The 112,621-nt window shown below is 71.3% G+C and carries 104 protein-coding genes (1 of these 104 running past the window's edge); 59 read left to right on the top strand and 45 right to left on the bottom strand.

Annotation, left to right across the window (positions count from 1 at the left end):
- Together ACFQ6S_RS11320 and ACFQ6S_RS11315 are read right to left on the bottom strand one after the other, a co-directional pair.
- Positions 1–262 carry the 5' end (the start) of a lysophospholipid acyltransferase family protein gene (locus ACFQ6S_RS11320; RefSeq protein WP_383406349.1) on the bottom strand. The gene continues 467 nt to the left of window position 1, outside the view, so the window shows 262 of its 729 coding nt (coding positions 1–262); it begins with the start codon at positions 260–262; the stop codon falls past the left edge of the window.
- A 188-nt stretch (positions 263–450) separates the two neighbouring features.
- Positions 451–867: a DUF4395 domain-containing protein gene (locus ACFQ6S_RS11315; RefSeq protein WP_383406346.1), complete on the bottom strand. Its 417-nt coding sequence runs from the start codon at positions 865–867 to the stop codon at positions 451–453.
- A gap of 76 nt (positions 868–943) precedes the next feature.
- Here ACFQ6S_RS11315 and ACFQ6S_RS11310 point away from each other — a divergent pair, with 76 nt between their 5' ends.
- The 4 genes from ACFQ6S_RS11310 (at position 944) to ACFQ6S_RS11295 (ending at position 4,143) form a co-directional block, all read left to right on the top strand.
- Positions 944–1,357 (top strand): TlpA family protein disulfide reductase, encoded by a 414-nt coding sequence (locus tag ACFQ6S_RS11310; RefSeq protein WP_383406542.1) that lies wholly within the window; start codon positions 944–946, stop codon positions 1,355–1,357.
- A gap of 208 nt (positions 1,358–1,565) precedes the next feature.
- Complete coding sequence (locus ACFQ6S_RS11305) at positions 1,566–2,075, top strand: flavin reductase family protein (RefSeq protein WP_383406343.1); 510 nt, start codon at positions 1,566–1,568, stop codon at positions 2,073–2,075.
- Positions 2,076–2,317: 242 nt separating this feature from the next.
- Positions 2,318–3,106 (top strand): electron transfer flavoprotein subunit beta/FixA family protein, encoded by a 789-nt coding sequence (locus tag ACFQ6S_RS11300; RefSeq protein WP_383406340.1) that lies wholly within the window; start codon positions 2,318–2,320, stop codon positions 3,104–3,106.
- A gap of 74 nt (positions 3,107–3,180) precedes the next feature.
- Positions 3,181–4,143 carry an electron transfer flavoprotein subunit alpha/FixB family protein gene (locus tag ACFQ6S_RS11295; RefSeq protein ID WP_383406337.1) on the top strand — a complete coding sequence of 321 codons (963 nt, stop codon included), beginning with the start codon at positions 3,181–3,183 and terminating at the stop codon, positions 4,141–4,143.
- A 58-nt stretch (positions 4,144–4,201) separates the two neighbouring features.
- On the opposite strand, the gene ACFQ6S_RS11290 is transcribed toward ACFQ6S_RS11295, so the two are convergent.
- Positions 4,202–5,110 (bottom strand): endonuclease/exonuclease/phosphatase family protein, encoded by a 909-nt coding sequence (locus ACFQ6S_RS11290; RefSeq protein ID WP_383406334.1) that lies wholly within the window; start codon positions 5,108–5,110, stop codon positions 4,202–4,204.
- A gap of 205 nt (positions 5,111–5,315) precedes the next feature.
- Here ACFQ6S_RS11290 and ACFQ6S_RS11285 point away from each other — a divergent pair, with 205 nt between their 5' ends.
- Complete coding sequence (locus ACFQ6S_RS11285; RefSeq protein ID WP_383406331.1) at positions 5,316–6,620, top strand: DUF6986 family protein; 1,305 nt, start codon at positions 5,316–5,318, stop codon at positions 6,618–6,620.
- Between the two features lie 94 nt (positions 6,621–6,714).
- A complete protein-coding gene (locus tag ACFQ6S_RS11280) occupies positions 6,715–8,763 on the top strand; it encodes a protein kinase (RefSeq protein ID WP_383406328.1) in 2,049 nt (682 codons plus the stop codon).
- Between the two features lies 1 nt (position 8,764).
- Here the strand turns inward: ACFQ6S_RS11280 and ACFQ6S_RS11275 are convergent, their stop codons facing one another.
- Together ACFQ6S_RS11275 and ACFQ6S_RS11270 are read right to left on the bottom strand one after the other, a co-directional pair.
- A complete protein-coding gene (locus tag ACFQ6S_RS11275) occupies positions 8,765–9,517 on the bottom strand; it encodes a hypothetical protein (RefSeq protein ID WP_383406326.1) in 753 nt (250 codons plus the stop codon).
- 7 nt (positions 9,518–9,524) lie between these two features.
- Entirely contained in the window at positions 9,525–10,622 is a 1,098-nt protein-coding gene (locus ACFQ6S_RS11270) for a LacI family DNA-binding transcriptional regulator (protein WP_383406323.1), read from the bottom strand.
- Positions 10,623–10,827: 205 nt separating this feature from the next.
- Here ACFQ6S_RS11270 and ACFQ6S_RS11265 point away from each other — a divergent pair, with 205 nt between their 5' ends.
- The gene (locus ACFQ6S_RS11265) at positions 10,828–11,787 is read left to right on the top strand and encodes an ROK family protein (protein WP_383406320.1); all 960 of its coding nucleotides are present in this window, start codon (positions 10,828–10,830) and stop codon (positions 11,785–11,787) included.
- An 84-nt stretch (positions 11,788–11,871) separates the two neighbouring features.
- Here the strand turns inward: ACFQ6S_RS11265 and ACFQ6S_RS11260 are convergent, their stop codons facing one another.
- Positions 11,872–13,884, bottom strand: coding sequence for an NPCBM/NEW2 domain-containing protein (locus ACFQ6S_RS11260; protein ID WP_383406317.1), 2,013 nt, complete (start codon positions 13,882–13,884; stop codon positions 11,872–11,874).
- Between the two features lie 181 nt (positions 13,885–14,065).
- Between ACFQ6S_RS11260 and ACFQ6S_RS11255 the strand changes: the two genes are divergently transcribed.
- From ACFQ6S_RS11255 to ACFQ6S_RS11245, 3 genes are all read left to right on the top strand, one after another.
- Positions 14,066–15,064 carry a TIGR01777 family oxidoreductase gene (locus tag ACFQ6S_RS11255; protein ID WP_383406315.1) on the top strand — a complete coding sequence of 333 codons (999 nt, stop codon included), beginning with the start codon at positions 14,066–14,068 and terminating at the stop codon, positions 15,062–15,064.
- A gap of 30 nt (positions 15,065–15,094) precedes the next feature.
- Positions 15,095–15,424: a hypothetical protein gene (locus tag ACFQ6S_RS11250; RefSeq protein ID WP_383406559.1), complete on the top strand. Its 330-nt coding sequence runs from the start codon at positions 15,095–15,097 to the stop codon at positions 15,422–15,424.
- A gap of 145 nt (positions 15,425–15,569) precedes the next feature.
- Positions 15,570–16,613, top strand: coding sequence for an NUDIX domain-containing protein (locus ACFQ6S_RS11245; RefSeq protein WP_383406312.1), 1,044 nt, complete (start codon positions 15,570–15,572; stop codon positions 16,611–16,613).
- Here ACFQ6S_RS11245 and ACFQ6S_RS11240 read toward each other — a convergent pair.
- A complete protein-coding gene (locus tag ACFQ6S_RS11240; RefSeq protein ID WP_383406309.1) occupies positions 16,580–17,638 on the bottom strand; it encodes a protein kinase family protein in 1,059 nt (352 codons plus the stop codon). The genes ACFQ6S_RS11245 and ACFQ6S_RS11240 overlap by 34 nt on opposite strands.
- A 25-nt stretch (positions 17,639–17,663) precedes the next feature.
- Positions 17,664–19,019 (bottom strand): dipeptidase, encoded by a 1,356-nt coding sequence (locus tag ACFQ6S_RS11235; protein ID WP_383406306.1) that lies wholly within the window; start codon positions 19,017–19,019, stop codon positions 17,664–17,666.
- Between the two features lie 133 nt (positions 19,020–19,152).
- Here ACFQ6S_RS11235 and ACFQ6S_RS11230 point away from each other — a divergent pair, with 133 nt between their 5' ends.
- Entirely contained in the window at positions 19,153–20,391 is a 1,239-nt protein-coding gene (locus ACFQ6S_RS11230; RefSeq protein ID WP_383406303.1) for a geranylgeranyl reductase family protein, read from the top strand.
- A gap of 12 nt (positions 20,392–20,403) precedes the next feature.
- Here ACFQ6S_RS11230 and ACFQ6S_RS11225 read toward each other — a convergent pair whose 3' ends face one another.
- Entirely contained in the window at positions 20,404–20,853 is a 450-nt protein-coding gene (locus ACFQ6S_RS11225; protein ID WP_383406300.1) for a nitroreductase family deazaflavin-dependent oxidoreductase, read from the bottom strand.
- 132 nt (positions 20,854–20,985) lie between these two features.
- On the opposite strand from ACFQ6S_RS11225, the gene ACFQ6S_RS11220 reads away from it, so the two are divergent.
- From ACFQ6S_RS11220 to ACFQ6S_RS11210, 3 genes are all read left to right on the top strand, one after another.
- Positions 20,986–21,681: a TetR/AcrR family transcriptional regulator gene (locus ACFQ6S_RS11220; protein WP_383406297.1), complete on the top strand. Its 696-nt coding sequence runs from the start codon at positions 20,986–20,988 to the stop codon at positions 21,679–21,681.
- Positions 21,682–21,772: 91 nt separating this feature from the next.
- On the top strand, positions 21,773–23,017 hold the full coding sequence (locus ACFQ6S_RS11215) for a sensor histidine kinase (RefSeq protein ID WP_383406295.1): 1,245 nt from the start codon (positions 21,773–21,775) through the stop codon (positions 23,015–23,017).
- Entirely contained in the window at positions 23,014–23,679 is a 666-nt protein-coding gene (locus ACFQ6S_RS11210; protein ID WP_383406292.1) for a response regulator, read from the top strand. Before ACFQ6S_RS11215 ends, ACFQ6S_RS11210 begins: the two co-directional genes overlap by 4 nt.
- Here the strand turns inward: ACFQ6S_RS11210 and ACFQ6S_RS11205 are convergent.
- A complete protein-coding gene (locus ACFQ6S_RS11205; protein WP_383406289.1) occupies positions 23,640–23,924 on the bottom strand; it encodes a DUF6332 family protein in 285 nt (94 codons plus the stop codon). The two genes, ACFQ6S_RS11210 and ACFQ6S_RS11205, sit on opposite strands and share 40 nt — an antisense overlap.
- A gap of 72 nt (positions 23,925–23,996) precedes the next feature.
- On the bottom strand, positions 23,997–25,481 hold the full coding sequence (locus ACFQ6S_RS11200; RefSeq protein ID WP_383406286.1) for an MFS transporter: 1,485 nt from the start codon (positions 25,479–25,481) through the stop codon (positions 23,997–23,999).
- 85 nt (positions 25,482–25,566) lie between these two features.
- On the opposite strand from ACFQ6S_RS11200, the gene ACFQ6S_RS11195 reads away from it, so the two are divergent.
- Entirely contained in the window at positions 25,567–25,977 is a 411-nt protein-coding gene (locus ACFQ6S_RS11195) for a MarR family winged helix-turn-helix transcriptional regulator (RefSeq protein WP_383406283.1), read from the top strand.
- Between the two features lie 18 nt (positions 25,978–25,995).
- Here the strand turns inward: ACFQ6S_RS11195 and ACFQ6S_RS11190 are convergent, their stop codons facing one another.
- The 3 genes from ACFQ6S_RS11190 to ACFQ6S_RS11180 all read right to left on the bottom strand — a co-directional run bounded on the left by ACFQ6S_RS11190 (position 25,996) and on the right by ACFQ6S_RS11180 (position 28,411).
- A complete protein-coding gene (locus ACFQ6S_RS11190) occupies positions 25,996–26,736 on the bottom strand; it encodes a maleylpyruvate isomerase family mycothiol-dependent enzyme (RefSeq protein ID WP_383406280.1) in 741 nt (246 codons plus the stop codon).
- A 67-nt stretch (positions 26,737–26,803) separates the two neighbouring features.
- Complete coding sequence (locus ACFQ6S_RS11185; RefSeq protein WP_383406277.1) at positions 26,804–27,193, bottom strand: VOC family protein; 390 nt, start codon at positions 27,191–27,193, stop codon at positions 26,804–26,806.
- 45 nt (positions 27,194–27,238) lie between these two features.
- Positions 27,239–28,411 carry an MFS transporter gene (locus tag ACFQ6S_RS11180; RefSeq protein WP_383406274.1) on the bottom strand — a complete coding sequence of 391 codons (1,173 nt, stop codon included), beginning with the start codon at positions 28,409–28,411 and terminating at the stop codon, positions 27,239–27,241.
- Positions 28,412–28,621: 210 nt separating this feature from the next.
- Between ACFQ6S_RS11180 and ACFQ6S_RS11175 the strand changes: the two genes are divergently transcribed.
- Positions 28,622–30,100 (top strand): glutamate-cysteine ligase family protein, encoded by a 1,479-nt coding sequence (locus tag ACFQ6S_RS11175; protein ID WP_383406271.1) that lies wholly within the window; start codon positions 28,622–28,624, stop codon positions 30,098–30,100.
- 7 nt (positions 30,101–30,107) lie between these two features.
- On the opposite strand, the gene ACFQ6S_RS11170 is transcribed toward ACFQ6S_RS11175, so the two are convergent.
- Both ACFQ6S_RS11170 and ACFQ6S_RS11165 read right to left on the bottom strand, forming a co-directional pair.
- A complete protein-coding gene (locus ACFQ6S_RS11170) occupies positions 30,108–31,235 on the bottom strand; it encodes a Gfo/Idh/MocA family protein (protein ID WP_383406268.1) in 1,128 nt (375 codons plus the stop codon).
- On the bottom strand, positions 31,205–31,915 hold the full coding sequence (locus ACFQ6S_RS11165) for a ThuA domain-containing protein (RefSeq protein ID WP_383406265.1): 711 nt from the start codon (positions 31,913–31,915) through the stop codon (positions 31,205–31,207). The genes ACFQ6S_RS11170 and ACFQ6S_RS11165 overlap by 31 nt, the downstream gene beginning before the upstream one ends.
- Before the next feature lie 268 nt (positions 31,916–32,183).
- On the opposite strand from ACFQ6S_RS11165, the gene ACFQ6S_RS11160 reads away from it, so the two are divergent.
- The 3 genes from ACFQ6S_RS11160 (at position 32,184) to lpdA (ending at position 37,972) form a co-directional block, all read left to right on the top strand.
- Complete coding sequence (locus ACFQ6S_RS11160; protein WP_383406262.1) at positions 32,184–35,375, top strand: amidohydrolase family protein; 3,192 nt, start codon at positions 32,184–32,186, stop codon at positions 35,373–35,375.
- Positions 35,376–35,656: 281 nt separating this feature from the next.
- Positions 35,657–36,388 carry a hypothetical protein gene (locus ACFQ6S_RS11155; protein WP_383406259.1) on the top strand — a complete coding sequence of 244 codons (732 nt, stop codon included), beginning with the start codon at positions 35,657–35,659 and terminating at the stop codon, positions 36,386–36,388.
- Between the two features lie 171 nt (positions 36,389–36,559).
- Positions 36,560–37,972: a dihydrolipoyl dehydrogenase gene (lpdA, locus tag ACFQ6S_RS11150; protein WP_383406256.1), complete on the top strand. Its 1,413-nt coding sequence runs from the start codon at positions 36,560–36,562 to the stop codon at positions 37,970–37,972.
- A gap of 4 nt (positions 37,973–37,976) precedes the next feature.
- Here lpdA and ACFQ6S_RS11145 read toward each other — a convergent pair whose 3' ends face one another.
- Both ACFQ6S_RS11145 and ACFQ6S_RS11140 read right to left on the bottom strand, forming a co-directional pair.
- Positions 37,977–38,678 (bottom strand): CPBP family intramembrane glutamic endopeptidase, encoded by a 702-nt coding sequence (locus ACFQ6S_RS11145; protein WP_383406253.1) that lies wholly within the window; start codon positions 38,676–38,678, stop codon positions 37,977–37,979.
- A 30-nt stretch (positions 38,679–38,708) separates the two neighbouring features.
- Entirely contained in the window at positions 38,709–40,637 is a 1,929-nt protein-coding gene (locus ACFQ6S_RS11140; RefSeq protein WP_383406250.1) for a glycoside hydrolase family 5 protein, read from the bottom strand.
- A gap of 229 nt (positions 40,638–40,866) precedes the next feature.
- Here ACFQ6S_RS11140 and ACFQ6S_RS11135 point away from each other — a divergent pair, with 229 nt between their 5' ends.
- From ACFQ6S_RS11135 to ACFQ6S_RS11125, 3 genes are all read left to right on the top strand, one after another.
- Positions 40,867–41,643 carry a class I SAM-dependent methyltransferase gene (locus ACFQ6S_RS11135; RefSeq protein WP_383406248.1) on the top strand — a complete coding sequence of 259 codons (777 nt, stop codon included), beginning with the start codon at positions 40,867–40,869 and terminating at the stop codon, positions 41,641–41,643.
- Between the two features lie 133 nt (positions 41,644–41,776).
- Entirely contained in the window at positions 41,777–43,840 is a 2,064-nt protein-coding gene (locus tag ACFQ6S_RS11130; RefSeq protein WP_383406245.1) for a discoidin domain-containing protein, read from the top strand.
- Between the two features lie 19 nt (positions 43,841–43,859).
- The gene (locus tag ACFQ6S_RS11125; RefSeq protein WP_383406243.1) at positions 43,860–44,456 is read left to right on the top strand and encodes a TetR/AcrR family transcriptional regulator; all 597 of its coding nucleotides are present in this window, start codon (positions 43,860–43,862) and stop codon (positions 44,454–44,456) included.
- Here the strand turns inward: ACFQ6S_RS11125 and ACFQ6S_RS11120 are convergent.
- The gene (locus tag ACFQ6S_RS11120; protein WP_383406240.1) at positions 44,443–45,564 is read right to left on the bottom strand and encodes an acyltransferase family protein; all 1,122 of its coding nucleotides are present in this window, start codon (positions 45,562–45,564) and stop codon (positions 44,443–44,445) included. The genes ACFQ6S_RS11125 and ACFQ6S_RS11120 overlap by 14 nt on opposite strands.
- Before the next feature lie 224 nt (positions 45,565–45,788).
- Here ACFQ6S_RS11120 and ACFQ6S_RS11115 point away from each other — a divergent pair, with 224 nt between their 5' ends.
- Complete coding sequence (locus tag ACFQ6S_RS11115; protein WP_383406237.1) at positions 45,789–46,424, top strand: hypothetical protein; 636 nt, start codon at positions 45,789–45,791, stop codon at positions 46,422–46,424.
- 202 nt (positions 46,425–46,626) lie between these two features.
- The gene (locus ACFQ6S_RS11110) at positions 46,627–47,250 is read left to right on the top strand and encodes a class F sortase (RefSeq protein WP_383406234.1); all 624 of its coding nucleotides are present in this window, start codon (positions 46,627–46,629) and stop codon (positions 47,248–47,250) included.
- 15 nt (positions 47,251–47,265) lie between these two features.
- Here the strand turns inward: ACFQ6S_RS11110 and ACFQ6S_RS11105 are convergent, their stop codons facing one another.
- The gene (locus tag ACFQ6S_RS11105) at positions 47,266–47,700 is read right to left on the bottom strand and encodes a hypothetical protein (RefSeq protein WP_383406231.1); all 435 of its coding nucleotides are present in this window, start codon (positions 47,698–47,700) and stop codon (positions 47,266–47,268) included.
- A 28-nt stretch (positions 47,701–47,728) separates the two neighbouring features.
- Positions 47,729–48,151, bottom strand: a complete 423-nt coding sequence (locus ACFQ6S_RS11100) for a hypothetical protein (RefSeq protein ID WP_383406228.1) — start codon at positions 48,149–48,151, stop codon at positions 47,729–47,731.
- A 226-nt stretch (positions 48,152–48,377) separates the two neighbouring features.
- On the opposite strand from ACFQ6S_RS11100, the gene htpG reads away from it, so the two are divergent.
- Both htpG and ACFQ6S_RS11090 read left to right on the top strand, forming a co-directional pair.
- Positions 48,378–50,276, top strand: a complete 1,899-nt coding sequence (gene htpG / locus ACFQ6S_RS11095) for a molecular chaperone HtpG (RefSeq protein WP_383406225.1) — start codon at positions 48,378–48,380, stop codon at positions 50,274–50,276.
- Between the two features lie 97 nt (positions 50,277–50,373).
- Positions 50,374–50,784: a VOC family protein gene (locus ACFQ6S_RS11090; RefSeq protein WP_383406222.1), complete on the top strand. Its 411-nt coding sequence runs from the start codon at positions 50,374–50,376 to the stop codon at positions 50,782–50,784.
- An 18-nt stretch (positions 50,785–50,802) separates the two neighbouring features.
- On the opposite strand, the gene ACFQ6S_RS11085 is transcribed toward ACFQ6S_RS11090, so the two are convergent.
- Positions 50,803–51,342 carry a hypothetical protein gene (locus ACFQ6S_RS11085; RefSeq protein WP_383406220.1) on the bottom strand — a complete coding sequence of 180 codons (540 nt, stop codon included), beginning with the start codon at positions 51,340–51,342 and terminating at the stop codon, positions 50,803–50,805.
- Positions 51,343–51,601: 259 nt separating this feature from the next.
- On the opposite strand from ACFQ6S_RS11085, the gene ACFQ6S_RS11080 reads away from it, so the two are divergent.
- The 7 genes from ACFQ6S_RS11080 to polX all read left to right on the top strand — a co-directional run bounded on the left by ACFQ6S_RS11080 (position 51,602) and on the right by polX (position 61,081).
- On the top strand, positions 51,602–53,110 hold the full coding sequence (locus ACFQ6S_RS11080; RefSeq protein WP_383406218.1) for a Y4yA family PLP-dependent enzyme: 1,509 nt from the start codon (positions 51,602–51,604) through the stop codon (positions 53,108–53,110).
- Complete coding sequence (locus ACFQ6S_RS11075) at positions 53,107–54,438, top strand: pyridoxal-phosphate dependent enzyme (protein WP_383406215.1); 1,332 nt, start codon at positions 53,107–53,109, stop codon at positions 54,436–54,438. The genes ACFQ6S_RS11080 and ACFQ6S_RS11075 overlap by 4 nt, the downstream gene beginning before the upstream one ends.
- Before the next feature lie 4 nt (positions 54,439–54,442).
- Complete coding sequence (locus tag ACFQ6S_RS11070) at positions 54,443–55,660, top strand: aminotransferase class V-fold PLP-dependent enzyme (RefSeq protein ID WP_383406212.1); 1,218 nt, start codon at positions 54,443–54,445, stop codon at positions 55,658–55,660.
- A 95-nt stretch (positions 55,661–55,755) separates the two neighbouring features.
- Positions 55,756–56,526 carry a class I SAM-dependent methyltransferase gene (locus ACFQ6S_RS11065; RefSeq protein ID WP_383406209.1) on the top strand — a complete coding sequence of 257 codons (771 nt, stop codon included), beginning with the start codon at positions 55,756–55,758 and terminating at the stop codon, positions 56,524–56,526.
- Between the two features lie 171 nt (positions 56,527–56,697).
- Positions 56,698–57,825, top strand: a complete 1,128-nt coding sequence (locus ACFQ6S_RS11060; RefSeq protein WP_383406207.1) for a GNAT family N-acetyltransferase — start codon at positions 56,698–56,700, stop codon at positions 57,823–57,825.
- Positions 57,826–57,978: 153 nt separating this feature from the next.
- Complete coding sequence (locus ACFQ6S_RS11055) at positions 57,979–59,220, top strand: DegT/DnrJ/EryC1/StrS family aminotransferase (protein WP_383406204.1); 1,242 nt, start codon at positions 57,979–57,981, stop codon at positions 59,218–59,220.
- Positions 59,221–59,344: 124 nt separating this feature from the next.
- Complete coding sequence (gene polX / locus ACFQ6S_RS11050) at positions 59,345–61,081, top strand: DNA polymerase/3'-5' exonuclease PolX (protein WP_383406202.1); 1,737 nt, start codon at positions 59,345–59,347, stop codon at positions 61,079–61,081.
- Positions 61,082–61,096: 15 nt separating this feature from the next.
- Here the strand turns inward: polX and ACFQ6S_RS11045 are convergent, their stop codons facing one another.
- Positions 61,097–62,278: a flavin-dependent monooxygenase gene (locus ACFQ6S_RS11045; RefSeq protein ID WP_383406199.1), complete on the bottom strand. Its 1,182-nt coding sequence runs from the start codon at positions 62,276–62,278 to the stop codon at positions 61,097–61,099.
- A 302-nt stretch (positions 62,279–62,580) separates the two neighbouring features.
- On the opposite strand from ACFQ6S_RS11045, the gene ACFQ6S_RS11040 reads away from it, so the two are divergent.
- From ACFQ6S_RS11040 to ACFQ6S_RS11005, 8 genes are all read left to right on the top strand, one after another.
- A complete protein-coding gene (locus ACFQ6S_RS11040) occupies positions 62,581–63,696 on the top strand; it encodes a Gfo/Idh/MocA family protein (RefSeq protein WP_383406191.1) in 1,116 nt (371 codons plus the stop codon).
- Positions 63,693–64,610 carry a PmoA family protein gene (locus ACFQ6S_RS11035; protein ID WP_383406188.1) on the top strand — a complete coding sequence of 306 codons (918 nt, stop codon included), beginning with the start codon at positions 63,693–63,695 and terminating at the stop codon, positions 64,608–64,610. Before ACFQ6S_RS11040 ends, ACFQ6S_RS11035 begins: the two co-directional genes overlap by 4 nt.
- Entirely contained in the window at positions 64,604–65,356 is a 753-nt protein-coding gene (locus ACFQ6S_RS11030) for a cupin (protein ID WP_383406185.1), read from the top strand. Before ACFQ6S_RS11035 ends, ACFQ6S_RS11030 begins: the two co-directional genes overlap by 7 nt.
- A gap of 86 nt (positions 65,357–65,442) precedes the next feature.
- Complete coding sequence (locus tag ACFQ6S_RS11025) at positions 65,443–66,726, top strand: ABC transporter substrate-binding protein (RefSeq protein ID WP_383406182.1); 1,284 nt, start codon at positions 65,443–65,445, stop codon at positions 66,724–66,726.
- The gene (locus tag ACFQ6S_RS11020; protein WP_383406180.1) at positions 66,723–67,667 is read left to right on the top strand and encodes a carbohydrate ABC transporter permease; all 945 of its coding nucleotides are present in this window, start codon (positions 66,723–66,725) and stop codon (positions 67,665–67,667) included. Before ACFQ6S_RS11025 ends, ACFQ6S_RS11020 begins: the two co-directional genes overlap by 4 nt.
- Positions 67,664–68,524, top strand: coding sequence for a carbohydrate ABC transporter permease (locus ACFQ6S_RS11015; RefSeq protein WP_383406177.1), 861 nt, complete (start codon positions 67,664–67,666; stop codon positions 68,522–68,524). Before ACFQ6S_RS11020 ends, ACFQ6S_RS11015 begins: the two co-directional genes overlap by 4 nt.
- Positions 68,525–68,529: 5 nt before the next feature.
- A complete protein-coding gene (locus tag ACFQ6S_RS11010) occupies positions 68,530–69,108 on the top strand; it encodes a hypothetical protein (RefSeq protein ID WP_383406174.1) in 579 nt (192 codons plus the stop codon).
- Positions 69,109–69,256: 148 nt separating this feature from the next.
- Positions 69,257–69,709 carry a phospholipase gene (locus tag ACFQ6S_RS11005; protein WP_383406171.1) on the top strand — a complete coding sequence of 151 codons (453 nt, stop codon included), beginning with the start codon at positions 69,257–69,259 and terminating at the stop codon, positions 69,707–69,709.
- A gap of 62 nt (positions 69,710–69,771) precedes the next feature.
- Here the strand turns inward: ACFQ6S_RS11005 and ACFQ6S_RS11000 are convergent, their stop codons facing one another.
- On the bottom strand, positions 69,772–72,027 hold the full coding sequence (locus ACFQ6S_RS11000; protein ID WP_383406168.1) for a heavy metal translocating P-type ATPase: 2,256 nt from the start codon (positions 72,025–72,027) through the stop codon (positions 69,772–69,774).
- Between the two features lie 67 nt (positions 72,028–72,094).
- A complete protein-coding gene (locus ACFQ6S_RS10995) occupies positions 72,095–72,310 on the bottom strand; it encodes a heavy-metal-associated domain-containing protein (RefSeq protein WP_383406165.1) in 216 nt (71 codons plus the stop codon).
- A gap of 190 nt (positions 72,311–72,500) precedes the next feature.
- On the opposite strand from ACFQ6S_RS10995, the gene ACFQ6S_RS10990 reads away from it, so the two are divergent.
- Positions 72,501–73,451, top strand: coding sequence for a hypothetical protein (locus ACFQ6S_RS10990; RefSeq protein ID WP_383406162.1), 951 nt, complete (start codon positions 72,501–72,503; stop codon positions 73,449–73,451).
- Positions 73,452–73,503: 52 nt separating this feature from the next.
- Here ACFQ6S_RS10990 and ACFQ6S_RS10985 read toward each other — a convergent pair whose 3' ends face one another.
- The 3 genes from ACFQ6S_RS10985 to ACFQ6S_RS10975 form a co-directional block, all read right to left on the bottom strand.
- Positions 73,504–74,142, bottom strand: coding sequence for an isochorismatase family protein (locus ACFQ6S_RS10985; protein WP_383406160.1), 639 nt, complete (start codon positions 74,140–74,142; stop codon positions 73,504–73,506).
- 90 nt (positions 74,143–74,232) lie between these two features.
- Positions 74,233–76,065 (bottom strand): glycoside hydrolase family 15 protein, encoded by a 1,833-nt coding sequence (locus tag ACFQ6S_RS10980; protein WP_383406157.1) that lies wholly within the window; start codon positions 76,063–76,065, stop codon positions 74,233–74,235.
- Between the two features lie 146 nt (positions 76,066–76,211).
- A complete protein-coding gene (locus ACFQ6S_RS10975; RefSeq protein ID WP_383406154.1) occupies positions 76,212–76,991 on the bottom strand; it encodes a DeoR/GlpR family DNA-binding transcription regulator in 780 nt (259 codons plus the stop codon).
- 135 nt (positions 76,992–77,126) lie between these two features.
- Between ACFQ6S_RS10975 and ACFQ6S_RS10970 the strand changes: the two genes are divergently transcribed.
- On the top strand, positions 77,127–78,008 hold the full coding sequence (locus tag ACFQ6S_RS10970) for an SIS domain-containing protein (protein WP_383406151.1): 882 nt from the start codon (positions 77,127–77,129) through the stop codon (positions 78,006–78,008).
- Positions 78,009–78,041: 33 nt separating this feature from the next.
- Positions 78,042–78,893: a ketose-bisphosphate aldolase gene (locus ACFQ6S_RS10965; RefSeq protein ID WP_383406148.1), complete on the top strand. Its 852-nt coding sequence runs from the start codon at positions 78,042–78,044 to the stop codon at positions 78,891–78,893.
- Here ACFQ6S_RS10965 and ACFQ6S_RS10960 read toward each other — a convergent pair.
- Positions 78,883–80,016, bottom strand: a complete 1,134-nt coding sequence (locus tag ACFQ6S_RS10960; RefSeq protein WP_383406539.1) for a methyltransferase — start codon at positions 80,014–80,016, stop codon at positions 78,883–78,885. The genes ACFQ6S_RS10965 and ACFQ6S_RS10960 overlap by 11 nt on opposite strands.
- A gap of 67 nt (positions 80,017–80,083) precedes the next feature.
- Between ACFQ6S_RS10960 and ACFQ6S_RS10955 the strand changes: the two genes are divergently transcribed.
- Together ACFQ6S_RS10955 and ACFQ6S_RS10950 are read left to right on the top strand one after the other, a co-directional pair.
- Entirely contained in the window at positions 80,084–80,740 is a 657-nt protein-coding gene (locus tag ACFQ6S_RS10955; protein ID WP_383406145.1) for an alpha-ketoglutarate-dependent dioxygenase AlkB family protein, read from the top strand.
- Between the two features lie 36 nt (positions 80,741–80,776).
- Entirely contained in the window at positions 80,777–82,015 is a 1,239-nt protein-coding gene (locus ACFQ6S_RS10950; protein WP_383406142.1) for an ROK family protein, read from the top strand.
- A 99-nt stretch (positions 82,016–82,114) separates the two neighbouring features.
- On the opposite strand, the gene ACFQ6S_RS10945 is transcribed toward ACFQ6S_RS10950, so the two are convergent.
- Entirely contained in the window at positions 82,115–82,489 is a 375-nt protein-coding gene (locus ACFQ6S_RS10945) for a YybH family protein (RefSeq protein WP_383406139.1), read from the bottom strand.
- A 108-nt stretch (positions 82,490–82,597) separates the two neighbouring features.
- On the opposite strand from ACFQ6S_RS10945, the gene ACFQ6S_RS10940 reads away from it, so the two are divergent.
- A complete protein-coding gene (locus tag ACFQ6S_RS10940) occupies positions 82,598–83,047 on the top strand; it encodes an RpiB/LacA/LacB family sugar-phosphate isomerase (RefSeq protein WP_383406137.1) in 450 nt (149 codons plus the stop codon).
- Positions 83,048–83,076: 29 nt separating this feature from the next.
- On the opposite strand, the gene ACFQ6S_RS10935 is transcribed toward ACFQ6S_RS10940, so the two are convergent.
- The 3 genes from ACFQ6S_RS10935 to ACFQ6S_RS10925 are packed head-to-tail and all read right to left on the bottom strand — an operon-like array spanning position 83,077 to position 84,514.
- Positions 83,077–83,253 carry a DUF1272 domain-containing protein gene (locus ACFQ6S_RS10935; protein ID WP_383406134.1) on the bottom strand — a complete coding sequence of 59 codons (177 nt, stop codon included), beginning with the start codon at positions 83,251–83,253 and terminating at the stop codon, positions 83,077–83,079.
- A 36-nt stretch (positions 83,254–83,289) separates the two neighbouring features.
- Positions 83,290–83,874, bottom strand: coding sequence for a DUF4865 family protein (locus ACFQ6S_RS10930; RefSeq protein ID WP_383406131.1), 585 nt, complete (start codon positions 83,872–83,874; stop codon positions 83,290–83,292).
- A gap of 37 nt (positions 83,875–83,911) precedes the next feature.
- Positions 83,912–84,514: a TetR/AcrR family transcriptional regulator gene (locus tag ACFQ6S_RS10925; protein WP_383406128.1), complete on the bottom strand. Its 603-nt coding sequence runs from the start codon at positions 84,512–84,514 to the stop codon at positions 83,912–83,914.
- A gap of 220 nt (positions 84,515–84,734) precedes the next feature.
- Between ACFQ6S_RS10925 and ACFQ6S_RS10920 the strand changes: the two genes are divergently transcribed.
- The 3 genes from ACFQ6S_RS10920 to ACFQ6S_RS10910 are packed head-to-tail and all read left to right on the top strand — an operon-like array spanning position 84,735 to position 88,329.
- The gene (locus ACFQ6S_RS10920) at positions 84,735–85,016 is read left to right on the top strand and encodes an SHOCT domain-containing protein (RefSeq protein WP_383406125.1); all 282 of its coding nucleotides are present in this window, start codon (positions 84,735–84,737) and stop codon (positions 85,014–85,016) included.
- On the top strand, positions 85,013–85,771 hold the full coding sequence (locus ACFQ6S_RS10915; RefSeq protein WP_383406122.1) for an ABC transporter ATP-binding protein: 759 nt from the start codon (positions 85,013–85,015) through the stop codon (positions 85,769–85,771). Before ACFQ6S_RS10920 ends, ACFQ6S_RS10915 begins: the two co-directional genes overlap by 4 nt.
- A complete protein-coding gene (locus ACFQ6S_RS10910; RefSeq protein WP_383406119.1) occupies positions 85,768–88,329 on the top strand; it encodes an ABC transporter permease in 2,562 nt (853 codons plus the stop codon). Before ACFQ6S_RS10915 ends, ACFQ6S_RS10910 begins: the two co-directional genes overlap by 4 nt.
- A 35-nt stretch (positions 88,330–88,364) precedes the next feature.
- On the opposite strand, the gene ACFQ6S_RS10905 is transcribed toward ACFQ6S_RS10910, so the two are convergent.
- Positions 88,365–88,916: an ATP-binding protein gene (locus ACFQ6S_RS10905; protein ID WP_383406116.1), complete on the bottom strand. Its 552-nt coding sequence runs from the start codon at positions 88,914–88,916 to the stop codon at positions 88,365–88,367.
- Between the two features lie 184 nt (positions 88,917–89,100).
- On the bottom strand, positions 89,101–89,424 hold the full coding sequence (locus tag ACFQ6S_RS10900) for a hypothetical protein (protein ID WP_383406113.1): 324 nt from the start codon (positions 89,422–89,424) through the stop codon (positions 89,101–89,103).
- A 338-nt stretch (positions 89,425–89,762) separates the two neighbouring features.
- Here ACFQ6S_RS10900 and ACFQ6S_RS10895 point away from each other — a divergent pair, with 338 nt between their 5' ends.
- Positions 89,763–90,887, top strand: coding sequence for a PLP-dependent cysteine synthase family protein (locus ACFQ6S_RS10895; protein ID WP_383406110.1), 1,125 nt, complete (start codon positions 89,763–89,765; stop codon positions 90,885–90,887).
- A 10-nt stretch (positions 90,888–90,897) separates the two neighbouring features.
- Here ACFQ6S_RS10895 and ACFQ6S_RS10890 read toward each other — a convergent pair whose 3' ends face one another.
- Together ACFQ6S_RS10890 and ACFQ6S_RS10885 are read right to left on the bottom strand one after the other, a co-directional pair.
- Positions 90,898–91,377 carry an SRPBCC family protein gene (locus tag ACFQ6S_RS10890; protein ID WP_383406108.1) on the bottom strand — a complete coding sequence of 160 codons (480 nt, stop codon included), beginning with the start codon at positions 91,375–91,377 and terminating at the stop codon, positions 90,898–90,900.
- Positions 91,378–91,435: 58 nt separating this feature from the next.
- Positions 91,436–92,266, bottom strand: coding sequence for a DeoR/GlpR family DNA-binding transcription regulator (locus tag ACFQ6S_RS10885; RefSeq protein ID WP_383406105.1), 831 nt, complete (start codon positions 92,264–92,266; stop codon positions 91,436–91,438).
- Between the two features lie 288 nt (positions 92,267–92,554).
- Between ACFQ6S_RS10885 and ACFQ6S_RS10880 the strand changes: the two genes are divergently transcribed.
- Positions 92,555–94,888, top strand: a complete 2,334-nt coding sequence (locus tag ACFQ6S_RS10880) for a hypothetical protein (RefSeq protein ID WP_383406102.1) — start codon at positions 92,555–92,557, stop codon at positions 94,886–94,888.
- Between the two features lie 36 nt (positions 94,889–94,924).
- Here ACFQ6S_RS10880 and ACFQ6S_RS10875 read toward each other — a convergent pair whose 3' ends face one another.
- From ACFQ6S_RS10875 to ACFQ6S_RS10860, 4 genes are all read right to left on the bottom strand, one after another.
- Entirely contained in the window at positions 94,925–97,366 is a 2,442-nt protein-coding gene (locus tag ACFQ6S_RS10875; protein ID WP_383406099.1) for a right-handed parallel beta-helix repeat-containing protein, read from the bottom strand.
- A 109-nt stretch (positions 97,367–97,475) separates the two neighbouring features.
- A complete protein-coding gene (locus ACFQ6S_RS10870; RefSeq protein ID WP_383406096.1) occupies positions 97,476–98,081 on the bottom strand; it encodes a hypothetical protein in 606 nt (201 codons plus the stop codon).
- 180 nt (positions 98,082–98,261) lie between these two features.
- On the bottom strand, positions 98,262–99,089 hold the full coding sequence (locus ACFQ6S_RS10865; protein WP_383406093.1) for an MOSC domain-containing protein: 828 nt from the start codon (positions 99,087–99,089) through the stop codon (positions 98,262–98,264).
- 42 nt (positions 99,090–99,131) lie between these two features.
- Positions 99,132–99,566: a DUF6643 family protein gene (locus tag ACFQ6S_RS10860; protein WP_383406090.1), complete on the bottom strand. Its 435-nt coding sequence runs from the start codon at positions 99,564–99,566 to the stop codon at positions 99,132–99,134.
- Between the two features lie 299 nt (positions 99,567–99,865).
- Between ACFQ6S_RS10860 and ACFQ6S_RS10855 the strand changes: the two genes are divergently transcribed.
- Positions 99,866–101,149, top strand: a complete 1,284-nt coding sequence (locus tag ACFQ6S_RS10855; protein WP_383406087.1) for a TerD family protein — start codon at positions 99,866–99,868, stop codon at positions 101,147–101,149.
- Here ACFQ6S_RS10855 and ACFQ6S_RS10850 read toward each other — a convergent pair whose 3' ends face one another.
- Entirely contained in the window at positions 101,150–102,343 is a 1,194-nt protein-coding gene (locus ACFQ6S_RS10850) for a glycosyltransferase (protein WP_383406536.1), read from the bottom strand.
- A gap of 39 nt (positions 102,344–102,382) precedes the next feature.
- Here ACFQ6S_RS10850 and ACFQ6S_RS10845 point away from each other — a divergent pair, with 39 nt between their 5' ends.
- Together ACFQ6S_RS10845 and ACFQ6S_RS10840 are read left to right on the top strand one after the other, a co-directional pair.
- Positions 102,383–103,168 carry a glutamate racemase gene (locus ACFQ6S_RS10845; protein ID WP_383406085.1) on the top strand — a complete coding sequence of 262 codons (786 nt, stop codon included), beginning with the start codon at positions 102,383–102,385 and terminating at the stop codon, positions 103,166–103,168.
- A gap of 105 nt (positions 103,169–103,273) precedes the next feature.
- Positions 103,274–103,816 carry a hypothetical protein gene (locus tag ACFQ6S_RS10840; protein WP_383406082.1) on the top strand — a complete coding sequence of 181 codons (543 nt, stop codon included), beginning with the start codon at positions 103,274–103,276 and terminating at the stop codon, positions 103,814–103,816.
- 132 nt (positions 103,817–103,948) lie between these two features.
- On the opposite strand, the gene ACFQ6S_RS10835 is transcribed toward ACFQ6S_RS10840, so the two are convergent.
- Positions 103,949–105,016 (bottom strand): O-antigen ligase family protein, encoded by a 1,068-nt coding sequence (locus ACFQ6S_RS10835; RefSeq protein ID WP_383406079.1) that lies wholly within the window; start codon positions 105,014–105,016, stop codon positions 103,949–103,951.
- A 365-nt stretch (positions 105,017–105,381) separates the two neighbouring features.
- Here ACFQ6S_RS10835 and lnt point away from each other — a divergent pair, with 365 nt between their 5' ends.
- The 4 genes from lnt to ACFQ6S_RS10815 all read left to right on the top strand — a co-directional run bounded on the left by lnt (position 105,382) and on the right by ACFQ6S_RS10815 (position 110,426).
- Positions 105,382–106,992 (top strand): apolipoprotein N-acyltransferase, encoded by a 1,611-nt coding sequence (gene lnt / locus ACFQ6S_RS10830; protein ID WP_383406076.1) that lies wholly within the window; start codon positions 105,382–105,384, stop codon positions 106,990–106,992.
- A gap of 68 nt (positions 106,993–107,060) precedes the next feature.
- Complete coding sequence (locus ACFQ6S_RS10825) at positions 107,061–107,540, top strand: NUDIX domain-containing protein (protein ID WP_383406073.1); 480 nt, start codon at positions 107,061–107,063, stop codon at positions 107,538–107,540.
- Between the two features lie 54 nt (positions 107,541–107,594).
- Entirely contained in the window at positions 107,595–108,404 is an 810-nt protein-coding gene (locus ACFQ6S_RS10820; RefSeq protein ID WP_383406070.1) for a 3-hydroxybutyrate dehydrogenase, read from the top strand.
- Between the two features lie 75 nt (positions 108,405–108,479).
- The gene (locus ACFQ6S_RS10815; protein ID WP_383406067.1) at positions 108,480–110,426 is read left to right on the top strand and encodes a helix-turn-helix domain-containing protein; all 1,947 of its coding nucleotides are present in this window, start codon (positions 108,480–108,482) and stop codon (positions 110,424–110,426) included.
- A gap of 64 nt (positions 110,427–110,490) precedes the next feature.
- On the opposite strand, the gene ACFQ6S_RS10810 is transcribed toward ACFQ6S_RS10815, so the two are convergent.
- Both ACFQ6S_RS10810 and ACFQ6S_RS10805 read right to left on the bottom strand, forming a co-directional pair.
- Positions 110,491–111,894 (bottom strand): MFS transporter, encoded by a 1,404-nt coding sequence (locus ACFQ6S_RS10810; RefSeq protein ID WP_383406064.1) that lies wholly within the window; start codon positions 111,892–111,894, stop codon positions 110,491–110,493.
- A 299-nt stretch (positions 111,895–112,193) separates the two neighbouring features.
- On the bottom strand, positions 112,194–112,520 hold the full coding sequence (locus ACFQ6S_RS10805; protein WP_383406062.1) for a DUF1330 domain-containing protein: 327 nt from the start codon (positions 112,518–112,520) through the stop codon (positions 112,194–112,196).
- Positions 112,521–112,621: the final 101 nt, after the last annotated feature.

The raw sequence follows: 112,621 nt of genomic DNA, 5'->3' as shown, positions 1-112,621 counted from the left end.
TGTGCTTCATGCCGCGCATCAGCGGACCGGAGATCCGGTGCCGGAACACGGACTCCTTCGCCATGAAGCGCACCAGGCGCTTCTGCGGGAGTGCCGCCAGGCCGTCGAAGACGAAGTCCAGGTAGCTGATGTGGTTGCTCACCAGCACAGCGCCGCCCGAGCGCGGAATGTTCTCCGACCCCTTGCAGTCGATCTTGAGGTCCCACGCCTTGAACAATGCCTGGGCGAAACCGACGACGGGACGGTAGACAAGCTCTGCCATGGACGGGGTGGACCCTTCCTTCTCTGCCTGGGACGGGGTCTCCCAGTGGAAAAGTTACGCAGCCGTAGGTTTACGGCTTGTCGCAGATCGTGCCCCAAGAACGGCCGAGGGCCAAGCCCAAGTGCCGGGGAAGGGCGAGATCCTCGTCACGTCGGCCCCGTGATCCACCTCGGATTTTGGCGTCGGCTTTACCCGGCGCGCACCGTCACGCGTCGCACGAGCAGGTACATCTCGCACCCCAGGCAGTAACCGAAGACGGCGTTCAGGAAGGCGGCCGCGAGCGCGGCCCCGGTCGCGGCGAGCCCCAACCAGTCCGGCCCCAGGGTGTACCCGACCAGACCCAGGCCGGCGAAGACCAGCCCGACCGCCTGTGCGAACCGCGGGGGTTCCGGCGCCTCGAACTCGGTCGGGGGGCCGAGCCGCGGCCGCACGACCCTGCGGAACAGCAGGCCGTACGGCGACCGGCCCACCCCGCCCGCCGCGCCCAGCGCGAACGCCAGCGTCTGCCAGGCGAGCAGCCAGGCGTTGCCGGTGACCAGAACGACCGCCAGCACCACGGCCGTCACGGCCGCCCCGAACCGCGGCCCCCTCACATCGATGTCCATGAATCAAGCATTCCGCAACGGGCAGCCTTCCGGGAGCTGGGAATCTTTGCAGTCTCGTGAACGCTTGAGCAGGGTGATGACCGGACTCGTGGTGTGTGTGGCGGTGCTCGCGGTGGCGAGCGCCTACGGAGTGCTGCAGCGGCGGCGGAGCGGGAGAGTACGGGTGCGCGGGCGCGACGACGGAAAGCGGCTCGGGGCGGCCGAGTTGGGCGTGGAGCTGGGCGAGCGCGCCACCCTCGTGCAGTTCTCCAGCGCCTTCTGCGCGCCCTGCCGGGCCACCCGGCGGGTGCTAGGCGAGGTGGCCGGCCTGGTCCCCGGAGTGACCCATGTCGAGATCGACGCCGAGGACAACCTGGGCCTCGTACGCCGGCTCGACATCCTCAAGACCCCGACCGTGCTGGTCCTCGACGCCGACGGCAACGTCGTACGGCGGGCCACCGGTCAGCCGCGCAAGGCGGACGTGATCGCGGCTCTGGGGGAAGCGGTCTGAGGGGTCGTGACACGAGGGTGAGTCATCTCCCACATCCCGGGACGTACTTGACTGTGCGCACCACCTATCGTCAGCCTGACCGTATGTGTGAGGAACTCCTTCTCTTCGGACGGGCCCATGTCGATCTGGCCCGCACCGCGAGCGCGTGCTGTCCGGGCTGTTGAGCACCCACGGACCCGCACCCCTCCCCTCGCAGAAGGACAACTCCATGACGGCCACGCCCGGCCTGGGTACACCTCGGCTAGCCTCCCCCGACCTGCTTCGCTCCGTGTTCCGGCGTCATGCCGCCGGAGTGGCCGTGATCACCGCGCGCGGTGAGACGGGACCGGTCGGCTTCACCGCCACGTCCCTCACCTCTGTCTCCGCCGAGCCCCCGATGCTCTCCTTCGGCATCGGCACCACCGCCTCCAGCTGGCCGGCGGTGGCCACCGCGGAACACGTCGGCGTGCACATACTCGGCGAGCACCAGCAGGAGCTGGCCGGCACCTTCGCCCGCAGCGGCGCCGACCGCTTCGGCCCCTCCACCGACTGGCGCGAGGGCCCCGAGGGCGTCCCCCTCCTCGACGGCGTCCTGGCCTGGATGGTCTGCCGGGTCACGACGCGGGTCCCGGCCGGTGATCACCGCATCGTGCTGGCCGAGGTCGTCCTCGGTGACCCCGCCGGACACGGACGTCCACTGCTGTACCACCAGGGCCGGTTCAACGGGCTGCGTGACTGAGCTCACCGAACCCATGTGACCGAACCGGCCGTCCACGGTTCTGCGAACGCGTCGGTTTCCGATTACGCTGCGTTGCAAAGGTCACAGTTCAAAGCGCTTGCTTAGCGGGAACGAACTGGGTGTACTGACGAGTAATATTTCGCTCGGAGCGCGGGTCGCCCCGATCGGGATCGGCCGCTTGGGGCGCCTATGCTGCCTGCAAGTAGGCAGCACAGAAATGTCGACGCAGTAGGAGAGCCGGCGTGAGCTTGAGGATCGTTGTCACTGTGAAGTACGTGCCCGACGCCACTGGCGACCGGCACTTCGCCGATGACCTGACCGTCGACCGGGACGACGTGGACGGTCTGCTCTCCGAGCTCGACGAGTACGCGGTCGAGCAGGCGCTGCAGATCTCCGAGAACTCCGACGACGACGTCGAGATCACCGTCCTGACGGTGGGCCCCGAGGACGCCAAGGACGCGCTGCGCAAGGCGCTGTCCATGGGTGCCGACAAGGCGGTCCACGTCGAGGACGACGACCTGCACGGCACCGACGCCCTGGGCACCTCGCTGGTGCTGGCCAAGGCGATCGAGAAGGCCGGCTACGACCTGGTGATCTCCGGCATGGCCTCCACGGACGGCACCATGGGTGTCGTACCGGCGCTGCTGGCCGAGCGTCTGGGCGTCCCGCAGGTCACCCTGCTGTCCGAGGTCTCCGTCGAGGACGGCACGGTCAAGGGCCGCCGGGACGGCGACGCCGCCTCCGAGCAGCTCGAGGCCTCCCTGCCGGCCGTCGTGTCGGTCACCGACCAGTCGGGCGAGGCGCGTTACCCGTCCTTCAAGGGCATCATGGCCGCCAAGAAGAAGCCGGTTCAGTCCTGGGACCTGTCCGACCTGGAGCTCGAGGCCGAGGAGGTCGGCCTGGAGGGTGCCTACACCGTCGTGGACGGCGCGACCGAGCGTCCGGCGCGCACCGCCGGCACGATCGTCAAGGACGAGGGCGAGGGCGGCAAGCAGCTCGCCGAGTACCTCGCGAGCCAGAAGTTCATCTAAGGGTCCGTCGGCCCGCTGAGGCTCAACACCCCTTCCGCCCCTTAAGCCTTCGCAATCCGCAGGAGAGCAATCCCATGGCTGAAGTTCTCGTCTACGTCGACCACGTGGACGGCGCCGTCCGCAAGCCCACCCTGGAGCTGCTGACCCTGGCCCGCCGCGTCGGCGAGCCCGTCGCCGTCGCGCTGGGCAACGGCGCCGGTGACACCGCCGCCACGCTCGCCGAGCACGGCGCTGCCCGGGTCCTCACCCACGAGGCCGCCGAGTACGCCGACTACCTGGTCGTCCCGAAGGTCGACGCCCTCCAGGCCGCCGTCGAGGCCGTCTCCCCGGCCGCCGTGCTGGTGCCGTCCTCCGCCGAGGGCAAGGAGATCGCCGCGCGTCTGGCGCTGCGCATCGGCTCCGGCATCATCACCGACGCCGTCGACCTCGAGGCCGGCGACGAGGGCCCGGTGGCCACCCAGTCGGTGTTCGCCGCGTCCTTCACCACCAAGTCCCGTGTCTCCAAGGGCACCCCGGTCATCACGGTCAAGCCGAACTCGGCCGCCGTGGAGGCCGCCCCGGCCGCGGGCGCGGTCGAGGCCCTCGCCGTCACCTTCTCCGCCCAGGCCACCGGCACCAAGGTCACCGGCCGCACCCCGCGTGAGTCGACCGGGCGTCCGGAGCTCACCGAGGCCGCGATCGTGGTCTCCGGTGGCCGTGGCGTCAACGGCGCGGAGAACTTCTCGGTCATCGAGGCCCTCGCCGACTCCCTCGGCGCGGCCGTCGGTGCCTCGCGTGCCGCGGTGGACGCCGGCTGGTACCCGCACACCAACCAGGTCGGCCAGACCGGCAAGTCGGTCTCGCCGCAGCTGTACATCGCCTCCGGCATCTCCGGTGCGATCCAGCACCGTGCCGGTATGCAGACCTCGAAGACGATCGTGGCGATCAACAAGGACGCCGAGGCCCCGATCTTCGAGCTGGTCGACTACGGCGTCGTCGGCGACCTCTTCGACGTCGTCCCGGCCCTGACCGAGGAGATCAAGACCCGCAAGGGCTGATCCCCGGCAGACGCAGCGAGGCCCCCGTGACCGTGCCGACGGTCACGGGGGCCTCGTCTCATCCCAGGCTCAGGAACGCCTGTACGGGCAGATGGTCGCTCGGGAACTGGCCGTTCTCCGAGAAGGTGTTGATCGCCGCCCGGTGCGCCGTCACGCCGGGCGTGCCCAGGATCCAGTCGATGCGGTCGCCGTTCGGTGTCAGCGGCTTGTAGCCGTGGAAGGTCGCGTACAGATCGCTGCGCTCGCGCGCGGTGTCCCATGTGTCCACCAGACCGGCGCCGAGCAGCGTGTCGTACACCGCGTTCTTGTGGGCGGCGACATTGAAGTCCCCGGTCACGACGACCGGCAGCGAGCGGTCGAAGCCGTGGATCCGCTCGGCGATGAGCGCGGCGCTGCGCTCGCGCGCGTACTGGCTCACATGGTCGAAGTGGGTGTTGAGGACGTAGAACTCCCGGGTGCCGTCGGTCAGGTCGCGGAAGCGGATCCAGGTGACCATGCGGGCGAAGGCGGCGCCCCAGGTGTTGGAGCCGATCACGTCGGGGGTGTCGGAGAGCCAGAAGTGGTCGTACTCGGTCGGGCGCAGCCGGTGGGAGTCGTAGAAGATCGCCATGGACTCGTCGCGGCTGCCGTGCAGCCGGCCGGTGCCCACCCAGTCGTAGCGCGGGCCGAGGTCGGAGTCGATGTCGAGCAGCTGCGAGAAGATGCCCTCCTGGGTGCCGAGGACATGCGGGGCCTCGCGGCGCAGCAGCTCGCGCATCACCGGTCTGCGCACGCTCCAGCTGTTGGGCTCCGCCGTGCTCGCGAAGCGCAGGTTGAAGGACATGACGTGGAGGTCGCGGCGGGAGGGCCGCTCGCCGGCCGAAGCGACGGACGTGGGCAGTGCTGTACTGGAGAGGGGTGCGGTGACCGCCGCGGCCAACGCGGCCTTCAGGCCCAGACGGCGCGTGACTCGGCTCTGGTTCGGCACTTCGGGCTCCTTCGGTGGGAACTGCCGGACGAGTCGTGCGGGGCGTGCGTATGGAAGTGTGATACCGCGTCCTGAGATGAGCGTGAACATGGCGAGATGGAGGAGTGACTCCCCGTGGACATGGTGTTGACCAGGAGGAAGGTCCCCGGCTAACTTCGTTATACGGATTGTTGATTCCGTATAGCGGAAGTAGGAGGGTGTGGGAATGGGTCAGGGCCAGCAGGAGAAGGTGGCGACAAGCCTCGCGGGCGCCGTCAGCGAGGAGATCAGCGCCTCCCTCGCGCCGGTCGACGCCGAGCTGGAGCGCCGTTACCCCGGAGACCCCGGCACCCGTCAGCCCGTCCACACGGTCTACGTCCCCGGCGACGCCTTCGCGGCCGACACCATCCGCTCCTGGGGCGACCAGGCCCTCGCCGCCCTCGACCGGCACGCGCCGGACGCCGCGTCCTTCGCCGCCGTCCTCGGCCTGTCCGGAGAACTCGCCGAGCCCGTGTACGCGCGGGTGCGCGCCAAGCTGGAGCGCGAGCCCATCGAGGACCTGCGGGTCGACTTCGAGGACGGCTACGGCCCCCGCCCCGACGCCGAGGAGGACGAGGCGGCCGCCCGCGCGGCACGGCTGATCGCCGAGGCCTACGAGAACGGCACGGCGGCCCCGTACATGGGCATCCGTATGAAGTGCATGGAGGCGCCCGTCCGCGACCGGGGCATCCGCACCCTCGACATCTTCCTCTCCGGCCTGATGGAGGCCGGCGGCCTGCCCGACGGGCTGGTCCTCACCCTGCCCAAGGTGACGTACCCCGAGCAGGTCACCGCGATGGTGCGGCTGCTGGAGGAGTTCGAGAAGGCGCGCGGGATCGAGCCCGGCCGGATCGGCTTCGAGATCCAGATCGAGACCAGCCAGTCCATCCTCGCCACCGACGGCACCGCCACCGTCGCCCGGATGATCCAGACCGCCGAGGGCCGCGCCACCGGTCTGCACTACGGCACCTTCGACTACAGCGCCTGCCTCGGAGTCTCCGCCGCCTACCAGGCCAGCGACCACCCGGCCGCCGACCACGCCAAGGCGATCATGCAGGTCGCGGCGGCCGGGACCGGCGTACGCGTCTCCGACGGTTCGACGAACGTCCTGCCGGTCGGTACGACCGAGAAGGTGCACGACGCCTGGCGGCTGCACTACGGCCTCACCCGCCGTGCCTTGGGGCGTGCCTACTACCAGGGCTGGGACATGCACCCGGGCCACATCCCGACCCGGTACGCGGCCGTCTTCGCCTTCTACCGCGAGGGCTTCGAGCAGGCGGCCGCCCGCCTCGCCCGGTACGCCAACCGGGCCGGCGGCGACGTCATGGACGAGCCCGCGACCGCCAAGGCCCTCAGCGGCTATCTGCTGCGCGGTCTTGACTGCGGCGCCCTCGACATCGGCGAGGTCGCCCGGCTGACCGGTCTGACCCGTGCCGATCTGGAGGGATTCGCGTCGCCCCGGCGCGCCGACCTGACGGTCTCCGCCAAGTAGCGGGCCGGTCACAACGGCCGCAGGCGGCTGGCGTTGTCACTGCCGCCCCGTAGTCTGTACGGACGCAAAGTCGTGTCACAGGAACGGGGCAGCGGTGTCATCGGGGGAGAACGGGCAGGCGGACGAGGCCGGTCGACTGCTGGCCGGGCGCTACCGCGTCGTGGCACAGCTCGGACGCGGCGGCATGGGCGTGGTCTGGAAGGCCGTCGACGAGGTCCTCGGCCGCGAGGTCGCCGTCAAGGAACTGCGCACCTACAGCGATGCCGACGGTCCCGAACTCGCGGATCTGCGGCTGCGGATGCAGCGCGAGGCCCGCGCGGCGGCCCGGGTAAGGCATCCCGGCGTCGTGGCCGTGCACGACGTCACCGAGGTCGACGGACGCCCGCTCATCGTCATGGAACTGGTCGACGGCCCTTCCCTGGAAGCCGTGTTGCGCGAGCGCGGCACGCTCGATCCGCGGGAGGCGGCCGGGATCGGCGCCAAGGTCATGGACGCGCTGGCCGCCGCGCACCGGGCCGGCGTCCTGCACCGTGACGTCAAGCCGGGCAACATCCTGCTGGAGACCTCCGGCCGGGTCGTGCTCACCGACTTCGGCATCGCGACGATGGACGACCCGGGCGACGGCTCGGCCACCCATCTGACCCGCACCGGCCATCTCGTCGGCTCCCTGGACTACATGGCCCCCGAGCGAGCCCAGGGCGCCGAGCCGGGCTCCTCCTCGGACGTCTGGGCTCTGGGCGCGACGCTCTACGCGGCGGTGGAGGGCTCCGCGCCCTTCCGCCGCACGTCGACCTTCTCCACGCTCACCGCGATCGTCAGCGAGCCCCTGCCCGAGCCCCGGAACGCCGGACCCCTCGCCCCCGTCCTGACGCGACTGATGGACAAGCGGCCCGAGTCCCGCCCCGAGGCCGAGGAAGCGCGCGGTCTCCTCCAGGCGGTGGTGGACGCGGGCGGCACGGACGCGCCGACGACGGCGCTGCGGGGGCCGGCCGACCCCGGTCCCGGCGAGACGCAGCGCAGCGTCCCGTCGGCGCCGCCCGGATTCGGACCCACGGCACCGGTCGGCCCCGACGGCCAGGCAGCGCCTCAGGCATACGGCGGCCAGGCCGCCCCCGTGGCGCAGGGCGGCGACACACCGAGGCAGGGCGTGCCCGCGTCCGGCCTGCCCGGGGCACCGGTCTTCGGCGCCCCGGCGCAGGGTCCCGCGACTCCCGGGCCGGCCACACCGCCGGCCCAGGGCTTCGGCGCCGTCGGCCACTCCGGCCCGGCCGCACAGGGACCCGGTGGCCCCGGGCAGCCGCCCGTGTCGCCGTACGGCGGCGCCCCCGCGCCCTCCGGCCCGTACCAGCACGGCCACGGCAGCCCCATCCCGCCGCACGACGCGGACGCCACCGGCCCGATGGTCACCTCCTCCGAGCCGCCCTCCCGGCGCAAGGGCCGTGCCCTGCTCGCCGCCGTGGCGGTCACCGTCGTCCTCGCGGCGGCCGGGGTGACGGTCGCACTGGTGAACAACAAGGGCGACGCCAAGACCGAGGCGAAGGACTCCTCGTCCGCGACCGCGCAGGAGGGCAGGTCCGCCCAGGCGAGCGGCAGTCCCGACGCCGACCGCTCCAACGACTCCGGTCTGACCGAGAAGGACGACGACGAGAAGTCCCCCGGCGCGTCCAAGTCCCCCAGCCGCACGGCGGAGTCCAAGCCCTCGGACGGGCCCGGCACCTCGTCCCCGACCAAGACCTCGGGCGGGGGCGGGAGCAACGGCGGCACCACGGGCGGCGGTTCCGGCGACGGCGGCACCACCGGCGGTGGCGGAACGACGGGCGGCGGCGGAACCTCGGGCGGGGGCGGCGGCAGCACACCCGACCCGTCGTGCTTCTCCATCGGCGGGGGCAAGTACAACTGCCAGGTCTGGCAGACCGCCAAGTCGTACACCGCCTCCGGGACCGAGGTCGGCGTCCTCAACGCGGGCACCAACTACTTCTACTGCCAGCAGAACCTGGGCCGCCGCGAGACGTCCGGCCAGTGGACCAACGTCTGGTGGGCCAAGACGGACGACGACAGCGGCAACACCAACGTCTTCGTCAGCGACGTCTACCTCGAGGGCGGCAACAACGACGAACCGGTGCCCGGACTCCCCGTCTGCTGACTCAGGCAGGCCCGGCCGGGAGGTACGCCTCCAGCCCGGAGGTCGTCACGAGCTTCTCGGCCGCGAACAGCAGGGTGCCCCGCTCGCACAGCCCCGCGTCGGCCCGCGCCCGCGCGCAGAACTCCTCGGGAGTCACGCCGAACAGCTGCCTCAACCGGGCCGAGCCCAGCAGCAGTTCGGTGATCAGCGGCCGCTGGCCAGGATGGGTGCGCGGCGCTTCGGTGCCGTCGTGCAGGACGCCATGGCGGTTGACGTAGGAGAAGGCGCCCGGAAGCGTGGTGCCGTCCGCCAGCTCGATCCGTACGTCGGACGCGGGCAGCCAGGCGCGGCCGTAGTTGCCGTCCGGCCGGGGCACGCCCTCGCTCGCGTCGATCACCGCGAGCTGCTCGTCGTCGAGCCAGATGACGAACAACTCCCGCAGGTGGCCCGGCGCGTGGAACGGCGACGCGGACACGTACCCCAAGCGGCTCACATGCGCGGAGACGCCCACCTCGATGCCGGTCACCCGTGCCTTCACCATCGGGAGGGGAGAGACGATCCCGAACGCGTCCATCTTGCGCCGCAGTTGACCGGGGCAGGCGTTGGAGCCGACCGCGAGGACGGGCGCGCGGTCGTCGTGGACGAGGCGGTCCAGGGGCAGCAGCGAGTCCCCGTCGAGGAGTCCGGAGTCCGCCGGCCAGGCTCCCGGGTAGAGCAGCGGATGATCGCGCGGCGCGTCCGCGAGGCCGAGCGTCTCCAGGCTGCGGTCATCCATGCGCGGGTCAGTCCTCCGGCGGCAGTTCGCCCGAGCCACGGGTGATCAGCCGCGTCGGCAGCTCGATGCGCTCCGGCGCGACCAAGGTGCCGTCCAGCTGCCGGAACAGCCGCTCGGCGGCGGTGCGGCCGAGGGCGGCGGCGTCCTGGGCGACGACGGTGACGCCCGGCTGGAGCAGGTCGGCGAGCTCGATGTCGTCGAAGCCGACGAGGGCCACACGGCGGCTCTGCTCGGCGAGGACACGGATCGCGGTGACCGTCACCCGGTTGTTGCCCGTGAAGATCGCGGTGACGGGGGAGGGTCCGGTGAGCATCTCCTCGGCCGCCCGGCGCACCCGCTCCGGGTCGGTGACGCCCAGGGACATCCAGGAGTCCTCCACGGGTATGCCCGCGTCCTCCATGGCGGCCCGATAGCCTCGCAGCCGCTCGGCGGCCGTGTGGATGCGGGGCATGTCACCGATGAAACCGATCCTGCGGTGGCCGTGGGCGATGAGGTGGGCGACACCGTCACGGGCGCCGCCGTGGTTGTCGGACAGGACGCAGTCCGCGTCGATCTTCCCTGCCGGGCGGTCGACGAACACGGTGGCCACGCCCGCCTTGAGCTCGGGCTCCAGGTACCGGTGGTCGTCACCGGCCGGGATGATCACCAGCCCGTCCACCCGCCGCGCGCACAGCGCCAGCGCCAGCTCCTGCTCGCGGTCCGGGTCCTCGGCGCTGGAGCCGTTGATGAGCAGCGCGCCGTGCGCCCGCGCGACCTCCTCGACCGACCGGCTCAGCGGGCCGTAGAAGGGGTCCGCGAGATCCTCCAGGACCAGGCCGATGCTCGCCGTACGGCCCTTGCGCAGTACTCGCGCGCTGTCGTTGCGGCGAAAGCCCAGGGCGTCGATGGCCTCCTGGACGCGGCGCTCCGTCTCCGGGGTGACCCCGGGCTCTCCGTTGACCACGCGCGAGACGGTCTTCAGGCCGACTCCGGCACGCGCGGCGACGTCCTTCATGGTCGGACGGTTGCCGTAGCGGTTCTCGGGCGCGCGGTCGGATCGGCGGATGGTCTCGGGCACGATGCGGTGTCCTGTCCTGTCGTCGTCCACGGGGATGCGGCGTTCCATGGGGAGGCATCCGTCCATGGGGATGCGTCGGTCCATGGGTTTGTATGAGGATGTGGCGTCGAGCATAGAGCCTGGACAACGTTGTCAGATCCGGGAGACACTGTCCACCGCAATCTCCGGCCTGCGCCCCCACCGCGAGACCGGCTCGCCCAATTCCCGTGGTAGACGGGGAGATCCGAATGGTTGACGGGGAGAACTGACACTGATGCACACCGACCTCGTGGCTGCGCTCGACATCGGCGGCACCAAGATCGCCGGAGCGCTGGTGGACGGCCACGGCACGATCGTGGCCCGGGCGCAGCGCCCGACGCCGGCGCGGGAGGACGGCGAGACGGTGATGCGGGCCGTCGAGGCGGTCGTCGGCGAACTCACCGCATCGCCCCTGTGGGAGCGCGCCACGGCCCTCGGAATCGGCAGCGCCGGACCGGTGGACGCCTCGGCGGGCACCGTGAGTCCGGTGAACGTGCCCGGCTGGCGCGACTACCCACTGGTCCGGCGGGTCCAGGAGGCGGCCGGAGGACTGCCCGTCGAGCTGATCGGCGACGGGGTGGCCATCACGGCCGCCGAGCACTGGCAGGGAGCGGCACGGGGGCACGACAACGCGCTCTGCATGGTCGTCTCCACCGGGGTCGGCGGCGGTCTGGTGCTGAACGGCCGGCTGCACCCCGGCCCCACCGGCAACGCCGGTCACATCGGTCACATCAGCGTCGACCTGGACGGCGATCTGTGCCCCTGCGGTTCGCGCGGCTGTGTCGAGCGGATCGCGAGCGGTCCCAACATCGCCCGTCGCGCGATCGAGAACGGCTGGCGTCCCGGCCCGGACGGCGACACGTCCGCCGCCGCGGTGGCCGCCTCCGCACAGGACGGCGACCCGGTCGCCGTGGCCTCCTTCGAGCGGGCCGCGCAGGCCCTGGCCGCCGGGATCGCGGCCACCGCGACCCTCGTCGAGATCGACATCGCGGTGATCGGCGGGGGAGTCGGCAAGGCGGGCGAGGTCCTCTTCACGCCGCTGCGCAAGGCGCTCCACGACTACGCCACCCTGTCCTTCGTCCAGCGGCTGACCATCACACCGGCCCAGATGGGCACCGACGCGGGGCTGGTGGGAGCCGCCGCGGCCGCGCTCGCGCTCGCGGGCAAGGCGGGGGCGACCGCGGCGGGGGTGTGAGGCGGCGGCTCGGGCAGGAACGTTCAGCCGCCGCCATCAGGGGTGAGCGGCCCACGGCGGGCGCACTCACCCCGACTTCCCGGCTCAGCAGCCGAGCCGGGCCTCCGCCCAGTCCCCGTGATCCGAGGTGACGCCGTCGCCGCCGTCGGTGGCGACCAGCCGGAGCACCTGGGCACCGGTCACGTCGGCCGTGATCGGCTGGGCCGGCGACGCGTTGGTGAGGACTCCGGTCGCGGCGACCCTGCTGCCGTCCGCCCAGATCTCGAAGGCGACGGTGCCGTCCGTGCCCTCCTCGTCGTCGACGCCGACCCGCGCGGTGACCGTCTCGCACGCGCCGCCGGTGTAGTACTCGACGGCACTCTCGGCGTGGACACCCAGGCCCGTGCCGTACACCACCGCGCCTATGGTGATCGGGTTGCCGTCGCCCGCGTCGCTCTCGCCGTTGCTGGTGTTGCGCTCGACCGGGCCCCAGCCGTTGGTGGCCGACAGCCAGGGAAGGTCACCGAGCCCGGACGTCCCCGACGGCGGTGGCGTCACCACGGTCGCGGTCAGCGGCAGCGCGCTGTCGACACGGACGCCGGTCGGTGAGCGGTGGCTCGCCCTGAGGGTGAGGCCGTACGACCCGGTGGGCGTCCCCTTCGGCGCCGTGACCGCCCACTTGGTGCGCAGGGAGCGGCCCGTCGGAAGCGTCGGCGAGGTGGTCGGGGACGCCGCCTGCACGGACCAACCCCCGGGGCCGGTCAGCGTGACGGACACACGCTTGGCAGGGGTGCGTCCGAGGTCGGTGACCGTCGAGGTCAGCGCGGCCGCCGTGCCCGCCTCGACCAACGGGCTGCCGTCGAGGCCGAGTTCGACGGCGGGCGGGTGCTGGGCCCACCTGCCGTCGGCGAAGACACGCAGGAGGACCGTGCCGTGCGCGGGGACGGTCGCCGAGATCGTGCCCGCGGTGTTGTAACTGCGGTGCTGCCACAGATCGCGCAGCGTGTACGCGTCGGCGTCGGGCAGGCCCACCGCCTCGGCGCTCGTGGTGACGCGCTGGGCGGTGCCGGACTCGTTGAAGAGGGCCACCGCGCGGCTGCCGTCCCGCATCTCCTTGGCGACGACCCAGCGCCCGCCCGCGGAGGAGACGACGCTGCCCTGTCGGCCCAGCGGGTCCTGGTCGACCGCTACGACCTCGCGGTTGCCGAGGATGTCGAAGGTCTCCTCGGAGGCGGAGCGCAGGTCGGAGCCGATGAGCAGTGGCGCGGCCATGATCGCCCACATCGAGAAGTGCGAGCGGTACTCGGTGTCCGTCATGCCGCCGTTGCCGACCTCCAGCATGTCGGGGTCGTTCCAGCGGCCGGGCCCGGCGTGCGGTGCGAGCGGCAGGTTCTGCTTGAGGATCGACAGCATCGAGCCCCAGTTGTCGCTGATGTCGCCGGTCGTGCGCCACAGCTGGCCGACGTCGGCCGCCCATTCCCAGGGCTTGTTCTCGCCCCATTCGCAGATGCTGTACACGATCGGGCGGCCGGTCGCCGCGAGCGCGTCACGCATGGTCGCGTAGCGCTGCTTGGCGTCCACGCCCTGGTTGTTGCAGTTGTCGTACTTGAGGTAGTCGACGCCCCAGTCCGCGAACTGCCGGGCGTCGCTGTACTCATGACCGAGGGCGCCCGGGAAGCCGGCGGTGTTGCAGGTCTTCGTGCCCGCGCTGGTGTAGATGCCGAGCTTCAGGCCCTTGGCGTGGACGTAGTCCGCGACCGCCTTGATCCCGCCCGGGAAGCGCGCCGGATCGGGCACGAGTTTGCCGCCGGCGTCCCTGGCGGGCAGGGCCCAGCAGTCGTCGAGGTTGACGTACTCGTATCCGGCGTCCTTGAGGCCCTTCTCGACGAAGATGTCGGCGATCCCCTTGACCATGGCCTCGTTGAACTCGGCACGGCAGTGGGTGGAGTTCCAGTTGTTGAAGCCCATGGGCGGGGTGAGCGCGAGGCCGTCGTCCGCGGTGGCTGCGGCGGGCGCCGCGGTGGCCGTGGGGACGGCGAGTCCAGCCGCGCACAGCAGACCGGCGGCGAGTGCTCCGACCAGCCTTCTTCGGGTTGTGCGGGTGTGAAGGTGACGCATCCTTACGTTCCTCCGTACCTGCGAGAGCGAGATGACGGCATGTACGCGTCATAGTGCGCTCACGGTAGAACCTGTCGGAGTGTGTTGGAAAGTGGTCTGTACCGGGAATGGCGTCGCGACCCGCTTTTGAACATGTTCAACACACTGCGCTAGGCTCAATCCCACACTCGAGGGGGAGCCGATGAAGATAGTGATTCCCGGGGGAACCGGGCAGGTGGGCACCATCCTGAACCGTGCGCTGAGTGGTGCGGGCCACGAGGTCGTCGTCCTGACCAGGCGGCCCACGCGCGACGGCGAGGTCCGGTGGGACGGCGAGACCTGGGGTCCGTGGGCCGAGGAGATCGACGGCAGCGACGTCGTGATCAACCTGGCCGGGCGCAGCGTCAGCTGCCGCTACACCCCGGCCAATTTGCAGGCCATGATGGATTCGCGGGTGCACTCCACCGAGATCGTGGGCGAGGCGATCGCGAACGCCGCCCGGCCGCCCGCGGTCTGGCTCCAGATGAGCACGGCCACCGTCTACGCCCACCGCTTCGACGCCCCCAACGACGAGGCGACCGGCGTCATCGGCGGCGCTGAGTCCGATGTGCCGGGCTACTGGTCCTACAGCGTCGAGATCGCCAGGGCCTGGGAGCGTGCGCAGGAGGAGGCCGACACGCCGCACACCCGCAAGGTCGCCCTGCGTTCCGCGATGGTGATGAGCCCCGATCGCGACGGTGTGTTCGACGTCCTGCTGCGACTGGCGAGGCTGGGGCTCGGCGGGCCCGTGGCGGGCGGCGGGCAGTACGTCTCCTGGATCCACGACCGGGACTTCGCGCGCGCGGTCCAGTTCCTGATCGAGCGGGACGATCTCGCCGGGCCCGTGAACCTCGCCGCCCCCGAGCCCCTGCCGCAGCGCGCGTTCATGCGCGCCCTGCGCTCAGCCTGGGGCGTCCCCGTGGGCCTGCCCGCGACGAAGTGGATGGCCGAGCTCGGCGCGTTCGCGCTGCGCTCCGACACCGAGCTGCTGCTGAAGAGCCGGCGAGTGGTCCCCGGCCGGCTGCTCGCCGAGGGGTTCGACTTCGAGCATCCGGGGTGGCCGGAGGCGGCCGGCGATCTCGTGCGGCGGCGCCGACGCGACCGGCGGCAGGTCGCGGACGGGTTCACGTCGGTGTCCGGTTCGTCCGGTGGCGGGGCGTGACTCAAGGACCGTTTCGTAGTTGAACCGGCCATGAAGAAGCGCAGCATGCTCGCCATCGCCTCCCTGGCCACCGGATTCGTCGTCGCCGCTGTCACGCCGTCCCACTCGGCCGAGTCCTCCGGCACCTCCGGCACCGGGTCCCCTTCGGCTGGGCTCGCCGGCACCGGTGGTCAGATCAAGGCCGCCGGACTGGACATGAGCGGTAAGAACAAGCTCGCCGGCCTCAGCTCGACCGCTCCGACCAAGCTCGCCGGGATCAACGTGGACCAGACCCTGGACACCTTCGGCAAGGCGATCAACCGCGAAACGGACCGGGCCGTGAACAACGCCCCGCACGGAAAGCAGGGGAAGAAGGGCTGACGAGTCCGCCGACCCGACCGCACGGCGCCGTACCCCCGCACACGAGCGGAGGGCGGCGCCGTCGTCATGCGCTCTCTACGAGAGCTGGTTTCCGTGGCAGGGTGGAGCGGGCAAGCCACAGGGGGCCAATAGAAGAGGGGGAAACGTGATCGTCTGGATCAACGGCGCGTTCGGTGCGGGGAAGACCACCACCGCACGGGAGCTGATCGAGCTGATCCCGAACAGCACGCTCTTCGACCCCGAGGTCATCGGCGGAGCACTCACCCACCTGCTTCCGCCCAAACACCTCACCGAGGTCGGTGACTTCCAGGACCTGCCGATCTGGCGACGTCTCGTGATCGACACGGCGGCCGCGCTGCACGCCGAGCTCGGCGGGACCCTCGTGGTCCCGATGACCCTGCTGCGCCAGGAGTACCGCGACGAGATCTTCGGCGGCCTCGCCGCCCGCCGGATCACCGTCCAGCATGTCCTGCTCGCCCCGGCGGAAACGATCCTGCGCGAGCGAATAGCCGGGCGGGAGACACCGCCCGACGCGCCGGACGGCGATCTGCGCGTCCGGCAGTGGTCCTACGACCACATAGAGCCGTACCGTGCCGCGCTCGCCGCCTGGCTCACCGCCGACGCCCATCCCGTCGACAACGGCGGACTGACGCCGTACGAGACCGCCGTGCGGATCGCCCAGGCGGTCGGCGACGGGACGGTCCCCGTCTGCGACATCGTGCAGACCCCCGAGCCCACCGCCGAGACCCTCGCCTCGGGTGTCCTCCTCTTCGACGAGCAGGACCGGGTGCTGCTCGTCGACCCCACGTACAAGGCCGGCTGGGAGTTCCCCGGCGGTGTCGTCGAGCGGGGCGAGGCGCCCGCGCGCGCGGGCATGCGCGAGGTCGCCGAGGAGACGGGCATACGGCTGGACGACGTGCCCCGCCTCCTCGTCGTCGACTGGGAGCGGCCCTCGCCTCCCGGCTACGGCGGTCTGCGCCTGCTCTTCGACGGCGGCCGGCTCGACTCCGAGGAGGCCGAACGCCTCCTGCTGCCCGGCCCCGAACTGCGCGACTGGCGCTTCGTCACCGAGGAGGAGGCCGCCGACCTGCTGCCACCGGTGCGCTACGAGCGGCTGCGCTGGGCGTTGCGGGCGCGCGAACGCGGGGCGGCGCACTACCTGGAGGCGGGCATTCCGGCGCCTTCCTGAGCGAGCCGCAGCGCGTCGTACGGGTACGGGGTCAGCCTGCTCTCGTGCTGCAGCCGCTTGGCGAACTCACCCATCACGGCGGCCAGTGGCGCATACCGCTCGATGATGTCGGCGGCGGCCCGCGGGATGTCCCGCGGCCTCGCCCCGTCGGCGCAGTCACGAACAAAGGCCTCGCGATCGTCCCGGCCGTGGCCGTACAGGGCGGTCGCGAGCCAGTTCACGAAGTGGAACGCGGTGTAGTCGCGGTCGTAGTGCCGGTGCCGCTCGAAGAAGTCGCGCTCCTGCGGGGTGAGGGGGAAGCGAGCGGAGAGGGCGAGGCCGTAGTCGGCGAGGTAGAGCCGGTGGCCGTCCGTGAGGAAGTTCAGGAAGTGGGCGTCGAAGTGCACCAGCCCGCTCTCGCGGAGGAAGCCGGTGGTGGCCGCGAGCTCCCTTTCGACGAAGGTGCACGCGGCGTCGGCTTCATCCGTGCGCAGCCGGGCGTCCAGCCATTCGTTCAGCGTGTACGGCACGTACTCCAGGAACAGCGCCAGACTCGCGGACGCCGTCCGCAGTCCCTCGATGCGCTCGCGCACCGGCCGGCCGCCGCCCCAGTGGGCGACGGCCCGCTCCACGTCGGACAGCAACTCCGGCAACGGCTGCGGTACGTCGGGCAGGACCCGCCAGTGGTGGGTCAGCGGGAACCCCGCGAACCGGTCGGCCAGGACCCAGTTCGTGGTCATCGTGTGCACCGCGAGCTCCCGCCAGGCACCGAACCCCGGACTGCCGATGCCGTAGTGGAAGAACGTCGGCAGTCCGAGGAGATTGGCCGTGGAGCGGACGTTCTCCGGCCGCAACTCGACGTCGGTGAGCGGGACCCGCTTCACGAAGACCCGTCTGCCGTCCACCTCGATCAGCGTCGAACGCCCGCCGATTCCGGTGCCGAGCGGTTCGCCCGACTCCACGAGGGCCGCGAGTTCCCGGTCGCCCAGAAGCGCCAGGGAGGTGGCGATGTCGGTGTGGGCGGCGAGGCGTTCGTTGCGGGTCATCGCCCCATCATCGGCTGCGGGTTCCTCAACTCGCCGCGTAATTACGGAGGAACAGCGCCTCGGTGACCGAGAGCCGCTCCAGCTCCTGCGGGGACACACTCTCGTTCACGGCGTGGATCTGCGCCTCCGGCTCGCTCAGGCCGATGAGGAGGATCTCCGCGTGCGGGTAGAGGGCGGCGAGGGTGTTGCACAGTGGGATCGAGCCGCCCTGGCCGGCGTACTGCATCTCCTGGCCCGGGTACGCGACCGCCATCGCGTCCGCCATCGCCTGGTACGCCGGGCTGCCGGTGTCGGCGCGGAAGGCCTGGCCCTGCCCGATCTGCTCGCTGCGCACCCGGGCGCCCCACGGCGTGTGCGTCTGAAGGTGGGCCTGGAGCAGCTTGGTCGCCTCGGCCGCGTCCACACCCGGCGGCACCCGGAGGCTGATCAGCGCACGTGCGCTCGCCTGCACGGACGGGGTGGCGCCGACGACCGGCGGGCAGTCGATGCCGAGGACCGTGACGGCGGGACGCGCCCAGATGCGGTCGGCGACCGTGCCGGAGCCGATCAGCCCGACACCGTCGAGGACCTTGGCGTCCTGGCGGAACTGCTCCTCGTCGTACTGCAGCCCCTGCCATGCCGACTCGCCGGTCAGCCCGTCCACCGTCGTCGAACCGTCCTCGGCCCGCAGCGAGTCCAGCACGCGGACCAGCGCGCCGAGCGCGTCCGGCGCGGCACCGCCGAACTGGCCGGAGTGCAGGTTGCCTTCGAGCGTGTCGATCTGCACGCGCACCAGGGTCATGCCCCGCAGGGTCGAGGTGACCGTCGGCAGGCCGACGCGGAAGTTGCCCGCGTCGCCGATCACGATGGTGTCGGCCTCCAGCAGGTCCGGGTGCTGCTCGGCGTACCGCTCCAGACCACCGGTGCCCATCTCCTCCGAGCCCTCGGCGATCACCTTGACGTGCACAGGCACACCGCCGTCGGCCTTGAGGGCGCGCAGCGCCAGCAGGTGCATGATCAGGCCGCCCTTGCAGTCGGCGGCACCGCGCCCGTACCAGCGGCCGTCGCGCTCGGTCAGCTCGAAGGGCGGGGTGCTCCAGGCGGCCTCGTCCAGCGGGGGCTGCACGTCGTAGTGGGCGTAGAGCAGGACCGTCTTCGCGCCCTCGGGGCCGGGCAGGTACCCGTACACCGACTGCGTGCCGTCGGGGGTGTCGAGCAGGGCCACGTCCTCGAAGCCCTCGGCGGTGAGCGCGTCGGCGACCCAGCGGGCGGCGCCCTCGCTCTCGCTCTTCGGGAACTGGTCGAAGTCCGCCACCGACTTGAATGCCACCAGCTCGGTGAGTTCCGCCTTCGCCCTGGGCATCAGGGAGGCGACGGTCTCGGCGACCGGATTCGACGACATGGGCACGCTCCTTGTGGGTGCGACGTTGTACATGTGAGTGCTGTGATCCTCCCACAGCGGCCTGCGACGATGCCCGCCGTAGGATGCGGGGGACAGCAGGCGTAGGCGGCTTGATCGGGAGCAGTAGACCATCGTGAGCAGCGAGAACTCTTCGGCGGACGACGTGCGGCAGGTGTGGGACGTCGTCGTGGTGGGTGCGGGCCCCGCGGGGGCCTCGGCCGCGTATGCGGCGTCGGTCGCCGGACGGCGCGTGCTGGTGCTGGAGAAAGCGGAGCTGCCGCGCTACAAGACGTGCGGCGGCGGCATCATCGGACCCTCGCGCGACTCGCTCCCGCCCGGCTTCGAGCTGCCCTTCCGGGACCGGGTGCACGCGGTGACGTTCTCGAACAACGGCCGCTTCACCCGCACCCGCCGCTCCAAGCAGATGCTCTTCGGACTGATCAACCGGCCCGAGTTCGACCGGCAACTCGTCGAGCACGCGCAGAAGGCGGGCGCCGAGCTGCGCACCGGAGTCACCGTGCAGCGCGTCGAGCAGCACGGCTCGGCGGTCCCGGACCGGCGCAGCGTCGCCGTCGTCCTGCAGAGCGGCGAGACGCTGCTCGCGCGGGCCGTGGTCGGTGCGGACGGCAGCGCGAGCCGGATAGGGGCCCACGTCGGGGTGAAGCTCGACCAGGTGGATCTCGGCCTGGAGGCGGAGATCCCGGTGCCGGACACGGTCGCCGAGGACTGGAAGGGGCGGGTCCTCATCGACTGGGGCCCGATTCCCGGCAGTTACGGCTGGGTGTTCCCCAAGGGCGACACGCTCACGGTCGGGGTGATCTCGGCGCGCGGCGAAGGCGCCGCGACCAAGCGGTACTTGGAGGAGTTCATCGGTCGGCTCGGGCTCGCCGGGTTCGAACCGAGCATCTCCTCCGGGCACTTGACGCGCTGCCGCGCCGACGACTCGCCGCTGTCGCGCGGGCGGGTGCTGGTGTGCGGTGACGCGGCGGGTCTGCTGGAGCCGTGGACGCGCGAGGGCATCTCGTTCGCGCTGCGCTCGGGGCGGCTCGCGGGGGAGTGGGCGGTCAGGATCGCCGAGGCGCACGACGCGGTGGACGCCCGGCGCCAGGCCCTGAACTACGCCTTCGCGGTCAAGGCGGGCCTCGGCGTCGAGATGAGCGTCGGCAAGCGGCTGCTGACCGCGTTCGAGCGCCGGCCCGGCCTCTTCCACGCGGCGCTGACCGGTTTCCGGCCGGCCTGGAAGGCGTTCATGGACATCACCCGGGGCTCCACCTCGCTGGGCGAGATCGTCCGCGGTCATCCCATGGCCCAGCGCGCCCTGACCGCGATGGACCGCCGTCCCGCGCAGGAGGGCGACGAGATCACCGCCTGACGGCGGCGCGGGTCACTGGCCGACGGTGATCCGGAAGACGGGGTGGTCCTGGGCCGCCGCGATGATCTCCTCGTCGGAGGACTTCGCGGTGACCCCCTGGAAGTACTGGTTGACCTCCCAGCCCCACTTCTCCAGATAGGTCCGCAGGATCGGGAGCTTCTCCTTGTCGGGAAGCTCCACCGCGGAGAACGCACGGACCCTGCGCCCGACCCGCAGCTCCCCGCCGCCCGCGGCGCGCATGTTGCGCACCCACTGGGAGTGGCCGCGGGCCGACACGAGGTACTGCCCGCCGTCGTGGGTGTGCGGGTTGACCGGGATGCGCTGCATCTTGCCGCTCTTGCGGCCGCGCACGGACATCTCCGCCGTGCCCGCGACGCTCAGCCCGTGCCGGGCCAGCCAGCCGATGACGCTGTTGAAGCGGACGTTGAGCGAGCTGCCCTTGAAGTAGTACGGCGATGACATGGGAACCCCCGGTAAGAGTTTGAGAGAGCGGTGCTCTCGCTTGAGAGCAGTGTGCACGAGATCGCCGATCCAATGCAAGAGCACTGCTCTCGATTGTGTGCACCGCTCCGATTTCGTGGGAGACTGGCTCACATGAGCAGTCGCACCGCACAGGGCGCCCGTGCCCGCGCCAGGATGGAAGTCACCGCGGCCATCAAGGACGAGGCCCGCAGACAGCTCGCGGCCGAGGGCGCCGCCAAGCTGTCGCTGCGTGCCGTGGCCCGCGAACTCGGCATGGTCTCCTCCGCGCTCTACCGCTACTTCCCCAGCCGGGACGACCTGCTGACCGCTCTCATCATCGACGCCTACAACTCCATCGGCGAGCGCGCGGAAGCGGCGCACGACAAGGCCGCGGATGCCGGACCCCTTGGGCGCTGGACCGCGGTGGCGGAGGCCGTGCGGGACTGGGCGCTGCGGCATCCGCACGAGTACGCCCTGATCTACGGCTCGCCCGTGCCCGGATACACCGCGCCCGACACCACGGTCCCGCCCGCCTCCCGCGTCGGCCTCGTCTTCATCGGCATCGTCCGTGCCGCCCACCAGGGCAGGGACCTCACCGAACCCCCGTCCCTGCCCGCCGACCTGCGCCCCGAGGCCGAGCGCATGGCCGCCGACCTGGCCCCCGACCTCCCGCCGGCGACGGTCGCGGCCCTGATCGCCGTCTGGGCCGAGCTCTTCGGACTCGTGGGGTTCGAGCTGTTCGGGCAGTTCCATCGCGTCGTCGAGGACAGGGAGACGTTCTTCCGGCACGCGGTGACCCGGCTCGCGCAGGACGTGGGCCTGAGGTGAGTCGATGCGGGGGCGTACTTCACGGGGAGTAGGCGTGATCACGACGCGCGGGTGACGCCGCCCGGCGGTCATCGCGTCTAGCGTGGCGGACATGGACGAGCAGCAGGCAGGCCGGGGCGGCGGCCCGCCGACGTGGTGGCGGCACGGGCCGCCGTGGTGGAACCGCTGGGACGACGAGGAGCACGCTCCCCGCTGGCCCTGGCGCTCCACCGTGCTGATCACGGTCTTCGTGATGGCCGGTTCCAACTTCGCGGCCGAGGGCCAGGGGGACTACCGGGAGCAACTCGACCCCTTCGCGCGTGTGCTGCTGTTCGTGGCGTCGGGACTGCTGTTGTGGCGCAAGCGGTATCCGGTGGCCGTCGTGTTCGGCACCTCGGTGGCCGCCACGGTCTACCTGGGCGCCGGCTACCCCTACGGGCCGGTCTTCCTGACCGTGGCGGTGGCCTGCTTCAACGCCATCCTCACCGGGCACCGCAAGGCCGCCTGGGCGGCGGTCGGGGTGTTCTGGGTCGGGCACGCGCTCGTGGCCCACTGGCTGTACCAGTGGCTGCCGCCGTCCGACGACCCGGCCGCCTCCTGGGGGCAGGAAGGGGTGATCGCCGCCTGGGTCGCGGCGATCGTCGCGGTCTCGGAGCTGGCCAGGACGCGGCGCGAGCAGTGGGCGCGGGAACGGGCCGAGCGGGCGCAGGCGGCGCGGCGGCGGGCAGACGAGGAGCGGCTGCGGATCGCCCGTGAGCTGCACGACGTCCTCGCGCACAGCATCTCCGTCATCAATGTCCAGGCCGGCGTGGGCCTGGCCCTCCTCGACACCGACCCCGAGCAGGCGCGCACGGCACTGACCACCATCAAGGCCCAGAGCAAGGAGGCCCTCGGCGAGGTCCGCCAGGTCCTCGACACGCTGCGCACCCCCGGGGACGCCCCGCGCACCCCGGCACCCGGCCTGGACCGGCTGCCCGAACTGGTGAGCCAGGCGGCAAGCGCCGGCCTCGCCGTCGAGGTCGAGGGCGAGCCGCCCCGCCTCGCGCCCGGTACCGACCTCGCCGCCTTCCGGATCGTCCAGGAGGCCCTCACCAACGTCGTACGCCACTCCGGATCGCGGCACGCGCGCGTGCACCTCGATCAGGACGACGGCGCGACGCTGCGGTTGCGGATCGACGACGACGGTCCCGCGACCGGGGCCGAGGCCGGCGGAAGCGGCAACGGGTTGGCCGGAATGCGGGAGCGGGCGGCCGCGCTGGGTGGCACGATCGACGCGGGTCCGCGTGCGGACGGCGGGTTCCGGGTGCTCGCCGTGCTGCCGTTGAAGACCTCTGCCGAGACCAAGGAGGACCGGTGATCCGCGTACTGCTCGCCGACGATCAGTCACTGGTGCGGGCCGGCTTCCGGGCGCTGCTCGACGCACAGCCCGACATCGAGGTGGCCGGCGAGGCGGCCGACGGCGAGGAGGCGCTGCGCAGGGTACGCGAACTGCGGCCCGACATCGTCCTGATGGACATCCGCATGCCGCTCCTCGACGGCCTCGCCGCGACCCGCCGGATCACCGAGGACAACGCCCTGGAGGGTGTGAAGGTGGTCATGCTCACCACCTTCGAACTCGACGAGTACGTCTTCGAGGCCATCCGCTCGGGCGCCTCCGGCTTCCTGGTCAAGGACACCGAGCCGGAGGAACTCCTGCGCGCCGTACGGGCAGTGGTCGAGGGCGACGCACTGCTGTCGCCCGGAGTGACCCGGCGTCTGATCGCCGAGTTCGCCGCCCGCTCCAAGGAACCGGCCGCGGCCGACGCCCTCGTCGAACTCACCGAGCGTGAGCGGGAGGTGATGGCGCTGGTCGGCATCGGCCTGTCCAACGAGGAGATCGCCCGGCGCCTGGTGGTCAGCCCCCTCACCGCCAAGACCCACGTCAGCCGCACGATGGTGAAGCTCGGCGTCCGCGACCGGGCCCAACTCGTGGTGCTGGCCTACGAGTCGGGGTTGGTGCGGCCGGGCTGGTTGGGCTGAGGCGACTGCCGGAACCGCGTCAGGACGCTGACGACCCGCGCGAAGAACAGCACCACCGCGACCGTGGTACCCACGCCGACGAGGGTGGCGCGGGCACCGTCCGACACGTCGAAGACGAACGCCGGCCCGACGATCGCTCCGAACAGCACCGCCGCCGCGAACGCGGCGCTGAACAGCGCGTACCCGATCTCGACGGTGATCGCGTCCCGCTCGGCCTGACGGCGCCGTCCCCCATGGCTCTCCATACCCCGAGTCAAACAGGGGCGTGCCCGGCGAAGAAATTTCCCCCGCGGGGCACACCTGTGGGAGGGGTCCCCCTAGTCGCGGAGCGCCACACGCTCCGCCTCCGCCTCCCTCGCGGTGGACTTGGCGACCACGACGGTCCGCTGCCCGCGGCGGGTGCGCAGTCCGGTCAGGGCGATCAGCAGCCCCACGACCGCGATGCCGGTGATCACGACCAGGGCGGGCAGATAACTGTCGAGGACGGCCTGCGGGGACGCGGGCTCCGCAGGCGCGTTCGCGGTCAGGACCGCCGTCACGACGGCCAGGAAGAGCGCGCCGCCCACCTGGACCGAGGTGTTGAGCAGCCCCGAGACCATGCCCTGCTCGTGCTCGTCGACGCCGTTGGTGGCCTGGACGTTGAGCGAGGGGAAGGTCAGCGCGAAGGCCGCGCCGACCAGCAGCATGGTGGGCAGGATCACCGCCGCGTAGACCGGGTCGAGGCCGATGCGCAGGAACAGGACGTAGCCCGCGACCATCAGGGCGAAACCGATCGCGATCAGCCGTGCCGTGCCGAACCGGTCGATGATCGCCCCGACCTTCGTCGCCGACAGCGCCACGAGCGCGCCCGCCGGCAGGAAGGCCAGCGCCGTGTGCAGCGCCGACCAGCCGAGCAGCTGCTGCATGTACAGCGTGACCAGGAACTGGAAACCGATGTAGCTGCCGACGAACGTGAGCGCGCCCAACTGCGCCCGCACCTGGGCCCCGGAGCGCAGCACGCCCAGCCGGATCAGCGGGCTCGGGCTGCGCCGCTCGACGAGGACGAAGGCCGTGAGCAGGACGATGGCCACCGCGAAGGAAAGGATCGTGCGCGCCGAGCCCCAGCCCGCCTCGGGCGCCTCGACGACGGTGAACACGAGCAGCAGCATCGACGCGGTGCCGAGGATGGCGCCGGGGATGTCGTAACCGCCGTCCGTCCGTTCGCGATCGCTGCGCGGCAGCAGTTTCAGTCCCACGACCAGGGCGATCAACGCGATCGGCGCGGGCAGCAGCATCGTCAGGCGCCAACTGGCCTCGGTGAGCAGGCCGGAGAAGACGAGCCCCATCGAGTAGCCGGTGGCACCGCAGGTGGTGTAGATCGACAGCGCGCGGTTGCGCACCGGGCCCTCGGCGAAGGTCGTGGTGATGATGGACAGGCCGGCCGGTGCCGTGAAGGCCGCGGCCAGGCCCTTGATGAAGCGGCTGGCGATCAGCAGCGGGCCCGAGTCGACGAGCCCGCCGAGCAGCGAGGCGAGTGCGAACACGGCCAGAGCGACGAGGAACACCTGGCGCCGGCCCAGCAGGTCGGCGGTCCGTCCGCCGAGGAGGAGCAGCCCGCCGTAGCCCAGGATGTAGCCGCTGACGATCCACTGCAGGGTCGAGGTGGACAGGCCCAGGTCGGCGCCGATGGACGGCAGGGCGACGCCGACCATCGACACGTCCAGCGCGTCGAGGAACATCGCGGCGCACAGCACCAGCAGGGTGCCCCACAGCCGGGGGGTCCAGCGCCCTTCGGTGGTGGGGGAGTTGAGCGGAGAGGTCATGTCGAGGACAGTACATGCGCATGCATGAGATGCAAATGCATTTAATGTGGATGCAACAATCAAGGATTTCTGCTACGGTGCGCGCATGGCGGCGAAGAAGGCCGAGCAGGCGCTCGTGGACCAGTGGCGGGACATCCTGGCGCTGCACGCGCGCACACAGTGCGAACTGGACCGCGCGCTGCATCAACACGGCCTGTGCGCCAGCGACTTCGAGGTGCTGGACGTCCTGGCCCAGGGCTCGGCGCGAGGCGGCTCGGGGCGTCCGGGGCGCGGTTCGTCGTTCCGCGTGCAGGAGATCTCCGAGTGGGTGCATCTCAGCCAGAGCGCGCTGTCCCGGCTGATCGCCCGGCTGGAGAAGGACGGCCTCGTCGAGCGCTGCATGTGCGCACAGGACCGGCGCGGAGTGGTCGTGGCCCTCACCGCCAAGGGGCAGGCGCTGCACGGCGAGGTGCTGCCGGTGCAGCGGGCGGTGCTGACGAGGATGCTGACCAACTGACCGGCGTACGGCCGGAGTTCAGCTCCAGGTGACCGCGGAGTTCTCCCGCCAGAGCGTGGCGATCGACGCATCGCCGGTCACCTGCGGGAAGGGCAGCCGGTTCCAGAGCGACAGATAGAGCCGGGCCGCCGGCCCGGCGATCTCGCAGTCGGCCCTGCCGGCATCGCCTCGCTCGGCCGCGGGCGGCTCCTGCGACAGCCGTACGGTCCACACGGCATCGTCCGTGTCCAGGGCCCGTACCCGCAGCACTCGGGGCCCGGCGCTGCGGACCCGGCTGTTGCGGCGGGCGTGGAAGGCGCACAGCAACTCGTCGACGCCGTCGGCGGCGAAGCCGGGGTCGATCGCGCTCGGGGTGCCGCCACGTGCCGACTCGGCGTCGACGCGGTGCACGGTCGTCTCGTGCGCCTGTCTGCGCGCCCAGAACGCGAGGGGTGACGGGGCGGGCAGGAAGTGCCAGCACCGCAGGTCGGCGGGGGCGCCGGCCAGCGTGTCGACCAGATGGCGATGGCCCTCCCGGAACCAGGTGAGCAGCTCCGCCCCGTCGAGGTCGGGCAGGCCTTGGTCCGGGTGGTAGGAGGTGTGCCCCTCGGCCACGAACGCCGCAGCCCAACGGTGCACCATCCCCGTGTGCCGCACCAGGTCCCGCACCTGCCAGTCCGGGCAGGTCGGCACCTTGGCGTCGACCCCGGCCCGCTCGGCGGCCGCGGCCAGCAGCAGACCCTCGCGGTCCAGGGTTCGAACGAAGTCGGCTGTCTCCATGGGGTGAGTGTGCCCGACGGAGTGCCCCGGGTTCACCGGGAGACCGGAGTTCACGGCGGAACCGGGCTCACGGAGAGGTGGGAAACAGACAGAACTCGTTGCCCTCCGGGTCGGCCAGGACCCAGTGGTCCTCGTGGCGGGCTTGGACTGTCGCGCCGAGGACGGTGAGCCGGGCGATCTCGGCCTCCGGGTCGGCGGACACCAGGTCCAGGTGTACGCGGTTCTTCACGCGCTTGGGTTCCGGCACGAGTTGACACCACAGACGAGGGCCGCCGCCCCGGGACTCGACCAGCACGGTCGGGTCGTCCTCCGGTCCGGCGATGCCCTGCGCACGCAGCCGGGCCAGCTCGGTGTCGTCGTACGGGGCGACGGCGTAACCGTCGAGTGCGGCGGCCCAGAAACGGGCTGCCGCGGCCGGCCGGGCACAATCGATGACGATGTCGTGGAGTCGGGCCATCCGGTCATGATGGTGAAAGCGGACGCCACGGACAATGTGCGGAACTCAGTCGGTCCGGCCCGTGCGTCGCGTCGCGACCCCGATGAGGGTGGCGATCGCCGCCAGCAGGGCGACGCTGGTGAGGGCGACGGGCAGGGAGAACCAGTCCGCCATGAAACCGATGGCGGGCGGTCCGAGGAGCATGCCGCCGTAGCCGAAGGTGGAGGCCGTGGCGACGCCGCTCGGGCCGGCCAGGGTGCCTGCCCGTTCGACCGCGACGGGGAAGAGGTTGGCGAGGCCGAGTCCGGTCACCGCGAAGCCGAGCAGCGCGGCCCACAGGGAGGGCGCGAGCGAGCCGAGCAGCATCCCGGCCGCCGCGGTGGCGCCGCCCGCGACGACGGTACGGCCGTGACCGAGCCGTTCCAGCAGGGCCGTACCGCTGAGCCGGCCGATGGTCATGGCCAGCGCGAAGCAGGAGTAGCCGACGGCGGCCAGGCCGGGCGAGGCGTCGAGGTCCTGTTCCAGGTGCAGTGCGCCCCAGTCGGCCATGGCGCCCTCGCCGTAGGCCGTGCACAGGGCGATCAGGCCGAAGACGATCACGAGGCCGCGGGTTCTGCCGGCCAGGCGGCGCGGGGTCTCGCCCGAGACCGGTGCGGGGCGCGCGCTCGGCGGGGGCTCGTGGCGCAGCAGCGTCCGGCTCGCCACCGCCGTCACCAGCAGCCCGATGACGGCGAGGCCCGCCAGATGGCGGGTGGGGGAGAGGGCCCCGGCGACCAGCCCGCCGAGGCCCGCGCCGACCATGCCGCCCAGGCTGAAGGCCGCGTGGAAGCTGGGCATGATGGGCCGGCGCAGGGCGGTGACCAGATCCACGGCGGCGCTGTTGAAGGCGACGTTGATGCCGCCGTAGGCCGCCCCGAAGACCAGCAGGACGGCGCCGAGCGCCAGGACCGAGTGCGTGAGCGGCGGCAGGGCCACGCTCAGTGACAGCAGGACGGCGCAGACGACCGTGACCTGGTGGGCGCCGTAGCGGCGGCAGAGCCTGCCGGTCAGGGTCATGGTGAGGACGGCGCCGGCGGAGACACCGAGGAGGGCCAGGCCGAGGTCGCCGGCCGACGCGCCGGTCTGGTGCTTGATGGCGGGGATGCGGACGACCCAGCCGGCGAAGAGGAAGCCGTCCAGGGCGAAGAAGGCGGTGATGGCGATCCGAAGACGGGTGAGGTCGGTACTGGTGCCCGGCACGACGTTGTGCGAACGGGTTTTGTTTATTAGCGGCACAAACTCAGGCTAGGCGGGCGGACGGCCGACGACAAGGGGGAACGGTGGCGGGCGGAGCGCCGTCCGCTCGCCCGGCCGGGTGGGACCGCCGCTGTGCTCTGACTGTTCGGGTGCCGCCCGAGGTGCGACTCTGGGACGGAGAGGTATCCGCCGAGGGAACTCGGGAGGGCCACGATGGGACGTGATGTGCCGGCCCTGGTGTTCACGCGCGAGGATCGCCGTCGGTACCGGGAGAAGATGCACACCTGCCTCGATGTGCTCGCCCAGATGCTGCGCGAGTCGACCTTCGAGAGCGAGCGGCCCAAGGTCGGGCTGGAGATCGAGCTCAACCTGGTGGACGCCGACGGGCTGCCGGCGATGCGGAACACCGAGGTGCTCCAGGCCATCGCCGACCCCGCCTGGTCGAGCGAGCTGGGCCGTTTCAACCTGGAGATCAACATCCCGCCCCGTGAACTGACGAGCGGCGGTCCCGGAGCGTGGGAGCAGGCGATCCGTGACGCGCTCAACCATGCCGAGGACCGTGCCTCCGCCGTGGGCGCACACCTGATCATGATCGGCATCCTGCCGACCCTGGGGGAGACGGACGTGGGCGAGTCCGCCCTGTCCGGCGATCCCCGCTACCGGCTGCTCAACGAGCAGATCTTCGCGGCCAGGGGCGAGGACCTGCGGATCACGGTGGACGGCGTGGAACGCCTGTCGACGTACGCCGACACGATCACCCCCGAGGCCGCCTGTACCAGCACCCAGTACCACCTCCAGGTCTCGCCGCGGGAGTTCGCGGCCTACTGGAACGCGGCCCAGGCGGTCACGGGCGTGCAGATCGCGCTCGCGGCGAACTCGCCGTACCTCTTCGGCAAGGAGCTCTGGCGCGAGACCCGTATCCCGCTGTTCGAGCAGGCCACCGACACCCGCCCGGTGGAGATCAAGGCCCAGGGCGTACGGCCGCGGGTGTGGTTCGGAGAGCGCTGGATCACCAGCGTCTTCGATCTGTTCGAGGAGAACGTGCGCTACTTCCCGGCCCTCCTTCCGCTGTGCGACGACGAGGACCCGCAGGCGACGCACGACCGTGGCGAGGCCCCGGAGCTGGGCGAACTGACCCTGCACAACGGCACGATCTACCGCTGGAACCGCCCCGTCTACGCCGTCACCGACAGCGGCCCGCACCTGCGCATCGAGAACCGGGTCTTGCCCGCCGGCCCCACCGTGTCCGACACCATCGCCAACGGCGCCTTCTACTACGGCCTCACCCGCGCCCTGGTCGACGAGGACCGGCCCGTGTGGACGCGGATGTCCTTCTCGGTCGCCGAGGAGAACCTCCACACCGCCGCCCGCGACGGCATCGACGCCCGTCTGTACTGGCCCGGCATGGGCGAAGTGCCGGTCACGGAACTGGTGTTGCGGCGCCTGCTGCCACTGGCCCACCGGGGCCTCGAACTGGCCGGCATGGACGCGGCCTGGCGCGAACCCCTGCTGGGCATCATCGAGCAGCGCTGCGTCACCGCCCGCAACGGTGCCCTGTGGCAGGCGGAGACGGTCCACCAGCTGGAGAAGGCGGGCGCCGCCGACCGACGGGAGGCGCTGCGGCGGATGACCACGATGTACATGGACTACATGCACCTGAACGCGGCCGCGCACACCTGGCCGGTGGACTGACCTCCGGTCAGGGGGAGTCGGCCGGGCGGGACTTCTCTCCCCGCCACTCCTCGGCGGCCGTCAGCGGCACGGGTGCGGGCGGTTCCGCCGACGTCGTCAGCTCGATGCGGCGCCCCTCGGCCGCCGAGCGGAGCAGGGCGGTCATCGTCTCCAGTACGTGCAGGGCGAGTGCACCGCTCGCGCGGGGTGCCCGCCGCTCGCCTGCGGTGACGAAGTCCAGCAGCCCGACGCCCCGGGCGCCGTCGGCGTACCCCGCCGATATCGGCAGCGTGCGCCAGTCGGTGCCGCCGAGTGCGAAGATGCGCACCTCGCCGTCGAAGCGGTTGGGATCGGGGACCGCGAGGGTGCCCGTCTCGCCGTGCACCTCGATGGGCGCGGCCGTCGTCGCCACACCGTCGAAGCTCGTCGTGAGCGTCGTGAGGGTCCCGCCGGCGTGCTCCAGTACACCGGTGACATGCGTGTCCACCTCGACCGGGATCCGCTCGCCCGCGCGCGGCCCGGAACCGATGACGCGCTCGGCGCGAGGCCGGCCGCCCGCCCCGGTCACGGCACGCACCGGACCCAGCAGATGCACCAGGGACGCGAGATAGTACGGCCCCATGTCCAGCAGCGGGCCACCCCCGGCGGTGTAGTAGAAGTCGGGCTGGGGATGCCAGCGCTCGTGCCCCGGCGTCACCATCACGGCCGACGCGGACTGCGGGCGTCCGATGCCCCCCGCCGCCACGGCCGCACGTGCCGTCTGGATGCCGGTGCCCAGCACCGTGTCCGGTGCGCACCCCACACCGACGCCCGCTCTCGCCGCGGCCTCCATCACGGCCTGGGCGCCGACGAGTTCGGCGGCCAGCGGCTTCTCCCCGTAGACGTTCTTCCCGTGGCCGATGGCGCCGAGCGCGATCTCGGCGTGGGCCGCCGGGACGGTCAGGTTGAGCACCGTGTCCACGTCCGGGCTGCTCAGCAGCTCCGCCACGGACAGCGCCTCGACGCCGGGCAGTTCGGCGGCGACCGAGGCCGACCGGGCGGCGTCGAGGTCGGCGACCGCGGTGACGCGCACGGCGGGATGCCCGACGAGCGTGTCCAGGTACACGCGGGAGATGACGCCCAGCCCTACGACGCCGATGCGGTGCGCGTCGCCCACAGCATTCCCCTCTCGATGACGGTGCGGACGGCGGGGTGTTCCAGTACGTCGAGGCTGTGCCCGGGAGTCGTCACCACGACGCGGCCGGCGCCCCACTGCCGGGTCCAGACGGCCGGCGAGGTGACCGGCCGGTGCCAGGGATGCCACGCCCGGGTGGGATGGGTCGTGGTGGCCAGGACGTCGATCAGGTCGTCGTGGAGCACCCAGTACTGCTCGGTGTGCAGCTCGAAGTCCTCCACGCCGGCCGTGACCGGGTGTTCACGGCCGAGGTCCGTGATGCCGACGGTGTGCGGCAGATAGTTGTCCTCCTGAACTCCCCGGCGCTCGCAGGGCTCCTTGCCCGGGTGGGTGGCGAACTGCCCGCCCACCAGATGGAGATAGTCGCAGGAGGCCCGGAACGAGTCCGCGATGCCGCCGTGCCAGCCGGTGAGGCCGGTGCCGGCGACGACCGCCGCGCTCAGCCCGGCCAGCTGGTCGGCGCTGATCTGCGACATCGTGACGCACTGCACCACGAGATCGGTGCCGGCCATCGCGGTCGCGTCGGCGTAGACGTCGGTGGACTCCTCGATCCGGACGGCGTATCCGTTGTCGCGCAGGAAGGGCAGGAACAGCTCCGTGGCCCGGACCGGCTGATGCCCCTCCCAACCGCCTCGGACCACCAGGGCATTCTTCCGCGTCATCTCATCCCTTCGGGGGGCGTGAAACCGCCCCATCGCACATCGGCACCTCACTATGTGCCAGGGGACGGCGTCCCGGAAAGAGTCGCGGAAAGACGCGAAACTTTCGTGGTCGGAGGGGTGTTGCCGAAGCCACCGCGTGGATTGCCCGGTCGGAGCGAGGAACGGCCGAGAAACGCCGAGACGGGGCCCGTGACCGGGTCCCGACCCGTACGTTGCCACCAGTGGTCTCTCCCGTCCGATCCGCCAACTCCGCACACTGGGAGCTCCCTTGGACACCGAAGACACCGCCGGCGCCCTCCGTTTCAGCTCGCTCTCCCGCCGCAGATTCCTCCAGGCCACCGCCACGGCCACCGCGCTCGCCGGCGTCGGTACGCCCGTGGCGTCCGCCGCCTCCGGCACGACCACCACCGTGTCCTTCAGCGCCGCCACGGGCGGCTCCGCGACCCTCGCGCCGACCGGTGACCGGCTGGTCGCCGAGGTCCAGAACGTGCTCTGGTCCATCCCGCGCAAGGGCGGTACCGCCGTCCCGCTCACCCCGCCCGGCCTCGAACCCACCCGCCCGCAGTTCTCGCCCGACGGCGGCCGACTCGTCGTCTGCGCCTACCGCGACGGCGGCTTCCACCTCTGGACGCTGCGGCCCGACGGCTCCGATCTGCGGCAGCTCACCGACGGCCCGTGGGACGACCGGGGTCCGGCCTGGTCGCCGGACGGCACCCGGATCGCGTTCGCCTCCGAACGCGGCGGCGACACCGTGACCGGCGCCCCGTACCGCATCTGGGTCGTGGAGGTGCGCACCGGCGCGCTGACCCGGCTCACCGGGCGCCCGGACCAACAAGGCCCCGGGCAGGATGCCCGTTGGGAGGACTTCGACCCGGCGTGGTCGTCCGACGGCGAGCGGGTGCTCTTCGTACGGGCCGGTGTCACCGCCACGGGCAGCCTCCGCGCGAACACCGTCGCGTCCGTCGCCGCCGACGGCTCGGGCCCGGTCACCACCGAGCACACCGACGACTCCGGCGCCCAGCTCATGACCCCCGCCGTCTCGCCCACCGGGCGCCTGGCCCACCTGCGCACCACCGCCTCACCCGCGGCCTCCTGCACCCTGGTCGTGGACGGCGAGCCGGTCGCCGTGCGGGGCGACCTCCTCCCCGCGCCGCCCCGCTGGACGGACGCCGAGCGCCTGCTCCTCACGGTCGACGGGCACTTCCGTCTGGTCGACCCGGACACGCCGGGCGACGGCGAGGAGATCCCGTTCACCGCCACGCTGCCCGTGGACCGGCCCCGCTACCGCGGCAAGGCGTACGACTTCGAGGGCTCCGGCACCCGTTCCGTCCGCGCGCTGCATCTGCCCGCCCTGTCACCGGACGGCCGTACCGTCGTCTTCGCCGCGCTCAACGCGCTGTGGACCGCGGAGACCACGGGCGGCCGCGCGCCCCGCAAGGTTCTTCAAGTCCCCTCCACCCGCTATGTGCTGGCCCCCACCTGGACGCCGGACGGTACGGGCCTGGTGTACGCCGACGACCGCGACGGACTGTTCGCCGTACGACGCCGCGACCTCGGCTCCGGCGAGGAGAGCGTGCTCGCCGAGGGCGGCCGTGTCTTCCCCGCGCTCTCGCCCGACGGGACACGGCTGGCCTGCCTCGACATGTCCGGCAACCTCGTGGTGCGCGACCTGCCCGACGGCGCCGAACGGATCCTCGCCGCGCCCCTCGGCTCGGGCGGGCTGCCCGGCCGCCCCAGCTGGTCGCCCGACGGCCGGTACGTGGCCCTGTGCGACCGCAACCGCCTCAACCAGCGCTTCCGGGAGGGCTACAACCTCATCCGTGTCCTCGACACGGCCACCGGGACCGCGGCCCTGCACGCCCTCGCCCCGCACACCTCGCTCTCCGACCGCTATGACTCCGGCCCCGTCTGGTCCCCGGACGGCCGCTGGATGGCGGTGGTCGCCGAGTCGGCGCTGTGGCTGCTGCCGGTCCGCTCCGACGGCACTCCGGACGGCGAGCCACGCCGGCTCACCACCGAGGCCGCCGACCACCCGTCCTGGTCCGCCGACGCCCGCACCCTGCTCTACCTGTCCGCAGGCGCTCTGCGTTTGGTCGACATCGGCAGCGGCAGGACCCGTACCGTCCGCGTCCCGCTCGACTACCGCAGACCGCGCCCTGCCGACACGATCGTGCACGCGGGCCGCCTCTGGGACGGCACCGGCCCGACGGTCCGCGAGGACATCGATGTCGTCCTCCGCGACGGCCGGATCGCCGAGGTGTCCCCGCACCGCGGCGGCCGCCCCGCCGCACGCCGCGTCGACGCGAGCGAGCGCACCGTGATCCCGGGCCTGTGGGACGCGCACACCCACCCGTGGCAGAGCACGTACGGCGGCCGGCAGACCGCGCTCCAACTCGCGTACGGCATCACGACGGCCGTCTCGCTGGGCGGCTTCGCCTACGAGCAGGCCCGCATCCGGGAGGCGGTCGCCGCCGGAGTCCTCGCCGGGCCCCGGCTGCTCGCCACCGGTGAACTGCTCGACGGGGCGCGGGTCGCCTACAGCATGGGCCGCGCCCACCGCACCCGCGAGGGACTTCGCCGCTCGCTGGCGCGCGGGGAGGCGCTGGACTGGGACTTCGTGAAGACGTACGTACGCGCCCCGGGCTGGGTGATGAAGGAGGCCGCGGACTTCGGGCACCGTCGGCTCGGTGTGCGCAGCGGCAGCCATCTGTGCAGTCCGGGGGTACAGCTCGGCCAGGACCTGACCACCCATTTGCAGGCCACGCAGCGGCTGGAGTTCGGACACGCGACCTCCGCGACCGGGCGCTCCTACGGGGACGTCGAGGAGATCTACACCGCCACCGACTTCCATCTCGTGGCGACCCCGTTCACGGCCATCGCCCTCCTCGGCGCCGACCCCGCGCTCGCGGACGACCCACGGGTCACCGCGCTCATGCCGCCGTGGGACACCGCACTCGTCCGCGAAGGGGCCGGCCGGCCGCCCACCCAGGCCCAACTGGCCACGCTGGGCCGCGAGATGGACGTCTACCGGCGGATCCTCGCCGGCGGCGGTCTCGTCGCGCTCGGCACCGACCAGCCGATCGTCCCGGTCGGCCTGCATCTGCACCTGGCCCTGCGTGCCCTCCATCGGGCCGGCCTGTCACCGGCCGAAGTGCTGCGCACCGCGACCCTGCTGCCCGCGCGGATCTTCGGCGCGGACGCCGATCTGGGCACGGTGCAGGAGGGCAAGCTCGGCGATCTCACCGTCGTGGACGGCGACCCGTTCAGTGACTTCGACGCACTGATCCGCACGGTGGCGGTCCTGCGGGGCGGCGTGCTCTTCGACCGCGCGGACCTTCTCGACGCCTTCACACTTTCCGACGTGCGGCGGGACGGCACACCGCCGACCGCGTCGGCCGAGGAGTGGCTGGAGGTGAGCCGCCATATGCGACGCGAGGGATGCTGCGATCCGGGGCTCTGAGCGGGGCACGGTTCACACACACCTTGTGAGACATCTGCGCAGGAGTATCACTCAGGCTGCACACAGCCCGTCGAAAGGCTCGTTAGCGTTCTGGCCGTTCGATCACGAACACCCATGTGACCAGGCCGCGGCCGAACAGGGCCAATGGCGCAGTCAACCCAGAAAGACCGCAGATGGACTATTGCTCCTCGTGCCGTCGGCACCTCAACGGGGCCCTCGTGTGCCCCGGGTGCGGCGCCTACGCCCCGGACATCGCTCCCTCCGCGGTAGGGCGTCCCATCGTGTCGGCCGCGCCCGGTCCGGCACCGCGGACCCCCGCCGTCGACACGTGGTACGACGGCTACTTCCGTGACGAGCCCGGGCCGCAGGCGGGCCCGGACGAGACCGCGCCGCTTGCTCCGTCCGAGGACGTGGACGGCGTGCCGGCCGCCCCGCAGGGCCGGGCGGCGCGGCGTCGGCAGCGCGCCCGCTGGAAGAAGAACCAGCGCCGGGCCGTGGTCGCGACGGCCGTCGCCCTGGTCGGCGGCGGCCTGACCGTCTCGGCGTTCAACCAGCAGTCCGGCGACAAGGCCCAGGCGGCCACCGCACCGGAACGCCCGAACGTGGGCCTGCCGGAGCAGCAGGAGACCGAGCTCACCCGCCCGGCGTCCACCCCGCCGGACACCCGCGAGGCCGGGCGCACCGACACCCCGACATCGCATCCGACCCCGACGAACGCCGCCCGGGAGTCCGTCAGCCAGCCGCGCACCACGCGGCAGTTCACCCGACCGGACGTCGCCTCCACTCCGCGTCCCACGGCGACCACGGTCCCGCAGACGCAGACCGTCTCCCCGGCGCCCGGAGGACAGAACTCCGGCGGCGGCAACGGTGGCGAGCAGGCCGAGCAGCAGACGCCGGCCCCGGCGCCGACCGACGGCGCGGACTCCGGAGCGTCCCCGGCGCCGACGAGCCCGGCCCCGGAGGAGACCACGCCGGCGCAGCTGTGCGTGCTCAACCTCGTCTGCCTCGGCTGACAACGCCGAGAACCGGCCGGAGCTGCGCGGTACGCGCCGCCTGAGATCGTCGTCACCCTCCCGCATCGCCACACAACCTCGTGGATGCGGTCATGCTGGAAGAAGCCGGACCGCGTCCCACGACGAGGTCCGGCACCGGCAGAGCAGGACGTACTCGGGAAGGAACTCTCCATGGTCGAGCAGGACGAGCGCTTCGACGTCGTGGTCCTCGGCGCGGGCCCCGGCGGCTACGTCGCCGCCATCCGCGCCGCCCAGCTGGGCAAGCGCGTGGCGGTCGTGGAGGAGAAGTACTGGGGCGGCATCTGTCTGAACGTGGGCTGCATCCCCAGCAAGGCACTGCTGCGCAACGCCGAACTGGCGCACATCTTCACCCGCGAGGCGAAGACCTTCGGCATCCAGGTGGACGGACAGGTCTCCTTCGACTACGGCGAGGCGTTCCGCCGCAGCCGCAAGGTCGCCGACGGCCGCGTCAAGGGCGTCCACTACCTGATGAAGAAGAACAAGATCACCGAGATCGACGGCCGCGGCACCTTCCTCGACCCGCACACCCTCCAGGTGGCCGGCTATGACGGCGACACCCGCACCATCGGCTTCGACCACTGCATCGTCGCCACCGGCGCCACACCCAGACTGCTCCCCGGCACCCGGCGCAGCGCGCGCGTGGTGACCTTCGAGGAGCAGATCCTGGCCGAGGAACTGCCGCGCTCGATCATCATCGCGGGCGCCGGCGCGATCGGCGTCGAGTTCGCCTACGTGCTGCACAACTACGGCGTGAAGGTCACCATCGTCGAGTTCCTGGACCGCATGACCCCGCTGGAGGACGCCGAGGTCTCCGCCGAACTCGCCAAGCAGTACCGGCGCCTGGGCATCGACGTGCTCACCTCGACCCGGGTGGACACCGTCGACGAGTCCGGCGAGCAGGTGCGCGTCACCGTCACCGGGAAGGACGGCGCCCAGCAGGTGCTGGAGGCCGACAAGGTGCTCCAGGCGATCGGCTTCCAGCCGAACATCGAGGGCTACGGCCTGGACAAGACCGGCGTGAGCGTGACCGAACGCGGTGCGATCGACATCGACGGCCGCGGCCGTACGTCCGTCCCGCACATCTTCGCCATCGGCGATGTGACGGCGAAGCTGATGCTCGCGCACGCAGCCGAGGCGATGGGCATCGTCGCCGCCGAGACCATCGCGGACGCCGAGACGATGGAGCTGGACTATGTGATGATCCCGCGGGCCACCTACTGCCAGCCGCAGATCGCCAGCTTCGGCTGGACCGAGGCCCAGGCCCGCGAGCGGGGCTTCGACGTGCAGGTGGCGAAGTTCCCCTTCACCGCCAACGGCAAATCCCATGGCCTCGGCGACGCGACCGGCTTCGTGAAGCTGATCAGCGACGCCAAGTACGGCGAACTCCTCGGCGGCCACCTCATCGGCCCGGACGTCACCGAGCTGCTGCCCGAGCTGACCCTGGCCCAGCAATGGGATCTCACGGTCCACGAGGTCGCCCGCAACGTCCACGCGCACCCGACCCTGGGCGAGGCGGTCAAGGAGGCTGTGCACGGCCTCGCCGGACACATGATCAACTTCTGACCGTTCAGCCGTCGAGCCACCAGCGGGCCGCCCCCCAGGCAAACGCGTAACCGAAGCCGTTGACCGCCCAGTGCAGGGTCATCGGCGCCAGCAGGCTGCCGGAGCGGCGGCGCAGCTCGCACAGGACGACCCCGGCCAGGGCCGTGACGACGATCGCCGCGGCCACGGTCGGTGCCACGCCGGCCGGCCCGTCGCCGAAGAGGGAGCCGAGCGCGGCGTTGGAGCGGTTGATGCCGCGCGAGGGCATCAGATGCCACAGCCCGAACAAGGCCGACGACACGCCGGTGGCCCACGCCGTGCCGTGCCGCCGCCGGATCATGGCCCACAGCACCCCGCGGAAAGCGGTCTCCTCCAGCAGTACGGTCCCGAAGGGCACCCGCACCAGCGCTCCCGACAGCATCCCCGGCAGGGACAGGTCCACCGCCCTGGAGTCCCGGAACGCCTCCCGCCCGGCCGGAACGGCGAGGAGGACGAGCAGGACCAGCAGGACGATCGCCACCAGGAAGGGCGCCCACCGCAGCCCCCGCCGCAGCGCCGCCTCGTCGAGCCCCAGGTCGGCCGCGGTGAGACCGTCCCAGCGGGCGATCATCAGCAGTACGGCCGTCGCGGTCACGCAGATGACCACGTACATGGCGGGGCTCCGCGCGAGCCAGTTGTTCAGCAGGTTCGCGGCGGCGAGCACGGCGACAGCACAGGTGATCCGCATCCGGGTTCCAGCATCCCCCGGCCGCGGCGATCAGCCCAGTTCGCGGCAGTACAGCGCGTCGGGCGTCCGGGACGACCCCACCCGGCCGGTGTAGGCGATTCCGGCCGCGTACTCGTCGTCCGCGCACTGGCCCTTGTAGCGGCCGTACGCGAAGTCGCCGCCCTTGGCGGCCGTCCCCCGGTTGTCGCCCCGGTCGAACCAGACCGTACGCCCGCTCGTGCCGAGCCTCCCGGCCGGTGCGGCCGCGCACAGGGCGGCGGAGACGGCCGAGCCACGGACGCTGTATCCGATGAGGAACTGCCCGTCGGCGCACTGGAGTTTGGTGTACCCGGACGCCCAGTCGCCGCCCGGACGGACATGCCGCTCGTCGACGACCACCTCGTGTCCGCCGGCCGGGTCCCACAGGGCACCCGAGGTCACGTTCGAGCACAGCCCCCGGTTGCCGGTGTGACCGAGGCCGAGCAGCCGCTGTCCGTCGGGGCAGACGGCCTTGCGGGCGCCGGAGTCCCAGTCGTGCAGGGCGCGCATCCGCCGTGACTGGACGAAGTCGCCGTGGTCCGGGCTGAGCATGGACCAGTCGGCGACCGGTGCCACCGGTCCCGTGCGGCCGTCGACCCCGATGAGCCGCGTCCAGGCGGCGGCCCGCCAGTCGTCACCGTCGTAGACGCCCATACGACGCCCCTGCGCGTCCCAGTGCAGCAGTGCCCAGCCGTTGCCCTTGCGGTTCTCGTGCCAGCCGACGAGCGGCCAGTACGCGAAGTCGGCGTCGGTGCGGATCAGTTGGTCCACGAAGTTCTCGAACCAGGCCCGCTGTTTCTGGCCGGTCTCGTCCCGGCCCCCGACGCCGAACTCGCTGATCCACACGGGGGCGGTGAAGTGCTGGTCCTGTTCGGCGGTGACGAAGAAGGCCTGGCGGTTCAGGACGGCGATCAGTTCGGAGGGGCTGAGGTCGCGGTAGCGGGGGTCGCTGGTCTCGCCCGTTCCGGTGGCGCCGCTGTGGTGGGGGCCCGTGTAGTCGTAGAAGTGGGCGGAGTACACGAGCTTGCCGGAGTCGACCAGTGTGTGGGACAGATGGCGGGCCGGCTCCAGGGTGGGGCGTTCATGGGGCAGGCCATCGACGGGGATGCCCGTCCAGTTGATGCCCTCGACGACGATCAGCAGATTCGGGTTGGCCTCCGTCAGGATGCGGTCGCCGACGTGCTGCGAGGCGGCGAACCAGTCGTGGTCGTCGCCCAGGCCCCAGTTGGGGTCGTCCCAGACGTTGCGGCGCACCTCGTTGTACAGGTCGGCCCCGACGACGCGCGGGTTGTCCCGGTAGCGACGGGCCATGAACAGCCAGTCGTCCTCCCAGGCGGCGGTCGACCGGCCGGTGTTCCAGCGTTCGTTGCCGTCGACTCCGCAGCACCAACGCGTGCTGTTCGTATGGTTGTTGAGGATCACCGCTAGTCCGGCCTCGGTGAGCTCGCGCACCACGGCGTCGTACACCTGAAGCGGGGTCTTTCCGCGCAGAGAGGCATTGGCGGCGACGGAGTCGTCCGTGACGGGACGGGTGTCGCGGATCATCTCGTTGGAGAAGGGCAGCCGGACGCTGTTGATCCCGATCTCCCGGAACCCGGCGATGATCTCTGCCATGGGAGCGCGGTCCAGGCCGAGCGGCATCCGGCCGGAGTTCTCGCCCGCATGATGGCCGGCGTCCTGCTCGGGGTCGCCCGAGCCGTTCCAAGTGCCGCTGGCCCCGTGCCAGTTGCCGGAACGCAGCTTGAAGCGGTCGCCGTCGGCGTCGACGATCCAACGGCCCCGGGTGCTGAGCGGCGGCGTCCAGTCCTCCGCGACGGACGGCGCGGCCACCTCGGTGACGGGCCCCGGCTCGGCCGCGGCCTGGGGGAGGGGGGCCAGAGGGACCAGGAGGAACACGGCGGCCAGTGCCGCTCTCACCAAGGATCCGCGCACGGTCACCATCCCGGAGGCGTCTGTTTTGTCATGGCGGCGTCATGCGACGCGAGCTCGTACACCGTAGTGCACGAACGCCGCGCAGGCACCGGGGTGTTCGGGCGAGACGCAGACGTCTCCCGCCCCCGGCCGCATCCCGCCGCCAGGGCGACACCGTCGCTCGCTCCTGTGGCGTCCCGGCACCGCACTGAGCATGCTCGGAGGTACCGCGTCGCGTCCCCAGGGAGGCACGATCCCCATGCCGGCCAAGAACCTCACCGCGAACCGCACTGCCCTCGGCCACCGCCTCGCCTACGCCCTGCGCCACCCCGACCGCGTGCCCCGCCATCTGGCCCGCTCCGCCCGTGACCTGTGGCTGCGCCGTCGGCACCCGGACCACATCGCGTACTACCGGGCCGTGATGCGCTCCGACACCCGGGCCGACCCGGACGCGGCGGTCGGCAGCCACAACCGGGAGCGCTGGCTGGCGCTCGGCGCGATGCAGTTCGACTACCTCGTCGGCCACGGCCTGCGCCCCGAGCACCGGATGCTGGAGATCGGCTGCGGCAACCTCCGAGGGGGCTGGCGGTTCATCCGTCACCTGGAGCCCGGCCACTACTACGGCATCGACATCTCGCCCGACATCCTCTTCGCCGCGCAGGACACCGTCACGGAGATGGGCCTGCAGCAGCGGCTGCCCGTCCTCACCCCGGTGCGCGACCTGACGCTGCGCTTCCTGCCCGACGCGCACTTCGACGTGGTGCACGCCCACAGCGTCTTCTCGCACTCGCCGACGACGGTGATCGAGGAGTGCCTGGCCAACGTCGGCCGGGTCATGGCGCCGGGCGGCTGGTTCGACTTCACCTTCGACCGCACCGAGGGCGAGGAACACCAGGTCCTGCGGGAGGACTTCTACTACCGCACCGAGACCCTCGTCGCGCTGGCCGAGCGGCACGGACTGCGGGCCCGCTTCATGGCGGACTGGGAGGAGCTCCCGCACGGCCAGTCCAAGATCCGCGTCACCCACGCGGGGTGAACGGACACCCCGTCATCAGGTCATCTGTCCCGGACTCTTGACTCGTAAAGCGGTAGTGGCGATCCTCTTTCGCACATCTTGCGAGGTCATGACAAGTCGACCCCGCCATCCCGCCGACCGAGGGACGTGGGCTGTGACCAGTGCCGGACGCCCGTACCGCCGACGCAAGAACATCACCGTTGTCTCGCTGCTCCTGCTAGTGCTGTCGATCGCGCTCGGACCCACACCGAGCTCCGCGGCCGGAACCAACTGGTGGGACCCCGGTGCACGGCCCGCGCCCGACTCCGGGATCAATGTCACGGGAGAGCCGTTCAAAGGCACCGACGCCAAGGGCGAGGTCCGCGGCTTCGTCGACGCGCACGATCACATCTTCTCCAACGAGGCCTTCGGCGGCCGGCTGATCTGCGGCAAGCCGTTCTCCGAGCAGGGCGTCGCCGACGCCCTCAAGGACTGCCCCGAGCACTACCCCGACGGCTCGCTCGCGATCTTCGACTACATCACCAACGGCGGTGACGGCAAGCACGACCCGGTCGGCTGGCCCACCTTCAAGGACTGGCCCGCGCACGACTCGCTGACCCACCAGCAGAACTACTACGCCTGGGTGGAGCGGGCCTGGCGCGGCGGCCAGCGGGTGCTGGTCAACGACCTCGTCACCAACGGCGTGATCTGCTCCGTGTACTTCTTCAAGGACCGCAGCTGCGACGAGATGACGTCCATCCGGCTGCAGGCCAAGCTGACGTACGACATGCAGGCCTTCATCGACAAGATGTACGGCGGCACCGGAAAGGGCTGGTTCCGGATCGTCACCGACAGCGCGCAGGCCCGCCAGGTCATCGAGCAGGGCAAGCTGGCGGTCATCCTCGGCGTGGAGACCTCCGAGCCCTTCGGCTGCAAGCAGATCCTCGACATCGCGCAGTGCAGCAAGGAGGACATCGACAAGGGCCTGGACGAGCTGCACGCGCTGGGCGTGCGCAGCATGTTCCTGTGCCACAAGTTCGACAACGCCCTGTGCGGCGTTCGCTTCGACTCGGGCGGGCTCGGCACGGCCATCAACGTCGGCCAGTTCCTGTCGACCGGCACCTTCTGGAAGACCGAGACCTGCAAGGGCCCGCAGCACGACAACCCGATCGGCAACGCCACGGCGGCCCAGGCCGACGACGAGCTCCCGGCGGGCGTGGAGGTCCCCTCGTACAACGCGGACGCCCAGTGCAACGTCCGAGGGCTCACCGATCTCGGTGAGTACGCCGTACGGGGCATGATGAAACGCAAGATGATGCTCGAGGTCGACCACATGAGCGTCAAGGCCACCGGCCGGGTCCTCGACATCTTCGAGTCCGCGTCCTACCCCGGCGTCCTGTCCTCCCACAGCTGGATGGACATGGACTGGACCGAGCGGGTCTACGGCCTCGGCGGGTTCATCGCCCAGTACATGCACGGCTCCGACGGCTTCATCTCGGAGGCCAAGCGCACCGAGGCGCTGCGCGACAAGTACGGCGTCGGCTACGGCTACGGCACCGACATGAACGGCGTCGGCGGCTGGCCGGGACCGCGTGGAGCGGACGCCCCCAACAAGGTGACGTACCCCTTCAAGAGCGTCGACGGCGGCTCCGTGATCGACCGGCAGACCACCGGTCAGCGCACCTGGGACCTGAACACCGACGGCGCCGCCCACTACGGCCTCGTCCCCGACTGGATCGAGGACATCCGCCGCGTCGGCGGCCAGGACGTGGTCGACGACCTCTTCCGGGGCGCCGAGTCCTACCTCGACACCTGGGCGGCCTCCGAGAACCACCAGGCCGGGGTGAACCTCGCGAGCGGCGCGGCGACGGGCGCCAGCTCCTCGGAGTGGAGCCTGTTCACGAGCTACCGGCCGAACCGGGCCACCGACGGCGACGGCCGTACCCGCTGGGCGAGCGACTGGAGCGACGACCAGTGGTTCAAGGTCGACCTCGGATCCACGCACCTGGTCAAGCGGGTCACCCTCGACTGGGAGCGCGCGTACGGTAAGTCGTACCGCATCGATCTCTCCACCGACGGCGTGAACTGGCAGACCGCCTGGTCCACGACCTCCGGTGACGGCGGCCTGGACACGGCCCGGTTCACCGGCACACCGGCCAGGTACCTACGCGTCCAGGGGCTGGCACGCGGCACCGACTGGGGCTACTCCCTCTACGAGGTCGGCGTCCACAGCAGCTGACACCCACGAGAGGGGCTCCATGGCACGGTTGCCGTCCGCCGAGCGGCGGCGACAGCTCACCGAAGCGGCGATCAGGGCGATGGCCCGGGACGGCGTCCCCAGGACGACGACCCGGTCCATCGCCGCCGAGGCGGGCGTCTCGCTGAGCGTCTTCCACTACTGCTTCGACTCCAAGCAGGAGCTGATCGAGTCCGTCATCACCACCATCACCGGGCACTACGTGACGCTGGTGAAGGAAGCCCTACGGCCCAGGGACACCCTCGAGGAGACCGTCCGGGCCGGCTTCCAGGCGTACTGGGACCATGTCCGCGCCCACCCGGACGAGCACATGCTCACCTATGAGCTGGCGCAGTACGCCCTGCGCCAGCCCGGTTTCGAGCACCTGGCGCGACGGCAGTACCAGCTGTACGCCGATACGTACGCCGACCTCATCGACCAGCTCGGGCAGACCATGGGCCTGCGGCTGCGGGTACCCGCTCCCGTCCTGGCGCGCTACCTGGCCGCCATGACCGACGGCCTCACCCTCAACTACCTCGTGCTCGGTGACGAGGCGACCTGGAACGACATCCTCGACACCGTCACCGCACACATCGCCGGGCTGGTCAGCGAGCCCTGACCGGGCGGTCAGCCTCGTGCGACGGCCCGGTCCCCGGCCGTTCCGGTGCCTCCCGACGGAACAGCCACCGCAGGTCGGGCTCCACCACGAAGCGCAGGAGGCGCCGGACGGGCGGTGTGCACAGCAGGGTCACGGCCGTGGCGGCCACGAGGGTGACGACGACCGCGCCGAGCGGCCGGTGGATCCAGGCGGGGTCGTACCAGCCTCCGTACTTCGCGCCCTGCGCGAGGAAGCCGTGCAGCAGATAGCCGTACAGCGTGCCCGCGCCCAGCACGGTGCACCACATCCGCCGCCCCGGCACCCAGGAGAGGAAACAGGCCACCAGCAGCAGCGAGCAGACGAACAGCACCGGCGTCATCAGCACCCCGTACCACTCGGGCGCCCCCAGCTCCGCAGCGCTGTCCCGGTGGTAGAACCAGGCGCCGGTCATCCGCGGCACCGCCCAGTACGCCACTGCGAACGCGCCCGCGAACACGGGCACGGCCACGATCCGCACCGCGCGCCGGCGGACCATCCGGAAGTGCTCGGGCCGCAGCGACAGACCCAGCACGAAGTAGGGCAGGAACTGAAGGGCGCGCTGGAGGTCCAGGTCGTTGCCGATGGACGGCGACAGGGTGGCCAGCATCGCCACGCCCAGCGCGAGCGGCACCGGCAGGCGCACCCGCTGCCACAGCGGGGTGGTCAGCCGCCACAGGAACAGCGCCACCAGGAACCACGTCAGATACAGCGGATCCAGCAGGCTGATCGGGCGGTCCGGCTCCTGATCCGTCCACCGGGTGAACAGGGTGTATGCGGTCTCGAAGACGACATACGGCACGACCAGGCCCCCGACCAGCCGCTTGAGCCGTTCCGGGCGGCCGTCGAAACCGCGGGAGAAGTAGCCCGAGACGACGATGAACGCCGGCATGTGGAATGTGTACAGAAGCATGTACACAGCGCTCACGGTCCGGCTGCCGTCCCGCAGTGGTTCCCACGCATGGCCCATGGCCACCAGTACGATCGCCGCGTACTTGGCGTTGTCGAAGAAGGCGTCGCGCTGCTGCGAAGGCGCAGGTGACGACGGTGCGGCGGGCTCGCGGGCGCGGGCTGTGACGGCGTGCTGGGACATCCCACGCGTCTCACCGCTGAACGGCGACGCAAACCTCCCCGGGTGAATCCGGCTCCCCGAACGGCGCGGCGTGTCGACATACGGCCGTCAGGGTGTGGGCGTAACCCGTGTGATCGCTTCGAATGGTGCGTCCGAAAGACATGACTGACGGTGGATCACGTCAAGGCCTGGCTCCAGTGGTGATGAAGCGTCAGCCGCCCAGGTCGTGACGGAAGGATTTACCTATGCGCTCTGTCCGCATGCTGCTCGCCACCGCGACGGCCACGGCCGCGCTGGCGATCACGCCCGCAGCTTACGCCGTGACCACCGGTGACTGGGACCAGGGAGACAGCTCCCACAGCAAGGAGCACGAGGAGCCCGACGGCCACGGAAAGTCCGAGGAGCACGGCAAGTCCGAAGACCACGGAAAGTCCGACCACGACCAGTCCTACAGCAAGGAGCACGAAGAGGAGGGCGAGCACGACGGGCCTCGTGGCGGGGTCCACACGGGTGGCGGAGCGCTGGCCGCCGTGACCAACGGCGACGACTGGGGCGGTGCCAAGGACCCGAAGCACGACCCGGACAGCTACCGGAGCAAGGAAGGCGGGTCCGAGAAGGGCGACTGGGGTGGCGAGGAGGAGCCCTGGAAGGAGGACCACGGCAAGGACTCGTGGAAGGGCGACAACGAGGACTCGTGGGGTGGTGACCACGACGAGGAGTCCTGGCGCTCCGGGCACGACAAGCCGCACGGCGGCATGCACACGGGCGGCGGCGGCCTCGCCTCCTCCGGTGTGACCGCCGGTGGACTGGCCGCGCTGGCGGTCGCCGGCACCGGCATCTACGCGCTGCGTCGCAAGAAGGCTTCCGGATCCGTGGCCTGAGCATGCCCGACGACATAACCGCGGTGGTCGCCGCGCGTGCGCCACGCGTCGCGGCGGCCCCGCCCGCCCTTCCCCTTTCCTCCCCTGCCGTGCTCCAGTGAGGTGGTGCCCGATGGCCGCCGGATGTCCCCCGTCCCCCAAAACCGACCCGGCCCGTTCCGACACCCGTTCCGACACCTCGCGGCGGATAAGGCGCGTGGCCGTGGCGTTGTTCTGGAGCGCGGTGGCGGTCATGGTGCTGGCGGTCACCCTGGGCGGCGAGGACCGGGAGTCCGAGGCGGGCCGCGCGCCGCACAAGCCACCCGCGGTCGAAGGGCACGCCCCCTCGGCGGGCAGGTCGTCCTCGCCGGACGGGCGGCCGGTGGGCAAGCATCTGCCGCGGTCCCGGCCGATCCGCCTGCACATCCCCGAGATCTCGGTCGACGCGCCCTTCGTCGATCTCGCCATCGGCAGTGCGGGCCGGCTCGAACCGCCACCGGCCGGCAACACCAATCTCGTCGGCTGGTACGCCAACGGGGTGTCCCCCGGAGAGCCGGGCACGTCGATCATCGCCGGGCACGTGGACACGACCACGTCCCCCGCGGTGTTCGCGAACCTCGGCGACCTGAAGAAGGGGGACGGCTTCGACGTGGCGCGGGCCGACGGGCGCAAGGCATCCTTCGTGATCGACAGCGTGGAGACCTTCGACAAGGACGACTTCCCCAGCGACCGCGTGTACGGCGACACACCCCGCGCCCAGGTCCGGCTCATCACCTGTGCGGGCGACTACGACCGCCAGGTCAGGGACTACACCGCCAACCTGGTGGTCTTCGCCCACCTCGCCTGAGCCGCCGGCCCTCGCTCAGCACTGCGGGAGCTGGGACTTCCAGGTGTTCGGGCCGCCGGTATCCAGGTACCAGTCGTTGACGTAACCGTCCCCGATGCCGTTGTCGACCCGCATCCAGTAGCGGTACCCGTGCCCGTCGGCGTCCGGGTCGCCCGTGGTCCAGCAGATCAGGCCGAGTTGGTCCCCGTTGTGGTACTGGCCGAATACGGGCGACTTCGGGGCGCTGTACCGCGGGGCGGTGCGCACCGCCAGGTGGGACCCGGGATCGATGCCGGTGACGTAGGCGCACTGGGTGCGGTCGCCCGAGATGCTGCATGTGTGGATCGCGGCGCCCGCGGGGCCCGCTCCGGTCAGGACGGCGGACGCCGCGGCGGTGAGCACGGCACCCGTCAGGGTGAGAGCGCGCAGGCGCCGGGGCCGGGTCCCTGTCGTCAGGTGGGGCTGTGTCATGAGGGTTCCTTCTGCCTGTTCGTCGTGATCAGCGGCACTGCGGGAGCTGGGACTTCCAGGTGGTCGGACCCCCGGTGTCGAGATACCAGTCGTTGACGTATCCCCAGGACCTCGGCGTGGAGACGAGCATCCAGTAGCGGTAGCCGTGCCCGTCGGCGTCCGGGTCGCCCGTGGTCCAGCAGGAGAGCTCCAGCCACTGCCCGTTGCCGTAGCGGGCCACCTCCGTCGCGCCGTAGCGCGGCTCGGTGCGCATCACCAGGGACGAGCCCGGGTCGATGCCGATGACCTGGGCGCAGCGCGCCGGGTCGCCCGGTCCGGCGCCGGGGCACGGACGCGGGGCGGCCTGGGCGGGCGCGGCGGTGAACAGCCCGGCCCCGACGAGCAGGGCGGCGGCCGCCCCCGCGACGGCCGCCGACCTGCGCCGGGATGTGAGTGGTCGTGAGGTGGGCATCGGCCCCTCCATTCGATCGTGTCGAGCGCCTCGATGCCCACCGACCATGGCATCGAACGGGGAGGGATACAGCCTGTGATGTCTCAGGGTGGCCCTGATCGGCACCGGGACCAGGACCAGGCCCGGAACCGGCCGGGTCCCGGATCGCGGCACTCTGCGCTGACCTCGTGTCTTACAGTGACTGCGACCCATTCCGGTGACTGGACCTGTGAGGTAGTTGCGAACCATGGCGACCGAGACGTTTGAGTTTCAGGTAGAGGCCCGTCAGTTGCTCCAGCTGATGATCCACTCGGTCTACTCGAACAAGGATGTCTTCCTGCGGGAGCTCGTCTCCAACGCCTCCGACGCGCTCGACAAACTGCGTCTGGAGAAGCTGCGGGACGATGCGCTCGACGCCGAAGTGTCCGACCTGCACATCGAGATCGACGTCGACAAGGAGGCCCGTACCCTCACGGTCCGGGACAACGGCATCGGGATGTCGTACGACGAGGTCGGAAAGCTGATCGGCACCATCGCCAACTCGGGTACGGCGACCTTCCTGGAGGAGTTGCGGGAGGCCAAGGACGAGGCCGGTGCCGAGGGGCTCATCGGGCAGTTCGGCGTCGGCTTCTACTCCGGCTTCATGGCGGCGGACGAGATGACGCTGGTGACCAGGCGGGCCGGCGAGCCCCAGGGCACCCGCTGGACGTCGCGCGGCGAGGCCACGTACACGCTGGAGACGGTCGGCGAAGCGCCGCAGGGCACCTCGGTCACGCTCCACCTCAAGCCCGCCGACCCCGATAACCAGCTCCACGACTACACCTCGCCCTGGAAGATCAGGGAGATCATCAAGCGGTACTCGGACTTCATCACCTGGCCGATCCGGATGGTCCCGGAGGCCGGCGAGGGCGACAGCGCGCCCGAGCCCGAGACGCTCAACTCGATGAAGGCCCTGTGGGCGCGCTCGCGTGAGCAGGTGTCCGAGGACGAGTACCACGAGCTGTACAAGCACATCAGCCACGACTGGCGCGAGCCGCTGGAGACGATCCGGCTCCAGGCGGAGGGCACCTTCGAGTACCAGTCCCTGCTGTTCATCCCCTCGCACGCCCCGCACGACCTGTTCACCCGGGAGTTCAAGCGCGGTGTCCAGCTCTATGTGAAGCGCGTCTTCATCATGGACGACTGCGAGGCGCTGCTGCCGCCGTACCTGCGCTTCGTCAAGGGTGTCGTCGACGCGGCCGACCTCTCGCTCAACGTCTCCCGCGAGATCCTCCAGCAGGACCGGCACATCCGGATGATGCAGCGCCGGCTGACGAAGAAGGTGCTGTCCACGGTCAAGGAGATGATGACCAAGGACGCCGAGCGCTACGCCACGTTCTGGCGGGAGTTCGGCACCGCCCTCAAGGAGGGTCTGGTCACCGACTCCGAGAACGGCGAGGCCATCCTCGCCGTCGCCTCCTTCGCCACCACGCACGCCGACGACGAGCCGACCACGCTCGCGCAGTACGTCGAGCGGATGAAGGACGGCCAGGACGACATCTTCTTCATCACCGGCGAGTCCCGGCAGAGCATCGAGAACTCCCCGCACATGGAGGCGTTCCGGGACAAGGGCATCGAGGTGCTGCTGCTCACCGACGCCGTCGACGAGGTGTGGGTCGACACCGTGGGCGAGTACGGGGGCAAGAAGCTGCGGTCCGTCACCAAGGGCGAGATCGACCTCGACACCGAGGGTGACGAGAAGTCCGAGGGGGAGCGGGCGAAGCAGGCCGAGGAGTACGCCGGACTGCTCGGCTGGATGGGGGAGCGGCTGGACGAGGACATCAAGGAGGTGCGCCTGTCGACGCGGCTCACCGTCTCCCCGGCCTGCGTCGTCTCGGACGCGCACGATCTGACGCCGGCCCTGGAGAACATGTACCGGGCGATGGGCCAGGAAGTGCCGCGCACCAAGCGGATCCTGGAGCTCAACCCCGACCATCTGCTGGTGAAGGGCCTCAACCAGGCGTACAAGGAGCGCGAGGACCGCTCGGATCTCGTAGAGTCCGCCGAGCTGCTTCACACGCTGGCGGTGCTCGCCGAGGGCGGCCAGCCCAAGGACCCCGCGCGGTTCGTGAAGCTGGTGGCGGACCGTCTGGAGCGCACCCTGTAGCGGCGCTGTGCGCCAAGTGGCCGTGTGCGCGGGCCGTTGTCAGTGGCCCGCGCTACCTTCCTTCCAGTCGGCTTGCTGTCCTATTCCTGGAGGATTCATGGCCTCGCGTCTCAACCCGTACATCACCTTCGCCGGCGACGCACGCCAGGCGCTGGAGTTCTACAAGGAGGTCTTCGGGGGCACCCTGAACCTCAACACCTACGCCGAGTTCGGCCAGAAGGACTCCCCTCTGGCCGACAAGATCATGCACGGCATGCTGGAGGCCCCCAACGGCTTCACCCTGATGGCCGCCGACACCCCGTCGGACGACCACAAGCCGGGCAACAACATCTCGGTGAGCCTGAGCGGCGACGACGACGCCGAGCTGCGCGGCTACTGGGAGAAGCTGTCGGACGGCGCCCACGTGACCGTGCCGCTGGACAAGCAGATGTGGGGCGACGTGTTCGGCATGTGTACGGACCGCTTCGGCATCACCTGGATGGTCAATATCGCCGGGCAGGCCGGCTGAGCGCCGCGGGCAGCCTGGTCACCGCTGCGGCAGCCACTCGCTCAGCGCGTCGATGAGCCGGTCGAGCGCCGGCTCCTCGGCGGAGCGGTCCGTCATGACCGTACGGCCGTCGAAGCGGAGCGTGTACTGGAACAGGTCAGCCGCCTCCATGTTCCTCGTGACGTCGGAGACCTCGTCCAGTGCCGGATCGCCGAGCAGCGTGCGCAGTTCGGTGAACTCGGCCGCCGAGGCGCGATGGACGGCGCGTTCGCCCTTGTCGCTGGTGTGCACGGAACCGTCGCCCCGCAGGGCCACCTCCTTGTGCACGCCGGCGAAGCCGCCGGTGACCACCATGGTCACCAGCTGCTGATCCGGTCCTGTGACGGGGACCGGTGTCGGGGTCGGGGACGTCGTGGGCGCCGGCGAGGGGGATGACGGCGGGGAGACCGAGGGGGACACCGAGGGGGATGTGGCGGTCGAGGCGCCGACCGCCACGTCCGTCTGCTCAGCCCCGCCCGCGCCCTTGTCGGAAGCGCAGCCGCCCAGCCCCAGCAGCACGGCCGCGGCCGTCACCGTCACCCACCTACCGAACACAGCGCCCCCATCCGTGGATCGCGTCGACTGGAGTGTCCCTACCACGGAATGTACCGTTCCGGGCCCAGCGGGCGGCCGCGCGACGGGCACCGGTGATTTTCGGCCCACCTGATGACGTACCGCCCAGCAGGGCAGGTACGGGGCGTAAACCACCGGGAGCAGGGAAAGGAGCTATACGGCAAACCGCGGGGAGTGGTCGACAGCGCCCGGAGTGTCGGGCCCGAAGCGCTGGGGAGGGCCGGGCATGGGCGGGCAGCCCTTGTTTCTCGCACCGCGGCTGGAGTCACGGCTGCGCTCCTTGCTGGACTCCCCGGACCTGCTGCACACCCTCACCGACGCGCTCGGCTCACCGTTGAACGTGGTCGTCCCCGACCAACTCGCCGACAATCTCCGGCAGTTCCGCGCGGTGTACGACGCCCACCACCTCGGCGGGCAGGTGTTCCTCGCCCACAAGGCCAACCGGTCCAGCGCCCTGCTGCGCAGGCTCGCCGCCACGGACGCGGGCGTGGACGTGGCCTCCCTCGGGGAGCTGCAGCACGCCCTGGGTGCGGGGCTCACCCCCGACCGGATCACGGCGACCGGGCCCAAGAACCCGGAATTCCTGTGGCTGGCGGCGCGCACGTCGGTCACCGTCAGCCTCGACACGCGAGGCGAACTGGAGCAACTCGCCACGCTGGTCCGCAAACACGATCTGCGCCGGACCCGAGTCCTGCTCCGCTTGGCGGGGTTCGAGGCGTCCGGCGTACGCGTACTGACCCGGCGCAGCCGATTCGGCACCGCCGTGGGGGAGTCGGCCCCGCTGCTGGAAGCCGTCGAGCGGGACGCCGATGTGCTCGACCTGGTCGGGGTGGCGTACCACCTGGACACGACGAGCCCGACCGAGAAGGCCGTGGCGCTGGAGGGGTGTCTGCGGGTGCTGGAGGAGTGCCGGAGCCGCGGGCTCAGGCCCCGGGCCGTGGACATCGGCGGCGGCTTCGGCGTCGACTACCTTGCCGACGGCGGCCAATGGGAGCGGTACACCACCGAACTCACCGAGGCGGTCCTGGGCATCCGCCCGCCCCTGACATACGGCGGCCACGGCTACGGACTGCGCAACGAGGCCGGCACCCTGCGGGGCACCCTTGGCCTGTACCCCGCCCACCGTCCGGTGGCCGGGGCCCGCTACCTCGACGAACTGCTGGCGCACCCGGCGGCGTCCCTCGGCGGCCGCCCCCTGGCCGCGCTGCTCCTGGAGCACCTCTACGACCTGCACACCGAACCCGGCCGGGCGCTGCTCGACCAGTGCGGACTGACGCTGACGAAGGTGCTGGAGGTGCGCGACCCGGAGGACGGCGGCCCCCTTCACCTACGGCTGGCGGCGAAGGCCGACGACGTGGCGCTGGAGGACCACGGGGTGCTCATGGACCCCGTCGTCGTGCCAGGGGACCGGGCGAGCGGCGGCTCTCCGCGCGGCGGTCTGCCCGACGCCGGTCACGACACCGGGACCGAACCGGTCGCCGTGCACCTCTTCGGCAGCCTGTGCCTGGAGTCCGACCTGATCACCCGGCGCACGGTCTTCCTGCCCCACCGCCCCGCACCCGGCGACCTGTTGGCCTTCGCCAACACGGCCGGCTACTGCATGGACTTCCACGCCACCCGTGCCCAGCACCAGCCCGCCGCGCGCAAGGTCGCCGCCTGGCAGGAGGGCGACCGATGGCGCTGGTGCCTGGACGACCAGTACTGGCCGACCACACCCGTGGGGGGAGCGAATTGAGGTACGACAGCATCACCGACGCCATCGGCAACACACCGCTGGTGCGCATCGACCCGGCCGTGCACGGCCTCAGGCACATCGACCTGTACGCCAAGCTGGAGCTGCTCAACCCTTTCGGTTCGGTGAAGGACCGCGCCGCCTGGAACATGGCCCGCCCACATCTGCAGGCCGCGGCCGCAGCTCCCGGGGAGGAGCCCGGTCAGGTCGTCGAGCTGTCGAGCGGCAACACCGCCAAGGCCCTGGCCGTCCTCGCGGGCATGCACGGGCTGACCTTCAAGAGCGTCACCAACCGGATGCGCATTCCGGAGATCAAGGACCTCCTTCTGCTGCTCGGTGCGGAGATCGAGGAACTTCCCGGCCAGAGCGAGTGCCTGGACCCGTCGGCCACCGACGACCCGCTCACCCTCTTCCACCGCACGCTCTCCGAGCCCGGCAGCACCTTCCTGCACACCGACCAGTACTTCAACCCGCGCAACACCGAGGCCCACTTCACCGGCACCGGCCCTGAGATCGTCAAGGACCTCGACGGCCGGGCCCCGGACTGGTTCATCGCCTGTGTGGGCACCGCCGGCTCCTCCACGGGCGTCGCCCGCGCCCTGCGCGAACACGACCCCGCCGTACGGGTCCTCGGCCTGGTCGCCGCCAAGTCCGACTTCGTCCCCGGCATCCGCACCATCGACGAGGCACACGAGGTGGGCCTGTTCGACCCCGGCACCTACGACATCATCGAGTCGGTGAGCGCCGACGAGGCGATCGAGGGGATGCTGACCCTCAACCGCCGTTGCGGCATCCTGGCCGGCCCCACGGGAGGCGCCGCCTACTCCGGAGCGATACGTCAACTACAGGCGCTCGACGAGGAGCTGACAGAACGCCAGTCAGCCGTCTTCATCGTCTGCGACCGCGTCGAGAGCTATCTGAGCTACGTCCGGCAGCGCCGCCCCGACCTCTTCGGCCGCCCGCGTCGCGGCAACTCCCCGGCCGACCTGTCGGAAGCCGAGATCCGCACGGCACCCGCCATCGGGGTGACCGACGCGCGGGCGTGGATCGCCACCCGGGAGCCGCTCGTCGTCGACCTGCGCGGCCCCCACGCCTTCGCGGCCCTGCACATCGACGGCTCGGTCAACATCGTCGACGAGCTCTTCGAGGAACTCCTGCACGGCGGGCTGCCGTTCAGCCACAACCGCCCGGTCCTGCTGGCCTGTCCGGTCGGCGAGAAATCCGCCCGCTACGCCGCCCTGCTGACCCGGATGGGGCATCCGGACGTGCGCAGCCTGACCGGCGGCATCATCGCCTGGCGCGACGCCGGCGCGCCCCTGGTACGGGACTGACCTCATGACCGTACCCAGGACGGACTCCCAAGGACCCGCCCCGATCGAGGACTTGGAGGAGTGGCAGCGAGGCCTGCGCGCCCAGTTCCCGATCATCACCGCCCACCCGGACCTGGCCTACCTCGACAGCGCGGCCACCGCCCAGAAACCCCAGGCCGTGCTCGACGCCGTGCACGCCTACCTCACCACGACCAACGCCAACGCCGGGCGCGGCACCTATCCCTGGGCCAACCGGACCACGGCCCTGGTGGAGCAGGCCCGCGACCGGGTGAAGCGGTTCCTCGGCGACCCCGCGCCCGAGAGGTCGGCCGTGCACTTCACGAGCGGGACCACCGAGGGCCTGCACACCCTCGCCCGCGACTGGCTGCCCCGGTTCCTCGCCGACGGGGACGAGATCGTCGTCCCGATCGCCGACCACGAGGCGAACATCGCGCCCTGGCTCCAGGCCCAGCGCCAACTGGCCGGACAGGGCGTCCACATCCGAGTGCGGCCGATGCCGTACCAGCGCGCGTCCGGCGACTACGACCACACCGCGCTCGCCGAACTGGCCGGTCCGCGCACCCGCTTCGTCGCCGCCAGCCACGTCCACCACGTGTACGGCGGCAACATGAACATCCACCGCATCCGCAGGGCCGTCGGCCCCGACGCGGTCATCTGCCTGGACGCCGCCCAGAGCGTCGGCCATCTGCCGGTCTCCGTGGCCGACCTGGACGTCGACTTCGTCGTCTTCTCCGGACACAAGGCCATGGCACTGCCCGGCACGGGAGCCGTCTGGGCGCGTCAGGCACGCGGTCCGGAATTCACCCCGGGCGGCTGGACGGGCACGCCCAACACCGTCGGCATCGCCTCCGTGACCACCGCCCTGGACTGGCTGGAGGCCGCCGGCACCGACCGCATCGAGCGGTGGACGGTCGCGCTCGCGGCCCGGCTCACCGAGGGCCTGCGCCACCTCGACGCCTACGAGGTCCTCGGCTGCCAGGCCGGCCTGGCGGAGGACTCGTCCGTCCAACGCCGCCAGGGCATCGTCACCTTCCGCCACCACGCCATCGACTCCGGGGACCTCGGTTTCATCCTCTTCAGCCACGGCTTCATGGTCCGCTCCGACCAGCACTGTCAGGGCAGCGCGGGGGAGAGGTCCGGATCGGTGCGGGTGAGCCTGCACGTCCACAACACCGTCGAGGAGGTGGACCGGCTCATGACCGTGCTTGCCACGCTCGGGTGACATACCGCCAGAGGAGGTAATGGGAACCGTTTCCACCTGTAGGGTCGATGCCGGCAGGGTGAGACAGGTGCGGGACGGCGAGGTGGCACGACCGGATGGGGCTGAGCCTGGCGACGGCGGAACGTTGGGTGGAGCGCTGGGAGCGCCAGCAACAGCGGTACGCCGTGGACCGCGAGGAGCGTTTCACAGTGATCGCCGATGTCGTCGAGCAGTCCGTGCCGGGCCCTCCGCCCAGGCCGCTGGTCGTCGACCTCGGCTGCGGTCCCGGCTCGCTGGCGGTCCGGCTGGCCCGGCGGCTGCCGTATGCCGACATCGTGGGCGTCGACATGGACCCGGTGCTCCTGGAGCTGGCCCGCACTCACCATGCCGACGCGGCCCGGTATGTGGACGCGGTGATCGGTGAGGAGGGCTGGACCGATGCCCTGTGCCTCGGCCGCCCCCTGGACGCGGCCGTGTCGACGACGGCACTGCACTACCTGGGTCCGGACGTCCTGTACCGCACCTACCGGCAGCTCGCGGGCCTGTTGCGGCCCGGTGGCGTGCTCGTCAACGGCGACCACTTCCCGCCCGATGACACCGCGCTCGCCGACTTCGCCGGATGCGTCGGCCGCCGCCACGCCGAACGCGGGCACGCCCTGGCGCACGAGGACTGGGACTCCTGGTGGACGGCCGTGGCGCGGGATCCCGAGTTGACCGACCTGCTCACCGAGCGCCGCCGCCGGCACCGACGGTCGGCCACCGGGGCCAACGGCGCGGCCCGGCTGTCCGTCGCCGCCCACGAACGGCTGCTGCGCCGGGCGGGGTTCGCACATGTCGGCGTCGTCTGGCAGTACGGCGACAGCCACGTCATGGTCGCGATCCGCTGACCTGTCTCGACCCGGCCGAACCAAGCGCAGCTAAAGGATCCTTCCGGCGCCTTGACAGTGTGCGTGCTGTTTCGCGACGTTTGAGCTCGCCACAAAGTTCGACAATGGGGGACACGGTGGCGAGGTGCTGAAAAGCGCCTCTTGGGGGGAATTTTGGGGGGAGCGGTCGCCATGCGATCCACGAGCGCCATCACGATTCACAGACCCGAGGAGCTGAGCGAGTCACTGCGCCGGGCGTGGCACCGGGCGATGGACGAGTCGCCCGACTACGCCAACCCTTTTCTGGCACCGGAGTTCACGCTCGGGGTCGGCAGGTACCGCAGAGGGGCGCAGGTGGCGGTCCTGCACGAGGGCGGGCAGGCGGTCGGCTTCTTCCCGTACGAGCGCAACGCGTACGGGGTCGGCCGGGCCATCGGCCTCGGCCTTTCCGACTGCCAGGCCCTGGTGCACCGGCCGGGAGTCAGCTGGGACGCCCGGGAACTGCTGAAGGCCTGCGGGCTGTCCGTCTTCGAGTTCGATCACCTCGTCGAGGAACAGCAGCCGTTCGGCCCGTACGTCACGGGCACGTTCGCCTCTCCCGTACTGGACCTGAAGCCCGGCGAGGGCGGCTACCCGGACTGGCTGCGCGCCACCTACCCGGGGCTGGCCAAGACGACGCTGAAGAAGGAACGCCGGCTGGGCCGGGACGCGGGCGAGGTGCGGTTCGTGTACGACGAGCGCGACCCGCGCATGCTGCGCACCCTGATGCGGTGGAAGTCCGCCCAGTACCGCAGAACCGGGCGGATGGACCGCTTCTCCAGACCCTGGATCGTCGACCTCGTCGACCATCTCTTCCAGGTCCGCGAAGAGCACTTCACCGGCGTCCTGTCCGTGGTGTACGCCGGTGACCGGCCGGTCGCCGCGCACTTCGGGCCGCGGTCGCGCTCGGTCTTCGCGGCCTGGTTCACCGCCTACGACCCGGAGTTCGGCTACTACTCGCCCGGACTGATGATGCATCTGCGGCTGGCGGAGGCCGCGGGCCGGGACGGTGTGACGCTCATGGACATGGGGCGCGGCGAGAAGGAGTACAAGGACTGGCTCAAGACTCGTGAATTGCGGGTGGCCGAGGGGTTCGCGGTGCGCCCGCACCCGGTGGCGGCGGCCCACCGGATGTGGCGCAGACCCGTGCGCGGTCTGAGAAACACGGTTCTGGCCCATCCCCGGCTGCGTGAACCCGCCGACCGGCTGCTGAAGACCGTCGGCACCCTGCGCACCTCGGGTCCGCCCCAGTCCCCGGGCGCGGGAGCCCGCGCCCGCTGAGCGGGAACCCGCTCGCGTCATGCGCACGCGTCGGCGTCGTACCCCTGGCCCGTCGCGGTCTCACCTCCGTGCGCGACGGTCTCGAACGTTCGAAAGCGCGCACCGCCCGCCTCGGGCAACCCTTCGTCGGACCCTTCCACGGAAGAGGTGACCATGCCGTACGGATCGCGGCTCGCCGCGATGATGACACGGCGCATCGGACGCGAATGCGTCTACACGCCCTCGGCCCGACTGGCCCTGTATCTGGCGCTGCGGCGCTGGTGCCGGCCGGGTGGACGGGTGCTGATGTCCCCGGTGAACGACGACGTGATCCTCTTCGTCGTCCTCGCCGCCGGACTGCGCCCGGTACAAGCCCCCGTGTCCCAGTGGGACGGCAACATCGACCCGGCCGCCGTACCGGAGTCCACCTGGCGCAACGTCGACGCCGTCCTGACCACCAACCTGTACGGCATGCCGGACCGGGTCGTCGAACTGCGCCGCCGCTGCGAGCAGTTGGGGATCCCGCTGATCGAGGACGCGGCGCACGCCATCGGCACGCATGTGGACGGGCAGCCGATCGGCACCTTCGGGACGGCCGCGGCGTTCAGCCTGTCCAAGCACGTCGCGGGGATGGCCGGCGGCTTCCTCGCCGTCGAGGACGTGCGCACCCGGCGCGAGCTGGAGCTGCTGCGCGACGACCTGCTCACCCCCCGGCGTCTGCGCGCCGACCTCGCCACCACACTGCGGCCGCTGGCACGGTCCGCCGTCCGCACGTTGCACCTGGTGCGCCCGGTGTGGCGCACGATGCAGCGCTTCGGGCTGCTCGAACGCGACGACTTCCGCATGGCCCTGCACGCGCCGCGCCTCGCCGGCAGCGCCCGTCACGCGCCGAGCCTGGCCGCGTACGAGCCCTGGGTACGGGTCGACCTGCACGGCTTCCGCTCCCGCCACGGGGCGTTGGTCCGCGGGCAACTGGAGCTGCGGATGGCGCTGCTCGACGGTGACCTCGCCCGGCGCCGGGCCGGTGTCTCACTGCTGTCGGGCACCACCTGGGCCACCCCGGCACTGCGCGAGCGCGCGGCACACGACGGCCCGCCCTCCCTCTTCCGCGTACCGCTCCTGGTCCACGACCGCGACGCCCTGGTGGAACGCCTCGTCAGCCATGGCGTGGTCGCGGGCTACATCTACGACCCACCGCTCGACGACTACGCCGGCGCCGAGTTCGTCGAACCGTCCCCCGCCCCCGCCGCCGCCCGCTGGTTCGCCTCCCACACCCTGCCGGCCGACCCCCTCGTGGCCCGCAGGATCGCAGGCGCCCTGACGAAGGAACGAGCGACCCCGGCCCACCCGCCCATGCGGGCCCCGATACCCCGCCCCGATCCCACGGCCACTCCACCCACACCCCTGGGCCCCTAGGCCGTGTCCGCAAGGTCCCGTCGTCCGCCCGCAGGGCGGGGCAGGCGGGACCTTGCGGACACGACCTGGGCCCCCACCAGGCCCTTGGCTCGTCCGGTCGGCCCTCCCGTGCCACCCTGGAGGCGTGGCTCGGTCCAACGACGAGGTAGCCGCGCTGCTCCAGGAGTACGCGGATCTGATCTCGATCACCGGAGGGGACGCGTTCAAGACACGTGTCTACGAGAAGGCCGCCCGGGCGATCGGCGGCCACCATGCCGACGTGTCCACGCTCGACGTCAAGGGCCTGAAGGAGATCCCGAACGTCGGCAAGTCGATCGCCGAGAAGGTCGTCGAGTACTTCGCCGACGGCAGCATCTCCGCCGTAGAGGAACTGCGCGCCAAGATTCCCGCAGGTGTCCGGCAATTGACGGCGATTCCGACACTCGGCCCGAAGAAGGCGATGGTCCTCTACGAGGAACTGGGCATCTCCACGACCGAGGAGCTCGCCGACGCCGTCCACGAGGAGCGGCTGCGCGACCTGAAGGGCTTCGGGCCGAAGACGGAGGAGAACATCCTGCACGGCATCGGCCTGCTGCAGTCCTCCGGCGACCGGGTCCTCATCGACGTCGCCATGAGCCTCGCCGAGGACATCGTCGCCGAGATGTCGCAGGTCACCGGCTGCAAGCGATGCTCCTACGCCGGATCGCTGCGCCGGGTCCGCGAGACGATCGGCGACATCGACATCCTCGTCGCGGCGACGAAGCCGGAGCCGGTGATGCGGGCCTTCACCGAGCTGCCGTATGTCTCGGAGGTCATCGCGCACGGCGCGAAGAAGACGTCGATCCGCACCGGCAAGGGCCTCCAGGTCGACCTGCGGGTCGTACCGCCGGACTCCTGGGGCGCGGCGATGCAGTACTTCACCGGGGCGAAGGCGCACAACATCCGCACCCGGGAGATGGCGGTCCACAAGAAGCTCAAGCTCTCGGAGTACGGCCTGTTCGACACGGAGACCGGCAAGAAGATCGTCTCCGAGACCGAGGAGGAGGTGTACGCCCGCCTCGGTCTGCCCTGGATCGCGCCCACCCTGCGGGAGGACCGGGGCGAGATCGAGGCCGGGCTGCGCGGTGAGCTGCCCGACCTGATCCAGGAGGAGGACATCCGGGGAGATCTGCACACCCACACCGACCTCACGGACGGACTCGCCCCGCTGGAGGAGATGGTCGCCGCTGCCGCCGAGCGCGGCTACGCCTACTACGCGGTCACCGACCACGGCCCGGACATGGCCATGCAGCGCATGACCGACGAACGGATCCTGGCCCAGCGTGAACGCGTCCGCGAGCTCGACGGGGAGTACGGCAGGCGGGGCGGCCGCAGCGGCATGCGGGTGCTGCACGGCGCGGAGCTCAACATCGACCCCGACGGCGACGTGGACTGGCCGACGGAGTTCCTCGCCGGTTTCGACCTGTGCGTCGCCTCGGTGCACTCGCACTTCAACCAGGCGCGCGAGGCACTGACCCGGCGGATCGTCCGGGCCTGCGAGAACCCGCACGTCAACATCATCGGCCACCCCACCACCCGCCTCATCGGCAAGCGCCCCGGCATCGACGTCGACCTCGACGCGGTCTTCGCCGCCTGCGCCCGCACCGGCACCGCCCTGGAGATCAACTCCCATCCGGACCGGCTCGACCTGCGCGACGAGGACATCCTGCGGGCCAGGCGGCACGGCGTGAAATTCGCCGTCGACAGCGACGCCCACGCCGTGATCCACCTGGCCAACCTGCGCTACGGCGTCGGCACGGCGCAGCGCGGCTGGCTCACCAAGGACGACGTGATCAACACCTGGCCGCTGACCCGGCTGCGGCGCTTCCTGAAGAAGGGGTGAGCGGCCCGGACGGGGTCACAGGAACGGCGTGCCCGGATCGACGCCGGACAGCACCCGGCCGTAGATCTCCAGGTTGGTGGCGGGGTTCACGAACGAGTGCAGACTCAGCGCGTGCAGGTCGCGCACGGCCCGCTGGATCGGCACGTCCAGCTGCAGGGACGACGCCCCGGAGGCCGAGCCGAGCAGATCGACGGCCTCCTTGCACAGCCGGGTCACATAGCCGTTCTGCGCACGGATCCCGGCCCGCTCCTCGGGCGGATGAGGCTCGCCGGACTCGGCCCGCGACTCGATGGCGGAGATGAAGTCGGCGGTCAGCAGTTCGGCGCAGGAGATCTTCATGGCCGCCTCGGCCACCTGCAGATGGGTGACCGTCGCCTCGTTCTGCCGCGTGTGGAAGGTGTACGTGATCCCCCGGCGGTGGCTGCGCTCGGTGAACTCCGCCAGGGCGGACCGGGCGAGGCCGAGGGCGTTGGGCGCCGTCCAGGCACAGAACATCAGCAGGACGGGCATCCGGTAGAAGGGGTCGTCGGCGCTGGCCTTCGACGGGAACCGGCCCGCCAGCAACGGGCCGATCGGCAGCGCGCGGTGCGCCGGCACGAACACGTCCCGGGCGACGACGCTGTTGCTGCCGCTGCCCGTCAGCCCCGAGACGTACCAGTCGTCGAGGATCTCCAGATCGGCCATCGGCACGGCCGTCCACAGCACCTCGGGCGGACCGTCGCCGGACTCGGACTCGACCCGGACGGTCAGCAGATGCCAGTCGGCGTCGTGGCAGCCCGTGGCGAAGCCCGAGGTGCCGTTGACGACGTAGCCACCGTCCGCCCGGACCGCCGTCGCGTCCGGCACCAGGGTGCCGCCGATCTTGACGTCCGGGCGGGTGAAGATCTCGTCCTGCGCCTCGTCGGGCAGGAGCGCCGCGATGTAGGAGCAGCCGGCCTGGATCACCGTCTTGAACGCGGTCGAGCCGCACGCCGCCGCGATCTCGGCCACCGCGTCGACCTGGGTGCGCAGCCGGCTCTGGTAGCCGCCGTACCGCCGAGGGACGTTCATCCGGTGGATCCCGGCGTCCGTCAGCGCAGCGGCGACCTCGGGTACCACCCGCCGCTGCTCTTCGGTCCGCGGTGCGTGCTCGCGTATCAGGGGTCGCAGGGACCGTATGCGGGCGACCAACTCGGCATCGGTGCCGGCTGCTGCCATCGGTGACCTCCCGAGCACGACGAGTCATCAACCGTGGCGTCAATCCCGGATGCTGTCAACACCGCTCGGTAGAGGGGGAGTTGACGCACCCAGCCGGGTCGGAAAGCCCTTGCGATCTTCGCCGGTTTGAGCGGGCGACGAGAAGGGGAGCGTGCGGGAGGTGGGCCGAGCCGAACTGGTCGGGCTTTGTGGATCTCACCGCAGAGGGGTTGTCCTGACATTCCGTCCCTGCCTAGGGTCGCCCTCGAAGTGCAAGCGCTTTCTGAAAGCGGGCCGTCCGCCGGCTGTCCGAGGAGAACCGCATGTCCCCACGCCCCGCCCGCCGCCGCGTCGCCGTGATCGGCACCGGCGCCATCGTCAGCGGCAGTCATCTCCCCGCCCTGAGATCCCATGCCGACCGGGTGGAGCTGGTGGCCGCCGTCGACGTGGACCGGGCCCGGTTGGACGCCTTCCGGGAGCTCGCGGGCGAGGAGGTCGCCGGGTACACCTCGACGGGCGACATGCTGGACGCCGTACGCCCCGACCTGGTCCTGATCGGCACGCCGCCGTCCCTGCACCGGGAGCAGACGATCGCCGCGCTCAAGGCGGGCGCCTGGGTGCTGTGCGAGAAGCCGCTGTGTCTGTCGCTCGCCGAGTACGACGACATCGCGGCGGCCGAGGAGGCGTCGGGGGCGTATGCGTCGGTGGTCTTCCAGCACCGGTACGGCTCCGGCGCCGTGCACGCCCGTGAGCTGATCGCGGGCGGTGAGCTGGGCGCCCCGCTGGTCGCGCACTGCCAGACGACCTGGCACCGTGACGCGGCGTACTACGCGGTGCCGTGGCGCGGGCGCTGGGCCACCGAGGGCGGCGGGCCCACCATGGGGCACGGCATCCACCAGTTCGACCTGCTGCTGAACCTCCTCGGCCCGTGGACGGAGATACGCGCCATGGCCGCCCGCCTGGTCCACGACACCGAGAGCGAGGACGTCTCGACGGCCCTCGTCCGGTTCGAGAACGGCGCCCTCGCCACCGTCGTCAACAGCGTGCTCTCCCCGCACGAGGTGAGCCGCATCCGCGTCGACTGCGCCGACGCGACGATCGAACTCACCCATCTCTACGGCCACCGCAACGACGACTGGGTCTACACCCCCGCCCCGCACGTCCCCTCCGAGCGCGCCACCGCCTGGCGCACCCCCGCGGCGGACGTCCCCAGCTCGCACACGGCACAGCTCGGCGCCCTCCTCGATGCCCGCGACAACGGTGTCCGGCCGCCCGGCAGCGGTCCGGACGCGCGGGCCACCCTCGACTTCGCCGCCGCCCTGTACAAGTCCGCGTTCACAGGGCACCCGGTGCACGCGGGTGAGATCGGCCCCGGCGACCCCTACTACCGGGCCATGCACGGAGACCACCCCCACTGGGCCCCCAAGGAGCGCGCATGAGCATCCGCGTCACCCACGCGCACGGCGACCACATCGCGGTGACGGCCGCGAACGGCACCGAGATCCTTCGCTATGTCTACCGCCCCGACCCGGACGCCTTCGAGTCCCGCAAGCCCTATGCCCATCCGGTGCGCACCCTCGCCGGGCACACCGTGACCGGCTACCGGCCCAGCGACCACCGCTGGCACAAGGGTCTGCAGATGACGGCGAGCCATCTGTCCGGACAGAACTTCTGGGGCGGCAACAGCTATGTGCACGGCGAGGGTTATCTCGCCCTGCCCGAACGGGTCGGCTCCATGCGGCACGACGGCTTCCCGGTGTTCGCCGTCGAGGACGACCGGCTGACCTTCGCCGAGGAGCTCACCTGGGTCGAGAACGGCGGCGAGGAGTGGGCCCGCGAACTGCGCGGCCTCACCGTGCACTCGGTGGACGAGGAGGCCGGCGCCTGGGCGCTGGACTGGTCGATCCGGCTCACCAACGTCCGTGCCGAGCCACTGCGGTTCGGGTCCCCGACCACCGAGGGCAGGGAGCTGGCCGGTTACACCGGACTCCAGTGGCGCGGCCCGCGCGACTTCACCGGCGGGACCGTCTTCGCGCCGGATTCCGACGCGGACGCCGAGAAGCTGATGGGCAGTCAGGGCCCGTGGCTCGCCTGCACCACCGAGCACGACGACATCGACGGGCACTCCACACTCGTCTTCGCGCACGCGCCCGAGAACCTGGACGCCCGCCACGAGTCCCACTGGTTCGTACGCTCCGAACCGATCCCGACGGTGGCGTTCTCCTGGGCGTTCTTCGAGGAGTTCGAGCTGCCGCCGGGCGAGTCCTTCGACTACCGCTACCGGGTCGTCTTCGCCGACGGGGCCTGGGAGCGCGAACAGGTGGGCTCCTACCTGGAGGGCATGCCGTGGTGAAGCCGGCCCTTCCGCACCCGCTGCCCGGCGCCGTGGGCCTGTCCCACCTCAGCGCCTACGACTGGGAGGCCGCCGACGGCGTGTGCGGCGGCAGCCCGCATCTGCACCTGGTGTGCACCGAGGCGTACGTCGTCACCGGCGGCCGGGGCGCCGTTCAGACGCTCAGCCCCGACGGCTACCGGGACATCCCCCTGGAGCCGGGCTCCGTCGCCTGGTTCACGCCGGGCACCGTGCACCGTATGGTCCAGGACGGCGATCTGCGCGTCACCGTGCTGATGCAGAACAGCGGGCTGCCGGAGGCCGGCGACGCGGTGTTCACGTTCCCGTCCGAGGTGCTCGCGGATCCGGAACGGTACGCGGCCGCGGCCGCGCTGCCGCCCGGTACCGGCCCGGACACGGCGGCGGCCGCGCGGCGCCGCAGGGACCTCGCCGTCGAGGGCTACCTCGCCCTGCGCCAGGCGCTCGTCGCCGGGGACAAGGACCCGTATCTGGACTTCCAGCGCGCCGCGGCGCGGCTCGTGCGCGCCAAGGTGCCGAACTGGCGGGAGCTGTGGCGGGCCGGCGCGCTCGCCACCGCCGAACGCACGGGCGCCCAGCTCGACGCGCTGGAGGCGGGCGAGCCGGCGTACCTCGGTGACGCGACCGCGTACGAGGCCGAAGCCACCAGGCTCGGCGGGTTCGGGATGTGCGGTCGCCGGGACGAGTACAACCTGCCCGGGACGACGCTGCCGTACGACAGCGAGTAACCGCGTTTCGCAAGGGGCGGTCAGAGGGGGGCCGCAGGGGCCGGGGGGCCAACAGAAGAACCGAGGAGAGGAGAGGTGACCTCGGCATGCCCGGACACAGGAAAAAGGGGTTCTGCGCTTCGGCCGCGGTACTGGCGCTCTGCGCGGTGCTGGCGGGCTGCGGAGGATCCGGGGAGTCGGTCGGCGGCGGCAAGGTCGTGCTGCGCTACACGTGGTGGGGCAATCCCGACCGCGCGGAGCGCACCGAGCAGGCCCTCGCCCTGTTCGAGAAGGAGCACCCGGACATCCAGGTGCAGACCTCCTTCTCGGCCTACGACGCCTACAAGCAGAAGCTCGCAGTGCAGGCCTCGGGCGGCGACGCCCCCGACGTGATGCAGCTCGACTACCGGCAGATCGACCAGTACGCCTCCGGCGGCGTCCTGCTCGACCTCGGCAGGCAGAAGTCCGTACTGCGCACCGGTGAGATCGACGCGGGGCTGCTCGCCACCGGCCGGCTGGACGGCACGCAGTACGCGATCCCACAGGGCCGCGGCACCGAGACGGTCGCCTACGACGTCGAGGCGTGGAAGGCGTCCGGGGTGCCGCTGCCGGCCAAGAGCTGGACCTGGAGCGAATGGGCCGACGCCATGCGCGCCCTGGCGAAGCGGACCGGCAAGCCCGGCGCCACCGACCCCGGCCAGAGCGAGGACTGCTTCGAGGTCTGGCTGCGCGGCCAGGGCAAGTCCCTCTACACCGAGGACGGCGGACTCGGCTTCACCGCCGCCGACCTCACCCGCTGGTGGACCTTCACCGACCGGCTCCGCCGCGAGGGCGTCGTCTCACCGGCCGAGCAGACCACCCAGCTCGACGGATCCGTCGAGAACACCCCGCTGGGGCGCGGCGAGGCCGTGGCCGACTCCAACTGGGACGCTCCCGCCAGCGGTTACCTCGCCCTCATACCCGGCGGTGTCGCGCTCGCGCCGATGCCGACTGGTGAGGACGGCACCCCCGGCCAGTACTTCAAACCGTCGATGTTCCTCGGTGTCGGGGCCGACACCGGTCACCCCGAGGAGGCGGCCCGGCTCGTCGACTTCCTCATCAACGACCCACAGGCGGCGAAGGTCCTGGGCGCCACCCGCGGCATCCCCGTCAACGACACCGTCCGACGGGAGACCGACCCGCAGCTCAAGGACTTCGACAGGACCATCGCCGTCTACCAGACCTCACTGGAAGGCACCTTGGAGGACCCGCCGCAGGCGCCGCCCTCGGGTGACAACGCCCTCCAGACCACCTTCCAGCGCGACTACGACCAGGTGTCGTACGAGCGCATGTCGCCCCGCGAGGCGGCCGAGGACTACGTCACCGAGGCGAAGGCGGAGCTGCGGTCATGACCACCACCGACATACCCGCACCCGCCGCAAGGAAGCCGGGCGCGACCACCACCCCCAAACGCCGCCCCAAGCGCGAACGCCAGGGCCCCGCCTGGGTGTTCCTCTCCCCGTGGGTGCTCGGCGCGGCCGTCCTCACCGTGCTGCCGATGGCGGTGTCGCTGTATCTGTCCTTCACCGACTACGACCTGTTCAACCCGCCGCGCTGGGTGGGCCTGCGCAACTACGCGCAGATGTTCACCGAGGACCCGCGCTACTGGCGGTCGGTGGTGACGACCCTGACGTACGTCGTCATCGCCGTCCCCCTGCAACTGGCCCTCGCGCTGGCCGTCGCGCTCGCCCTGAAGTCCATGAAGCGCGGCAAGAGCTTCTACCGGTCGGCGTTCTACGCCCCCTCGCTGCTCGGCGCGTCGATGTCCATCGCCCTCGTCTGGCGGGCGATCTTCAACGACGGCGGCACGGTGGACAACCTGTTCGGCACCGGGGGCTGGGTCACCCGGCCCGGCTGGGCGCTGCTCGCCGTGGCGCTGCTGACGGTGTGGCAGTTCGGGGCGCCGATGGTCATCTTCCTCGCCGGGCTCCAGCAGATCCCGGGCGAGCTGTACGAGGCGGCGGCGGTCGACGGGGCAGGTAGGTGGCGGCAGTTCCTGTCCGTCACCGTGCCCATGCTGTCCCCGGTGCTGTTCTTCAACCTCGTGCTCCAGACCATCCAGGCCTTCCAGGTCTTCACACCCGCCTTCGCGCTCAGCGCCGGCAAGGGCGGCCCCGCCGACTCGACCCTCGTCTACACCCTCTACCTCTACGACCGCGGCTTCGTCGCCTCCCACATGGGCTACGCCTCCGCCATGGCCTGGGTGCTGCTGCTCGTGATCGGCGCCGTCACGGCGGTGCTGTTCCGTACCTCGCGCTCCTGGGTCTTCTACGCCTCCGAGGGGGACCGATGACCGCAACCGCCGTCACCCGTAAGCCCGTTCGCTGGGGCCGGATCGCTCTGCACCTCGGCGCTCTGGCCGCCCTGCTGGTGATGCTGTACCCGCTGGCCTGGCTGCTGGCCACCTCGCTCAAGCCGGCCGACGAGGTCATCGCGAGCCTGGACCTGCTGCCCGGACACCTGGAATGGTCGAACTACTCCACGGCGCTGGACGGCGTCAACGACGTCTCCATCTGGCGGCTGCTGAGCAACTCGCTGCTGATCGCGGGCGGCGCGGTCCTGGGCAACGTGATCAGCTGCTCGCTGGCCGCCTACGCCTTCGCCCGGCTGCGCTTCCGGTTCCGCGGTCCGCTGTTCGCGTTCACGATCGCGACGATCATGCTGCCGCACCACGCGGTGCTGATCCCGCAGTACATCATCTTCAACCAGCTCGGTCTGGTGAACACCTACTGGCCGCTGATCCTGCCGAAGTTCCTGGCGACGGAGGCCTTCTTCGTCTTCCTCATCGTGCAGTTCATGCGCGGTCTGCCCCGCGAGCTGGAGGAGGCGGCCCGTATCGACGGCTGCGGCCCGTTCCGCAGCTTCTTCCTGGTCGTGCTGCCGCTCACCCGTCCCGCCCTGATCACCACGGCGATCTTCACCTTCATCTGGACGTGGAACGACTTCTTCACGCAGCTCATCTATCTCTTCGACCCCGACAAGTTCACGCTCACGCTCGCCCTGCGGTCGTTCGTGGACGCCTCCAGCACCTCCGCGTTCGGCCCGATGTTCGCGCTGTCCGTGATCGCGCTGCTGCCGATCGTGCTGTTCTTCCTCGCCTTCCAGCGCTTCCTGGTGGAGGGCATGGCCAGCTCCGGGGTCAAGGGGTGAGCGAGATGCCGGCCCGCGAGGCGGGCGAGGTGTTCGGCCCGCGGATGACCCTGTTCGCCGATGTGCTCAGCGTCGGCCTCGCCACGGCCGTGGCGTGTCTGCCCGTACTGACCGCCCCGGCCGCGCTGTCGACGGCGTGCGCGGTGCTGCGGGGCGCCCGGGAGGACCAACCGGCCACCGCCGGCCGGTACTTCGCGTTGCTACGGCGACGGCTGCGGACCGGCGACCTGGCGGCGGGTGCGCTCGCGCTGGTGGGCGTACTGCTGGTGGCCGCCGATCTGGCCCTGGCGGGCGCGGGGTTGCCGGGTGGGGCGGCCTTCGCCGCGACGGCGGCCGTCATCGGGGCGGGCGCTCTGGTCGTCGGCCTGCGGGCCTGCGCACGCCCCGCGTCGCTGACCGACTGGCCCGCTGCGCTGCGGGAGGCCGCCCGCGATGCCGTACGGGATGCGGGCGGCAGCGGCCTCGTGCTGCTCGCGGTGGCGACCGCCGCCCTGTGCGCCTGGATGCTGGTACCGCTCGCGTTCCTGGTGCCGGGACCGCTGGCGATGGCGGTCACCGCCGTGGACGTACGCAGGGGAGGATGACGTCGAGTTCATCCCCTGATCTCCTTGCATGTCCATGAGTTAACGGGCCATTAGGCGGGATGCGGTGTAAAGGGACCGTTCGGGTGTCAATCATCTTGTCATGAACCTGCGACCCGATGGGCGGGTCGCAGCCTCATGGAGGTGTGGAATGCACCGCAGACTCGCCACCGGTCTTGCCGCCTCAGCCCTCTCCCTCGCGGCCGTCTTCGCCACCGCTACGGCCGCCGACGCCGCACCCGCCGACAAGCCCCAGGTTCTGTCCGGTTGGACCCAGACCAGCGCGTCCAGCTACAACGCCTGGGTGTCCGCCCGCGCCAACCAGTCCGCCTGGTCCGCGTACGGGTTCGACTGGTCCACGGACTACTGCTCCTCCTCGCCCGACAACCCCTTCGGCTTCCCGTTCTCCACGTCCTGTGCCCGGCACGACTTCGGCTACCGCAACTACAAGGCGATAGGCGCCTTCGACGCCAACAAGTCGCGTGTGGACAGCGCCTTCTACGAGGACCTCAAGCGTGTGTGCGCCAACTATGGCGGTGCTACGAAGGCCGCCTGCACCAGCACGGCGTGGACGTACTACCAGGCCGTGAAGGCCTTCGGCTGATACGCCGTCGAAAATGAGGAGGGTGCCGCACGTGCGCGGCACCCCCCTCGCCCGGTGCGTTGTCAGTTCGCGGCCCGGAAGGACCGCAGCCGCAGGGAGTTGCCGACCACGAACACCGAGGAGAAGGCCATGGCCGCCCCGGCGATCATCGGGTTGAGCAGTCCGGCGGCGGCGAGCGGCAGCGCGGCGACGTTGTAGGCGAAGGCCCAGAACAGGTTCGAGCGGATGGTGCCGAGCGTCCTGCGGGAGAGCCGGATCGCGTCCGCCGCCACGCGCAGATCGCCGCGCACCAGCGTGAGATCGCCTGCCTCGATCGCGGCGTCCGTGCCGGTGCCCATCGCCAGGCCCAGGTCGGCCTGGGCCAGCGCGGCCGCGTCGTTGACGCCGTCGCCGACCATCGCGACCGAACGGCCCTCGCCCTGCAGCCGCTTGACGACATCGGCCTTGTCCTGCGGCAGCACCTCGGCGATCACATGCTCGGGCGCGATACCCACCTCGTGGGCGACGGCCTGGGCGACGGCCCGGTTGTCGCCGGTGAGCAGGATCGGGGTGAGGCCGAGGCCGCGCAGTCGCCGGATCGCCTCCGGACTGGTCTCCTTCACCGCGTCGGCGACCTCGAGCACGGCCCGTGCCTCGCCGTCCCAGGCGACCGCGATGGCGGTACGACCGGCTGCCTCGGCGTCGGACCTGGCCCGCCGCAGGTCCTCCGGCAGCTCCATCGCCCAGTCGGCCAGCAACCTCTCCCGACCGACCAGCACCGCGTGGCCCTCGACGACGCCCTGTACGCCGAGGCCGGGCACGTTCGCGAAGTCCTCCGGCGTGGGCAGCGCGGCCAGCTTGTCGAGTGCGCCGTCGGCCACGGCGCGGGCGATCGGATGCTCGGAGGCGTGCTCCAACGCGCCCGCGAGGCGCAGGACTTCGGTCTCGTCCGTGTCGTCGGCGGTGTGCACGGCCAGCAGGGTCATCCGGCCGGTGGTCACGGTGCCCGTCTTGTCCAGGACGATCGTGTCGACCTTCCGCGTGGACTCCAGCACCTCCGGGCCCTTGATCAGGATCCCGAGCTGGGCGCCCCGCCCGGTGCCCACCATCAGCGCGGTCGGCGTGGCCAGGCCCAGGGCGCACGGGCAGGCGATGATCAGCACGGCGACCCCGGCGGTGAAGGCGGCGGCCGCTCCGGCGCCGTTGCCCAGCCAGAAGCCGAGCGTGCCGAGTGCCAGGGCGATCACGATCGGCACGAACACGGCGGAGATCCGGTCCGCGAGGCGCTGCGCGGCGGCCTTGCCGTTCTGCGCGTCCTCCACCAGGCGTGCCATCCGGGCGAGTTGGGTGTCGGCGCCCACCCGGGTCGCCTCGACGACGAGCCGCCCGCCCGCGTTGATCGTCGCGCCGGTGACCGGGTCACCCTGCGCGACCTCGACCGGGACGGACTCGCCGGTCAGCATCGAGGCGTCCACCGCGGAGGAGCCCTCGACGACGGTCCCGTCGGTGGCGATCTTCTCGCCGGGACGGACTAGGAAGCGGTCGCCGACCTGCAACTCCGCCACAGGAACGATCCGTTCGCCGCCGTTCACGCCCAGGACGGTGACGTCCTTGGCGCCCAGCTCCAGCAGGGCCTTCAGTGCCGCGCCGGCCTTGCGCTTGCTGCGGGCCTCGAAGTAGCGCCCGGCCAGGATGAAGGCGGTGACACCGGCGGCGGCCTCCAGGTAGATGTTCCCGGAGCCGTCACCGCGGGAGATGGTCAGCTCGAAGGGGTGCGTCATACCGGGCTCGCCGGCGGTGCCGAGGAACAGCGCCCACAGGGACCAGGCGAACGCGGCCGACGTGCCGACCGAGATCAGCGTGTCCATGGTGGCCGCGCCGTGCCGCAGATTGGTCAGTGCCGCCTTGTGGAAGGGCCATGCGGCATACGTCACGACGGGCGCCGCGAGCGTGAGCGACAGCCACTGCCAGTACTCGAACTGCAGCGCCGGGATCATCGCCATCGCGACGACCGGCACGGCGAGCGTCACGGCGGTGATCAACCGCTCCCGAAGCGGCCGCAGTTCATCGTGCTCGTCACCGGTCCCGGCGTCTTCCCGCGCGGGTGGCGCGGGCTCCTGCGCGGTGTACCCGGTCGCCTCCACCGTGGTGATCAGGTCCTGGACGGAGACGTCATCGCCGTAGCTGACCTTCGCCTTCTCGGTGGCGTAGTTGACGGTCGCGGTCACGCCGTCCATGCGGTTCAGCTTCTTCTCGATGCGCGCCGCGCACGAGGCGCAGGTCATGCCGCCGATGGCGAGCTCTACCTCGGTCGTGGCGTCGGACGCGGTGGTGGTCATCCCTGCTCCTCGTGCGGGGTGCGGACGGAGCCCGGCGCGGCCGGGCCCGGCTGTTCGGGGGTGCGGGTCAGGCCGCGCGGCCGGTGAGCTCGTAGCCGGCGTCGTCGACGACCTCGGCGATCAGGACGTCGTCGGGCGCGGTGGCGCTGGTGACGGTCACCTGTCCGGTGGCGAGATCGACGTCGACCTCCGTGACGCCGTCCAGCTCGCCTATGACCTTGGTGAGCGTGGCCCTGCAGTGGGCGCAGCTCATACCGGCGACGGCGTACGTGGTGGTGGCCATGGGTTTCCTCCTGGGCACGGGGCCGAGTTCGACCGGGGTACGGGGTGGGGGTATCGTTACCGGTCTCCATGTATACCCCCAGGGGGTAGGCGAGGCAAGGGTTGGCCGAAGGTTGACTTCATACCCCCTAGGGGTATCGTGAAGTGCATCGAAGGGACCCTACCGAAGCATCGACCCGCAGGAGACCGCCATGAATGCCGGACTGAGGATCACCGCGTTCGCCGCCGCGCTGGCCGCGACCTTCGGGACCGCCTACGGGGTGGGCAGGGGCATCGACCCCGTCGTCGAGGATCCCGCGCCCGCCCGGCACGACAGCCACGGCGAGACGTCGGCGAAACCGGCGGAGGGCGACGGCCACGGCGGGCACGAGACGACACCGGCCGGCGGGCTGCAGATCTCCGAGGGCGGGTACGCCCTCGACCTGACGACATCGAGCGTCGCCGCCGGCGCGCGCGCCGATCTGAGCTTCGTCATCCGCGACAGCGCCGGCCGCGCCGTCACCGCCTTCCGGCGTGAGCACGAGAAGGAGCTCCACCTCATAGTCGCCTCACGCGACCTGGTCACCTACCGCCATCTGCACCCCACCCGCGCGACCGACGGCACCTGGAGCATCCCCGTGGAGCTGCCCCGCGCCGGCGGATACCGTGTCTTCGCCGACTTCACCCCGGCGAAGAAGGGCGCCGAGAACCTCACCCTGGGCGCGGACCTGGCGGCCTCGGGCACCTACGAGCCGCGGAAACTGCCCGCCCCGAACACCACCGCGAAGGCCAACGGCTACGAGGTCCGCCTCGACGGCGCCCTGAGCCCCGGCAAGGCGGGCGAGCTGAAGCTGAAGGTCTCACGCAACGGCCGCCCGGTGACCAACCTCCAGCCCTACCTCGGCGCCTACGGCCACCTGGTGGCCCTGCGTTCGGGCGACCTCGCCTACCTCCACGTCCACCCCAACGGCGAACCCGGCGACGGCACGACGAACCCCGGCCCGGGGGTCTCCTTCACGGCCACCGCGCCGAGCAGCGGCACGTACCGCCTGTTCCTCGACTTCAAGCACGAGGGCGAGGTGCGCACGGCGGAGTTCACGGTCCGTGCGGGGGCCACGAATGAGGCGGCCCCGCATGAGGAGGCCGCCGGGCACGGGCACTGAGGACCGTATGGCCGCACCGAGCCGTGGACCTGGTCCGAGCCGGTCAGACCGCCTACGCCGCCGGCACGGCGGGGCCGAAGGCCGCCACCACCCGGTCCGTGGACGTCACCGCGCCGCACGTGTCCGCCACCCATTCGAGGGCGAACCCGTGGCTCCCGGCGGAGGCGTCGGCGACGGCGTCCGCGACCACGAACGGCTCCAGGTCCTGCACCCAGGCGTCGGCGGCGGTCATCAGCACCCCGACCCGGGCGAACAGCCCCGCGATCACGACCTGATCCCGCTTCAGGTCGCGCAACCGGCCGTCCAGCCGGGTCCGGGCGAACGCGCTGTGCTTGCGGGCGGTGAGCACCGCGTCCCCGGTGCGCGGCTCGACCTGCTCGGCGAACGCCTCACCGTCCCGGTCGGCAGGCGGACCGGGACGCCGTACGTACCGGGCGGGTCCGCGCTCCCGGGCCGGCACCGAGTGGATGACGGGCACGTCGGCGGCGTGCGCGGCAGCCACCAGCCGACCGGTGTTCGCGAGGAGTTCGGCGACCGGGGCGCCCTCCTCCGCCAGCACCCGCACAAAGCGCCGCTGTAGGTTCAGGACCACGAGCGCCGCCCGGTCCGGGTCGAGGGTCCTTCCCGTGGTGTCGTCGGGCAGCATCGCGGGGGCCGGCATGACGTACGGGAAGATCGAGGCAGGCGTCATCTCGGGTTGCCCTTCGGGTGAGTTGGGAACCCTGTTTAGGTTAGCCTCACCTAAGTTGGATGTCGCGCCGATAAGCGACGTGAACCGGCTTCATCCGAGGGCACGGTCCAGGTTGAACGCGGCACTGATCAGCGCGAGATGGGTGAACGCCTGCGGGAAGTTGCCCTGCTGCTCGCCGGTGTGGCTGATCTCCTCGGCGTACAGGCCCAGATGGTTGGCGTACGTCAGCATCTTCTCGAAGGCGAGCCGCGCCTCGTCGACCCGGCCGGCCCGGACCATGGCCTCGACGTACCAGAACGAGCAGATCGAGAACGTGCCCTCGTCGCCGCGCATTCCGTCGGGGCTCGCCTCCGGGTCGTAGCGGTAGACCAGCGAGTCGGACACCAGGTCCTCGGTGAGGGCGTCGAGGGTGGACAGCCACTTCGGGTCGGTCGGCGCGATGAACTTCGCCATCGGCATCATCAGCACGGCCGCGTCGAGTACGTCGCCGTCCTCGTGCTGGACGAAGGCCTGGCGTGTCTCGGACCAGCCCCGGCTCATGATCCGCCGGTAGATCCTGTCCCGGTTCTCCTGCCAGCGCGGCAGATCGGCGGGCAGGCCGCGGCGGTTGGCCATGCGGATGCCCCGCTCGATCGCCACCCAGCACATCAGCCGCGAGTACAGGAACTTCTTGCGCCCGCCGCGGGTCTCCCAGATGCCCTCGTCGGGCTGATCCCAGTGCTTGCACACCCACTCCACCAGCGCGCACACGTTGTCCCACTGGCCGCTGGAGATCGGCTGCGCCCACTTGTCGTAGAGGTAGATCGAGTCGATCAGCGCGCCGTAGATGTCGAGCTGGAGCTGGTCGGACGCGGCGTTGCCGACGCGCACCGGCGCGGAGCCGAGGTGGCCCTCCATATGGTCGAGGACCCGCTCGGGCAGATCGGCGCGGCCGTCGATGCCGTACATGACCTGCAGCGGGCCGGTGTGCGAGCCGTCACCCCGGCTGACGTGGTCGGTGAGGAACTTCATGAACGCCTCGGCCTCGGTCGTGAAGCCCAGCCGCAGCATCGCGTACACGCAGAAAGCGGCGTCGCGCACCCACATGTACCGGTAGTCCCAGTTGCGTTCGCCGCCGAGCTGCTCGGGCAGACTCGTCGTCGGGGCGGCCACGATCGCGCCGGTGGGCGCGTAGGTGAGCAGCTTCAGGGTCAGGGCGGAGCGGTGCACCATCTCCCGCCAGCGGCCCCGGTACTTGGACGCGGACAGCCAATCCCGCCAGTACGCCACCGTGCTGTTGAACTGCCGCTCGGCCTCGGTCCGCGCGCACCGTTTCAGGGGCAGCGCGCCGACCTGGTCCAGCGCGAACACCGCCGTCTCGCCCTCGGAGAGCTTGAAGTCGGCGTGCACATCGGGCCCGTCGGCCTCCAGTGGCATGGTGGAGGTCAGCCCGAGCGACAACTCCTCCGACTCGAAGACCGCGACCTCGCCCTCCACACGGACGGTGTGCGTCCGGGCGCCGTAGTCGAAGCGGGGCGCGATGCGCGAATGGAACGGGATCGAGCCGCGTACGCACACCACGCGCCGGATCAGCCGGTGCCGCTCGACCTCGGCCGGATCGCCGTCGACGGGCATGAAGTCCTGCACCTCGCCGACGCCGTCCTCGGTGAAGAACCTGGTGATCAGGACGTTGGTGTCGGGGAAGTAGAACTGCTTGGTCCGGGCCGGCACCGACGCCGCCAGCTCGAAGCAGCCGCCCCGCTCGGCGTCCAGGATCGAGGCGAACACGCTCGGCGCGTCGAAGGACGGGCAGCAGTACCAGTCGATCGTGCCGTCCGTGCCCACCAGGGCCACGCTGCGCAGATCGCCGATCAGGCCGTGGTCGGCGATCGGCACATACCGCGCCGACCCGGATGTGCCCGTCTCGATGGGGGTAGTGCTCATCGCAGCCTCCCTGGCCCGCCATGCGCCTCGATCCCAGGGTAGGTGGAATCGGGCCGGCGGGGGCCCGGCCGAGCGGAGCGGGGGCGGCATTGGCGAGGGCTGGGGGTGCGCAGCGGCGGTGGTCGGGGTTGAGGGGGTACGTGGGCTCAGACCGCGAGGACCCGCACTCCCGCCTCCTCGAAGCGCCGCACTGTCTCCGGATCCGCCGCCGCGTCCGTGACCAGCGTGTCCACCGCCTCGGCCGCGCAGATCCGGGCGAATGCGCGCCGGCCCAGCTTGCTGGAGTCCGCCGCCACGATCACCCGTGCGGCGCGCTCGCACAGCAGCCGGTTGATCGCAGCCTCCGCCTCGTCGTGCGCGGCGGCGCCGTGCGTGGCGTCGAAGGCGACGACGCCGAGTACCGCCACATCGATCGTGATCTGGGCCAGGACCCCGTCCGCGAGCGGCCCGATGAGTTCGTACGACTGCGGGCGGGCGACCCCGCCGGTGACCACGATCTTGAACTGCGGACGTACGGCCAGCTCATTGGCGATGTTGAGCGCGTTCGTGACCACGGTCAGCGCGGGCGTGCCGGACGACAGGTCGCTGCGCACCGCCAGAGCTCGCGCCACCTCGGTGGTGGTCGTACCGCCGGTCAGCCCGACCGCCTCGCCGGGCGCGATCAGCTCGGCCACCGCCTTGGCGACGCGCTGCTTCTCGGAGGCGTTCCGTGCCGTCTTGTAGCGCAGCGGCAGCTCGTAGGACACCCCGTGCACGACCGCGCCGCCCCGGGTGCGGACCAGCATCTGCTGCTCGGCCAGTTGATCGAAGTCACGGCGGATCGTGGCGGACGACACCTCCAGCTCGGCGGCCGCCTGCTCGACGTCCAGCCGGCCCCGCTCCACGAGCAGCTCCAGCAGCGCCTTCCAGCGGGCGTCGCGCGACATCGGCCCTCCATTCCTCGATCTTCTCGGCGACCTTAGCGCACACCTCCAGAGCGGATTGCTTGATTCTGCTTGAAAACTCGCGATATCTTGCAAGAACAAGCATGCAGATTGCATGGAAGCCAGAAGGGCGGCGACATGACCCATGTCGAGGACGAGCTCAGCAGCCAGCCCGAGTGCTGGTCACGCGCCGCGACCGAGGCGGCCGGCCTCGGCGGGGCGCTTCCGGCGCCGGGGGAGCGGGTGGCGGTCGTCGGCTGCGGCACGTCGTATTTCATGGCGCAGGCGTTCGCCGTTCTGCGCGAGGGATCGGGTCAGGGCGAGACGGACGCCTTCGCGGCGTCGGAGTTCCCGTATGGGCGCTCGTACGATCGAGTCCTCGCCCTGACCCGCTCCGGTACGACCACCGAAGTGCTCGACCTGCTGGGGCGGCTGAAGGGGCGTACCCGCACCACGGCGATCACCGCCGACCCCGACACACCCGTCATGACGGCCGCCGATGACATCGCCGTCCTCGACTACGCGGACGAACGGTCCGTCGTGCAGACCCGCTTCGCCACCACCGCCCTCACCCTGCTCCGCGCCCACCTCGGCCTGCACACGGACGCGGCCGTGGCCGACGCCCGTACCGCGCTCGCCGCCGACCTGCCCGAAGGGCTCGTGGAATGCGGGCAGTTCACCTTCCTCGGCCAGGGCTGGACCGTGGGCCTGGCCAACGAGGCCGGGCTCAAGATGCGGGAGGCGTCGCTGTCCTGGACCGAGGCCTACCCGGCGATGGAGTACCGGCACGGGCCGATCAGCATCACCACGAGCGGCACCGCGACCTGGATGTTCGGTGCGGCGCCCGAGGGGCTGGCCGAACAGGTGCGTTCCACCGGCGGACTGTGGATCGAGGGCCGTCTCGACCCCCTCGCCGAACTGGTCCGCGCCCAGCGCCTCGCGGTCGCCGTGGCCGCCGCCCGGGGCCTCGACCCGGACCGGCCGCGCCACCTCACCCGCTCGGTGATCCTCGCTCCCTGACGCGTCCCCTCAAGCGCCGAGAAAGGACCGGCCGTGCCCCTCGTGACCACCGGCGAGCTCATCACCCGTGCCGCCGCAGCCCGTTCAGCAGTCGCCGCGTTCAACGTCATCACCCTGGAGCATGTCGAGGCGGTCATCGCCGGTGCGGAGTCGGTGAGTTCGCCCGTCGTGCTCCAGGTCAGCGAGAACGCCGTGAAGTTCCGCTACGGACGGCTCCTGCCGCTCGCCCGAGCCGCCGTGGCCGCCGCCGAACGGGCCGCCGTACCCGTCTCACTGCACCTCGACCACATCCAGAGCGACGAACTGCTGCGCCAGGCACCGGACGCCGGGTTCAGCTCGGTGATGTACGACGCGGCCCGCCTGCCCTACCTGGACAATCTCGCCGCGACGAAGGCCGCCGCCGACTGGGCGCACGCCCAAGGCCTCTGGATCGAGGCCGAGTTGGGCCGCCTGGGCGGCAAGAACGGTGAGCCGCCCCTGGACGCCCACACCTCGGGCGCCCGAACCGACCCGACCGAGGCCCATGCCTTCGTCGCCGACTCCGGCGTCGACGCCCTCGCCGTCGCCATCGGCAGCTCGCACGCCATGACCACCCGTACGGCCACCCTTGACCACGACCTGCTCAAACGCCTGGCCGCCACACTGGACGTCCCCCTGGTCCTGCACGGCTCCTCGGGTGTCCCGGACGGCGAACTCGCCGCGGCGGTCGCGGGCGGCATCGCCAAGGTCAACGTCGGCACGGCCCTCAACATCGCGATGACGAGCGCCGTCCGCGACTTCCTCGCCGCGAACCCCGAGGCGGTCGACTCGCGCAAATACCTGAGCGTGGGGCGGGAGGCGATGGTGCGGGCGGTCGCCGACATCATCGGCGTGGTCACTTCCTGACGGCCCGCAGCACCACGAACTTCGGGTCGCTGGCGACGAGTTCACTGTTGCCGAACAGCCGCCGCAGCTTCACGTGATAGCCGAGATGCCGGTTGCCGATCACCCACAGCTCGCCCCCCGGCTTCAGGGCACGCAGCGCCCCCGTGAACATCCGCCAGGACGTCGCGTCGCTCGTCGCCTGATGGGAGTGGAAGGGCGGGTTGTTGAGCACGAGGTCGACACTCCCGGCCGGCACACCCGCCATCCCGTCCCCGACCCGGAACTCGGCATGCCCCGGCACCCCGTTCGCCCGGTACGTCGCCTCCGCCGAGGCCACGGCCTGGAACGACTCGTCCACGAAAAGCACCTCGGCCGCCGGGTTCGCCAGCGCCACCGCCGTACCGACGACACCGTTCCCGCACCCGAGATCCACCACCCGCCCGGCGCCCTTCACATCCGGCAGATGCCCGAGGAAGAACCGCGTACCGATGTCGAGCCGGTCCGAGCAGAAGACGCCCGCGTGATTGACGACCGTCCGCTCCGAGACGGCGCCGATGCCCTCGGGGAGCGTGTAGGTGTACGGCCACGGATTCGCGGGCGGCTCCGGCGAGGCCTCGGGTGTGCAGAAGATCAGCCGGGCCTTCTTCTCGGCGAGCGAGGTGCGGGTCGGGCCGAGGATCCGCTCGAACAGCTGGAGCGTGGAGGTGTGGATGTCTTTCACCATGCCCGTGCCGACGACCACCGTGCCCTCGTGCACCGCGGGCGCCAGCCTGAGCAGCTGGTCCTCCAGCAGCGCCAGGCTCTTCGGCACCCGCACCAGCAGGACGTCGACACGGTCCGGCGGCGCGTCCTGCGTGGTGAGCAGCCGGACGGAGCCGGGCTCGACGCCGAGCCGGGCGAGGTTGGCCCGGGTCGCCTCCTGGGTCAGGTGGGAGTCCGTGATCTGCGTCGGCCGGTGCGCGGCCAGCGCCGTGACCAGGGCGCCCCAGCGATCACCGACGACCACGACCGTGCCGGACAGCGGGATCTCCCGCTCCGCCAGATACCGCAGGAGGTACTCGTCGGAGGCGTCCCAGGCGCGCAGCCGGTCACGGGGATCCTCGGGGAAACGGGTCAGCGCGAGCTCGCCCCACGGCGTCGTCATACGGTCGTTCATCGTGCGTCAAGGCTAGCCGAGCCGCAGCTCACGGCCGGTGGGGGAGGATGGGGGCATGGACGCCGAGCTGTTCCCCCGGGAGCGCACGCAGGTCGCGCCGGGCGCGGTGCACCTGCCCGACTGGCTGGCGGTGCAGGCTCAGCGCGAGCTGCTGGAGGCCTGCCGGGCGTGGGCGCGCCCCCCGGCCGGACTGCGCACGGTCCGCACCCCGGGCGGCGGCACCATGACCTCCCGGCAGGTCTGTCTGGGCTGGCACTGGTACCCGTACGCCTACGCCCGCACGGTCGTCGACGGCGACGGCGCCCCGGTGAAACCGTTCCCCGAGTGGCTCGGCGAGCTGGGCCGGTGCGCGGTGCGGGACACACTGGGGGAGCCGCAGGCGGCGTACTCGGAGGCCGCCTACGACATCGCGCTGATCAACTTCTACGATGCCGACGCCCGCATGGGCATGCACCGCGACAGCGACGAGAAGTCGCACGCGCCGGTCGTGTCCCTGAGCCTCGGCGACACCTGTGTCTTCCGCTTCGGCAACACCGAGACCCGGACCCGCCCGTACACGGACGTCGAACTGCGCAGCGGTGACCTGTTCGTGTTCGGCGGCGCCTCGCGGCTCGCCTACCACGGCGTGCCGAAGGTGCACCCGGGCACCGCGCCGCCGGAGTTGGGACTGACCGGGCGGTTGAACGTCACGCTCAGGGTGAGCGGGCTCTAGACCGCCACATCCGCGGATCATGGGAGACTCGCCCTCATGAGCGGCAACGCGGACCCCCGGCCGGCGGGGGAAGGGACCACCTCGAGGACGCGGTTGGACCGGGGGCGCGGTGCGCTCGGACCCGCGTTGGAGCTCGTGCACACCGGGCGCGCGCCCACGCGTGCCGTCCTCACCGCCGAGCTCGGAGTGACCCGGGCGACGGCCGGCGCGGTCGCCGCCGAGCTGGAGGCGCTCGGACTGATCCGGGTCGACGCCAGGCCGGGCGCCGCGGCCGGATCGCAGGGGCGGCCCTCGCACCGGCTGGCGGTCGCCGAGGACGGGCCGGTGGTCCTCGCCGCACAGGTGCACGCCGACGGGTTCCGGGCGGCGCTGGTCGGCCTGGGCGGCCGTATCGTCGCCACCGCGCCCGGCTGCGAGACCGTGGACGCCGATCCGGCCAAGGTCCTCGGCTCGGTCGTCGAAGCGGGCGCCGACCTGCTGCGCACGACCGGACGCCGGTGCGTCGGCGCCGGACTCGCCGTACCGTCCGCCGTCGCCGAACCCGACGGCCTGGCCCTGAACCCCCTGCACCTCGCCTGGCCCGTGGGCGCGCCGGTCCGCCGTATCTTCACGGAGTGCGTGCGCGCGGCCGGGATCACCGGACCTGCGTTCACCGGCAACGACGTGAACCTCGCCGCGCTCGCCGAGCACCGGCACGGCGCCGGGCGCGGCTCCCGCGATCTGCTGTGCGTGGCCACCGGGCACCGGGGCGTCGGCGGTGCGCTGGTGCTGGACGGCCGTCTGCACACCGGCAGTTCGGGCCTGGCCCTGGAGGTCGGCCACCTCACCGTCAACCCCGAGGGCAGACCCTGCCACTGCGGCAGCCGGGGCTGTCTCGACGTCGAGGCCGATCCGCTGGCCTTCCTCACCGCGGCGGGGCGGGAGCCCGGCCCCGAGGTCTCGCTGCTGCAGCAGTCCAAGGACCTGATCGGCAACCACTACGACGACCCGACGATCCGCACCGCCACCGAGGCCCTCATCGACCGCCTCGGCCTCGGTCTCGCCGGTCTGGTCAACATCCTCAACCCCGACCGCATCATCCTCGGCGGCCTCCACCGCACCCTCCTCGACGCCGACCCCGAGCGCCTGCGGGCCGTCGTCGCCGACCGCAGCCTGTGGGGCCAGAGCGGCGGCGTCCCGATCCTCGCGTGCACCCTCGACCACAACAGCCTGGTCGGCGCGGCCGAGTTGGCCTGGCAGCCGGTCCTGGACGATCCGCTGGGGGCGTTGACCTAGGCCCTGTCGTTTGGATCATCTCGGCGTCGCGGGGCCGGCGCGCTCGGGTCGGCTGAGAAGAACCGCACCTCACGGCCGAGCTGATCCAAACGACAGGGCTTAGCCGGCCTGCGGCAGACCGAGCTCGCGTCGCACGGCGGGCGTGTCCTCGTGCACCCGCCACTCTCCGACCAACGTGCCCGTGACGCGCGCGGTCCACAGGGCGGGCCCGGCCAGCTCGGGCCGCGAGCAGACGGAGTACCCGGACACCACGACGACGTCGTCCCGCACCGTCACCTCGGTGAACGTGTTGCGATAGTCCGGGAAGGCCGCGAAGAAGCCACGCCATGCCTCGACACACGCCCGCTTCCCCCGGACCGTGCCGCCCTCGGAATCCACGAAGGCGTGGTCGTCCGACATCAGCGACGCCAGGTCGTCGAGGTTGCGGTCATTGATCGCGGCGTTGAAGCGATGGACGACGTCGACGGCATCCATCAGGTGCCCCTTCCCGGCGTCCGCCTCCTCCACCGACACTACGGACCACCGCCGTGACCCGCTCGCCCGCGCACCCGGACGGCGAGCCTCGCCGAGTAGGCTCGCGACATGCGGATCTCCGTTTCCTCGGACATGGATGAACCGGTGGCGCGGTCGCTCGTCACCGAGCTGCGCGATCGCGGCCACGAGGTGGTGACGTACGGCGCGCTGAGCCCCGGCGCCGACCCGCAGTGGGCCGCCTGCTCGGAGGCGGCCGCACGCCAGGTCGCCGACGGCACCGCGGAGCAGGCGGTGGTGTGCTGCTGGACCGGCACCGGCGCCTCCATCGCGGCGAACAAGGTGCCGGGCGTACGAGCGGCCCTGTGCACCGACGCCTACACGGCCGACGGCGCCCGCCGCTGGAACGACGCCAACGTCCTCGCCCTGAGCCTCCGACTGACGTCGGAGCCGTTGCTCAAGGAGATCCTCGACGCGTGGTTCGCCGGCGAGGTGAGCGGGGACGCCGATGACCGGGAGAACGTGGCGCGGATCGGCCGACTGGACCTCGGCAGGCCCTAGTCCGCGTCAAACTCCAGAGGGCCGCCGCGTCACAAGCGCCGCGGCCTCGGCACGAGTTCGCCGCCGCAGTTGGGGCAGACGCCCCGCATCGCCTCGGTGCACGGGACGCAGAAGGTGCACTCGTACGAGCAGATGCGGGCCGGGGCGTCGGGCGGCAGCGGCGCGGTCCCGCAACGTTCGCACCGGTCGCGCATCTCCAGCGCCATGTCTTCCGCCTTCGTCGAGAAACGTCCGAACCGCACTCACCACTGCCGACCCCGCGGCAACGCACCACGCTCCGGCGCCGACACATGCAGCACCTGGTACACCTCACCCTCCGCCTCGGGCATGTCCCGGTCCCAGAGCGAGAAGTGGACCACCTCCCACGCATGGGTGTCGACAGCGGCCGCGGCCAGCACGGCGCCGTCCTCCGCCGCCAGCCGCTCGGTCTCGTCCGCCGATCCGGCCATGAACTCGGCCAACTCCACATCCTCCGGCACCGGTCGGCGCCGACGCACGGCGAGCCTGGCGGGAGAGCCCGCCGCGCCGCCCTCCGCGTGGGCGAGCCCCGTCCACTGCCGTATCCGCGGCCGCCCGAAGTCGTTCACGGGCCCCTGGAAGGCGCCTCCCCACAGGAACGCGTTCATGCCCTCCATGGTGTTCCAGAGGTAGAAGGGCCCGTACTGATTGACCGGCGAGCCGTGCACACCGCGCTCGCGCAGCAGATACGTCTTGACGCCGAGGCCGTCCCAGCCGTCCAGCAGATGTCCGACGCGGGCGACACGGGAGCGGATGGCGCCCATGTCGTAGTCGGCGGGCAGTGTGAACTCGTACTGCATGGCGTGCATGCCATGTCCCTTCTCAGGTCTGAGGCCGGACGGTCGGTCATGTGCTCGTGCCGGTCGGCGGGCGCGACGAAGTGCGTGTGTCGTCCCGCGGGGCGAGCAGCGACAGCAGCCCCCGGACACTCGCGTCGAAGGCGCCGGGTGAACCGGACGCGCGGGCGAGGACGTAGCCGCCCTGGAGGGTCGCCACGATCGTCGCCGCGACCGACTCCCCGTCGAGCCCGGCCGCGAACTCGCCCTGCTCCCTGCCCTCCTCGACGATCCCGGCGAGCCGCTCGCGCAGCCAGTCGAGCGTCTCGTCGACGGGCGCCCGCAGCTCGTCGTCGGCGATCACGTCCGGATCCATCGTCAGCCGCCCGACCGGACAGCCGCGCAGCACCTCGCGCTCGCGCCGCAGATACCGCGCGATGCGCTCGTACGGCGTACCCGGGCCGTCGAGTACTCCCGCGGCGGTAGCCCGCATCTCCTCGGCGGTCCGCCGGATCGCCGCCAGCGCGAGATCCTGCTTCCCCTTGAAGTGGTGGTACATGCTGCCCTGCCCGGCGCCCGAGCGCTCCAGGATCGCCTTGGGGCTGGTGCCCACATAGCCGCGCTCCCACAGCAGCTCGCGGGTGGACTCGATCAGTCGGTCCGAGGTGCTCATGCGAGCACTGTACATACTAGTAGTTACAGGCGTCGAGCCCTTTCGGAGCCACCTGGCGGCCCCCCTCCGGAGCAGCGGAACCACCCCGTCGTACTCCCCCCGAGGTACACACACTGCCGCTGGCCGTACGACGACCCGGACCCCCTCCCGGCGCGAGTCTCGAGACATCACCGCACGACCCGACGAAACCGATCCGAACCGACTCGGGAGATGACTCGAGATGCAGACCCTCGCACACTTCGCGGACGGCGGCCCCGGCCCGTGGATCCTGCTCTTCCCGCTGATCTGGGCGGCCGTCGTGGTCGGCGGCATCACGCTGCTGCGCCGCACCGTATGGCGCGGACGCCGCGGCCCCTGGCGCTCGGCCCCCGACGAGAAGTCCCCCATCACCGTGCTCGGCCACCGCTTCGCCTCCGGCGAGATCGACGAGGACGAGTACTGGCGCCGGCTGTCCGTGCTGGACGAGCAGTTCGGCCGTACGGGCAAGGGCGGTGCGGCATGACCACCACGACCGTCACGACCAGGACGCCGACGGCGGCCCGCGTCGTCGACGCCGTGAAGGTGTACGGCAGCGGCGACACCAGCGTGCGGGCCCTGGACGGGGTGAGCGTCGACTTCCCGGTCGGCCGCTTCACCGCGATCATGGGGCCCTCGGGCTCCGGCAAGTCCACCCTGATGCACTGCGCGGCCGGCCTCGACACCCTCACCTCGGGCACCGCCCACATCGGCGACACCGAACTGAGCAGCCTCGACGACCGCCGCCTCACCCTGCTGCGCCGGGAACGCGTCGGCTTCGTGTTCCAGTCGTTCAACCTCGTGCCGACGCTCACCGTCGCGGAGAACATCACGCTGCCGCTGGACCTCGCGGGCGGCAGGGGCGACCCGGAGTGGATCGACGCGCTGATCGACGTCGTCGGCCTGCGCGACCGGCTCCACCACCGGCCCTCCGAACTCTCCGGCGGACAGCAGCAGCGCGTCGCCGTGGCCCGTGCCTTCGCCGGCCGGCCCGACGTCGTCTTCGCCGACGAGCCGACCGGCAACCTCGACTCCCGCTCCGGCGGGGAGGTCCTCGGCCTGCTCGGCCGCGCGGTGCGCCAGACGGCCCGCACGGTCGTCATGGTCACCCATGACCCGGTGGCCGCCGCCCACGCCGACGAGGTCGTGTTCCTCGCCGACGGGCGCCTGGTCGACCGTATGGAATCCCCGACCGCCGACAAGGTCCTGGACCGCATGAAAGCCTTCGAGGTGCCGTCATGAACGCGTCCGTCCGCCTGAGCGTGTCCTCCCTGCGCGCCCACAAGCGACGCTTCGCCGGTACGTTCCTCGCGGTCTTCCTCGGCGTGGCCTTCCTCGCCGGGACGCTCGTCATGGGCGACACGCTGCGCGCCAGCTTCGACACGATGTTCGGCAACGCGACCAGCGGCACGGACGCCGTCGTCCGCAGCGCCGACTCGATCACCACACCCGGTGAGAGCCAGGGCGTACGCGAACCCGTCGACGCGGACCTCGTGAACGCCATCGAGCAGGTCCCCGGCGTCGCGGCCGCCGCCCCCGACATCCAGGGCGCCGGCCAGCTGGTCGGCCAGAACGGCGACCCGATCGGCGGCCAGGGCCCGCCCACCCTCGCCGGCAACTGGATCGAGGACCCCGAGCTCAACGCGTACCAGCTCGCCGAGGGGCGTACCCCGCAGAAGTCCGGCGAGGTGGTCGTCGACCGCGGCACCGCCGAGCGCGGCGACCTGGAGATCGGCGACACGACGACCCTGCGCACGCCGGACCCGGTCAAGGTGACGATCGTCGGCCTCGCGACCTTCGGCGGCGAGGACGGCATGGCACAGGTGACGTTCACCGGCATGACCCGGGCCGACGCGGAGAAGTACCTCACGGCGCGGCCCGGCGAGGCGACGAGCATCCAGGTGCGGGCCGGGCCGGGCGTCGGCCAGCAGGAGCTGGTCGACCGGCTGACCCCCGTGCTCCCCAAGGGAGTCGAGGCCATCACCGGCCAGGAGTCGGCCGAGGAGAACACCGACATGATCTCCAGCCAGTTCCTGACCGTCTTCACCACCTTCCTGCTGGTCTTCTCCGGTGTGGCCCTCCTGGTGGCCACCTTCTCCATCCACAACACCTTCGCGATCGTCGTGGCCCAGCGCACTCGCGAGAACGCCCTGCTGCGTGCCCTGGGCGCCTCCCGCCGCCAGGTCACCTCCTCGACCCTCGTCGAGGCGACCGCCGTGGCCGTCACCGCCTCGGTGGCCGGTCTCGCGGGCGGCATCGGCATCGCGGCCGGGCTCCAGGCGCTGTTCCCGGCGATCGGATTCCCGTTCCCCGAGGGCGACTTGGTCATCAGCGGTCTGTCGATGGCCCTGCCGCTCGCGGTCGGCATCCTGGTCTGCCTCGGCTCCGCCCTGCTGCCCGCCGTACGGGCCGGCCGCACCGCACCGCTGGCCGCCCTGCGCGAGACGGCGGTCGACACCTCCGGCGCCTCCCGTCTCCGCGCCGTCACCGGACTGGGGCTCATCGCCCTCGCGGTGGCCGTGACGCTCACCGGCGTCCTGGTGTCCCCGTCCATCTGGCTGGCGGGTACCGGCGCGGTCCTCGCGCTCGTCGCCTTCGTGGTCCTCGGCCCGGTCGCCTCCACGACGGCCGTACGGATCCTCGGCGGCCCCCTCGACCGGCTGCGCGGTGTGACCGGTGGCCTCGCCCGCCGCAACGCCCTGCGCAGCCCGAAGCGCACGGCGGCCACCGCGAGCGCGTTGATGATCGGCGTGGCCGTGGTGTCCCTGTTCACGGTGTTCGGCGCCTCGCTGAAGGCGACCATGGACCAGACCGTGTCCCGGTCCTTCGCGGGCGACGTGGCCGTCAGCACCCCGTCGTTCGGCGCGGGCGGCAGCGGTCTGAGCCCGCGCCTCGCCGACGCGGTCCAACGGCTGCCCGAGGTGGACACGGCCGTCGGCCTCGGCCGCGGGGTCGCGGAAGTCGACGGCAAGGGACGGGCCCTGACGGTCACGGACCCGGTCGCGCTGGAGCGCACCTTCGACCTCGGCACCGTCCAGGGCTCCCTGCGCGACCTCGGCACCGACGGCATCGCCATCACCGAGAAGGAGGCCGACAAGCAGAACCTGACGACCGGCGACAAGGCCCACCTCACCTTCACCGACGGCAGGACGTCGACCTTCACCGTCCGCGCGGTCTACGGCCAGTCCGAACTCGCCGGCGACTACGTCGTCACCCGCGACGCCTGGGCTCCGCACCGCACCCAGGACGCGGACACCCTCATCGCCGTCTCCTTCAAGGACGGGGTCGGCACGGACACCGGCAAGGCGGCGGTCGAGAAGGTCGCGGCCCAGTACGGCAACCCCGACGTGCAGACCCGCGACGAGTACGCACAGTCCTCGGCGGGCGGCATCGACATGATGCTCACCCTCGTCTACGCGCTGCTCGCCCTCGCGGTGCTCATCGCACTCCTCGGCATCGCCAACACCCTGACGCTGGCGATCCACGAGCGCACTCGGGAACTCGGCCTGCTGCGGGCCGTGGGCCAGACCCGTTCCCAACTGCGCGCGATGGTCCGCTGGGAGTCGGTCCTGGTGGCCGCCTTCGGCACGGTCGGCGGCCTCGCGCTCGGCGGCTTCCTCGGCTGGGTCCTGGTCAGGGCCTCCGACGGCGCGAGCGACAGCGCCTTCGCCTTCGCGATGCCGCCCCTGCAACTGGTGGTGGTGGCCCTGGTCGGTCTGACGGCCGGAGCGCTGGCGGGCCTGCGCCCGGCACGCCGCGCGGCGCGCCTGGACGTACTGCGGGCCATCGCCACGGAGTGACCCGGCAGGGCCGGATTCACCCCCTCACCGCCCGGTCAGCCCACTACGGCCGACCGGGCGGGAGCATGTTCCGGCCGACGCAGGTCCACCCGCTGCCCGACCTCGGCGAACTGCCGCGCGGGCTGCTCCACGGCCACCGTCGTCCGACGCAGCGGACGCGCGACCGATGCCCGTGCCGCCGCCATGGGCGTCGGCAGGGTGAACCACACGACCTTGCCGGACTCGCCGTCCGGCCGCACGCCCCAGCTCTCGCTGACCGCGGCCACCATCGCCAGCCCGCGCCCACAGGTGGCGAGCGAGTCGGCGTGCCCGACGTCCACCACGACCGGCAGCCGCGGGTCGTGGTCGTGCACCGAGACCATCAGCCGGTCGAGCAGCAGCTCGAGCTCCACGGTGCACATCTTGTCCGGCTGGGCGTGCTGGTGGACGTTGGTCAACAGCTCGGTCACACCGAGCGCGGCGCGGTCTATCAAGGGATCCAGATGCCAGTAACGCAAGTGCGCCGATACGATTCTGCGGACCTGACCGATCCGCGACGGCAGGGCTTGGAGCTCCACCGTGCAGTGCCTGCTTGGGTAACTGATCACGGCTGCGACTCCCCGACTGAAGAGGTCCGGAAGAACACGAAGTACGGATCCAGCAGGGTGCTCGAAGAAAACGGCCGCCTGCTGACGTGGCCGGCGGGCTGGTTCGCAGCGTTATCGCCGGTAAACCCAGAGTGACGTGAGACCAGCGTGACGCAGGGGGTGCGGTAGCGCAACTCGCGGTGACTCAGCCCTTGCGTCCGGCGGCCTTCCGTACGGCCTCGATGAACCGGCGCGCGGCGGGCGGACCTGCTTCACCCGGAGCGGGGTCGTGGTCGCCCAACGTCAGTGAATAGCGGTTGCCGTTGAGGTCCGCCTGCGCACGGTCGTCGGGGGCGAACCAGGGCTTGGACGCCCGTACCGCCTGCACCGGCGCGCTGTCGATCTCGCTGCCGTAGCTGGTGAGCAGCTGCACCCTGCCGTCGCTGATCCGTATCTGCCCGGCCCGGGTCAACGAGCGCAGCCGCTTCCCGATCCGCACGCCCGTGGCCTTGAACTCCGGCTCAGCCATGCCCCGCCCCTTAGCCCCTCGGTGTGCCGGTCCGTCCTGCGTGGGCCGTGGCCGGCTCTGGTCGTGATCCAGTGTGCCCCCGCTCGGGACCGCTGTCCCGTTCGGTGCAGTCTGCCCGCGGACCGCGTCGAGCACCAGTACACACGTCATCCCTGGACAGGGGCGCTCGGAGCACTCGCGCGAATGCGCCCCCAGGGATGGGTGAGAGCACCGGTCCAGGGATGCCTTTGAGGCTCTCAAAGGTGTGTTTATGCAGGTGAGAAGCGTGCGGAAGATGTTTATGCTCGAAGCGACGGCCGCGCGATTCGCCGCAGCCGCACAGCACCGGGAGCAGCGCCGTGAGTACCCTCCAGCAGACCCCGTCCGGCGTGACCCTCGACGTCGACCGCACCGACGCCGGCTACCGCGACTGGCTGAAAGAAGCCGTGCGCAAGGTCCAGGCCGACGCCAACCGCTCGGCCGACACGCACCTGTTGCGTTTCCCGCTGCCGGAGCAATGGGGCATCGACCTGTACCTCAAGGACGAGTCGACCCACCCCACCGGCAGCCTCAAGCACCGGCTCGCCCGCTCACTCTTCCTGTACGGCCTGTGCAATGGCTGGATCCGGCCGGGCCGCCCGGTGATCGAGGCGTCCAGCGGCTCGACGGCCGTCTCCGAGGCGTACTTCGCGAAGCTGATCGGCGTGCCCTTCATCGCGGTCATGCCGCGCACGACGAGCGCCGAGAAGTGCCGCCTCATCGAGTTCCACGGCGGACAGTGCCACTTCGTGGACGACTCACGGAAAATGTACGAGGAGTCCGCACGCCTCGCGATCGAGACCGGCGGCCACTACATGGACCAGTTCACCTACGCCGAACGGGCCACGGACTGGCGCGGCAACAACAACATCGCCGAGTCCACCTTCCGTCAGCTGCGGCTGGAGCGGTTCCCGGAGCCCGCCTGGATCGTCGCCACGGCCGGCACCGGCGGCACCTCCGCGACCCTCGCCCGGTACGTCCACTACATGCAGTACGACACCCGCATCTGTGTCGCCGACCCGGAGAACTCCTGCTTCTTCGAGGGCTGGACCACCGGCGATCCGGACGTCACGTGCGACTGCGGCTCCCGTATCGAGGGCATCGGCCGGCCGCGCATGGAACCGAGCTTCGTGCCCGGCGCCATCGACCGGATGATGAAGGTGCCGGACGCGGCGAGCGTGGCCGCCGTACGCGCCCTGGAGCGGGCCATCGGCCGCAAGGCGGGCGGCTCGACGGGCACCGGGCTGTGGAGCGCGCTGAAGATCGTCGCCGAGATGGTGGCCGAGGGACGGCAGGGGAGCGTGGTGACCCTGCTGTGCGACCCGGGGGACCGGTACCTCGACAAGTACTACTCGGACACCTGGCTGACCCAGCAAGGTCTCGACATCGCGCCGTTCTCGACGGCCATCGAGCAGCTGCTGGAGACGGGCGTCTGGCCCGAGTGACCCGCCGGCCTCAGCGTGCCGCCGCGGCCAGCCGCCGGTCCAGCGAGGTCACGGCGCCCCGGAACGCCCGGCCGAGGCCGGGCCGCGCGAGGCCGAAGGTGAACCGGAAGGGTGCCGTGCCGTCCACGGCGAAGGTCCACTGGACCCGGGTGCCCGTCCCCGCCGGGGCGAGCCGCCACTCCTCGACCATGGCCCGCGCCCCGGGCGCGTTGGTGAGGTCGACGCGGTAGGCGTACACCTCGGGGCTCTTCGCCGCGAGTATCGTCTCCTCGAAGCGCGTGCCGCCCGTGAGCCGGACCTCGCGCCGGGCTCCGTCGTCGAGCGGACGGGCCAGCGTCACCGCCGAGAACCACTCCGTCCAGCCCGGCACGTCCTCGGCGAGAGCCCGGTACACCGTCTCCGGGGGAGCGGAGATCTCCCGCGCGAAGACATGCCGTACGGGCGCGCTCCCCACGAACTCGATCCCCACCTCACGCAGCAGGTGAGCCATGGACGAAACCCCCTATGCCGACAGCGCTCCGGGCAGCGTCACCATAGCTGGCGTCTCGTCAGATGTCTGCACCCTCATCGGGCTCACCGGCCACCACCAGCCGGCGCAGCTGCTCGGAGATCTCCGAGCGCGCGTCGGCCGCCAGCCCGGCGTCCGTCACCAGCGTGTCGACCTGCTCCAGCGCGGCGAACGAACTCAGCCCCACCACACCCCACTTGGTGTGGTCGGCGACGACCACGACCCGGCGCGCCGACTGCACCAGCCGCCGGTTGGTCTCGGCCTCCGCGAGGTTCGGCGTGGACAGGCCGGCCTCCACCGATATGCCGTGCACACCGAGGAACAGCACGTCGAAGTGGAGCGCCGCGATCGCCTGGTCGGCCACCGGCCCCACCAGCGAGTCGGACGGCGTGCGCACCCCGCCGGTCAGCACGACCGTGGCGGCGCCCTGACGGGGACCCGTGGTGCGCTGCGCGACGTGGAAGACGTCGGCGACCCGCACCGAGTTGGTGACCACGGTGAGGTCGGGCACGTCGACCAGCTGATGCGCCAGCGCGTACGTCGTCGTACCGCCCGACAGAGCGATCGCGCTGCCCGGCGCGACGAGTTCCGCCGCCGCCCGCGCGATGTCCTCCTTGGCCGTCAGCTCCAGACCCGACTTCGCCTCGAACCCCGGCTCGTGCGTGCTGGCCTCGACCACCGGGACAGCGCCGCCGTGCACCTTCTCCAGCACACCCTGCCGGGCGAGCGCGTCGAGATCGCGGCGCACCGTCATGTCCGACACGCCGAGCTTGCGGGTCAGCTCATTGACCCGCACCCCGCCGCGGCGCCGGACCTCGTCCAGGATCAGGGCGCGCCGCTGCTCCGCGAGGAGGTTCTGATTCTCGCTCACGTACGCTCCGGTCCTTTCGCCGCTGCCGTCCGACATGCCCTGCCACCCCATCCGACAAGGCCATTCTCGCCCCTCCCGGGGCGCGGGGCGTCCCATCCTCGCACGGGTCGGCACAGGTCGCGCCAGTGGCCGTCCCGACGCGCGCATGTCACTTCTGCATCTGCCGTTCCCCTCCCCGTCACACGTACCGGGGAGATTCCGTGAGGAGAGGTGTACGAGAGCGTCTCGGCGGAGATCCTTGTGCCCGCACGGACACAAGCCGATGGCTCGTCACGGGGGAAGTGCGAGATGGAACGTGCGCAGGAACGCGTCACGACGAACGGGGCGGCTCAGGCGCCCGAGGACGCGATAATCGCCCTGGAACTCCTGGTCCACGGCGTCGGCGGCACCACGCCGCAGGAGATGCTCGACGATCCGCGGACCGTGCGGATCACCGGCGACGACACGGCCGCCGTCTTCCGACGGTCCGACGACATCGACGCGGAGGACCGACCGGACGACCGCCGGGACGGGCCGGTGCCCGAGGCCTACGTCTGGTGCAACCTCACCTCGGGCAACAGCGCCCGCGCCCTGTGGCTGCTCTTACTGCCGTTCATGGTGGTGAACCTCGCCCATTGGATGCGCCCCACCACACACGACCGGGCGCGGACGGTGCGTCTGTACGGCCTGCTGGTGCGGCTCGCGGGGCTCACACTGACGGTGCTGCTGGTCGCGGCGGCGTGCGAGGTCGCGCTGGACCTCGCGGCCTGGCAGTGCGCGGGCACCCGCGCGTGCGCCGAGCGGCACAGCTGGCTGGGCTTCTTGTCCCCGTCCGTCTCGAACGGCGGCTGGTGGAGCGATCCCGGCCGCAGGCTCGCCCTCGCGGCCGTGGTGCCCGCCGCGCTGACCGGCCTGCTGTGGTACCTCTCCCGCCGCACCTGGAGCGCGTACGAGTCCCAGCAGCCGATGTCCCGCGAGCCCGAGCCGGACGAGGAGTCCGGCGGCACCTCCCTGGGCCGCCCCGGCTTCTGGTACGGCCGGCGCCTGGTGGCCCGGCTGCGCGCCGCGCACACCGCCGCCGGTCTGCTGACGGTCGCCGCGGCGGTCGGTTCGGCGGCCGCACGCTTCGACCGCCGGCCCGGCGGACCGGCACTCCTCGACGCCCTGGGATGGCTCCTGGACGCGGCGCTCGTCGCCTGCGCGGCCGTCGTGGTGTGGGTGGTCTGCCGCCGGGGCCGCAGCGAGAACCGCCTCGACCAGGAACTCGACGAGCGTTTGGTACGACGCCTTCCGCTCGCCGCCCTCGTCCTGCTGGCGCTCTCCCTGGTGTACGCCGGGTGGGACCGGCCGGGCTGGCAGTCGACCGGCCGTCTTCCCGGCGACCCCACCTTCGGCGCCATCGCCTTCTTCCAGGGCCTGCTCGTCATCGTGCTGGCCGTCGTCGCCCACGTCCTGCACCGCACACAGCCCGACCCGCGCGCCGCGATGCGCGGCCTCGGCGGACCGGCCGTGGCGATGCTGGCCTGCGCCCTGGGCGGGGTGATGTCCGGCGGGGTCGCTCAGCGGGTGGCCGACTGGCTCGACGGCACGGGCGCGTCGATCGTGGGGCCGCCGGTCCTGCTGACCTGGCAGGCGTCCGTGATCCCGCCGCTGCTGGTCCTCCTCCTGCTGCTCTGCGGCTTGCTGGGCTGGCGAGCCTGGCTGCTGCGCCGCGCCGAACTGGGCACGGTGGAACTCGACTACACCGGGGAGCCCCGGGACACGGCACGGACCCGCCGTATCGCGACCACGCGCGCGATGGCCACGCTCACCGACCGCGCCCCCCTCGTCGTCGCCGTCACCTCCACCGCCACCCTGCTCCTGGGCGCCGGAGCCCTGGTCGGTGCCCTGACGACCGACGAGACGCCGAGCGAGGCCGCCGACGGGGCGTACGCCTTTGTCCACGGCGCCGCCGAGACGGCGCAGGCACTGGGCTCCTGGCTGATCGGGCTCGGCTTCATACTGTTCGTCACGTGGGGCAGGCGCGCCTACAAGGACGCCTCCGCCCGGCGCACCATCGGCATCCTGTGGGACGTCGGTACCTTCTGGCCGCGCGCCGCACATCCGTTCGCGCCGCCCTGCTACGCCGAGCGCGCGGTGCCCGACCTGACCTGGCGAATGGCGACCTGGACCCGCGACGGGGAGGGACGGCGCCTCGTCATCTCGGGTCACTCCCAGGGCAGCGTGCTCGCGGCCGCCGCGGCCTGGCAGCTGACGCCGGCCGACCGCAAGCGGGTCGCGCTGCTGACCTACGGCTCGCCGCTGGAGCGCCTGTACGGCCGCTGGTTCCCGGCCCATTTCGGCACGGCCGCGCTGGCCTCCCTGCATGCCGAGGTCGACTGCTGGCGCAACCTGTACCGGGTCACCGACCCCATCGGCGGCCCGGTCCGACTGCCCGACGGCTGTGACCCCGAGGTCGACCGTGAGGCCCTCAAGGACCCGCTGGCGTACGGCCGCACTCCCGAACACCCGCTGCCCGCACCGATCCTCGGCCACGGCGACTACCAGGCGGACCCGGCGTTCGCGGAGGAACGGGAACGGCTGCTGGCGCGGTTGCGGCCGGGGGTGCCGGCGCCGAGGCCACAGGCCGCTGCCGAGAGCTGATCCGGTCGACCCGGGCGATCGGCCCGACCCGCGCTGTCAGGCCAGGTCGGGCAGATCCTCGGCGTACAGCAGCGTCAGGTCGTCCGTGCTGGGCTCGGGCAGCTGGGCGACCCGGCCCGCGTGCCGCTCCACCATGGCCTCGAAGGTCTGCCGTGCCGTACGGCCGTTGCCGAACGCCGCGCCCTTGGGGATCGCCGTGAAGTACTTCAGCAGGGCCTCGGCGACACCGGGGCCGAGCCGGTACTCGTGCTCCTCGGTCTGCTGCTCGACGATCCGCAGCAGCTCGTCGGGGCCGTAGTCGCTGAAGGTGATGGTCCGTGAGAAGCGGGACGCCACACCCGGGTTGACCGACAGGAAGCGCTCCATCTCGGCGGTGTAGCCCGCCACGATCACCACGACCGCGTCGCGGTGGTCCTCCATCAGCTTCACCAGCGTGTCGATGGCCTCCTTGCCGAAGTCCCGGCCCGAGTCCTCCGGCGACAGCGCGTACGCCTCGTCGATGAACAGCACACCGCCGCGTGCCTTGTCGAAAGCCTCCTGCGTGCGGATCGCCGTGGAGCCGATGTGCTCGCCGACCAGGTCGACGCGGGACACCTCGACCAGGTGGCCCTTCTCCAGGACGCCGAGGGACGCGAGGATCTCGCCGTAGAGCCGGGCGACCGTCGTCTTGCCGGTGCCGGGGGAGCCGGTGAAGACCAGATGCCGCTTGACCGACGCCGCCTTCAGGCCCGCCTGCTGACGGCGCCGGCCCACCTCGATCATGTCGGTGAGGGCGCGCACTTCACGCTTGACGCTCTCCAGACCCACCAGCGCGTCCAGTTCACCGAGGACGTCCTTGGAGGTCCGCACCGGCTTCTCGGCCCGCGAGGCGGCGACGAGCGCCTCCTGCTCGGTGCTGCGCTGACCGGGGATGGCGCCGAGGAGACCGGGGGACTGGCTCGCCGTCTGCACGGCGGGCTCCGCAACGGGCGGCGGCTGCCTCAGGCCCGCGCTCTCGTCGCTGGTGCAGTCCTCGACGTCGGGGCCCACCCCGGAGGCCGCGTCCGGGCCGCCGTCCGCGAACTCGTAACCGCCGCGCGCACACCGCTCCGTACGGCACTTCCGCAGCGTCGTACGGCAGCCGTCGATCACATGGAAGCCATAGCCGGCGCTGCCCCGCACCCGGCAGTTGAGGAAGGTGCCGCGGCCGCCCGCCGAGACGTAGAACCCGGCCTCCGCCGGGGAGTCGACCGTGCACCGCTCGATGACGGGGTCGGCGCCCTTGGTGACGATCACGCCGGTCTGGGTGCCGTCCACGGTGCAGTTGTTGAGAGTGCCGCCGCTGCCGTGGTCCCGGAACCAGGCACCCGTCGCCGCGTCCCGGATCCGGCAGTCGTCGAGCTGGGCCGTGGCGCCGTCGCTCACCGACACGGCCGTGTTGCGCACCTGGGACAGGTCGCTGTCGACGACGTCCGCGCGGGAGCCGCGGTCGAGGACGAACAGCGCGTCCGGCACATCGTGCACCCGGCAGGAGTCCAGCACCGCCGTCGCGCCGTCGCTGACCCACACCGCCGGGTAGTCGCCGGTGCTGTCGAAGATCTCGCACTGGTTGGCGTCCACGCGCGTGCCCGGATCCCACACCGACAGGCCGTTGCGCCCGAACTGACGCACCGTGGTGCGGGTCAGGGTGAGGACCGAACGGGAGCGCAGGTCGACCGCGTTCTCCGGGATGTCGTGGATACGGCAGTCCGCCAGCGTCAGCACGGCGTCCGTGTCGAGCGTGACGCCGTCGGCGGTGGTGCGGTGCACATCGCAGTCCGTGAGGTGGGCGGTGGCCCGGCCGGTGACCTGGACGCCGGAACCCCGGACCTCGTAGACCTCGCAACCCACGGCTTCCAGCGCGGAGTTCTCCCCGGTCGCCGTCAGCCCCGAGCCCGCGGCATGGTGCACCCGGCAGCGCTCCAGACGGGGGTGCGCGCCGCCGCGCACGGCGATGCCCGCCTGACCGGCCGCGACGACCTCGCACTCCTCGAACACCCCGCCACCGCCGTCCAGTACGGCGATGCCGATGCCCGCGGGGTTGTCGACGGTGCAGCGCCGCACGGTCGGCCGAGCCCCGCCGCGCACCTCGATCCCGGCTGCGGACCGGGTGACGATCCGGACGTCCGTCAGCTCCGGGGCCCCCTCTTCGACGAGCAGCGCGGGAGCCGCCGCGTCCTGACCCTCCACATGCAGGTCCTGCACCACGGCCGAGGCGCGCACCGTCAACGGCACTCCGTCCACGGGCGCGATCCGCACCGAGCCGGGTGAGCCCTCGGGGCCGCGCAGGGTCACCGCTCGCTGGACGACGAGGTTCTCCCGGTAGGTGCCGGGCGCGACGGTGAGGACGTCACCGTCGGCCGCGGCCTCCAGGGCGGCGGCGAGCGACGCGTACTCACCCGTGCGGCGCCGCCACCGCGATGTGCCGGTGTGCGTCACCTGGACCGTGCCCTGTGCCATGGCGTTGTTGTGCCCCCACCTCGAAGTACGCGGGTTCTGCTGCCGAAGAGTTCGGCCGGTCCACCGTAGCGTGCGCGCGGGCGGTGGGTTGACCAGAGCAGGAAGGCCGTCAGCTGCCGGTGCCGGTCCGGCCCCAGTCGGGGCCCGCCTTGTCCCAGGCCTGGTCCCAACGCTCGTACCGGCGACGGACCATGCGCCACACGAGCAGCCGTCTGCCGCCCTCGACAAGACCGGCCGTCAGCAGGCCCGCCCCGCATCCGGCGAGCACGGCGTGCGTCGCCGCCGTCGCGGAGTCCAGCGGGCGGGCCACGGTGCGGCCCTGCTGGTCCGTCCATATCGCGAAGCGGTCGCCCTGATGCGGGCTGTCGAGGCTCGTCATGACCCGGCCCTGATGCACGGTGCCGTCGGGCGCGGTCCAGTCGGCCACGACCCGGGTGCGCATGTCCCGTCCGGTGGCCGCCTCGGGGTCCACGTCCAGCTGGGAGCCGTCCACTTTCCGGAGCACCGTGGCGGTCACCAGGTGCCGGGACGTGCGCTGTTCACGCACGGACTGCTGCAGGGCGTCCTGGGCGAGGCCGCCGACCAGGGAGCCGGCGATGGGCGTCACGACGAGGATCAGCAGCAGGGCCGCGAGGGCGACCCAGGCCTCGGCGAGATCGGTCGCACGGCGCAGCGGATTGTGCCGCCAGCGCCAGAGTCCGCTGATCGCGCGCATCGTCCGGCCACCCCCTTCCCGCTCCGTGATAACCCGTGACGGAGCCGCTCACCCGCGAGCACCGCCGAAGAGAGAGCGAAATCACCTGCGCCCTGGGCCTCTCACGAACTTCTCACGAAAAGCCCAACGCGCGGGCACCCGGCCGAGGTTCCCGACCTCCGCCGCCCGCGGGGATCCTTCTCAGCCGAGAATCGTGACCGGGTCACCGACCCGGATCGTGCCTCGGGACAGGGGCACCAGGTTCTGGCCGAACAGCAACTTGCCGCCCAGGCGGCGGTGTCTGCCCAGGGTGAGCAGGGGCTCCCGGCCGCGCTCGGCGGTGCTCTGGTCGGTAGTGGTCACCACGCAGCGCCCGCACTTCTTGGGCGCGCGGAAGGTGACCTCGCCGATGGAGATGCGCGACCAGTCGTCCTCGGCCCAGGCGGCGGTGCCCGACACGACGACGTTCGGCCGGAAACGGTTCATGGGCAGCGGGCCCTCGTGCGCGTGATCACCCTGTGCGATCAGGGAATTGAGGGCGTCGAGGGAGGCCGTGCCGGTGAGCAGCAGGGGGTAGCCGTCGGCGAAGCTGACGGTCTCGCCCGGCAGGGCGTACTCCGGGTCGACGGGCCGGCTCGTGGCGGGATCGGCCATGTACACGAGGCGCGTATCGACGCCCAGATAGGTGCTGCACCAGGCGTGCGCGGTGTCGCCGTCTGCGAGGGCCGCCTCGACCTTGTCGCGGAAGATCTCCACCGGCATCGAGCCGACGGCGCGCGGCACGGGCACGGTCAGCGCGTCCATCCCGGGCGCGCTCAGCCGGACACCGCCGCCGGGCAGCAGCTCGGCGGCGGCCAGCGCGAGGCGTGGCTGCTGGCGCTGTGTAACGACCTTTCCCCCGTCGTCGATCAGCATCCAGCGTCGATCACCGGCCAGCCCCCAGGGCTCCACGACGGCCTCCGGGTGCGCTGTGCCCCGGAACGCCTTGACCGGATGAACGTGAATCGACTGCAGCTGTCCGTACCCCATACGGCCATCGTGCCAGGTGGCGCCGACAACCCGGGGGAACGGTCAGTAGCCGCGGTACTGCTGGTTGTTGTACGGGTCCTGGTAAGGAGCCGCGGCGGGCCGGGGAGCCGCGGGGCGCATCGCCTCGTAGCCCATGCCACCGGGGGCCACCGGCCGAGGCTGCTGTGCCTGCGGGCCCGGGTAGCCGCGCGGCGCGGCAGCCTGCTGCGGGATGTAGGCCGCGGGCGCCTGTTGCAGCGGAGAGGGCTGCTGGGCCTGCGGATAACCGTAGGAGGGGTGGGACGGCGCCGCCGGGAGGGCGGGCAGTGCCGACGGCAGCGCGGGCAGATGACTGCCCGCAGTGTCGTAAGCGGCGGGGACCCGGATCGGGGCGATCTGCGGGGTGCCCCGCTCGGCGACGAGCCTGTCGTAGATCGGGGTGTCCGGGAAGGAGGCGGAGTAGTAGCCGCCGCCATAGGTGGAGCGGGGGGAGGTCATGGCACATAAGGTAAGCCCACGATGTGCTGGTTGGGGAGACCGATAAGAGGGTTGTTTTATGTGTCCGCAGTGACGCCGGATCCCCAATGCGAGCGAACTTGGCAAAAAGGGACGCCAATCAGCGTTCGGATCGTGTAAATGCCGAGCTCCGGGCGGGTTACCGCCGGTTGACCACGGGTGTTCCCGTGCCCCTCGTGGGACTTCGATGTCGCGGGGAATAGGTTGACCCTGTAGAAGAACCCAGTGGGCAGCCGGGATGTGCCTGGCGCGGTGAACAGGTGATGGGGGCGGACATGTCAATGTCGAAGGGATCGAATGTTCCCGTGCCGACGACGGCACTACGAGTCGAATTGGGCTGGCGTTCAGGGACCGGCGTGCCCGACGCGGACGCCTCGGCGCTGCTTCTCGTCGGCGGAAAGGTCCGCTCCGACGGGGACTTCGTCTTCTACAACCAGCCGGCGCACTCCTCCGGCGCCGTCCGGCACGAGGGCAAGCGGGACGCCGGCGGCCGGGTGACCGACAGCCTCCTCGTCGACCTCGCGAGCGTGGAACCGGCCATCGAGACCGTCATCCTTGCCGCCTCCTCCGACGGCGGATCGTTCGGTCAGGTGCCGGACCTGTACATCGAGGTCAAGGACGCCGCCCAGGGCACGGTCGTCGCCCGCTTCGACAGCGCGGGCGCCACGGTCGAAACCGCTTTCGTGCTCGGTGAGTTCTACCGCCGCCAGGGCGCCTGGAAGTTCCGCGCCGTCGGTCAGGGCTACGGCAGCGGTCTGGAGGGGCTCGCCACCGACTACGGCATCACGGTCGACGAACCCCAGCAGGCGGCACCCGCGCCGACTCCCGCGGTGACCACCCCGCCACCTGCGGCTGCGGCGCCCCGGGCGACCATGCCGCCGCCCGCCATGCCACCGGCCGCCCCGCCTCCGCCGCCGGCACCTCCGGTGAGCCTCAGCAAGGTGACGCTCACCAAGGCGGCCCCCTCGGTCTCCCTGACCAAGCAGGGCGGCACCTCGGGTGCCATGCGCGTGAACCTCAACTGGGAGGTGCGCAAGCAGTTCTCCGGCTGGGCCGCCAAGCTGGGCCGTCCGGTCGCCATGCACAACGACCTCGACCTCGATCTGTGCGCCCTGTACGAGCTGGCCGACGGCAGCAAGGGAGTGATCCAGTCCCTCGGCAACGCCTTCGGCGCCCTGCACCAGCCGCCGTACATCCACCTCGACGGCGACGACCGCACCGGCGCCGTGGCCAGCGGCGAGAACCTCACCGTCAACCTCGACCACCTGCGGGCGTTCCGGCGCATCCTGATCTTCGTCACCATCTACGAGGGCGCGCGCTCCTTCGCCGACCTGCACGCCACGGTCACCCTCACACCGCAGCACGGTGCCCCGGTCGACTTCTCGCTCGACGAGTGCACGATCCCCTCGACGGTGTGCGCGCTCGCCCTGATCATCAACACCGGCGACGACCTGATCGTCCAGCGTGAGGCCCGCTACCTGGTGCCCGAGCGGGGCGTGAGCCCGCAGCGCACGGTCGATTACGCCTACGGGTGGGGCATGAACTGGACCCCGGGCCGCAAGTAGTCAGCCCTCGTCGGGCACCGTGTCCGGACGTGCGTAGGTGCGGCCCTTCCAGGCCGCGCCACGCCCCCTGTAGTGCTGCACCGCGGAGTCCACCGTCATCAGGAGGTAGAGGAACGCGGTGAACGGCAGCAGCGGAGCGAGCCACAGCGGCTGGCGGTAGTAGCGGAGCATCGGTACGTACGTCCCCGTCATCACCAGCCACGCGAGACCGCCGCCGATCGCCGTCGCCGCATCCCCGGCTGCCAGTCCCACGATCAGCGTGGCGGGCGGCACCAGATACACCAAGGCGAGCCCGGCGACCGTTCCGGCCAGCACCAGCGGGTTGTGCCGCAGCTGCGCGTACGCGCTGCGCGAGACCATCCGCCACAGGTCGGCCAGTCGTGGGTACGGGCGCACGCTGTCCACCCGCTCGGCGAGCCCCAGCCAGACATGGCCGCCGCCGTGCTTGACGGCCCGCGCGAGTGCCACGTCGTCGATGACGGCGTGCCGGATGGCGTCCGGAATCCGCGCCCGCTCGGCGGCCTCGGTGCGCAGCAGGACGCAGCCGCCCGCCGCGGCCGCCGTCCGCGTCCCCTTCTTACCGATCCGGCGGAAGGGATACAGCTGCGCGAAGAAGTACACGAAGGCCGGCACGACCAGCCGTTCCCAAAGGCTCTCGACCCGCAGCCGCGCCATCTGCGAGACGACGTCGAAACCCCCGGTGCGCGCGGCCGCGACCAGCTCCCTGAGGCTTTCGGGTGCATGCGCGATGTCGGCGTCCGTGAGCAGGAGGTACTCGGGGTCACGCGCGCGTGCCAGGGCGATGCCGTGCCGCACCGCCCAGAGCTTGCCCGTCCAGCCCGAGGGTGGCTCACCGGGGGAGTCCACCGTCAGTGGCAGCCCGCCGTGCCGTCGCGCGAGCTCGCGCGCCAGGTCCCCGGTGCCGTCCGAGCTGCCGTCGTCGATCAGGAAGATCTCCGCGCGCCCCGGATAGTTCTGAGCGAGCAGCGACGGCAGGCTCATCGGAAGGACCGCGGCCTCGTCGCGAGCGGGTACGACGACGCAGACCGACGGCCACTCGTCCGGCTGCGTCCGCCGCGGGAGTCTGACATCCGTACGCCAGAAGAAGCCCTGGCAGAGCAGTAGCCACAGCCAGGCGGCGAGTGACGCGGCGGCGGTCCACGCGATGGCGCTCACGTGCGCAGTCTGCCCCACCGGGCCGGTCGGCAAGGGCCCATCGTCTATCGTGGCCGGGTGAAGATCGCGCTGATGGACTCCGGAATCGGCTTGCTGGCGGCGACGGCCGCGGTACGGCGGCTACGACCCGACGCAGATCTCGTGCTCTCACTCGACCCCGACGGCATGCCCTGGGGTCCCCGGACCCCCGAAGACCTCACGCAGCGCGCAGTGGCCGTCGCCGATGCCGCCGCCGCGCACGGGCCCGACGCCCTGATCATCGGCTGCAACACCGCGACCGTGCATGCGCTGCCCACCCTGCGCGACCGACTCGAACCAGGCATACCGGTCATCGGTACGGTTCCGGCGATCAAACCGGCCGCGGCCGGTGGCGGCCCCGTCGCGATCTGGGCCACCCCCGCGACCACCGGCAGCCCCTACCAGCGCGGACTGATCAAGGACTTCGCCGACGGTGTGTCCGTCGCGGAAGTGCCCTGCTTCGGGCTGGCCGAAGCGGTCGAGCACGCCGACGACACGGCGATCGAGGTCGCGGTCGCCGCGGCCGCCGCGCTCACCCCCCGTGACGTGACGACCGTAGTCCTGGGCTGCACCCACTACGAACTCGTCGCCGAGCGCATCCGCACCGCCGTCCAGCGTCCCGGCTTCCCGCCGCTCGTCCTGCACGGCTCCGCGGGCGCGGTCGCCGCGCAGGCGCTGCGCCGCCTCGGCGAGCAGCCCGCTCCCGAGGCCGTGCCGAGCGGCACCCTGACCGTGCTGCTCAGCGGCCGCGAGGGCGCGCTGCCCGAGCCCGCTCTCGCCTACGACGAGGGCCGTCTCCTCCAGGCGATCAGTCCCGCGCGGTGACGGAAGGCCATAAAACGGACCACCTCGGTCCGCAGTGGTCCGGTCGGCGCAGTCACACTGCGCGACGCGGTACCAGCGCAGCGAATCCTGAGTAACCTCATAGCCATGAGGGACCACCCCCACAGCGGCAAGCCGCATCCCGATGTCTGGACCGGGCGGGCGACCAACCGGGTCCAGTGGCTGCTCGCGCTCGTCGGTGCCGCCTGCATGGGGCTCGGGATCGAGCTGGCCGTCGACTCGCCGTGGACGGACGGCGTCGCCCCGCTCGTCATGGCCGTCGTGGGCTGTATCGCCGCCGGGCTGCTGGTTCTCTTCGGCACCCTGGCGTTCGTGCATGTCGCTCTGAAGGTCGACCATGAGTGCCTCGAGGTGCGCTGCGGCCACATCGGTGTGCCGCGCCGCCGTATCCCGCTCTCCCAGGTCATGGGCGCCGAGTTCGTCCCGCACGTCACTCCGCGCCAATGGGGTGGCTGGGGCTACCGGTGGCGGCCCGACAAGGGCACCGCGGTCGTCGTACGGCGTGGTGAGGGGCTGGTGCTCCGGCTGTGGGACGGCCACACGTTCACGATCACGGTGGACGACGCGGAGGCGGCCGTGGGGGTCATCAGGGATCGGCTGCGGTCTCGGGCGGCGGGTACGACGCTCTGAGATTCGAGCGTCCGGGGAGATCCAGGGATCAAGGGGATCCACGGGGACCCAGGGGAGCTGGGATCGAGGGACGGTCGTCGCTTCGGGTGGGTCTTGGGCCCATGTGCGTCGGCGACACTGCCGTGCGCGCGGTCATGGGGACAGCTGATCGCCACGCGTGCGTGCGTCGTTCTCGGGCTGCGAAGTATCGCCGGCTATCGGGCGGGCCGTTGCCAACCCCGCCAGCAGGCCCGCGCCCACCGACACCGTCGTGAAGCTGAGCGCGTTGCCGACCGCGGCGATCGCGGCCAGGGCTGTGAGGGCCGCGCCCGCAGTGAGCGCGACGGGGGTGGGACGGGCAGTGCGCCACAGTGCGAACAGCATCCAGCAGAAGGCCGCCGCCAGCAGCAGCAGGCCGACGACCCCTTGTTCCGCGGCCTGCTGCAAGGGCGCCGAGTGAGGCTTGCCGTCGGACAGCAGCGTCCCGGTAGCCGTCGTACTGAGCTCGCCGAAGCGCCCCGGTCCCACTCCCAGGGCGGGTTCTTGGCGCGACAGATGCAGCGCGTCGTGCCACAGCTGGATCCGGTGCCGCGTCAGCTGGCCCTCCAGCCAGGCGAGCAGTCCGCCGGGAACCACGTTGCCCGCGACCGCCCAGGTCAGGCCGGTGACAGCGGTCGCCGTCACGGCAAGTCCCGCGATGCCCACCCCGCGATGACGGAGGTGGCCGGCGGCGAGCGAGCACAGCAGGACGGCGGAGCAGGCGACGAAGCCGCTGGTCGAGCCCAGGACCGCCGCGGTCACCGCGATTCCGGCTGCCAGCACGCGCAGGCCCAGGCGCACGACCGGCGCCGACGCGGCCCAGGCGGCGCAGCAGGCGGCACCCGCGGAGAGGGTCAGTACGGCGGCGGTGGCCCCGGCGTGGCCCAACGGGGCGACGATCTGAGGGCCGGGGGACAGATGCGGAACGGTCAGCGTCAGGCTCACTCCGGCCAGGGCTCCGGCGCAGGGCGCGGCGACCGGCAGCAACGCCCCGCCGATCCGCCCGGCGGCATAGCCGGCGGCCACGGCGAGAATCGCCAGCAGTACCCCCTCGGGACGGCCGTCGTGCACGGCAGCCGAGATCAGCGACCAGGCGGCGCAGGCCCCCAGGATCACCACGCCGGCCGCATCAGAAACGTTTCGTCTGTCGCCGGCCTCACCCGGACCTGCCGCAGACGTCATCCCCGCGACACCCACCCCGCCCCCCGAACCCGGTCCCCCGACCTGTGACGGGCCCCGGCCGCTCGACCTGACCGGCCGATACGTCTGAGGCTCCGGCATACCGTAACGGCTTATGGCCGGATTGTGGATATCTCGTGCAGGGGCCATGCGTCGCGAGAGTAGCGGCTGATCGTCCCCAATGGCGGCGACGGCCTGCGCCGGCTGGGCAGAGGGGCTCGGCAGAGGTGGGCCGGCGGCATTGTTTGGACGGGGTTTCGGCCGGGGGTGCGGTCACCCGAGCGCGATGCCCGCCGTGGCCCGTGCAGCACCCTTCCGCCGCTGGACCGCGCTGTCGGTGTCAAGGTCAACCGCCGTACACTCCCGGAGTGACCGTCACCGCAACCTCCGTGGACGAGTCGGACCAGCTGGAGCCGCAGACCGTGCCCACTTCGCGCGCGGCACGGCTTGTGCGGCTGGTTCCGGCCCTCACCGCGGCGCTCTCCGGAGTGCTGCTCTACGTCAGCTTCCCGCCGCGCACCCTGTGGTGGCTCTCTCTGCCCGCCTTCGCCGTCTTCGGCTGGGTGCTGCGCGGACGCAGCTGGAAGGCGGGCCTCGGCCTCGGCTATCTCTTCGGCCTCGGCTTCCTGCTCCCGCTGCTGGTGTGGACCGGAGTGGAGGTCGGTCCCGGTCCCTGGATCGCGCTCGTCGTGATCGAAGCGATGTTCGTCGCGCTGGTGGGCGCGGGAGTCGCCGCGGTGTCGAAACTGCCGGGCTGGCCGGTGTGGGCGGCGGCTCTGTGGGTCGCCGGAGAAGCGGCGCGCGCGCGTGCGCCGTTCAACGGCTTCCCCTGGGGCAAGATCGCGTTCGGCCAGGCGGACGGCGTCTTCCTGCCGCTCGCCGCTGTCGGTGGCACGCCGGTGCTCGGCTTCGCGGTCGTCCTGTGCGGCTTCGGGCTCTACGAAGTCGTACGCCTCGTCATGGAACGGCGGCGAACCCGGGCCGTGCAGCGGTCCGCCGCGGCCGTGGCCCTGCTGAGCGTCGCCGTGCCCGTGGTGGGCGCCGTTGCCGCACGGCCGCTGGTCAGCGACAAGGCCGAGGACGGCACCGCGACCGTCGCCGTCATCCAAGGCAACGTGCCGCGCGCGGGACTGGACTTCAACTCCCAGCGACGGGCCGTACTGGACTACCACGCGCGCGAGACCGAGCGCCTGGCCGCCGAGGTGAAGGCGGGCAAGGTCGCACAGCCCGACTTCGTGCTGTGGCCCGAGAACTCCTCCGACATCGACCCCTTCGCCAACGCCGACGCTCGCGCGGTGATCGACACGGCGGCCAAGGCCATCGGCGCGCCCATATCGGTGGGTGGCGTCGTGGAGCGCGACGGCAAGCTGCTCAATGAGCAGATCCTGTGGGACCCGGCCAAGGGCCCCGTCGACACCTACGACAAGCGGCAGATCCAGCCGTTCGGCGAGTACCTGCCGCTGCGCTCGCTCGTCGGGGCGATCAACGAGAACTGGACCTCGATGGTCCGCAAGGACTTCAGCCGGGGCAGCGAACCGGGCGTGTTCACCATGGACGGCGCCAAGGTCGGCCTCGTCACCTGCTACGAGGCGGCCTTCGACTGGGCGGTGCGCTCCGAGGTCACCGACGGCGCGCAGATGATCTCCGTGCCGAGCAACAACGCCACCTTCGACCGCAGCGAGATGACCTACCAGCAGCTCGCCATGTCCCGCGTCCGCGCCGTCGAGCACAGCCGGACCGTCACCGTGCCGGTGACCAGCGGCGTCAGCGCGATCATCATGCCGGACGGCACGATCACACAGCGGACGGGCATGTTCGTGGCCGACTCGCTCGTCCAGAAGGTCCCGCTGCGCTCCTCCGAGACGCCCGCCACGCGGCTCGGTATCCTGCCGGAGATCGCCCTGGTGCTGATTGCCGCGGGCGGCCTCGGCTGGGCGATCGGTGCCGGGATCCGAGCACGACGCGTCGGTGACGTGTAGCCGTACGCCGGTCGCACGCTCCCGGAACTCGCCGGGGGCGCCGCCACCTGCCCGTTAGGGTCGGAGGCATGGCTACTCCCGACTTCATTCGTACGATCAGGGCCTCCGCTGGCCACCAGCTGCTGTGGCTTCCCGGGGTCAGCGCCGTCGTCTTCGACGACGAGGGACGGGTCCTGCTGGGGCAGCGTGCGGACAACCACCAGTGGACGGTGATCAGCGGCATCCCCGACCCCGGGGAGCAGCCCGCGGCGTGCGCCGTGCGGGAGGTGTACGAGGAGACGGGTGTCGAGTGCGTCGCCGAGCGGATCGTCCTCATCAATTCCGGCCGTGAGGTCACCTACCCCAACGGCGACAAGTGCCAGTTCATGGACATCACGCTCCGCTGCCGGGCCGTCGGCGGCGAGGCACGCGTCAACGATGACGAGTCCCTGGAGGTGGGCTGGTTCGCCGTGGACGCGCTGCCCACGATGAACGAACGTCAGGTCTTCCGGATCAAGCAGGCGTTGTCCGACGAACCCACGTGGTTCGACCCCATGACGTCGGCCTGAAGTATGGGCTGTAACCATATGTGGCCTGGCGAGGGCGGTGCCTAGGGTCGCATCATGACCCCGCTCAGCGCCCTGCCGGCTCAAGGCTCGTCCTCGCCCTCTCCGCTCGACCTCGGTGGCCGCACCGCCCTGGTCACCGGCGCCGCCGGTGGCATCGGCCGGGCGTGTGCGCTGCGGCTCGCGGCCGCGGGGGCGAAGGTGAGAGCGGTTGACCGCGACTCCGCGGGTCTGGAGGAGCTCGTCGAGCGGGCTCGGGGCCTTGCGGGCGCCGTCGAACCGCACGTCCTCGACCTCACCGATCTGGACGCCGCCGAACTCGCCGCTGCCGGCACCGACGTCCTCGTCAACAACGCCGGGTTGCAACTGGTGCGCCCCATCGAGGAGTTCCCGCCCGACGTCTTCCACACGGTTCTCACCGTGATGCTGGAGGCGCCGTTCCGGCTCATCCGTGGTGCCCTGCCCCATATGTATGGGCAGGGCTGGGGCCGGATCGTCAATGTGTCCTCCGTACATGGGCTGCGTGCCTCGGCTTTCAAGTCGGCCTATGTGGCCGCCAAACATGGGCTGGAGGGACTGTCCAAGACCGCCGCTCTTGAGGGCGCGCCACATGGCGTCACCTCGAACTGTGTGAACCCCGCCTATGTGCGCACTCCACTGGTCGAGAGGCAGCTCACCGACCAGGCCCGGGCGCACGGCATTCCTGAGGAGCGGGTCCTTTCCGAGGTGCTGTTGCAGGACAGCGCGGTCAAGCGGCTCATCGAGCCCGAGGAGGTCGCCGAGGCCGTGGCGTACCTGTGCAGCCCGCAGGCGTCCTTCGTGACCGGTACGTCGCTCGTGCTCGACGGTGGCTGGACCGCGCACTGACCGGCAGGGGCCGGCGGAATTCCGAGTTATCCACAGGGCTGACGGGGTGGCGGTGCGATGAGTAATCCTGTCGGCATGTCTCGCGATCACGTGCACCCCACCGAGCGCTCTCCAGCCAATGCCGGAGCGCCCCTGAGCAGCGCCGAGACGCCGTTCCTGGAGCTGCTGGCCCGGGGCGCGTCCGCCGATGCCTATGAGCAGCCGGTGCTGCTCGCCCGCGCCGAGGGCAGATCCACCGAGTGGATCGTCGCCCTCGAACAGGCCAAGCTGTTCGCGCTGCGCGTCCGCTCAGAGCTGGAGGGACGGCGCAGGCGCGAGGCCGAGCTGTCGGCCCTGTTCGAGACCGCCCACGACCTGGCCGGCCTGCGAGACCTGGACGCCGTGCTCCAGGCGATCGTGCAGCGCGCCCGGTCGCTGCTCGGCACGGACATCGCCTATCTCAGCCTGAACGACCCGGCCAGGGGCGACACCTATATGCGGGTCACCGAGGGCTCCGTCGCCGCCCGCTTCCAGCAGCTGCGGCTCGGCATGGGGGAGGGGCTCGGCGGACTCGTCGCACAGACCGCCCGCCCCTATGTCACCGACGACTACTTCAAGGACGACCGCTTCCAGCACACCCTCGCCATCGACACCGGTGTGCGCGACGAGGGGCTGGTCGCCATCCTCGGGGTGCCGCTGATGCTGGGGCACCATGTCATCGGGGTCCTCTTCGCGGCGGACCGGCGTGCCCGGGTCTTCGAGCGGGAGGAGGTCGCACTTCTCGGCTCCTTCGCCGCGCTCGCCGCGGCCGCCATCGACACCGCGAACCTGCTCACCGAGACCCGCTCGGCCCTCGCCGACCTGGAGCGGGCCAACGAGATCATCCGGGATCGCAGCGGAGTCATCGAACGCGCCTCGGACGTGCACGACCGGCTCGCCCAACTGGTGCTGCACGGCGGTGGGGTGCACGACGTGGCCGCCGCGGTCTCCCAAGTCCTCGACGGTGCCGTCGAGTTCACAGAGGCAACCTGCGCACCGGCCGAAGCCCTGGAGGCATCCCGTGCCGAGGGCCACGCCGTACGGCACGCCGGCGACTGGATCGCCGCCGTGGTCGCAGGCGGCGAACTCCTGGGCGCGCTCGTGCTGCGCGGCCACCCAGGCCTGGACCCCGTCGACCAGCGCACTCTGGAGCGGGCCGCGACGGTCACGTCACTTCTGCTCCTCGCCCGGCGCTCCGCGTCCGAGGCCGAACAGCGGGTCCGGGGCGAGCTGTTGGACGACCTGCTCGACGCCCGTGACCGCGACCCGCGGCTGCTGCGTGAACGAGCGGCGCGACTGCACGCCGACCTCGACGCCACCCACGTCGTCCTCGCGGCCCGCCTCGACACCGTGGCGGCCGACGCCGAACAGGAGGCGGCCGCCCGCAGACGCCTGTGGTCCGCCGCGTCCCACCTCGCCGCGACCCGGCACGGCCTGGCCGTGGCCCGCGACGGCGGCACGGTGCTGCTCCTCCCCCTCGAGACGGGGGACACGGCCACCGCTGTGGCCCGCCGCGCCGCCCGTCAACTCGGTACGGCCGTCCATGAAGCGGTCACCGTCGGAGCCTCCGCCCCGGTCGAGAACCTGGCCGCCCGGCCGGACGCCGTGGCCGCCGCCTACGCGGAGAGCCGACGCTGCCTCGACGCGCTGGGCCTGCTCGGCCGCTCCGGGGACGGCGCCGCCGCCGAGGACTTCGGGTTCCTGGGGCTGCTGCTGGCGGGAGACCGGGACATCACGGGCTTCGTCGACCGTACGATCGGCCGGGTCGTCGCATACGACGAACGGCGCGGAACCGATCTGCTGCACACCCTCGACGCGTACTTCGCCTGCGGAATGAGTCCGGCCCGCACCAAGGACGATCTGCACGTCCATGTGAACACGGTCGCGCAGCGCCTGGAGCGCGTCGGCCGCCTCCTCGGCGCCGACTGGCAGAGCCCGGCCCGGGTCCTGGAGATCCAACTGGCCCTGCGCCTGCACCGGTTGTCGGGGCCGAAACAGCGCTGACCCCCGCACGCGGTGGCGCGCGGGGGTCGGTTCCCAGCAGTCGGCCGTCCGGGCCAGGGATGGGTCAGACGGAATGCACGTCGGCCGCCCGGGCCGTCGATGACGCCGTTCCGTCCGAGGGATCGACGTCGGCCAGGTCCCGGTGACGCGTCTCCTTGGCCAAGCTGATCGCGATCACCGTCAGCACGGCTGCGGCGATGACGTACAGGGCGATCGGGGTGGAGCTGCCGTAGTCCTTCAGCAGCGCCGTGGCGATCAGAGGTGCGGGCGCGCCCGCCGCGACCGAGGCGAACTGGGCGCCGATCGAAGCACCGGAATAGCGCATCCGGGTCGCGAACATCTCCGAGAAGAAGGCGGCTTGGGGCGCGTACATGGCGCCGTGCAGCACCAGGCCGACTGTCACGGCCAGGATCAGGTTCCCGAAGCCACCGGTGTCGATGAGCTGGAAGAACGGGAACATCCACAGCCCGACACCGACGGCGCCGATCAAATAGACGGGACGACGACCGATCCGGTCCGACAGCGCGCCCCAGCCCGGGATGACCGCGAAGTGGACGGCCGAGGCGATGAGGACGGCGTTGAGCGCCGTCTGCTTGGAGACGCCGGCCGAGGTGGTGGCGTAGACGAGGATGAACGCCGTGATGACGTAGTAGCTGATGTTCTCCGCCATGCGCGCGCCCATCGCCACCAGCACATCACGCCAGTGGTGCCGCAGCACGGAGACGAGCGGCAGCTTCTCGGCGGCGGGTTTGGCGTCGCCAGCGGCGATGTGTGCGTCCTTCCGTGCTCGCGCCTGGGCCAACGCCTGCTTGAAGACAGGCGATTCATCGACAGACAGACGAATCCACAAACCGACGATCACCAACACACCGGAGAGCAGGAACGGGATCCGCCAGCCCCAGCTGACGAAGGCACTGTCCGACAGCACGGCCGTCAGCAGGGACAGCACACCGGTCGCCAGCAACTGGCCCGCCGGCGCACCGGTCTGAGGCCACGATGCCCAGAAGCCACGCCGCCGCGCGTCCCCGTGCTCCGACACGAGCAACACGGCCCCGCCCCACTCACCACCGAGCGCGAAGCCCTGCACCAGCCGCAGCACGGTCAGCAGTACCGGCGCGGCGGACCCGATGGTCGCGTGCGTCGGCAGCAGCCCGATCGCGAAGGTCGCCCCACCCATCAGCAACAGGCTCAGCACCAGCAGCTTCTTACGGCCGAGCCGGTCACCGTAGTGCCCGAAGACCAGCGCGCCCAGCGGCCGTGCGGCGAATCCGACGGCGTACGTCAGGAAGGAGAGCAGCGTGCCGACGAGCGGGTCGGAGTCAGGAAAGAACAGCTTGTTGAAGACGAGGGCGGCGGCCGATCCGTAGAGGAAGAAGTCGTACCACTCGATGGTGGTGCCGATGAGGCTGGCGGCGACTATGCGCTTGAGATTGCCGGGTGGTGGGGGAGCGGTGGTTGCGGAGGCCATGTTCGCCACTTCCTCGTGTGCGGTGGGGACGGGTACGTGTTCGCACACCGTAGAAACGTGCAGGTCAGGCGCACATGTGGTGGGGCAACATAGTTCGGGGCGTGGCTATGCGTGGGACCACCATGCCCGCTCGGGGAGGGGCGGCTGAGAGGCATGGAGAGGCGCCAAATGAGTGCTGTCCGGGAAGCGTAGTTTGGGGTGACTTGGCGGTGGCGTGCCGACTCCCATGCTGGTTTGGTGCTGACTAAATTCCCACGTCATCACGCGTGTTCGTCTCTCCCGTGCTGACTTGGTGCTGACTAGGCTCCGTAGAACTCGGGCATCAGGGGCGGACAGGGCCCGGCCGGTTGTTGGTTCCGGATCTTGTCTGGGATCGGATCTGACGGACTTGGGCTGTCCGGCGAGTCCCAGAACTCCTGCAGCGCGGCCCTGGACGCGAAGTCGTGGATGACCAGGGTGGCGGGCTCCCAGTCGCCTTCCAGGATGACGGCATTGTCGTCGCTCAGCAGGTTGCGGGCGCCGGACTGCTCGATGTGCGGAGTTACACCGTCGATGTACTGGAAAGTGATCCCGACCAGGTTCCGGCCCTCCTGCCACCCGAGGCTGTCGTTCTGCCCGGCTGTCATCCTGTCGGGGGGGAGAAAGGAAAGAGGGGCGGGGAGGAACCGGGACAAAGCGGGTTCCAGGGGGTTCCCCGCGCCCCCCCACCCCAAAAAAAAAAACAGGA

It is taken from the genome of Streptomyces sp. NPDC056479, from assembly GCF_042795335.1.
Taxonomy (GTDB): domain Bacteria; phylum Actinomycetota; class Actinomycetes; order Streptomycetales; family Streptomycetaceae; genus Streptomyces.
Note: the sequence above shows the minus strand (reverse complement) of the source record. Positions and strands in the feature narration are given on the sequence as shown.

Coding starts and splice junctions, on each gene's coding strand:
- ACFQ6S_RS11315 (WP_383406346.1), bottom strand. CDS start 867: ATGGACATCGATGTGAGGGGGCCGCGGTTCGGGGCGGCCGTGACGGCC.
- ACFQ6S_RS11310 (WP_383406542.1), top strand. CDS start 944: ATGACCGGACTCGTGGTGTGTGTGGCGGTGCTCGCGGTGGCGAGCGCC.
- ACFQ6S_RS11305 (WP_383406343.1), top strand. CDS start 1,566: ATGACGGCCACGCCCGGCCTGGGTACACCTCGGCTAGCCTCCCCCGAC.
- ACFQ6S_RS11295 (WP_383406337.1), top strand. CDS start 3,181: ATGGCTGAAGTTCTCGTCTACGTCGACCACGTGGACGGCGCCGTCCGC.
- ACFQ6S_RS11285 (WP_383406331.1), top strand. CDS start 5,316: ATGGGTCAGGGCCAGCAGGAGAAGGTGGCGACAAGCCTCGCGGGCGCC.
- ACFQ6S_RS11275 (WP_383406326.1), bottom strand. CDS start 9,517: ATGGATGACCGCAGCCTGGAGACGCTCGGCCTCGCGGACGCGCCGCGC.
- ACFQ6S_RS11270 (WP_383406323.1), bottom strand. CDS start 10,622: ATGGAACGCCGCATCCCCGTGGACGACGACAGGACAGGACACCGCATC.
- ACFQ6S_RS11265 (WP_383406320.1), top strand. CDS start 10,828: ATGCACACCGACCTCGTGGCTGCGCTCGACATCGGCGGCACCAAGATC.
- ACFQ6S_RS11260 (WP_383406317.1), bottom strand. CDS start 13,884: ATGCGTCACCTTCACACCCGCACAACCCGAAGAAGGCTGGTCGGAGCA.
- ACFQ6S_RS11255 (WP_383406315.1), top strand. CDS start 14,066: ATGAAGATAGTGATTCCCGGGGGAACCGGGCAGGTGGGCACCATCCTG.
- ACFQ6S_RS11250 (WP_383406559.1), top strand. CDS start 15,095: ATGAAGAAGCGCAGCATGCTCGCCATCGCCTCCCTGGCCACCGGATTC.
- ACFQ6S_RS11240 (WP_383406309.1), bottom strand. CDS start 17,638: ATGACCCGCAACGAACGCCTCGCCGCCCACACCGACATCGCCACCTCC.
- ACFQ6S_RS11235 (WP_383406306.1), bottom strand. CDS start 19,019: ATGTCGTCGAATCCGGTCGCCGAGACCGTCGCCTCCCTGATGCCCAGG.
- ACFQ6S_RS11225 (WP_383406300.1), bottom strand. CDS start 20,853: ATGTCATCGCCGTACTACTTCAAGGGCAGCTCGCTCAACGTCCGCTTC.
- ACFQ6S_RS11220 (WP_383406297.1), top strand. CDS start 20,986: ATGAGCAGTCGCACCGCACAGGGCGCCCGTGCCCGCGCCAGGATGGAA.
- ACFQ6S_RS11215 (WP_383406295.1), top strand. CDS start 21,773: ATGGACGAGCAGCAGGCAGGCCGGGGCGGCGGCCCGCCGACGTGGTGG.
- ACFQ6S_RS11205 (WP_383406289.1), bottom strand. CDS start 23,924: ATGGAGAGCCATGGGGGACGGCGCCGTCAGGCCGAGCGGGACGCGATC.
- ACFQ6S_RS11200 (WP_383406286.1), bottom strand. CDS start 25,481: ATGACCTCTCCGCTCAACTCCCCCACCACCGAAGGGCGCTGGACCCCC.
- ACFQ6S_RS11195 (WP_383406283.1), top strand. CDS start 25,567: ATGGCGGCGAAGAAGGCCGAGCAGGCGCTCGTGGACCAGTGGCGGGAC.
- ACFQ6S_RS11190 (WP_383406280.1), bottom strand. CDS start 26,736: ATGGAGACAGCCGACTTCGTTCGAACCCTGGACCGCGAGGGTCTGCTG.
- ACFQ6S_RS11185 (WP_383406277.1), bottom strand. CDS start 27,193: ATGGCCCGACTCCACGACATCGTCATCGATTGTGCCCGGCCGGCCGCG.
- ACFQ6S_RS11175 (WP_383406271.1), top strand. CDS start 28,622: ATGGGACGTGATGTGCCGGCCCTGGTGTTCACGCGCGAGGATCGCCGT.
- ACFQ6S_RS11165 (WP_383406265.1), bottom strand. CDS start 31,915: ATGACGCGGAAGAATGCCCTGGTGGTCCGAGGCGGTTGGGAGGGGCAT.
- lpdA (WP_383406256.1), top strand. CDS start 36,560: ATGGTCGAGCAGGACGAGCGCTTCGACGTCGTGGTCCTCGGCGCGGGC.
- ACFQ6S_RS11145 (WP_383406253.1), bottom strand. CDS start 38,678: ATGCGGATCACCTGTGCTGTCGCCGTGCTCGCCGCCGCGAACCTGCTG.
- ACFQ6S_RS11140 (WP_383406250.1), bottom strand. CDS start 40,637: ATGGTGACCGTGCGCGGATCCTTGGTGAGAGCGGCACTGGCCGCCGTG.
- ACFQ6S_RS11135 (WP_383406248.1), top strand. CDS start 40,867: ATGCCGGCCAAGAACCTCACCGCGAACCGCACTGCCCTCGGCCACCGC.
- ACFQ6S_RS11125 (WP_383406243.1), top strand. CDS start 43,860: ATGGCACGGTTGCCGTCCGCCGAGCGGCGGCGACAGCTCACCGAAGCG.
- ACFQ6S_RS11120 (WP_383406240.1), bottom strand. CDS start 45,564: ATGTCCCAGCACGCCGTCACAGCCCGCGCCCGCGAGCCCGCCGCACCG.
- ACFQ6S_RS11115 (WP_383406237.1), top strand. CDS start 45,789: ATGCGCTCTGTCCGCATGCTGCTCGCCACCGCGACGGCCACGGCCGCG.
- ACFQ6S_RS11105 (WP_383406231.1), bottom strand. CDS start 47,700: ATGACACAGCCCCACCTGACGACAGGGACCCGGCCCCGGCGCCTGCGC.
- ACFQ6S_RS11100 (WP_383406228.1), bottom strand. CDS start 48,151: ATGCCCACCTCACGACCACTCACATCCCGGCGCAGGTCGGCGGCCGTC.
- htpG (WP_383406225.1), top strand. CDS start 48,378: ATGGCGACCGAGACGTTTGAGTTTCAGGTAGAGGCCCGTCAGTTGCTC.
- ACFQ6S_RS11090 (WP_383406222.1), top strand. CDS start 50,374: ATGGCCTCGCGTCTCAACCCGTACATCACCTTCGCCGGCGACGCACGC.
- ACFQ6S_RS11080 (WP_383406218.1), top strand. CDS start 51,602: ATGGGCGGGCAGCCCTTGTTTCTCGCACCGCGGCTGGAGTCACGGCTG.
- ACFQ6S_RS11070 (WP_383406212.1), top strand. CDS start 54,443: ATGACCGTACCCAGGACGGACTCCCAAGGACCCGCCCCGATCGAGGAC.
- ACFQ6S_RS11065 (WP_383406209.1), top strand. CDS start 55,756: ATGGGGCTGAGCCTGGCGACGGCGGAACGTTGGGTGGAGCGCTGGGAG.
- ACFQ6S_RS11060 (WP_383406207.1), top strand. CDS start 56,698: ATGCGATCCACGAGCGCCATCACGATTCACAGACCCGAGGAGCTGAGC.
- ACFQ6S_RS11055 (WP_383406204.1), top strand. CDS start 57,979: ATGCCGTACGGATCGCGGCTCGCCGCGATGATGACACGGCGCATCGGA.
- ACFQ6S_RS11045 (WP_383406199.1), bottom strand. CDS start 62,278: ATGGCAGCAGCCGGCACCGATGCCGAGTTGGTCGCCCGCATACGGTCC.
- ACFQ6S_RS11040 (WP_383406191.1), top strand. CDS start 62,581: ATGTCCCCACGCCCCGCCCGCCGCCGCGTCGCCGTGATCGGCACCGGC.
- ACFQ6S_RS11035 (WP_383406188.1), top strand. CDS start 63,693: ATGAGCATCCGCGTCACCCACGCGCACGGCGACCACATCGCGGTGACG.
- ACFQ6S_RS11025 (WP_383406182.1), top strand. CDS start 65,443: ATGCCCGGACACAGGAAAAAGGGGTTCTGCGCTTCGGCCGCGGTACTG.
- ACFQ6S_RS11020 (WP_383406180.1), top strand. CDS start 66,723: ATGACCACCACCGACATACCCGCACCCGCCGCAAGGAAGCCGGGCGCG.
- ACFQ6S_RS11015 (WP_383406177.1), top strand. CDS start 67,664: ATGACCGCAACCGCCGTCACCCGTAAGCCCGTTCGCTGGGGCCGGATC.
- ACFQ6S_RS11010 (WP_383406174.1), top strand. CDS start 68,530: ATGCCGGCCCGCGAGGCGGGCGAGGTGTTCGGCCCGCGGATGACCCTG.
- ACFQ6S_RS11005 (WP_383406171.1), top strand. CDS start 69,257: ATGCACCGCAGACTCGCCACCGGTCTTGCCGCCTCAGCCCTCTCCCTC.
- ACFQ6S_RS11000 (WP_383406168.1), bottom strand. CDS start 72,027: ATGACCACCACCGCGTCCGACGCCACGACCGAGGTAGAGCTCGCCATC.
- ACFQ6S_RS10995 (WP_383406165.1), bottom strand. CDS start 72,310: ATGGCCACCACCACGTACGCCGTCGCCGGTATGAGCTGCGCCCACTGC.
- ACFQ6S_RS10990 (WP_383406162.1), top strand. CDS start 72,501: ATGAATGCCGGACTGAGGATCACCGCGTTCGCCGCCGCGCTGGCCGCG.
- ACFQ6S_RS10985 (WP_383406160.1), bottom strand. CDS start 74,142: ATGACGCCTGCCTCGATCTTCCCGTACGTCATGCCGGCCCCCGCGATG.
- ACFQ6S_RS10980 (WP_383406157.1), bottom strand. CDS start 76,065: ATGAGCACTACCCCCATCGAGACGGGCACATCCGGGTCGGCGCGGTAT.
- ACFQ6S_RS10975 (WP_383406154.1), bottom strand. CDS start 76,991: ATGTCGCGCGACGCCCGCTGGAAGGCGCTGCTGGAGCTGCTCGTGGAG.
- ACFQ6S_RS10970 (WP_383406151.1), top strand. CDS start 77,127: ATGACCCATGTCGAGGACGAGCTCAGCAGCCAGCCCGAGTGCTGGTCA.
- ACFQ6S_RS10960 (WP_383406539.1), bottom strand. CDS start 80,016: ATGACGACGCCGTGGGGCGAGCTCGCGCTGACCCGTTTCCCCGAGGAT.
- ACFQ6S_RS10955 (WP_383406145.1), top strand. CDS start 80,084: ATGGACGCCGAGCTGTTCCCCCGGGAGCGCACGCAGGTCGCGCCGGGC.
- ACFQ6S_RS10950 (WP_383406142.1), top strand. CDS start 80,777: ATGAGCGGCAACGCGGACCCCCGGCCGGCGGGGGAAGGGACCACCTCG.
- ACFQ6S_RS10945 (WP_383406139.1), bottom strand. CDS start 82,489: ATGGATGCCGTCGACGTCGTCCATCGCTTCAACGCCGCGATCAATGAC.
- ACFQ6S_RS10940 (WP_383406137.1), top strand. CDS start 82,598: ATGCGGATCTCCGTTTCCTCGGACATGGATGAACCGGTGGCGCGGTCG.
- ACFQ6S_RS10935 (WP_383406134.1), bottom strand. CDS start 83,253: ATGGCGCTGGAGATGCGCGACCGGTGCGAACGTTGCGGGACCGCGCCG.
- ACFQ6S_RS10930 (WP_383406131.1), bottom strand. CDS start 83,874: ATGCACGCCATGCAGTACGAGTTCACACTGCCCGCCGACTACGACATG.
- ACFQ6S_RS10925 (WP_383406128.1), bottom strand. CDS start 84,514: ATGAGCACCTCGGACCGACTGATCGAGTCCACCCGCGAGCTGCTGTGG.
- ACFQ6S_RS10920 (WP_383406125.1), top strand. CDS start 84,735: ATGCAGACCCTCGCACACTTCGCGGACGGCGGCCCCGGCCCGTGGATC.
- ACFQ6S_RS10915 (WP_383406122.1), top strand. CDS start 85,013: ATGACCACCACGACCGTCACGACCAGGACGCCGACGGCGGCCCGCGTC.
- ACFQ6S_RS10910 (WP_383406119.1), top strand. CDS start 85,768: ATGAACGCGTCCGTCCGCCTGAGCGTGTCCTCCCTGCGCGCCCACAAG.
- ACFQ6S_RS10900 (WP_383406113.1), bottom strand. CDS start 89,424: ATGGCTGAGCCGGAGTTCAAGGCCACGGGCGTGCGGATCGGGAAGCGG.
- ACFQ6S_RS10890 (WP_383406108.1), bottom strand. CDS start 91,377: ATGGCTCACCTGCTGCGTGAGGTGGGGATCGAGTTCGTGGGGAGCGCG.
- ACFQ6S_RS10880 (WP_383406102.1), top strand. CDS start 92,555: ATGGAACGTGCGCAGGAACGCGTCACGACGAACGGGGCGGCTCAGGCG.
- ACFQ6S_RS10875 (WP_383406099.1), bottom strand. CDS start 97,366: ATGGCACAGGGCACGGTCCAGGTGACGCACACCGGCACATCGCGGTGG.
- ACFQ6S_RS10870 (WP_383406096.1), bottom strand. CDS start 98,081: ATGCGCGCGATCAGCGGACTCTGGCGCTGGCGGCACAATCCGCTGCGC.
- ACFQ6S_RS10865 (WP_383406093.1), bottom strand. CDS start 99,089: ATGGGGTACGGACAGCTGCAGTCGATTCACGTTCATCCGGTCAAGGCG.
- ACFQ6S_RS10860 (WP_383406090.1), bottom strand. CDS start 99,566: ATGACCTCCCCCCGCTCCACCTATGGCGGCGGCTACTACTCCGCCTCC.
- ACFQ6S_RS10855 (WP_383406087.1), top strand. CDS start 99,866: ATGTCGAAGGGATCGAATGTTCCCGTGCCGACGACGGCACTACGAGTC.
- ACFQ6S_RS10840 (WP_383406082.1), top strand. CDS start 103,274: ATGAGGGACCACCCCCACAGCGGCAAGCCGCATCCCGATGTCTGGACC.
- ACFQ6S_RS10835 (WP_383406079.1), bottom strand. CDS start 105,016: ATGACGTCTGCGGCAGGTCCGGGTGAGGCCGGCGACAGACGAAACGTT.
- ACFQ6S_RS10825 (WP_383406073.1), top strand. CDS start 107,061: ATGGCTACTCCCGACTTCATTCGTACGATCAGGGCCTCCGCTGGCCAC.
- ACFQ6S_RS10820 (WP_383406070.1), top strand. CDS start 107,595: ATGACCCCGCTCAGCGCCCTGCCGGCTCAAGGCTCGTCCTCGCCCTCT.
- ACFQ6S_RS10815 (WP_383406067.1), top strand. CDS start 108,480: ATGTCTCGCGATCACGTGCACCCCACCGAGCGCTCTCCAGCCAATGCC.
- ACFQ6S_RS10810 (WP_383406064.1), bottom strand. CDS start 111,894: ATGGCCTCCGCAACCACCGCTCCCCCACCACCCGGCAATCTCAAGCGC.
- ACFQ6S_RS10805 (WP_383406062.1), bottom strand. CDS start 112,520: ATGACAGCCGGGCAGAACGACAGCCTCGGGTGGCAGGAGGGCCGGAAC.